Raw genomic sequence first — 115,343 nt, 5'->3', positions numbered from 1 at the left:
TATTGAATTAATCCTTGATCAGAATATTGAGGTTTTCAAAGTAATCAAGAATTAATAAAGCAAACGAACTAAATATTACTAGAATGGTAATCACAAAATATTTCAATAAAATAAGTAGCATTTTGGGGATAGTCCTATTGATGACTACCTCAATACAAGCACAGGACGATACATTTACTTTAACAAGCAATTCTACCTATGTTGTCGATGGTGTGATTAAAAGTGTCGTCATTGATGATAAATACAAAAAGATAATAATTCCTGAGTTTCTAGATGGACAATATGTAACTGGGATTGACGATGATGTATTTGAAAATAGAGGCTTAGAAGAAGTTCAATTTCCATCTACACTCAAGATGATTTACAATCATGCATTCATTAATAATAACCTTAAAACAGTCGTATTACCCGAGAGTTTAGAATATATTGGTAGGTATGCATTTGTCAACAATCCTGATTTTGAGGCCGTATATCCCACTTCAGATAGTCCAGATTTCATTGGATGGTACGATTCGTACACTGGCATTACTCATGTTGGCGAGGATAAAATAGAAAACCTTACCAGTACCAAATACAAACGATCATATTATACCCTTACAGATGACGATGTTATCATGGAAGAAGATACCTTGGTAGGGCTCACAATTACTCCCAATTTTAAGGATATTATCATTCCTGAATACTTACAAAATCATCCTGTAAAAAGTATTAAAGCCTATAATAGTGGAAACACTGGTTTTTATGATAAAGACATCTTTTCAATACAATTTCCAAAACAGTTAGAAGTGATTGGAAGGTATGAGTTTGCCAAAAATCTCATCTCAGAAGTTAAGCTTCCAGAAAATGTTATTGCTATCGAGTTCTCCTCTTTTTATACCAACAAACTCGTCACCTTTGAATTCAATGATGGTTTACAAGTGATTGGAGAAAGTTGCCTTAGTAATAACCCCTACCTACAAAAGATGGATATTCCCAACTCTGTCATCCGAATCGAAAAAAAGGCATTTTGGGGAGCCGAGTTTAAAGAAATTACTTTACCTATAGTTGATGATGAAAATTTTATTGATTGGGGAAAATATAAAGGAGGAGAAACAGTACATTATACCAACTACAATGATACTTACATTGCAAAGTTCAAGTATACTCCAACAGACGATGATGTGATTGTTCGCAATGACACTTTAATCTCAATTAGTTATCCTGATAATGTCTCTCAAATTATTTTAAATGAAAATTTAGACGGACAAACTCTACGTTATATTGAAACAAAGAAATCGAATCAACGATTTTATCATCTAAAAAAGATACAACTCCCAGCAACTTTAGAATATATTGGTGATAATGCTTTTTCAGGGAATCAATTGGAAGAAATTACTATTCCTGACCAAGTTCATTATATTGGTCGTGAGGCATTTTATAGTAATCAACTGACGAGCATAAAGCTACCATCACAAGTAGATACTATATATGCTAAAACATTTGCCTTTAACGAATTGACATCCATAACCCTACCAGGTAACATAAAGTATATTGATGAGGAAGCGTTCTATTCTAACAATATCCAAGACATCGCATTTTCAGATGGATTGGAATACATTGGTTATAGATCATTTATGTATAATGAATTGAACACAGTAACATTTCCAAATAGTCTTAGAACTGTTAGAGAATATGCATTTACGGAAAACCCAGATGTCACACTTACTTTCCCTAAAATTGATGATCCTAATTTTATTGGGTGGTTCAATGAAAGTACAAAAAGCCAATTAGCTTCAAATACAACAAAAGAGACCAACGATAAATACTCAGTGATATTCAAAAAGATCATCGATGAAAATGAAATCATTACCGATGAGGAGATGAATATTATTGATGTAAAACTCGATTTCTCAAAATACAAACACCTAGAATTCCCAAATAAAATTGATAACAAATCCATTAAAGGAATACGTTGTGATTTATCTTCAAAAGGATTAGTTGGTGTGACATTACCTTCTGATTTAGAATATATTGGGCATGGTGTTTTCACAAACAATGCAATTCAGAACTTAACACTTCCTTCAAAAGTAAAAGTGATTGGTACTTCTGCCTTTATGAATAATAGAATTGCAGAAATTACGTTGCCGGATGAATTGGACTCTTTGCATAATAGTGCTTTTCAAGAAAATGACTTATCATCTATAGAAATACCTTCAGGCATAATGTATATTGGAGATAGAGCCTTCTCAAGTAACCAATTCTCTTATTACACTGTTCCAAAAAATTCTAATCCTGGGTTTAAATATTGGTATTCACAAACTTCGACAGCAATTGAAGAAGGCGCTCAAGTGTATACCTACTATCCACTTTATGCAAAAATTGCCTATCAACTGACAAGTAATGATATTACTGTAAAAGATGGGTATATCACAGCTTGTTCTTACAAAGGAGATTTAAAAATTATTGATATTCCTGCTCAGATTAATGGCGAAGTAATCAAAGGAATTGCAGACAAGCCTTACGAATCAGGTGTTTTTGGTCAACTTGATCTTCAGGAAGTTTTCTTCGATTCCAACCTAAAATATATTGGAGATTTTGCATTTGAAAACAATAAAATCGATAATCTGAACTTTCAAGAAGGCTTACATCATATTGGAAAAGGTGCATTCATTGAAAATCAGCTCAACCCATTTTATCTAAAGCTTCCTTTTTCAATTAGAATGATACAAGCTTCGGCCTTTGCAGGAAATCCAGACTTTTCATACTTCAACCTGCCACGAGATCCTGATGATTATTATAATAGTGTGGAGTGGAAAGATAAGAGTGATCAAAGGTTCTATTCTGGATACCAAGTCTATAATCTTTTCTCTTATTACACTACAGATCTAAGCTATTCGGAAAAAGATAAAGACGAGGTGATTACTTCTACAGATGAACTTGATCATATGCTCGTTTTCCCTACCCTTTTTCAAGAGTCAGTACAAGTCATCAACTACCCTCCTAATGCAAAGTATTTCTTATTTACCACAGATGGTAAATTGATTCAACAGGGTAATGTTTCTCCATCTATCAATATACAAAGTTCAAAAGGTATGTATATTCTGAAGATTGGTTCTGGAGAAGACGAAAAAAGCTTTAAGCTAATAAAACAATAACTTTATAAATATCATTATGTAAAAGGCTGCCAAACAATAATACACCCTATTATTTGGTGGCCTTTTTTATGTTTCTAATTTTTAAAGCTCCGACGTATCTATTAAGTTCGTTATATATACCTATCTCTTTTTCATGTACCCGACGATTATATGATGATCTACTTCCGACTTTTTATTATTTCGCTTCTTCTTATCTCTTCTAGTATCCATGCCCAACAATATAAAGGGATGGTCAATGATCTAATGATTTCAAAAAGTAATCATCTGATCTGGATCAGTGATAATGTACATTCTGATGTACGAGGAGTTTCAATGATTAATGGTAAAGAAATTGCTTTTCTCCCTCACCAATTTTATGTGAAAAGGATTTTCGAAACATCGGATCATATCATCACAGTCAATGACCAAATCAGATTCTGGAATAAAAAGAATTATGCATTAGAAGATTCAATATTTATCGGTCATGGTAATGATATCGCTCTATCCAATGAGAACACCTTAGCTATCGTAGCCTACCCTGGAATCCGTTTCGTCAACCTTAAAACAAAAGAAGTTAATGATTATCAAAGTCAGACTACAAATGTGTCTTTAGCTAAAATTAAGTTTAGTAAGGATGGTAAAAGAACATTTATTGTGGATGCTGTAAAGGTTTTCGAATTAATAGGAGATCAATTGGTGGACGTCTTCACTTCGAAAGAATATATAAAAGGTTGTCAGATTAATGAAACGGGAATTCACTTACTACTTTCACCCAATCAATTCACATCAAATGAAAATACATCGATTAAACATATCAGCTTTAACGGTGAAGAAATAAATCATATATATCTAGATAAAATTCCACACCTCAAGATAGGTTTTGGAGAACTTTACCCTTATAATACTAGCAATTACCCTCTATTTGAAATGATCGGTTCGCTGTACATTGTACAAACGACCAATGGTATTATTGGAGTATCTGAAACTTGGAAACAATACCTGATCTCGGGGTATTGGGACTTACCTTATGAGAATATTAAGTTCAAACAATTTGGTAATCTATTTGCCAGAACTGATGGGAGTAAAATCACTGTATTAGACCTTTTTGGAAGTGTGCTATACGAGGAAAATATAGAAAGTTTATATACTTCTTTCAATACAAATAAATTAGATAAGATAAGTTTACTATACAATCTATACCTTATTGGTAATGATGGAGATAAAAACATCAAACATGAGTTTACTTGGTCAGATTATTTACTCCCTTTGGCTGTTGCTAACGAGAAAAATTTTGTAACCTTCCATAAAAATGGAGAGGTTAATGTCTGGAACTTTAATGATTTCTCTAAAAAATATTCTTGGTCAATACCTGGAAATATGCGTCCTTTATCTGCTATTTACCATCAGACAAAACCTCATATTTACTGTATTTTACCAGATTTAAAAACTGTAAGAGTATACGATAACCAAGGAAAAGTTATCATAGACAAAGAACTAGAAATTGAGTCTTTCCCAACGTCTATCCTTTCGTATAAGGACGGTATAATTATAGGTACGTCAAATGGGTCTGTATATAAATTTAATGATAACCTTGAGTTACTTTCTACTCATAAAAATCTATTTGGAGAAGCTGTTTCATCAATTGCATTTATAGAAGATAGCCAAGAATTACTGTTAGGCTCAAGAGGTAGATTAATCCGTTGCCCGCTATCCATTGGAGAAATTACAGATGAGCAAGTAACAAAAGTACATACAGGTTATATTACAGATTTAAGTACTCAACACTTCAATGGCCATGATTTCTTGTTGACGAATTCATTTTTTGACCCTACGGCACTTCTATGGGATCTCAACACAAAGAGCTTAATCAAATCATACCATCAGGATAAGAATATTCAATATGCACAACTTATCGATAGTCTTAATGTTCCGATGAGTGTAGATAGCATCGGTTTCACATATGATGGAAATACCCAACTCGTAGAACAACTTGATAGTCATAAACCTGAAGTTTACCTTCAATCCACAATTTCGTCAGGGATAAAGAAGATTTTGTTTAGTAAAGATCAGAATCTAATACTAGCCCTATCAAAGAATATTGTGTACATATTGGACATGAAAACTAGAAAAATCATTACACAGATTCAAGGGAAGGAAGATCTAATTAATGATGCTTTTCTAGATAAAAACTCAAGAGATGTAATTATCACTAATGGGAAAAACCTAGTCACTTACGATATTGCCTCTGGGAAGAAAATTAGAGAAATCGACTTCAATCATGTAGGAAATTTAAGTATTCACAAGATCAAAAAAGTACCAAATACTCCCTATATTTTTGGTATCAACATGCATGGCTGGAGCGACCCTTATGTTATCCACGGCAACTCAGGCAAGGTACTCACGACATTCAATATCCCAGTTAAAGGAAATAGAATTTTTGATATACAATTTTCCAAATCAGGAGCATTAATGGCTGTATATACAAATAAAGAAGTCGCTGTATTTAAAGATTACTTCACCAAAAACCCAGTTACAGTTTTTAATTATGAGCGGAATTCAGAAGTCTCATTTTCTACAATGAATCTGGTCAACCTAGATGAGGAGAAACACCTTGTAATGTTTGTAGGAAAGGTTGATGGGCGTACTTGTACTTTAGTTTACAATTATGAAAACAAGCAGGAATTGAAAATTATTAAAGATAATTTCTTGGCCGAAATTGTTGAAGGAACGATTACGTATGGATATGACAATGGAATTCATCAAGTAAATATTGCTAATGACGATATCACCAAATTCTACTCCAATAAAAAGTTCACAAAAGAGTTGTCAGCCTTAGGGTATAACCGTAAATACGACATTGTGGTAGGGGGTGATATTTTTGGAAATATCAAGCTGTTTGATAATAAAACGAAGAATGAAGTATCCACTCTTGAACGTTTTAAAAACGATATTTATAATTTCAGAAAATACAATAATCACATTGTTTATAATCACAAGCAAGGATTATTTTACATTGATAATAAACAGCTTAAAAACATTAAGATCGACAAGGCTTCCAACTATCCTTTCAATGTAGATCTATCTGAGGATGAAAACCGAATGATTTATCTAGGACATTCAGATTTAACATCAAAACCCTATGTCTATATCGAAAACTTATCAACGGGTCATTCTGAAAAGCTATTTAGACTTCATGTAGAAAAAATTCAATTAGGGAAATTTTTATTAAGAGGTAATCATATTATCTACACCTATAACTTAAATGAAAAAAGATACTTCGCTGGGTATGATATCGCATTAAAGAAAAACTATGAGATTTTTAGTACTGAAGTAATCACCAATTTAGATGATCAATCGGATCAAAATACCTTTTTCTTAATGGAATTAACCAAGGATCAAAAGGCAAATAAAATCGAAACTAAGCTTGTAAAGTATGATGTAAAAAGTGGAAAACGCACTAAACTAAATGCTATTGATTACCCTTTGTCAGAATATCAAGAATTTAATAAGAAGGACTTACAGAAATACTTTAAAAACTACCAACTGCTGGTCGATAAAGGGTATCAAATATACCAGACAAATGATGGTATCAATATCTATGATTTTAAGAACAAACAATTTGTACTGAAGAATTTTAAAGAGATTAAGAATAAACTCTTTAAATACCATATACCTACAAATACATTGTTTATCATTAGCACTAAAAATGAAGTAATCAGCTATGCTATTCATGATAAACAACAGGAAGTACTTTTTACCATCGATAGTAATATTGAGAATTTAGAATTGTCTGAGGATGAACTCTATATTTTAAGTTCTGATGAAAAAATCAGCGTATATTCTTTAAAAGACCATGTTTTAAAATATCAACTTCAATCTTCGGGAAATGACGGTTTGAGTATTATTAATAATGATGGGTATTATATGTCGGACAAAGGTGCCGTAGATAATGTTGTATTTAAAAAAGGGCTAAATGTTTATCCGTATGATCAATTTGATGTATGGTTTAATCGACCTGACTTGGTTTTAGAAGGCATTGAAGGTACCGATAAGAATTATATTCATCAGGCACAGCTTGCTTTTCAGAAACGCTTAGAAAAACTAAAGCTGAGTGATCAATTCCCTAAAATCGATGCCCTGCCTACGGTTGCTATTCATAAAGATAAAATCCCTGTTAGTGTTGACAGCAAACCTTTCTCTTTCACAATAGAGGCAAAAACAATCGACCAATCGAACATTACAACAGTAGATGTTTGGGTAAATAACGTCGCAATCTATGGAAAAAAAGGTCTTCAATTAACGGCCCCTTCTTCCAACATCAACAAAGAAATAACTCTTACATTAAATGATGGGAAAAATAAGGTAGAAGTTGCAGTACGTTCAGATAATCAAAATACATCCTTAAAAGATGAGTTTTTTATCGATTGTGAATCACAAACTTCGAGTACTTTTTATGTTGTTAGTATTGGTATTTCACACTACAAAGACAGCACCATGAACTTACAATACGCAGATAAAGATGCTAGAGATATCGTCAGTGATTTAAAAGAAAAAGGGCATCATATTACTCCTATCTTATTGACCAACGAGGAAGTGACGAAAGAAAAAATACTTGCTATCAAGGAACAATTGCAGGGTACTCAGGTCGATGATAAAATTCTCCTTTATTATGCTGGACATGGTATGTTGGATCTGAATTATGAATACTATTTAACCACATATGATATTAACTTTAGACAACCTCAGAAGTTGGGACTGAAATATGAGGATTTTATTGATATTCTGGACGGTATTCCTGCAAGGAAAAAGCTAGTGATTATCGATGCTTGTCATTCTGGTGAATTGGATACATCTCCTACCACACCTCTTGCTGAAAATAATGAAGTGAAAATTGTCTCTTCTTATGCCAGAGGGCTTGTTCCCAAACTCCCTCTACCCACTACTTCTTCTTTTGAATTTATGCAGAATATTTTCACAGATTTAAGAAGAGATACAGGAGCAACAATTATTTCAAGTGCAGGCGGAAATGAATATGCATCGGAAGGTGAAGAATATAACAACGGTCTATTTACTTATTACCTTAGACAGGCTATTTCTAATACAGTAGCAGACAATAATAAAGACAATAAAGTAACTGTGGAGGAACTTTTAAATTATGTATCAAAAGAGGTAAAAGAGCAATCAGATGGAAGTCAGCAGCCCAATGCAAGGCGAATTAATCATGAAGAGAACTTTATGTTGTGGTCGACTCCAATGCAGTAAACAAAAATCCCGAATAGACGATTTCTATTCGGGATTTTTGTTTAGTCCTCATCAGTGAATTCAAACTTTTCACGAATCAACTGAATATTTTCTTCATCAGGTACTTTACTCTCGAAGGTATATTCATAGACACCTACTCTAGACAGCTGTCCTTTTCCTTCGGATGTTTTATAATGATAATCCAGTTCCAAATAATGACTCAGGTAATGGCCGATATTAGGCCCTCCGTTAGCATTGATCATGGAAATGATTTTTTTGATAGCCACTTCTTCTTGTTCTTTAGTAGGTTCCTGCATTGTATAATTGGTTTTTAGGTTCTTTATATCATTTTAATAAAATACCCATTCAATCACAAATACTGCATACCACTAGACATTCTTTTCCTCTAAAAACAAAACGAAGGCTTGCTTAGATGATATTTACCAAAATTTAGGATCATCTAAAGCTGGAGCACAAGTATTTTTTCCTACCATGGGAGTAATCTGATCCGATTGTAAAGGAGCAGCTATCCAACCAATAGGAAAACTTAGATGATGAGGGGAAGTAATTACCTCTTCTGTAATTTGCTGGAAACCTACTCTCGAATAAAAGTTAGGATCACCATAAGAAACCACTGTTTCTACTCCATCAACCTTTAACTGTGAAAATGCAAAATTGATCAATTGCTGACCTATTTTCTTTCCTTGATGTTTTGTACTAACAGCAACAGGAGACAATAAATAGGCATTAATATTTTGCTCGTTACCAAACTTTGTAAGTAAAATACTACCTATAAATTCTTCATCATTTTTAGCTACAAAAACTCGGATTTCGTCTTTAGGAGTGGTCGTTAACAATCCATGGACCAATTGCCCAATATTTTTACCTTCTGCTGCTCCTTCAGCATCTCCAAAAGTTTGCTGAAATAGTGTTTCAAGATTTTTGATTTCAGCTTCGTATGAGGTTAATTCTAAATATTCCATGGATTAATAATTGGTGTTTTTATAATGAAATAAAGATAACAATGATGTCATCAAAATCAATACATGTGAGGTCACTTTAACTCAACAATAAACCTTAATACAACGTTCTTTCTTGTGGGTAAAATCTATAACAGATGTGATTTATTCGGAGATTTTTCATTGGATATTACTTCAATCAAAATATATATAAGTTATTTCCTACCTTTGGTGACATATTTTTATTGAAGGAAAGAAAAATGCAGGAAGAAGAGAAAAAAAATATTAACGAATCTGATATTGAAAAGTGTACTTCTATCTTGGAAGATATACTTGAGAATACCAATATATTATTCGAAATACCTGAGGAGAAACGTATTGCTTTAATGAAGGCGGCAGGGAAACTTACAAGACCCAACCGTGATGAATTTGAAAGTAGACGTAAGGATAAAAAGAAGGCGGCCAAAAGAAAACAACAAGAAAAAGACCGTCATGCTCGTAAATTCACAGGAATTAGAAGTGCTAGAGAAAATCATATTTTCATTGCTCCAAAAATTCTTGAAGAACATAACATTCCTGTTGATATGCCACAATTGGAATCTCCGAGAAACTGTTATGTATGTAAAAAGGAATACACTCAATTGCATCATTTTTATGATCAGATGTGTCCTGAGTGTGGAGACTTTAACTATGCAAAACGCTTCCAAGAGGCTGACCTCACTGGGCAAATTGCCGTAGTAACAGGTTCGAGATTAAAGATTGGTTATCATATCACTCTCATTCTACTTCGTTCAGGAGCAACGGTTGTCGCTACAACTCGTTTCCCTGTAGATTCTGCAAAAAGATTTTCGAAAGAAGAGGATTATCATGTTTGGAAAGACCGCCTAAAAATTCATGGTCTTGACTTAAGACATATCCCAAGTGTAGAAATATTCTGTAATTATATAGAGCAAAAGTACGGTCGTTTGGATATTCTTATCAATAACGCTGCACAAACAGTAAGAAGACCTTCTGGTTTCTATGCTCATATGATGGACGATGAAGAAAAGCCTTTCGCATTATTAGCTCCAGAGACACAACACTTGTTATCTGAACATCAATATTGTTTAGAACAGCTACAAGATTTATCTGAAGATAGCTCTAGTGCAAAAAATAGACGTTTACCTGTAAAATGGAGTACTACTGAAGCAGGTATCGGTATCCGAGCTTCCGCAAAACTTTCACAGATTCCATATAGTTTTGATAACTCTATTCAAACAAAAGAAGTCTTCCCTGAAGGTAAATTAGATGTTGATTTACAACAAGTAGATCTTAGAAAAACCAATAGCTGGAGGTTAAGAATCGGAGAAATTGAAACACCAGAGATGGTAGAAGTTCAATTGGTTAACTCTATTGCACCATTTGTATTATGTAACCGTTTATCTAAGTTAATGCAAGCAGATAATACGGGTAAAAAACATATCATTAACGTATCTGCAATGGAAGGTAAATTCCACCGTTTCCATAAAGAAGACCGTCATCCACATACCAATATGGCAAAAGCTGCATTGAACATGTTAACGCATACTTCAGCTGCTACTTTAGCCAAGGAAGGTATATACATGAATGCGGTTGATACGGGATGGGTAACAGATGAAGATCCTGCTCATATCTCTAAGAAAAAAGAAGAAGTACATGATTTCCAACCGCCATTAGATATTGTGGATGGTGCTGCCAGAGTACTTGATCCACTGATCGATGGTATCAATTCTGGAAAACATTGGTCTGGAAAATTCTTAAAAGATTATTTCCCAATTGATTGGTAGAATCATATTGTAATACAAAAAGCACCATCGATGTAGTATCATCGGTGGTGCTTTTTTATTTTAGTGAAATCTTGATTTGTACTCCCATTTAAAACATTATTTTATTCTTATGATTATTAAGAATAGAAACCTGCTTTAATATCATGATTAAAATCGTTACCACTACCCTATTGATTATGCTAACTTCATTAATACTAAGTGCTCAAGATCTTAAAAAGTATCGATGGGACAATAGAATAATTATTGTAAAATCAATCAGTTTAACTCATCACAAGTTTCAAAAACAGTTGAAAGAATTTCAAGGAAATGAAGATGGATTAGCAGAAAGGAAAATTGTACTTTTTGAAATAGTTGGTGGTAAATATAGGATCACAGATTATACTTCAGATTGCCATTTATCAGAATGGAAAACGCTCTCTAATCCACAACTAAAGCTAACTTCTAAATCCGACTTTGAAGTAGTCTTAATAGGTTTGGATAACGGAGTAAAATTAATGCAAAATGATCTATTCACTTACGAGGACCTTTGCCGAAAAATAGATAGCATGCCCATGAGAATGGCAGAAATAAGAGGAGCAGAATAAAACTTAAGAAAACGATTCCTACTTGAAAGATGAACCATTTTCTTAAGCCGTAAAGTTTATTGAACTATAACTTTTTCAACTCATCGATTAGTACATCCGAGTTAGGTCTTTTAGTATAATCCACTGAATATTCAGCGTAAACGATAATTCCATCTTGGTTGACGATAAATCGAGCAGGTACCGGCAATGACCAAGAGTCTTCACCATTATAAGCAGGCAGATTTATATTGAATTGATCATTATACAAAGACTTTAATGGTTCTTGTAATTCCCATCTTAGCCCAAACTGTTCTGCCACCTCATTCCCCTTATCGCTTAGTAGATCATAGTTTAAACGTTGTCTTTCTACTATTAATTTATTGTTATCAGCAATCTGAGGAGAGATGCTAACAATTGTTCCTTTTAGTTCAGAGATTTCCTTAGAAAATTTATTAAGGTAGGCCAAATCTGTGTTACAGTAAGGACACCACACTCCTCTATAAAAGGTTAATACTAGTGGTCCATTCTTTAATAATTCTTCGCTTGAAACAAGCTCGCCTTCCTGATTAGGTAAGGAAAATATTGGAGCTTTTTCTCCTACTTTTAAAATTCCTTCACCAATGCCTGAATCTTCAAGGTCCTTTGTCGCTTGGTGCATAATTTTGACATACTCTTCTGGCATGCCTCCTTCTATTTTCGCTTTTAAACGGTCTAAGCTTTTTTGAAGTTCCATAATGCTCTTTTACTTTGATTTATTGATTAATTCTTCTTTAATATGATTTTCGAAACGTATAAAATCATTTTCAACTTCAGGGTTTTTCATCACATCATAAGAAAAGAAAGTGGCAAGGGGTTCTAGTCCAAACCATTTAAAATTCAAATGCATAGGAAGTAATAAATCATCCTCTGAGATTCCATTAAAGAATTTTTCATCAGGGTTATTAAAGGCTTCTTTTGGGGCATTTGCTGTGACAGAAAACATATATTTACCTTCCAATAACCCACCAAGGCCATAATTGTTTTTAGGGTTCTCCGAAGTTCTACCATCACCTTTCGACATACTACCCATCATTCCTAGTGTAAGAACATCATCCAAGTATTTCTTAAAACTCCATGATACACTCATCCAATTTAAAGGGGTTTGTACAAAGACAATATCCGCCCAGATAAATTTCTCAACCTCCTCTTTTACATCATATTTTTCTGATGCAGCTGTTTCTTTTATTTCGAAGTTTTCTTCGTTTAAAATCGTTTTTGCCTTTTCAATAAAAGATGCATTCAACTTACCCTCAGAGAATTCGTAGTACTGATGTCCGTTAATTATTAATATTTTCTTCATGTCTTTAAAATTGTTTTGTATTTTAGTTTCACAAAGAAACTATCAATAGTTTATATTTGAAACTATTAAAGTTGAATTCTAAAAAAATAGTGGTAACCAAAATGTAACCTATGGGAAGAAAAGTGATTGACAATCCAAATATGTGTTCATTAGTCTATGCAATGAACGTTATTGGAGGGAAGTGGAAGCCAATAATTCTTTATTTATTAGCAAATGGAAGTATGCGATTTGGTAAACTTTTGATGTTTACCCCTACTATATCTAAAAAGGTATTGACTGAACAATTAAAAGAGCTGGAGGAAGACGGGTTAATCATTAGAACTAAATACCCTGAGGTACCACCTAGAGTCGAATATTCGCTATCTGAAAAAGGGAAAGGTTTGTTACCTGTATTAAAAGCTTTAAGTGATTGGACTTTCGATACGTTTGAAGAGGAGAATTTTGAACAATGTAGAATTGTAACATTATAGCACTGTAGATCTACTTTGTATTAAACAAACGACATCACTCTAGATCATAGAGATTAGATAATCTATTGACTATCTCTTTTTAATTAAAAAACTAATAGTGAAATTAGAATACTTAATACCAATTAGAAATAAATTACAAAGTCCCTGAAATGAACATATCTGATAAAGCCCCTGTTACTCCATACCTTCCCAATGAAAACCGATACGAGAAAATGGAGTATCAACGTTGTGGAAACAGTGGTATTTTATTGCCAAAGATCTCTTTAGGCTTGTGGCACAACTTCGGTTATAATGACCACTTTGGTAATGCAAGAAACATTCTTAGAAAAGCATTCGATCTAGGTATCACACATTTAGACCTAGCCAATAACTATGGGCCTCCTTATGGATCTGCTGAAGAAAACTTTGGTAGGATCCTCAATATGGATTTCAAAAGTTATAGAGATGAACTATTTATTGCCACAAAAGCAGGGTATGATATGTGGCCTGGTCCTTATGGCAATTGGGGATCTAAGAAGTACCTAATAGCTAGTTTAGATCAAAGCTTAAAAAGGATGGGATTGGAGTATGTAGATGTATTTTATCATCATAGACCAGATCCAGAAACCCCTTTAGAAGAAACGATGAGTGCTTTATCACAAATTGTAAAACAAGGAAAGGCACTATATATAGGTTTATCTCGCTATAGTCCAGAAGACACAGAAAAGGCATCAAATATGTTGCGAGAGATGGGTACTCCTCTATTAATCCATCAATCAAAATATTCTATGTTTGAAAGAGAAGTTGAATCTGCCTTAATGCCGAAATTAAGTGAATTAAATGTGGGGTCGATTGTTTTTTCTCCTTTGGCTCAAGGCATGCTTACAAACAAGTATGTCAATGGTATTCCAGATGATTCAAGAGCGAAGAAAAACAATACATATCTCAACTTAGAAGCAGTAGAAAATAACCTGGATCAAATTAAAGCATTACACCAAATCGCATTGGAAAGGGGGCAAAAGCTATCACAAATGGCTATTGCTTGGTTACTCAATAATCCGTCTGTGACAACCGTTCTTGTAGGTGCCAGTTCACCACATCAGTTGGAAGAAAATATTGGAAGTCTATCACAACTTCAATTTTCGGACGAAGAATTGGAAAAGATTGAAGCTATCTTGAAATAAAAAAACTCCCTGATTTCCATAAGTAGAGATCAGGGAGTTTTTATTTATTCTATTGAGAATATTAGAAACCAGGGGTTGGTTCAACATTTGGATTTCTTTGTACTTCCTCTAATGGGATTGGAAAAAAATTATGTTTTTCTTCATGGTTTTGTGCATAAGGTTGTTGAGCCATTTCTAATTGCTCTTTAACGATTCCCCAACGTACCAGATCATAATATCTCGAATTTTCACCGATGAGTTCAATCATTCTTTGCTTTCTGATTTCATCTCTTAAATCAGTACCTGATGCATTTGAATTTGCTAATCCAGCTCTATTTCTAATTCTGTTGACTAAGTTTAAAGCTACTCCTTCATTACCTAATTCGTAATTTGCTTCTGCCTGCATTAAAAGAACATCAGCATAACGCATTAGAATAATATCTACCACAGAACGGTTAATAGAAATCGATTCTAAAGATTCCACATATTTAATGCTCATCTTAAATTCAGGGTTTAAAAATTCAATAGTTTGACCATCAAATTCTTCACCATGCTCTAATACAGATGCCGCTTTTCTTACATCACCAGCCTCTAACTGATTCATAAAATAATTTGATACACTTGCCATATTCCAGCCCCCTTGAAGATCGCCAGGAGCCATTGCTACACCAATTTGATGATACAATCCTAATGCATCCATTTGCTCCTCAGTATAGCCTCTAGAAAATAATACCTCAATATTTTGCTCCAATGTTCCATCAAACATTCCTCTATATTGATCACCATCCACTAGGTCATGTCCTGAAATTTTATTGAACGCTTCCACAGCATTTTGGTAATTACCCATATAAAGGTGTGCCTTACCTAAAAATGCATTTGCAGCATGTTTTGTTGCTCTTCCCCATTGGTCTGCATCCCAATCTGAAGGTAAATGTTGGGCAGCAAAAGCAAGATCTTCTACTACTTGATCAAATACCTGTTGCTTTGTAGATGTTCCTAACTGAAGATCTTCAGAACTTTCTGCTACAGTTACAGGCATAATGATCGCATGGAAATTCATCTGTAAATTCAAGAAGTAGAAGCCTCTTAGGTATTTTGCTTCAGCAACTAATTCGTTCTTTTCGTCTTCGGAAAGCATTTCCATTTCTGGAACATTGGCGATAACATCATTCGCTAACTTCACCCCTTTGTACCAATTCGTCCACAACTCAGATGGTACACCGTCCGAAGCTGTATTATTAAAGCCAACAATTCTAGCTAAATAAGACCATGCTGTTGTTCCGTTTTCAGGAAATAGGTCGTCCGCTCTAAAGTTTTGTGGTAGGTAATAGTACTCATGGTATCTCCAGCCATTGGCTGAAATGTATGAGTAAGCTGAAGCCAAGTATTTTTCCGCTGCCTCATAGCTTTGCCATACCTGATCCGTTGTAGGTTGATCCGGTGATTCTTGATCTAAGTAATTATCACAGGCACCTAATGAAAATAGTGCTACAAAAGCGAATATATATATTGATAATTTTTTCATTGTCTGTTCGTATTTAGTGATTAGAAAGTAACTTGTACACCCGCTGTAAAGGTCTGATACATTGGATAGTTTCCGTAGTCTACACCTTGTGTTAGTGCATCAGTAGGAACAATTTCTGGATCATACCCTGAATAATCTGTGATCGTAAACAAGTTATCCGCATTTACATAAATTCTTAATTTCTCCACCTTCATTTTAGCTAAAGTAGATTTTGGTAAAGAGTACCCAATTTGGATGTTCTTTAAACGGAAGTAAGAACCGTCTTCTAAGAATCTATCTGACATCATATAGTTATTGTTATTGTCTACCTGAACATTTCTTGGAATATCTGTATTTGTGTTTGTTGGTGTCCAAGCATTCATTAGGTCAGAGGATACGTTAAAGCCATTGTTGGCTGCTTCCATTTCATATCTATTGACGTTAAGAATCTTATTTCCAGACACCCCTTGGAAGAACATCGACATGTCCCAACCTTTATAAGAGAATCCTAGATTTAAGCCATATTCTAAAGTAGGTAATGGCGATCCAACATCTGTGATATCTTGTGAATCGATCATGCCGTCTCCGTTAACGTCTACATAGATAACATCACCTGGTTGGGCATTAGGCTGAATTGGAGTACCCTCAGGTCCAACATAGTTATCAATTTGCTCTTGAGTTTGGAAGATTCCATTTGTTTTGTACATGTAAAACTGAGAAGCGGATGCGCCTACTGCAGAAAACGTCTGTGCACCTGTGTAGGCAATATCATTACCCGGAAGCATTGCGTCTGAACCACCTAACGATACTACTTCATTTTTGATCGTTGTGATGTTACCCTTTACATCATATTTAAAATCACCAACTGCTCCTCTGTATCCTAACTCAATCTCAATACCTCTGTTAGAAATTGTTCCTAGGTTGACAATTGGAGGTTCAACACCTGAAGAAGGAGGTGTATTTGGTTCTTCCATTAATAATGATTCCGAGTTATTTTCATAGTAATTGAAAGTACCGTAGATCTTATCCTCTAATAAACCAAAGTCTAAACCAATATTCATCGTTTTTGATTGTTCCCATGCTAAGTCTGGATTGGCCATTTCAAAAGAACCGATACCACCTACAGGCTGACCACCCCAAACATACCAGAAGCCATTCTCTACTAAAGCCTGACGAGAGTAAGCATCCAATGTAGTTTCTCTACCTAAGATACCATATGAACCTCTAAGTTTTAGTTCAGAGAAGATGTCTGTCATACCACCGAAGAACTCTTCATTATGGATTTTCCAAGCCGCTGAAACGGATGGGAAAGTACCCCAACGGTTGTTTTCTCCAAACTTAGACGAACCATCTGTTCTTACTGTCGCTTGTACTAAATAACGATCATCGTAGCTATAGTTTAACCTTGTCATGTAACTGAAACGAGTGACTGTTTGGAATCCACCTGCACCAATGAAATCACCAGAAGCCATACCTCCAAAAGATGGATTTAATCCTCCAAAGTCAGGGAACATCGCTCCTCCTGTTACATTCATATCAATATTTTGATAGTCGTACTTGTATCCAACAATACCGGCCATGGCTGATACACTGTGCTTACCAAAAGTATTCATATAGTTCAATGTGAAGTCATAGTTTAAATCACTCCAATCTGAACGGTATTCACTTAAGTAAGGATCTTGTCTTTGCGTATCTGAAGCAAGAACATATGCAGGAGCATAATATCTATTTTGGAAGAAATTCTTAGTGTAACCTAAATTACCCATTGCAAAGAAATGATCGCTAAACTGATAGTTTAATCCCAAATTCGCTTGCAACTGATCTTTTGTGTCTTGTGAATTGATGATTTCCGATTGGCCTACAGGATTAGCTCCACTACGAATATCATACTCATTAATATAACCGTAACCTGACTCTTTTGATGGATCATTTACAGCAACCAATGGTAATGCCTTTTGCATATTTGACATACTCATTGTATTGTTATCTGTTACCGTATGCGTATAAATAATATTTGGTGAAATCTTCAAATTACCTTTTTCGAAAGTCGATTTATATCTGAAGTTATATCTTTCAGTACCTGTATTGATCACTACCCCATCTTGGTTAAAGTAGTTCATCGAGAAGTTATAATTTGATGACTCTCCACCACCAGACATTCCTAATGAATAATTTTGGATAATACCTGTTTGTAAAGTCTCATTTTGCCAATCGGTGTTAGCATAGTTATTTAAATCAAATCCAGAACCTGCCTGTAAATAAGCAGGCTTTGCTGACTCCGCTAATGATCCATCTGCAATAGAATTATTGTAAGATTGGTTCATAATAGAATACCATTCTTCAGAGTTAGCCATTGGTAACTGATTGGTTGCTTTTTGGATACCAGAATACATATTGAAATCGATCTTCATCTTCTGGTTTTTCTTTCCTGATTTTGTAGTAACTAATACTACCCCGTTTGCTGCTAACGAACCGTAGATTGCTGCAGCAGCACCATCTTTAAGAATTTCAAAAGATGCGATATCATCGGGGTTAATCATAGAAATATCACCGCCAGGGATTCCGTCAATCACAAATAAAGGTTGCACATCACCAAAAGAGGACATCCCTCTAATTTTGATATAAGGTGTCGTACCTGGAGCTCCTCCATTGATTACGGATACACCAGAAGTTCTACCTTGTAACATAGAAGCAGAAGAGGCTGCTGCAATCTTGTTAGCTTCATCGGCTTTTACTGTAGAAACCGCACTGGATAAATCACTCTTCTTTTGGACACCGTAACCAACGACTACAATTTCCTCCAATTCTTGAGCATCCACTTGTAACTGAACATTGTATTCATCTCTTGAAGCTACTACTTCTAATGTCTGAGTAACATAACCAATGTATCGGAATTCAATGGTGTTTCCATTGGCCACTTCCAAAGCAAAATTACCACTAATGTCTGTTACAGTACCTATTGTTGTTCCCGTAATAACAATGTTAACGCCTGGTGTGCCACTCCCTGTTTCATCAGTAACATGACCTTTGATGATTCTATTTTGTGCATATGAACTCAATGAGCACATAAACAACCCAATAACCATCAATAAGCGCAATGACTTATTGGAGAGGTGTGTAAAGTTTAATTTCATTTCTTTTTTGTTAATGTGTGACAAATATTGAATTGTTGTTTGTTTGGTGAGGATCAAAAAGTTTAGCGAGGTGTAAGTTTCATTTCAAATAGTATGTGTATGTGTTTACCCCAACAATCACCTGATTTTGATGCTCTTCATTTAATTATGAACAGTTTAGTTTTATAATATTATTGGTAATAATATGGGTACCATAATGGTAAGGACGATCCCACTAAATAATGATACCAATGCATATTCTTTTCCTGAAAATTGGGTGATAACTGGTAAAGTGGTATCCATTGACGTCGCTCCTGCACTAGCAATTGGCGACATTTTACCAAAACGTTTCACTAAAATTGGTGTAATTAGCAGTGTCAATAATTCTCTAGAAATATTCGACAATAAAGCAATTACTCCCAAGGTGGTATCATAGGTGTTGGAGATATAAATACTCGACAAACTGTAGTATCCAAAGCCTGCCCCTACTGCCATTCCTTCTCTAAACGATTCAGCAATTAAAGTGTAAGCCAAGCCTGCTCCGATAATACTTCCAAAACCTATCGATACAGGTACCAATACCAATCCTAAGTTTGCTTTTTTAAGGATATCAATTGATGATTCATCCAACCCTAAACTTACGCCTACCAATGCCATCAAAATATAGAGGGCGTAGGTGCTAAGATCGTTTTCGATAAAAAAATCTGGTGTGATACCCAATAAGGACAATATGCATCCTCCGACAAAAAAAGCTAGTGTAATGAGGGTTCCTTTCATGATTTAAAAAATTTCAGATACACTAAATATGAACAGGCGATACTTCCTGCAATTCCGCCAATCGTTAGGATAAATGCCTTCCAGCCAATGATGTGAATACTCTCAATTACTTCTTGATTTGCACCAATAGAGATACCTAAAAAGAAAAGCAATACCCATATCATTACTGAAATTCCTTTCTCTACTTTTTCCTGTAGAGAAGCTCTTTTTCTGAAGAGGTACCCAACGAGTACCCCTCCACCTAAAAACAAAAGTGTTTCCATGTTATTTACTGTTTGACGCTTCCGAAGAATAGCTCACTTTTTTGTAAACATCTTGTCCGTTTTGGATTGGTGTCATTCTAAATCCAAATGAGTAATCTTGAGATTTCACTCTGAATTCAGGATGTGCTTGCGCTCTCCAACCCCAACTTGTGTCACCACCTAATCCCATGTGTTTGTGATCTATACAAATCGAGATTTCATCCGTAGGTGCTAAGTCTGTACCATGTGCCATTTCTCTTTGACCTCTGTGCTCTAAAGAAGAGAAATCAAATTGTTGAGCATTGACAGACATTTCATTGTCGGCTACAATCAATAGACCGTTTCCTTTTTCATTTCTAAAAGTGACCCATTGTGTATCTTCTTTTAGTCCTGTTTCTTGTGGTCTTACATATGGGTAATATTGATCCCAAACCTTACCTTCGTAAACCCCTAGCTTCATACCCGATTTTCTATCAATATAGCTTTCCAAAGGACCTCTACCGTACCATTTCATAGTATCGAAAGTCTTGTCCATTTTAAACTGCATACCCAATCTTGGTAAGTCGGCTAATTCTTCATTTAAATGATAGTCCACTTGTACATGAATATCATCATTATATATTGAATATGTTGTTGTTACTGATGATCCTTCAAGTGACAATTCTTCTTTTACTGTCACTTTCACTTGATCTTCAAGAACTTCGTTGGTTACCGTTGTGTTTGTGATCGTAACGTTTCTCCATATGTCTAATTTCTTAGGCATCTCCCAAGCCAAATCGTTTTCAGTGGGTGCTCTCCAGAAGTTCGGCTGAGGTCCTTCATTCATCAATGAAACCTTGTTCGCTACCCATTCCTGAATTATTCCTGTTTCTTTGTTGAATACAATCTTTGTTGAAGTGTTTTCTATCACTATTTCTGCTTCTCCGTCAGTTACTTCGAAATCAATTTTCTTTGTCGAAGCCATGGGCTTTTCAAAAGACTTGATCACATATTGATCCCAAGCGATTTCATGATTTGCCTCTACCAATGCCGAAGAATTTTTACTTCTGATATAAATTGTAATCACATATTCACCACCAAACTTGTTCTCTAATGCTGGGTAAGTGATGTTGAAATCTACTGTATCCTGAGCGGCCACGAGCGGCATCTCGATATCTTGTTCTGCCACTACCTCATCATAATATTTGATTTGGTAAGACATCACATAATCTTCTGTATTAATAAAGTTGAAACGGTTCCAAAGTTTAAAGTTGCCTTTGGCTGCATCTGCACTTAGAATTTTGAAAGGTTGGTACACCTTTTTTACTTCCCAGATATGAGGATTCAATTTTCTATCACTAGTCACCAAACCATTCGCACAGAACGATGAATCGTTATGAATACCTACAAATCCCATATCACCACCGTATGCGTAGAAAGGCTTTCCATCTCTATCTACCTGAGTGAAAGTTTGGTCTGCCCAATCCCAGATAAATCCACCTTGTAAACTTGGCTCTGAGTAAATCAAATCCCAATATCCCTGTAAGTTTCCTACCGAATTACCCATCGCATGAGCATACTCACAAAGGATATAAGGCTTCTCGTAATCTCCTTCAATGTACTCTCTCATCCAATCGATTGTCGCATACATTGGTACTGTAATGTCTGTATGAGGTCTCGATTTTGCTTGCTCGTATTGTACGGGTCTAGAAAGATCTCTGCTCTTAATCCAAGCTGAAGTCTTCTCAAAGTTGATACCATCACCAGCTTCATTTCCTAAAGACCAAACAATAATAGAAGGATGGTTTTTAGTTCTTTCCACCATTCTTTGCGTTCTGTTCAAATGCGTCGCCAACCAAGTCGTATCTTTTGCTAGAGACTCCTCTCCGTAACCCATACCATGCGATTCAATATTGGCTTCATCAACGATATACATTCCGTAACGGTCACATAGCTCGTACCATTTTGCCATGTTTGGATAATGAGAAGCTCTTACCGCATTGATGTTGAATTGTTGCATCAATTGGATATCTCTGATCATTTCCTCCTCTGAGATAATGTTGCCATTTTCTGCAGAATGCTCATGTCTGTTGACGCCTCTGATTGTTACAGGAACACCGTTTACCAACAATTGCTTGTTCTTAATTTCAGAAGTTCTGAAACCAATTGTTCTTACTGTTGATTCTAGAACCTCTTTTTTCGCATTGTATAAAGTGATTCTGATATCGTATAAATTCGGTGTTTCAGCCGTCCATTTTCTTACATTTCTGATTGGATTTTTGAAGTTCACCGTCAATTGTTTGTCCAGTTTACTGATACCTTTTGCAGAAGCTACCACTTTACCTTCATCCAATAACTCTACCTCAATAGTCAGCTTTTCTTTGCCCTCCTTTATGATATCAAAGTCAACGCTAAGTGTTCCATCCGTATAGTTATTGGTTAAAGAAGGATGAATGAAAAAGTCGCGGATATGGTTTTGTGTACGAGCATATAAATACACATCTCTTTCGATTCCACTCATTTTCCACATGTCCTGATCTTCTAAGTAAGAGCCATCTGAAAAACGGTACAATTCAACGGCAAGATCATTTTCACCTTCTTTTAAGTAGCTTGTGATGTCAAATTCCATTGGAGTTTTTGATCCTTCACCATAGCCTACTTTCTCACCGTTTACCCATAAATACATAGCAGAATTCACTGCACCAAAATGGATAATAATTTGCTCACCATTCCAGTCTGAAGGTACTGTAAATTTTCTCTTGTACGACCCTACAGGGTTGTGATCTACAGGAACAAACGGAGGGTTTGGTTCGAAAGCATAAGGTACATCTGTGTAGATTGGAGCTGAATACCCTTGCAACTCAATGTTTGAAGGCACTTTGATCTCATCCCAATTACTTACATTGTAATCTATTTTGTAAAAATCTTTTGGACGTTTTGTCGGGGCGACCGACCAATTGAACTTCCAAGTACCATTCAAAGACTTATAGTTGCTTGAATGATTCCAATCCTTTTTCAATGCCTCTTCCTTGTTATCAAATACATAGAAAATGGCATGTGGTTCCATCATATTGATGGCAAAAATGTTCGGATCCTCCCAGTCTTCCAACTGTTGCCCAAGACAAAATTGGGTGTACAGTGCCAGGAATATAATTGCTATATATTTCATTGAGGAGTTGGTCTTAATATCTTATATAATCTCTATTTGCTTACTAAAACATCATCAGGATATGGGCTGCACTCCAACTGAAATGTTCTGCATTTAACCCTTGTTTTGTCATCGGGTGGTAATTCTCTCTGATAGGCTTATCTGAATTCACTAACCCTTCTGCACTATTGACTAGTTTTTCAGCCATTTCTTTTGCTTCGTTTTTATAACCGTAGTTATATAATCCCATTATTCCGAAGTAGGCTTGATCCAACCACACAGGTCCTCTCCAATACCCTTTTTCTGGATTAAACTGTTCGTTGGCAGCACTTAATGTTGGGAAAGGCATTGGTGTGTTGAACTTTGTATCATCTAGCATCACTTTCATTACACTCGCTGCCTGTTCTTTTGTAGCAATTTCATTGTACAATGGCGACCAACCTTCTGGACCTTGTATCGCTACTACATTCTGATTGCCTAAAGTAACATCATAAAAGAAGCCATCTTCTTCAGAATACATGATTTCCTGTATCATCTTCTTTAACTTCAATGCTTCTTGGTTATACTTTTCAGCATCCTCTTGTTTATTGATTCGATCAGCAATCAGACTTAAGAAAAGCTTTTCTTGGTACAAATACGCATTTAAATCTACAGACTCTTGATTGATAGAAAATGCACCTTTTGTATTTTCCATTATAGTTGCTTTATCGAACCTAACGGCATTATCCATACCACTCTCCCATGCTGCAGCAATTCTAGTTCCGTCTGTTGATCCGTACTCACATAGGCCATTGTTGTCATGGTCTCTATTTATGTACCACCACTCATGATATTTCTTTAGTTTCGGATACATCTCAACTAAAAAGTCCTTATCGTTTGTTGCTTCAAAAACTTTATAAATTGACCATCCCGATAAAGGTGCTTTTGTATTTCTCCAGTTCACACCTTCAATTTGAAGATCTCTAAAGAAACAATCTGCAATCATCCCCTCTTGGTTTTGGTAGTCATACATCGCTCTGATCTGATCCTTTGCCAACTCTCCCTCAAAAGGTGCAATTGCTACTGCATGTTTCCATGAGTCCCACGCCCAAAGTCCTTGAAAATACGTTGCCGCATACGAAGGAACAATACCTTGATGTTTGATATCGCCTGCTTCAGACCTCCAATTATGCATTAGGGTTAGCAAAGATTTAACTGCCAATCTATCATATTTTTCGATCGCTAAAATTCTATCTGTATCACCTTGATTTAGTGTATTGATATATCCATTCCAACGGTGTTCATTATCTGATAATAATTGCTGTGCTTGTTTTAACCCTGCTATATTTTTCTTGTTAAACTCTTGTTCTTCTTGAGTCGAAAAAGTATAACTCATCGCCATTGAGATAGATGTTTCGCCCTTTGCAGGAAGTAGTCTTGCATTTTCTAGATATACATAATCACTATCTCCAAGGTGAATGTTTTTCTCCTGGAATACTAAGTTTACTTTCTCGTCATTGACAATGTCTACTTCTAAACCATGTGCTGTTTCTCTTATACCCTTAGAGAAGTTATTAAATACTGATCCTGAGAAACCCAACTGAAATTCTTTTGCTTTCCCGTTGTTGGTAATTTCTGCTGTAATCATCGATGAACGTTGATTGATATTGAATAGGTACAATACAATATCCAACTTGTCGATAGCAAACGACTGCTTTAATACGCCTGGGTAAAATGTATTTTCTTTTAAGCTCGCTTTAGAAAGGTCCAACAATTGATCTGCCTGTACATCTTTGATCGTAAGTCCTACTAAAGATGGGCTCAACCAGATACTTTCTTGTTGCCTCATTAAGAAAGGTCCCACAAAAGCTCCTTTTTTTGTAGATGTATTTTCATCTACTAAACTAAATGAATGCCAAGTACCAAGATCAGAAAAAGAAGAAACTCCTTCCTGATTGGGGTTAATAATATTCCCTTTTAAATTAAGAACATTAGGATAGCTGAATCGTGTTTTATTCCCCTTAGAAATATCTTTATTAGTATGGCACCCTAGAAGAATACCACCTAATGATAAGAAGAATAATATGTGTAATTTTTTGATCATAATGTAAAATAAACTCTTGTTGTTTGTTCACATGGGCAAAGTAAGGGTGTTGTTTTTACATTTAAAATTTTTCAACCTATACTCAATCTATACAACGATTAAAAGATTATTATTTTAATTACTATTTACTTGATTTACTGATACTTAATTAAAAACTATACAACTCTTTTTTTTCATCGTAGAGTTCGAATGTAGAGGTAAACCTCTACAATAATTTATCAGATTTCCATAATAAAATCCTTTAAATGGGTTCCTTTTTCGATATTCAATTTTTTACGTAATCTATACCTGCTCATTTCAACAGATTTTACAGCAACATGGTATTTGTCTGCTATCTCTTTTGATGATAGATTATTTCTAATATCCATGACTAATTGCTGATCTTTTTCGGTTAGACTAGGAAACTTCTCTTGCAATCTATACCTAAAACTCTGTACTACTTTATCTGATATCTCATGAGTCTTATGAGATTGTTGGATGACATTCATAAAATTATTCCATCCCTCTCGAACTTCTTTTGAAGAGTTTTCTTTGATTTGCTCGGATAAGGCATCAATCAACTCATTTCTTTGGTTGAGGTTCAAGGCCAATGTTTCTAGCTTTTCATTCTTAAAAGCTAACTCATTGTTCAACTCTTCCTTTTCCTTTTGTTTAGCAGCTAATTCTTTTTGCAATAGCTCTTGCTTTAAAACTTCTCTTTCTGCTCTTGAACGGAATACATAATAGAATATACCTACTATTAATATCATTAATAATACGCCTACTACTGCCAATTGATATCTTTTCCCTTCGATAGTTTTCGCCTGTTCAATCAATAATTGATCTTGGGCTAATTTCTGCTCTTGGACATTAAGAAGGTAATTCATCACTTCTTGCACTCCCTCATTGTCTACCTTATTATGCAAAGTCAAATATTTCTTTTGAAATAGGTAGGCTTCTTTGTAATGACCGATTAGTTCTTCATAATCAATTCTTACCTTGTAGTATTCCAAAAGACTAAAACTATAAGTGGTTTTATGGGATAGTTCTTCACAAAGATCCAAGAGCTTTTTAGTTTCTTCCAGTTGTTTTTTATTGAGCGTCACTTGTGCTAATAAGGCGTAGGATTCCAACAAGGAAGTCGCCTTACCAGTACTATTTTTAATAGAGTTTCTTAAGCTTGCTTCTGCCTTATCCCAATTTTCATACTCGATATAAATCATTCCAATATTATTATCTAACATAGATTGTAATCGAAGGTGTGGCTTTCCAGATTGTTCAATTAAGAATTTGGCCTTCATAAAGTAATTTAACCCTTTGTCAAAAAGCTTTGCGGCTGATGCGTCAAGTCCCAAGGCGTTGGTATAACGGATTTCACTTTCAAAATCGTTCCTTCGTTGGGCAGCCTCCAATGCTTTTCTATGATATGGGATAGCTTGAGCTGGATTGCCAATATCATAATATACCCAACCTAAAGTGGCCATGATGTCTTGGTAAATGAATGATTCATTATCGTTTTTCAATAACTCCTCTCCCTTTAGTCCATAAAATAGTGCGGTATGGTATTGATGTTTATATAAATAACCTTGTGCTAAGTTCCAATATACCTGAGCTTTCTCTTTTACCTGTTCGTCTGTTAATTGCGTTAGAATTTTCTGAGACAAATCGATACAGCTGTCTGGAGAAGACTCTTGTTTTTGCGTTGCTTTTCTTATCGCATCATTAATACTGTTGGCGTATGTTAACTGAAATGAAAGTAAAACTAATAATAGGATATTTAAAGTCTGCTGTTTCATATTTAGTAATTTGCCCAAATATAAATATGAAATTCTTTAATAACACACAATAACCGTTAATACAACACTTGCAAAAAAAATAGAGACACAGCAATGCCATGTCTCTAAATATTTAGTTTTGAAATTGATCACATTATTCGTTCTACTAGAGCTACCAATAAAAACACATCTATTAAACACTCAAATTTCTGTTTTTTACTCTAGCATGACTCCTAACATGAATGGTTTATGCGTTGTCCATTTGAGAACTAAAATCGCACACACATTAAAGTGAAATTAGATATATATTCGTCCGTTTTCCGTTAATGCTTAACTTTTAAGTAACTGATAGATACCAAGCCATAATCGCTAGTATCCAATGACTTACCTTTCATCGATTGCATATAATTTCCTGCCTTAAAGTAGTTAGAATCACTATTACAACCATTAAATCTGTAAATCTCAGTTCTTGATCCACTTGATGAAATTGAATAAAGAACAACATTGCTATTCTCAAAAATCAATTCCAGGTGCATCTCTTGGTCAAGTGCCCAATTACCATCAATAAAGTCGCCTGACTTATCGCCGTTCTCTTCTGTTACCCATCCCATGATCTTCATTCTCGCTGATCCTGAAGATTGGTTCGGGTTCCCTTCAAACTGAACACGGATTACATCGTCATAAGAGTTAGAAGGCCCGTGAATTTGTCCGAAGCAAAGCTTTCCTGAGCTTGGTAATTGGTTAACAGTAACTTTCCATTCCATACGGTTAGTTCCGCTACCACCGTCCCAATAAATATTTGAAGATCCATTAGCAGTTAATTCTCTTAATTCCGTTCTAGGATTTCCTGATCCAGAAGATGTAGGATAACCTGCATAACATTTAAAGAATACTTTCGAACCATCTGTATAGAACCAATTATCGTTTTCGTAAGTGTCTAAGTTTGGTATTTGATCAACAAAAGTAGGGTTGTTTAATGATCCAGAGAATGCATTTAACTTCCAATTTTGTAATCCAAGTACATCATATGGGTATCCACCAGGAGTTGGATCAACTGGGTCTACTGGATCTGTAGGATCAACGCCGTTCCCATCACCATCAGTCCCTGCAAATTCAACCTCTGTAATACTATTCCATGAGTTTGAAGTATTACCATAGCCAACGATTTGTACATAACGACCAGAGAATGTAGATACATTTACATCTTCTAATTCTACTGTGCTTCCTGAAGCAACTCCAGAATACACAACCGATAAATCGTTTGTAGCATCTCCAGCTAAGATTTCAAAAGTACTTGATCTTTGATCACCCTTAAACCATGCAATTTTTACTGAAGAAACATTTTTTACTGATCCAAAATCATAACGAACCCATTGTCCATTACCATTTGCAGACCAACGAGTACCAATGTTTCCATCAATAGTATTCGATGCAACGTTTCCGTCATCCGATGATGAAGCCACACCAGAAACTGAAAGTGGTCCTTCATTAGATGGAGGAGGAGTTGTACCACCATTGTCAGCAGTAGCTAATTCAAAATCATCATATCTTCCTTCTCCGCTGTTGTATTCTCCTTTAATCGTTACAGTAGATCCTGAACCTGAATTAAAAGATACTGTTTCCAATTTCCAATCAGAAGTATTACCGCTTCTTGATTTTCTTGTTCCATTTACTGTAGCCGAAATTCTCCAGCTACCTTTTACATACGCAGAAAGTTCATAGTCAGTGTTTGATGAAATAGCTACATCTTGAGAAAACTCACCACCTGCTCCGGTGATTTTTGCCGCTTTAGATCCTGTATTTGCATCTCCAGAAACTGCAGAAGGATCGACATCATTCCATCCACTCCAGCTACTTTCGAAGCTACTGTTAGTTAGACCAACCACAGTTCTAGCATTACTGCTTTGAGCAGCATCTTCCTCAATACTCACTTCTTGTTGGTTGTTTGTACAGCTCATTGCACCTGCAAAAAGCATTGTTCCCATTATTACGTTCGAAAACTTCTTTCCAATTAAAATCAACTGGTTGTTCATGATTAATTATTTAATGTGTGCTAAAAAAGAAGCGTTTGTGTTGATTGTAAATTAAAGTGGTTTGCTTTCTACGAAGCCTTGAAACATTGCACACTTGCTAATTGTTAGTTAGGATCCTATAAATTGTTGTAGTTGTTAATTGTCGATAATAAAAAATTTAATGTTAGACATATATTTTTAAAGAATAAGGCGATGACGCCCTAACCCAACAAAGGTTGTTTGACACCTCTTGCCTCTTGTGCCATTACAAATACCTTTTGTATATGTTGGGTTAAAGCTTCATAATCACCAAATTCAATCATACTCTTGTCGAGAAGTTGAGAGCCTAGACCTACACAATGTACTCCTGCTTTAAACCACTCTTGTAGCTCATCAAACTTAGGTTGTACACCTCCTGTAGGCATAATACTAGACCAAGGCATAGGTGCTTTTACTGCTTTCACAAACTCAGGACCACCTACTTGTAACCCTGGGAATATTTTCACTACCTCTGCACCTAACTCTTCTGCATAAGATATTTCAGATGCGGACCCACAGCCCGGCATCCAAGCCACCTTTCTACGATTACAGCGCTTTGCTATTTCTGCATTCAAGATTGGAGAAACGATAAAGTCCGCTCCATTCTGAATATATAAACTTGCAGTATAATCGTCGACAACAGACCCAACACCCATTTTCATATCAGGAGCTAACGATATTACATTCTCCATTACTTTATCGAAAACCTTGTGAGCATTGTCTCCTCGATTCGTAAATTCGAAAACTCTTACTCCTGCTTTATAGCATGCATATACTACCTCCCAGCACACTTCTGGATTGGGATGGTAGAATACCGGAACGATTCCACATTCCTTCATGCTTAAAACAACTTCAATTCTTGTAAATCTTGCCATGAATTATCGGTCGATTTTTTTAATGCTATTTTTATCCATAATCTGGAAAACTTCTTCTTCCGTTGCGATGTTGTAATCTCCAGGAATAGATAGTTTGTATGCAGAAGCAGCCAATGCAAAGTCTAATGCCTCTTTGTCTACTACAAATTTTCTTTTCCCGTGGATATAAGCGGCCATAAATGAATCGCCACCGCCTACTCTATCAATAATTGAAGGGATTTCATGAACATCACCCATCACAAACTCTTCTCCGTTGTAGATCACTCCTGACCATCTGTTGTGTGAAGCATTAATTGTTTGTCTTAAAGTGGTGATCACATAATCAAGGTTAGGAAAAGCCTTCATTACTTCTTTACTGATAAACTTATAACAACGTTTATCAAATCCATCTACAATTTCGTAATCAGATTCCTGTGGTTGAATACCCAAGTACTTAGCTACATCCTCTTCGTTAGCTAAACAAATTGTTGTGTTCTCCAGTAACTTAGGCATGATGTGTTTTGGATCCACACCATATTTCCATAGCTTACTTCTATAGTTCAAGTCACAAGAAACAGGAATTCCTTTTCTATAAGCGGCTTCCACTGCGGCTAAATTGGCTGCAGCAGCACCCTTCGATAAAGCCGGTGTGATACCTGACCAGTGGAACCAATCTGCATCTTCTAAGATGGCATCCCAATCAAATGTATTTGCATCTACATGGGTGATACTTGCTCCAGCTCTATCGTAGATGACATTACCACCTCTTAATGAACCCCCTTTTTCGAGGAAGTACATCCCCATTTTCTCTCCTCCGAATTGGACACCTTCTACTCCAGCTCCCCATTTCTTTACTTCTCTAACAGCAAATTGACCTAATGCATTATCAGGAACGATACTTACATATTCAACGTCATCACCGTATTGAGCTAAAGAGATTGCAATGTTGGCTTCTGCTCCACCTACAGTTGCTTCGTATTGGTTGGCTTGTGAGAAACGAAGGTTGCCCACTGGCGAAAAACGATAAAGTAATTCGCCAAATGTTACTACCTTTTTCATGTTATGAGAACATTAAACCTCCGTTGATATCAATATTGGTACCCGTCACAAATGATGATTGTGGCGAGGCGATACAAGCAACAAAATCTGCTACTTCCTCTGCTTTACCTTCTCTTCCTAATGGAGTAGAAACAGCTACTTTCTCACGTACTGCCGTAGTTGTAAATGTATCGTGGAAAGTTGTTGCTATCATACCTGGACATAAAGAATTAACACGAATGTTTTTCGGTCCTAACTCTTTAGCCATTGAACGAGTAAATGTCATCACTGCACCTTTTGCTGTAGCATAAGCACTTGCTCCTGGTCCACCACCATCTTTACCTGCTTGTGAAGCAAAGTTGACAATAGATCCGCCAGATGGCATATGAGGTACTACCGCTTGCGTCATTAACATGACAGTATTTAAGTTTAATTGAATCACAAAGTTAAAGAAATCAACATCCATTTCATCCAATTTTTTTCTTGCTACTAATCCGCCAGCTACGTTAACTAAAATATCAATTTTACCGCCATAAGCCTGTAACGCTTGCTCAACAACATTATCCACATCTTCTTTCTTGGTCATATCACCTTGAACTAGAATTGCGTCTCCTCCTAATGCCTTTATTTCTATTAAAGTTTGAGTTGCTTGTACTTCATTATCGAAATAGTTAATCACAACTTTTGCCCCTTCCTTAGCTAATTTCATAGACACCGCTTTACCGATATCTCTAGCTCCACCTGTTACAATGGCTACTTTGTTTTCTAATAACATAATAAATTGAAGTTGTACTTCTTTCACTTGTGAAATAAATCAGCTATCTCTCAAAAACTGCTTTAGTGAAAGAAGAGAGATTAAAAATTTATTTTATTGATTTGATTTCTTTAGCGAATAAATAAATCGAGCCTACTCCTAATGGAACGAACACTGCAATCATCACGAAGATGGGTACATAAGAGTAGCTAGAGATAATTGGAACTAAGAAATTCATAATAATTACTGAGAATACACCCACAGTACCACCTAGTCCTGCTAGTGAACCTACCGACTTTCCTGTAAATAAATCACTTGGTATCGTTTGGATATTACTGATCACAAACTGGAAACCATATAATACTAAGGCTACGATAATCACGAATTTTAAAGCACTATCCGCTAAGAAAATTGTCGCTAATAAACCTGTAAACATGATGATACCACCAATCGAGATTGTTCTTTTTCTTGCTTGATCAACAGACGCTCCTGCCAACATCAACTTACCTGAAAAATATCCTCCTGATAAACTACCTAATGCAGCACCTACATATGGTACCCAAGCGAAATAACCGATTTCTTTTACATTGAACCCATACGTATCAGATAAGTATAATGGCATCCAACCTACGAATAACCACCAGATCGGTTCGATGAAAAATCTTGACATTAACACTGACCATGACGCCTTGTGCGATAAAATTTCTTTCATACTTAGACCTGGAGCAGCATCTTTTTTCTCTTCCTGATCAGCAAGAATATATTCCTTTTCTGCTTTAGTAATCCAAGGGTGTTTCGCTGGAATTCCTTTATTAATAATTACCCAAGGAATAACCCAAAGTAGACCCAAGACACCTACAATCATAAAGGTTTTTTCCCATCCAAAAGTGGCCCAAAGAATGGCAATAAGCGGAGGGGCAACAACAGAACCTAATGCTGCTCCTGAGTTAAAAATACCTTGTGCTAAAGCTCTTTCTTTAACTGGGAACCACTCTGCATTATTCTTTACTGCTCCTGGCCAGTTTCCGGCTTCACCCATACCTAGCATAATTCTGAAACCTGCAAATGAGAACACTCCTTTTGCTACTGCATGAAGCATAGTTGCTACACCCCAAACAGAGATTGAAATCACAAAACCAAGCTTTGTTCCGATCTTATCAAACATTTTTCCTGATACTGACTGACCTATAGCGTAAGCAATCATGAAAACATTTAAGATCATTGCATAATCATTCTTACTCATATTAAGATCCTCGGCGATACTTGGCCACATAATGGCCATTGCAGACCTATCGATGTAGTTAATAATTGTCGCCAGACAGACCAATCCAATAATCCACCATCTAAGTCCTTTAACTTGAAAAGTAGATGATGAAGTTGCTTTTTCTAAGCGTTCTTCTTCTGTTACTTTAAATTCTGTTGCCATATTAGCTTTATTGTATTGTTTTACTGATCAATTTCATTTTTAAACAGGACGAATGGACCGTCCCATTTAATCACTCTATCCTTCAAAGAAAGTTGATGTTCTTTAACATCTGAATTGTCCACAGTTGAAAGTATGAAGGTCCATTCTTCATTTTGTTTGTTAGTGAAGTTAACTGTTATATATTCGTTATTTTGAAATGAAATGAATACATCTTTGATTGTACTGTAAGTGTTTTTCGACGCTTCAGTAACGGTAGAATAACTACCATGTGTTTCCAAAATTGAGACCATCCAGTTGTCTCCCTTTTGACCTTGTTTATTAAGGATAATAGAAGGGTCTCTTCTCAAATTAAAGTGAGGATCATTAGCTCCAAGTTCGGCCAAAGTGATACTTTCCCCTTCTGTAGTTGCCATATTCAGAGTGTAAAATCTGTGTTTATCAAACCAATTGATCTGATTAAACGCTCCTTTTACCTCTCCTTCAGCAACATTCCATAAATGTTGATACCCATCTTTTTCACCCAAAGGTTTTAAAGTAGTTGCTCTCTGTAAATCAACTGATGAAAACATAAGTTGACCGTGGTAATGATAAGGTAATTGTAAGAGCTGTGCAGTATCTAATTGTACATTGAATAAATCTAACACCAATGGATTCTCAAAGCTTGAGTCTTTTATTAAAACCAATGTCCTATGTAAGTCTACTTCTTGGTAAGCGTTGCTTTCTTTAGCACTTACTACTTGTACATTCTCCTTATCAGTAGAGAAAATATATTCTTCTGGAGAAATACTGTCAGCTTTTTTAACGTTGCCTTTAAATTGTGATCTTTTACCTACGACCACAGTATTGTGAGCAATAGTTTGTTTTGCCCATGTTTTATTTTCTTTCAAATACCCACCTCCATCTTTCTGATGGATATTGACATATCTTGCAGCGCCATAATCCTGTAAGACTTCTTCCTTACCAAAATTTAGACTGTATGATAATCTATCGAAATGACCATGTCCCATTCCATGTTGAGAGAATTTCATAATCAACTCCACCTCATCACTTCTTAGTACACCAATTCCTCCTTTATCCCCTTTCGGTCCATCACTGAAATAAATACTGTGCTTTTTGAATGGTTGTGCAAGGCCTTTATTTATATCTCTAGCTGCAATGTACCCTGCATAATTTAGAGGTACTCTTTGTTGTTCTTTGATTAGACCAAGTAATCCCTTGTCTTGTTTGCCATAGTAATACCCTAATGCCAGCGATAGTTGTAATTCTCTAGAGTAATACGACATCCCTTTTTGGGCATCATTTAAAGGGAAAAACTCTCCAGAAGCATTCGTTTGTTGTAAAAGTGCATCTACTGCCTTTAACAATACGCCCTCTCTATATTTAAAAATTTCTAATGATGGTTGCTGATTTTCCAACGCTAAAGCGAAGATTAAAAATGGATACATCGCATAACGTTGATAATACGGTCCTTCCGTATAGTATCCGTCAGGAGAGAATGAGTGATCTATTTGAGCAAGAAAACCCGCTTCTTTTTGTCCTTCCTTTGTGATACTTCCACCATCATTATCTTTTACCTTTTCGTCAGTGATCGGTAATCCATACAAAGCCTTTTGTACCAAGTCCTCGTCTTCCATCACAAGGCCAATCATACCTACACCTGCATTAGCCCAAGTACTGTGATTATGTAGGCGATTAAAAAATCGAGGTGTTTCTACGGATAAGAAATCAGCCATTGGTCTAAATAACTCATTGTTTAGCTTTTTTCTTTCTTTTGGACTTAACCAAGAGTAGATACTTCCATAGGCCTGTGATGTATATACTAACCAATTGGCATCATTTAAACATTGCCAGAATATTTTCCCTCTTGCATATGATTTCTTCGAAGGGTGTCTGTCCCAGTTTTTATATTGGGCACTGTACTTCTCCAAAGTATTTTTAATGAATTCTGCGTACGCTTCGTTTCCAGTAATTTGAAACAATACCCCTGCCTTCTGCATTAGAAAATAGTTCTTCTTATGCTGACTATGTGTGTATCCACCTGCCAAATCTTTTGGAGTTGGAACGTCTACACCTTTCTCTAAATAAGGAGCCAATTTTTTCTCAGCTGCTTTTACAGAATTACTAAATAGTTCTACCGTTTCTCCTTGCTTAATTTCCTTTTCCTCCTCATTGGTCAACGTCAATTGATGCTGACCAAAAAGAGGTGAAAAACTAACTATTAGTAAATAAACAAGTATCGTATATTTTCTTATCAACATTATTTATTGATCATTTTAATGTTTTCGAAACTGTATTTATCAGAGTTTGCTACTACTTTGTCCGTCTCTTGAAAAGTACAATTTTTAATTTCTGATATTGGCTCACCATTCGTCAGGAATAACTTTAATGGAGCACTTTTTACCCAATGACATTCATCGATTTCCAGTTTCTGAACACCATGAAATGTCAGTGAAGATTGTTCTTTATTTCTTTTACTATGACCTACATTTTCAAAAGTGCAATCGAGTACTTCAACGTTAGGGCCAAATGTACTTTCATCAGTACCACCTCTATAAACGTCGGCAATTGTGTTGTCTATATTCTTGAATGAAGATTGTTGAATGATCACATATTCTGCGTTGTACATTCCTAGGTCATCTACCTCTTTATCTAATGCAAGAATCGAACCTGTTACTTGATCAAATTGTGAATTTTCAATCAAAACAGTATCAGCCATTGTCGATGGATATATTTTCAAAAAATTGAAAGTGTGATTAATGTTAAGGTTACGAATTTCACAGTCCAAAGTCTTAAAGATATAATTGTCGTTCATCGAATACCTGCTTGTACTAACAATACAATTTCCAGATTGGTCTGGTGCATTTTTAGCATCAATCACTAAATGATTAAGCTCTAAATCTGCCTCATTCTCTAATTGAAAGGCTACAGATTTTTCTGATAAGATTGTTGCCTTGCCTTCACCTTTTAATGTCACAGGAAAATGTATATAAGCTGTCTTCGTTAAAACATATTCCTCATTCCCTTCTAATAAAAGGATATCTCCAGGATTAGCCATTTCAAGTGCCTCAATAATTGTATTGATTCCAGGTTGAACATGGATTTCCTTTCCTTCGTTTAAACCTATCACTTTAGTGTCTTTGTCGTAAAACGCTGGCCCTACTTCCTCTCTTGACACTGGTAATTCAACATCACCTTTAAACCCTATTTTCTTAAGTAATTTTTTACTTGCTGAAAGTAAACCATTACTGTTTTTTGTCAACTGATAATCTATACTTTTAAAACCATTTTCTACAGGAACATTTTCTTCTTTATTTACAAAATTCCCTTCAAATTGAATTCCCGAAATATCATCATAAACCGTAAATAAGCTAGGGTTTGTATTTGTCATGAAAATATTATCGGACATCGTAGAGTTAATCGGCGTTGCAGATCTTTCGGTATCACTTCCTGCACATAATTGAACGTGGTCGCTGTTAAGAATCAAGTTATTGCTAATTACAGCTCCATCTACCTGATTATATCTATTGAGCGGAGAATTCGGTACACCATTCATCACCACCAAAGCCCCTCTAAATCGGTATCCTGTTAGTCCGCTGATATAGTTATTTTTGACTGTTTGTCTTTCATTGATTACTCGAATACCTCCAGTATTGTGCTTTCTTTTTCCTAAGAAGTAGTTGTTTTCTACTAAAGTTCGTTCTCCATGTCTCATGGTTAAAGTCCCCTTACAAGCATCAAATACATTGTCTTGGTATGTATTACCACATGATTTATTAGAGATGATTTCTAACTCTCCATCGCAAGACTCAAAATAATTTTTTCTAACGATTGAGTTGGAATTTGTTCTTGAATAATGACTAGTGCCTATTCTTAATGTTTCTCCTCCATTTGAGCCAAGGTTTTGGCGTTTACCAAAGTAGTTATATTCAATAATGTGATTGTTCTCTCTACTTTCTTCATTATTTAATCGAACCGTAAACGTTACTCCTTTATTTCTTTTATCGATAAGAGCATTATGATCAAAACGATTATCCTTACCGTACATTTCTACCCACTTGTCTGCCTCGTATCGTTCTGGATTACTGAAGTTTTCAATAAGACATTGCGTTACTCTACAGTGGTAAGCAAAATCTTTACTGCTTGTTCTGTAACTAATTACGGCATTCGTAGGCGTATATCCATTCTTAAATGTAAGACCTTCTACAACAAGATATTTCCCTGAAATTCCGATGTAAGACTGTCCTTCTATAATTACTTTTCCGTTTGTTTGTGCTTTTAGAATAATAGGTTTTTCTACCGTCCCCTCTCCTGTAAATTTCACTTCTAGGTCCTTCCAAATACCATTTTTCATCAGGATAGTATCACCGGCAGTGGCCGACGCAATTTGCTCTTCCAATGTAGCGGCATCACTTACGATCACTTGTCCAAGTGATTTAGATGAATACACTACAAAAGACAGTGCTATTATGTTTTTGATCCATATAAAATAGATGTTTTTCATAACTATCTTTTCAAAGGTTGATGTGAGTGAATAAGTTGTTTGTTTGTCAGTTTGTCTAAGACACCCGACCAAAAGCCGGGTGTAATTAGTGTTAGTCTACTTTTTTGATTTCTACAAGATCATATCTTGTTTCAACATCACCGAAGTTCATGCTGAAACGCAATTGAGTAGTATTACTAGCTGTTTCGATCACATAGCTTGTATATACATATTCTGATGAATTTTCTGTTAGAGGAAGCGACTCGTCCACAAACGTAATTCCGTTATCTGGATCCTCCATTAATAATTCACCTGCACTTGTTCCACCTGCCTTACTTACATAATGGAAACTTACATTGTATGTAACACCTCCAGTTACTTTGATAGTCTGATCTAAATACTGACCATCATTACCTATTTTCGCTCCAGTGTCCTGATCTGGAGGAGTTGGTGACCCTGATCCTGAGAAACTGCCCCACACACTGCGGTCGTCACACTCAAAACTGTTACATTGAAATTCAGGTACAAACTCATCTACAATTGCTACTGTGATCGTTGTATCTGAAGATAAATCATTGCCATCTTTTACTTTAAGCACCACATCATATTCGCCTTCTCCTGGGAACATATGTACTGGATCTTTTTCATCGGATGTACCTCCGTCGCCAAAATTCCATTCGAAAATACCCGCAGAGATAGATGTATTTGTAAATGCTACTTCTCTATAATCTTCTTGAGTAGCTTTATAAGAAAAGTCTGCAGATGGTGGTGTTAAATCTGGAATAGAACCCACACCTGGTAATTCTTCTGTACAAGCAAACAAGGTCATGCCTAGTGCACTTGCCATTCCAATATATTTCAAAAATGATTTCATGTCTTTATTGTTGTCGATTGAAAGAAAAGTTTATAGTTGGAGTAGGCATGGAAGATAATCTTACCCGTGCATCAAATAAACTTAAGTTCCAATGCACTACTCCATCAGGTAAATTAGTACCCAGGGTTTTGTGTCAACAAGCCATAGCTTGTATCAATTTCTCTCTGAGGGATGGGTAATAAAAGCTTCGTCGCGTTGAATGTAAATCCATTCTCTTCTGCAAAATCTCCCATTACGTTTTCTGCCTCACCAAATCGAACTAAATCGAATAATCTATGATTTTCAAAGGCTAACTCAACTCTTCTTTCCGCTAATAAAGCATCTTTAGTAAGTGTCTCTCCAGCAGCTAAAGTTGATAAACCTACTCTTGCTCTAATCATGTTGTAAGCATTCACAGCATCTGCATTTGTTGTCGATGACTCTCCTGCAAGAATTGCTTCAGCATACATTAAGTAAACATCAGCCATTCTTAAAACGATCCAATCATTACCACATAATCTGTTATCAGCAGATGATGTTAAGAACTTACCATTTTCTTGCTGATCTTCAGGATTATAAAGAACAGCCATTCTTTCTGTATCCGTTGGATCTACATTGGCTTTGAAATCAGCCGTCACATAGTTAAGACCACTACTTCTACCCAATTTTGTAAACTCATAAGAGAAGTCTTGTGATTCTACAGCATTGTCATTAATAAACTGAATAGCAAAGATGATCTCTGTGTTTAACTCGCTATAGAAAACATCTGAGTAGTTTTCTACTAAAGCATAGTCACCGCTGTTCATTACTGTTTCTAACAACGTTTTCGCACCAGCATAATCTCCAGTAGTTAATTTTACTTTTGCTAAGAGTGCTTGTGCTGCACCTTTTGTAGCTCTACCTTCGTTAGTGTCACCTCTGCTTGGTAATACTTCAATAGCGTCCATCAAATCTTGTTCAATTTGTTGGTAAACAGTATTTGTAGCAGTTTTTGTTGTTGCTTCCTCTTCACCTGGAACAATTACTCTTGTTACCAAAGGAACTTCACCGTATGCTCTTGTCAAGTTGAAGTACATCAATGCTCTCGCAAATTTAGCTTCACTTTCGAACTGTGCCTTTGTAGCTTCTTCAGTGACAACATCCAAAGATGCTATTACTTTGTTCGCTCTGAATACAACATTGTATAAATCTGTCCAATATTCAGATAATGTACCATTTGTTGGCGATACATCCATCTTCTCGAACTGTGCCCATTCCCCTTCACTGTTTTTCGTCTTCGTATTATCAGACCTCATTTCAGTTAGAGCGAATTCTCTTTGAACTGTATTTTGTAATCCATCATAGATAGCAAATACAGCAGCTTCTACTTCATCAGTGTTAGTGTAAAAACCGTTATCACCGATGGCTGAAACTGGTTTTAAATCCAATTGACTCTCGCAAGCAGTAAATGTCCATGCTCCAAAAACTATTGCTGCGACCTTTAATATATTTTTTGTTTTCATGTTGTTCCTAGAATGAAAGATTTAAACCTGCTGAGAATGTTCTGTGAATTGGTGCTGCACCTCTTTGATAACCATAAGTTAATGGTGAATCTAATCCTTGGTTAATACCTTCTGGGTTGTAACCTCTATAGTCTTTACCCATAATGTAGATTAAGTTTTGTGCAGCTACATATACTCTCAATGAGTTAATTCCTACCTTTTTCAATGGCTCAGTTGGTAAAGTATAACCAACATTTAAGTTTCTTAATGTGATATAAGAAGCATCCATTACGATATCGTCAGTAAAGATTCTTTGTTGAACTTTATCTGCGTCTTGGAAGAAGTTTGGATCTTCCTCGTCAGTGATATAATCTTGGTTCGAGCTAAACTGATTGTTTACATACTGAGGATCCATGTTTCTTACTTTCGCACCATGAGAACCTTGGAACATAAAGCTTAAATCGAAGCTCTTGTAGTTGATTGTGTTGTTTACTGACCAGATAAGTTTTGGATAAGGTGAACCTAAAATCGTTCTATCATCTGGATCAATAATACCATCACCATTTAAGTCTTTCACATATACATCTTGAGACTGACCATTGATTGGGTAGAATGGATTCTTGATATTCTCTAAAGGAATTTCTTTCTCCACTACATAACCATAGAATGATGATACAGGGTGACCTTCTTTTGCAATCCACTCTGCCGGACGCTTAGGATCAACTGTTGAAATTAATCCATCTGCACCTGCCATGCTGATCAGCTTATTTTCGTTTAATGAAAGGTTAGCTGTTGTTTGCCATTTAAATCCTCCTGAAACTACGTTTGTTGTACGTACTTCCACTTCAACACCTCTGTTTTCTACCTCACCTAAGTTGACAATTGCATCGCTGAATCCTGTTGCTGAAGGAATCGGTCTGTTCAATAATAGATCTTGGCTATTTCTCTTGTAGAAATCTACACTAAATCCGAAACGATCTTGTAAGAATCCTACATCGATACCTGGGTTAAATTCAACCGATTTTTCCCATCTTAATTGAGGGTTCGATAATGTCGATTGATTAAATCCAGAGTAGATGTTTCCATCAAAAACAGCACCTACAGGTTCTACAAGACCAATTGCAGGATATCTACCGATGATTCTGTCTTCACCGTCGTTACCAGTAACACCATAACTTGCTCTTACTTTCAAGTTACTGATTACTTTGCTGTCTTTTAAGAAGTTTTCTTGGTTGATTCTCCAACCCACTGAAGCTGCTGGGAATACACCAAATTTATTGTCTTCACCAAACTTAGAACTACCGTCTGTTCTGAAACTAACTGATACTAAATACTTATCAGCATATGCATAATTCACACGACCTAAATAAGATACTAATGACTTTTGATTAGCATATGTTTCAGCACCCGTAACGTTCGTTGTTGGGATCGTTTTGATATAATCGAAGTTATAACCGTTGGCCTCTACCTCACTGTAGTTGTTATCCCAGAATTCAAAAGCGAAACCTGCTACAGCATTTAATGAGTGCTTCGTTCCAAATCTCTTATCGTAAGTTAACGTTTGCTCTGTTACAATATGGAATTGGTTACTTCTAGAATCGAAAGCTGAAGTACCGCTCTCTGCGTTTCTACTTGCTTTTACACCTGTGTAACGTTGGTTTCTTGTATTTTTATAATCACCACCTACAGATGAACGGAAGTTTAAACCTTCAGCAATTTTGTATTTCAAATATAAGTTCGTGAATAATTTAGTTTGATACTTTCTGTACTCACGCTCTAAGATTTTAGAAATTGGAGATACATTTGATGTAGTACTGATATCCGTTCCACCAGTTTCGATTGGCATCCCGTTGTCTAAATCATAGTCATCAAACATTCTTTCCATTGCATAATCGCCCACTTTAGCATCTGCCCATCTACCTTCTTCTCTTAAACGGTTCACATATTTGATACTGTTTTCGTCTAAGTATTCAGGTAACCAAGGTGATTGTCTAATTGCATCATGAAGACCAATTGGGAAACGACGTTGGTTACTGTATGAAGGGTTTAAGTTCATACCGAATGATAAACGGTCATTTACTTTAGTATCTACTTTTAATCTGAAGTTGATTCTCTCATAGCTATCTGTAAGAAGAACACCTTCATCTTTTAAATAGTTACCTGAAGCTGAATACTTTGTTTTCTCAGAACCACCTCTAGCTGATAATGAGTGAGATTGGATTGTTCCTCCATCCATTACAACATCATCCCAAGCTGTTTCTGTACCTAACTGTTGGATATATTTCATTCTGTCTGTTAGTTCTCCTTCATTGTTTTCAGTAACAAATGAAGTCCACTCACCAACTGTTTTCAATACATCATTCTTAGGTACTGACTTTATACCGAAGTAACCGTTATAGTTGAACTTCGCCTTACCTTCTTTACCCGATTTGTTCGTAATAAGGATTACACCATTCGAGCCTCTTGAACCATAGATCGCTGCAGATGAAGCATCTTTTAATACTTCGATTGACTCAACATCGTTCATATCCAAACTTGCTAAGTAATCCTGATCTACTACGATTCCGTCTACTACAATAAGTGGATTAGGGAATGAAGTAATTGAACCTACACCACGTACTCGGATAGTTGGAGCCTCACCAGCTGCAGGGTTTGTCATTTGAATGTTAACACCTGAAACTTGTCCCGCTAAAGCATCATCTACCCTAGCTAAAGGAATTTGATCTAAGTTATCGTTAGATACTTTTGATACGGCACCAGTTAAATGTGATTTTTGAACTGCACCATAACCTACCACTACAATTTCGTCTAATTGGCTTGCTTCTTCAAGTAAAGAAATATTTAGTTCCGTTGCATTATTTACTGAAACCTCTTGAGTTTTACAGCCAATAAAAGAGAAAACTAAAACGTCAGTGGGTTTTACCATTAATGAGAAATTTCCATCAAAATCAGAAATTGTCCCTTTACTTCTTTCTGCATCTTTAATAACAATCGATACACCCGGTAATGGAAAATTATCCTGGTTTACGACCTTACCCTTTACCAAATGGGTTTCTTGTGCATATGCATTTGGAATGCACAGAAAGAGTAATAGTGTGAAAGTTGATAGTAATAATTTTATGTTGTTCATTTTATTTCATAAAGAGAGAGCAATAGTACCTTTTCACTTTTGGATAACAAGATGATATATACATTCATTTTGTAGTACTAAAGCTTATTTAATAATAAAAAAATAGAATAGTATGCAGGCGTTAGTAGGAGCTGTGTTTGTGATTGCTCATTTCATCTGTTATATTTGACCTACTAAGGTTTTCTGTTTAGCGGATGATTTTGCCGATGACCCTGCTTAAGAAATCCTGCATGGATTAACAGCTTGTTAATCCATTTTTTGTTTATAAAGACCTTACTTCATAGGCATACTTGGTGTTTACTCAGTTATACATCAGTTTTAGTACCTAAAAAATATCTGTTTTCAAGATACCTCTCAAGTGATTATACATTGCCTGTTCTGCCTTTTCGGGATTACGGTTTGAGATGTGCTCCAAAATTTCATAGTGATCTTCTACGGCCTTATTGGGTTTATCTCCTGAACAGACATCATTTTCTTTAAAGAATGTGATAATATCTGGTGCGACGATTAGCATTAGTGATTTCAGAACTGTGTTCTTGCTCGCCTCTGCTATTTTCATATGAAACATTAAATCATGTTCTACAGTATCTCTACCATGTTTTAGAGCCTCCTCATATGCTGATAAAGCACTTGATATGGATACTATATCTTTTTCGTCTCTTCTTAATGCTGCAAACCTTGCGGTATTTCTTTCAAGTACAACTCTTGTTTCTACTAATGCAGTAAAATCATTCCCCTCTAAATCCAACACATCTGTGATTAAACCTTCTAATGCTGTAATTCCAAACCCTGCTACTACTGTTCCACTCTGAGGAAGTGTTTTTAAAATGCCATAAAATTCTAATTTTCTTATCGCATCTCGTACATGTGTTCTACCAATACCAAATAGATCGGAAAGCTTTCTCTCTGATGGAAGTTTATCCCCTGCTTTTAACTGCCCCGTAGAAATTAAAGCTTTTACCTGTTTGATAATCTTATCAACTGGTTTCTCAATTTCTATTTTTCTAAAAGTATTAAATACCGTTTGTTCCATTTTGTGCTCGCCTATTAATTGGTAGACCAATTTACAAACATTTAAACTTCACTTCCAAAACTTATATCAATTTTTACAGTAAAAATCTTTTTTTCAACTCAAAAAACTTGATAGAGAGTAGATTTAAAAAAGATTGATTCAAGAGTGCTCAATGTTCGTGTTGCTACCTTATATCCTTAATAATAATTCATTATTTCAATTTTATTCGCCAATTTGAATAACGCCCGGCTGGGTTACCATAAACTGGTTGACCAATTTTACGAGGATTAAATTTTAAATGCAAACTTTGTTATAATAAAATAGTGTCTCAACAACACTTTTTTCTCTTTTTCTTAGAATAAGTCAATATTTATACTTCAAATAGTACTATTTTTAATATTTATTACTAAAATTTTATTAAAAAATTAAAATTGAAATTCAGTATAAAAATTAGAAAAACAACTCCCTTATTCGCTTAAATATTTAATTGGTTTACCATTTACCATCAAATTATTATCCTTTGGTTACCATTTTTACTTATTCACTTATTAATATTTTTGTAGTCCTTATTAATTGGAAGAAGATGACTCATTAATTCTTATCAAATTTCTTAATTCTTACTTTTTACTATCGAAACTTTAGAGCTTGAAAAAGCTCGTTTACACATCAGAACCCTATCTGTATATTTACTCTAATAATTGGTTGACCATTTATTCACCCTTCAATATTAAAAAAAGCGCTCTACCTGTTTTACTAAAGTTGTGATATATCTTAAATGATCGATTGTATATTTTTTTATTGTTTATGATTAATCAAAACAAGTAAAAACAACTACCAATAACAGCCTAAAATTTGTAACAAAATGAAGGAATAGTTACTTACCATTTATTAATATGAAACATTGTTACTTTATAAATTTAACCTAGTATAATTGTATTAGAAATTCAGCGTAGGAAATATATATAGATTCTTTACCCTCTTTTCTTATGTTGTCTAAAGGATAGTATTGTTAAATAATTGAATAGAATTAGACAATTATGTAATCTAATTACTAGAAACGTAGTGAAGTACATTTATCTTTTATCTAGTACAAGGTAGCTTTAGTCTTAACTCCATTCAACATGAATAACATTTACTTTTATTGATGAAAATATTGTTTGTAGTGTAACAATATTTTGATCACATCAGTATATATAAGTGAAGTTAGATGAATGCGCTTAGTAGATAAGTGAAAAAAAATTGAGAGAGTTAAGTTCTTAAAACACCTCATTGGCATTGCCAGTGAGGTGTTTTCTTTTTTATAAACATCACACTCTATATCCTACCACTTTCAAAAAAACTATATTAGGTATTAACTATATCGTTTGATATGCATCATATGGTATTAGTAGTAGATTTTCATTAAAAAGTCTCCTAGTAACGACTTGTAACTTCCCATTGTAACAGATTGTAACTTTAGAAATTGCCAAAAGTCAACTTTTTTTTAGTTATTGGAAGATCATCTACATACTCTTACTAAATAAAATTTCATATTGTCGACATTAAAGAAGGGACGACAAACTATTTTTTGCTATTTATACTAATGAAAATACTTAACGCATTTTTTACTATACTACTCCTATTGTTTGCTTTAAATTGTACTGCTCAATATGCCACTAATGTTAAAGCTAAAACAGATAAGGAAAAGGTTACTTTAATTGCTAAACTTAAAAAAACAACAGAAGCTGAAGTTGTTCAGAATTCTGTAGTGTTAAGCAATCCCATACAACATGGCAACCAGAGAACTTTTAAAGGTAAGTTACTTCGTCATAAAGCATCCGTTCAAGGAAAGAAGGCCGAATTGGTGGTGCTTGAATTTGATAATGATGAAAATATTCAAGATAAGATTATGGACTTGTATGCATCAGGTTTGTATGAATTTATTGAAGAAGATCAACAAGGAGAAATTCTAGGTGAGGTAATTCCCAACGATCCTGGGTATTCTAATCAATGGTCTCTCTCTAATGATGGCTCAATTAATAATAGTGTAGCAGGTATTGATATCAACATGCCTGAAGCATGGAGTGTTACTAAAGGTAGTGGAACCATTACTGTAGCCACTTTAGACACCGGTCTTAAGCTAGATCACCCCGAATTTGATGGCCGATTATGGGTCAACGAAGATGAAATTCCCTACAATGGTATTGATGATGATAACAATGGGTTTATCGACGATATCTATGGCTATAATATGATTAACGTGGGTCACCAAGGAGATGCTGGAGATGCAGACCCAACAGACGACCACCGACATGGAACGCATGTAACTAGTATCATTGGAGCCAATGGCAATAATAGCAATATGATGGCAGGAGTTGACTGGAACTGTAAGTTGATGACGCTTAAAGTACTTAACTCATCAGGTTCTGGTTGGTATTCTGATTGGATTCAAGCGATCTATTACGCAGTAGATAATGGTGCAGATGTCATTAATATGTCTTTAGGTGGTACAGGTTACTCTGCAGCTATGCAAGATGCGGTAGATTATGCAGTAGAAAATAACGTTATCATTGTTGCTTCTATGGGCAACTCCAACAATAGCACCACTTCCTACCCTGCCGGACTAAATAATGTTGTATCAGTAGGTGCCCTATCTTATGATGGAACAAGAGCAAGTCCTTTCTTGTGGGGAGGCGGTAGTAGCTATGGTAATCATATTGATATCTCAGCTCCTGGTAATGGAATAGTTGGTCTTTCTCATACTTCGAACACCAGTTATGTTACCATGTCGGGTACTTCTCAAGCTGCACCAATAATTGCTGGAATCATTGCGTTAATGAAGGGTTTGGGAGATCCTGATTTCTCACTTTCCAAGGCACTCTATTATCTAGAAAAAAATGCTGTAGATGAGATTGGTAGAAGTAATGAGGATAGAGAAGGACATGATGCATTTCATGGTGCAGGTATGGCCGATGCTTATGCGACATTACTTGATTATTATAATGATATCAATAGTGCTTCTTCATGTGAAACAGCCACAACGTTAGATAATACTGGCTCGTTTACTATCAATCATATTGAAAGTAATGGAGACGCTTGGTATCAATATACAGCCACACAAGATGGTTTACTTAGAGTATCAACTTGTGGGTTAAATAATCAACTCGCTGTTGAAACTGCTTTTGAAGTGTATAAAAATAGCTGTGATGCTTTAGTCAATACTACTGAACAAAACTGTAGTTCTACCAAGAGTGAAGTTTTTATTGAAGCAGAAACAAATGATACCTTCTACATTAAGTTTATTAATGTAGAGAATAATTATGATGAATATACAGCACTAGTAGACGAATTAGATTTCACAGAAGGTTATTCATGTGACCAACCAATTGTTGGTATTGAAGGCGAAAACGCTGTTGATTTTTCAGCTTCTGAAGCACAATGGTATTCTTACACTTTCACAAAATATGGTGAAGTCACTGTTTCTTCATGTGATAATAATGTTGATACTGACCTTAATCTATATACAAGCTGTGAGGCTACCCCAGAAAATTATGATGACACCTGCGGATCTGCCTCTACGTTCACACATTCAGGTGAACCGGGTGATGTCATCTTTTTCCAATGGGCTAATACATATGGTGGAGGAAACCACAACTTTGATATCTCTTTTGAAGAAATTATCACTTGTGATCAATTCGAAATTACAGCATTAACCTCAGCAGGGATTTATACGGCAGACAATACTCAGGATACAGATTACTTCTCATATACCGCAGAAAGATCGGGTGAACTATTTATCAGTACTGCAGGTCATGCCGAAGGAATAGACACTTACATTGTTCTTGATAATGATTGTGATCCTAATGATGGAGCAATCAATTCATCAGACAATGACATGGGACTTCAATCAATTATTACAACAACAGTTACTGAAGGAGAAACCTATTATCTGAGATTTTTGAACGATAACAATACCGAGAGCTATAACTTTGAGATAGGTTTTACAGATGATGCTGGCTTAAGTTGTGAATCTCTTGCTGAATTGACTTTGGATACTCAGGAATTGATCGTTTCCAACAATGCAAAGTTCTATGAATTTACCATTCCAAGTGATGGAGAACTTACGATTATTTCAGATACTGATACCTACATTGATGTATATTCTGAAAATAATTGTGATACGAATGAATATGGAGACTTAGGTTTTTACGATCCTGAAAGCTCTTCTTCTGATCAGGTTGAGCTAAACATAGATGGATTAACTGAAGGGCAAAAAGTATATGTAGTTATTACAGCTGATACAGATTATAAATTCAATATTGAAGCTACTTTTGATAGTGATTACTCGTACATTTCTGTATCCCTTCCTTTTGCAACAACATTGACAATTGATGGTAGTATTAATGAAGTGTTGGAGCAGAATACATCTTTTGAACTTCAAGTACTGAAAGGTAGTAGTATTACTATTACTCCATCACAAGATGATATGCCAGAGGGACATCAATTTACTTTTGAACAAAAGACATATAATAATTTACAGTACGATTATACATTAGCATTTAGAACAGAAGAGATTTTCTATCAAGTCGTTTTATATGACGAGATGACGTTTAATAAGTCAACTTATTATACAGTATCCAACCCTCTAGAAATTAATGAAACAACCATCGAAGGGTATACATTCGACGGTTGGTATACAGATGCTGATTTTACAACTTCCTTTGATATAGATAATCATCAACTGGGTGATTTGTCTTTGTATGCCAAATGGAGTCTAACAGAATACTTGATCACCTACCATAATGGTTATGATCATGACAATCCTAATTCATTTACATTCCAAGAAGAGATATACTTTGAAGATGCAGAAAGGGATGATTATACTTTCATGGGATGGTATAGTGATGAACAACTTTTGACTCCTATTGAAAGCATCGCAACTGGAACTACAGAAAATATAAACGTCTATGCAAAGTGGGAAGAAGCAACATCTGATGATAATGATATCATTAGTAGTATCGCTCCTACAGAGCAAATAGCATTTTATCCGAATCCTTCTAACCAATTCATTTCATTTACTAACAGCATTGATCATCTCGTTATTTACAACATGTCAGGACAACAAGTTTGTGAATTTTCAAGAGGTAATACTTTTGATATCTCACAACTTCAAGTTGGTCTTTACATGGTCTACGTTTACGTAGATGATCAACCATCAATTGTTAAGTTGATAAAACAATAATTGATTAAAGTGGTGTTCTCTTGAGCATCACTTTTTATTTTGCATTTTATTAGTTGCAAGTTGCGACTTATACTTATAATAAAAAACTGATCTTATTTTTTTAAGATCAGCTCCTCATATAAAAATTATAGGTACAATTTAATTAATGTGTCCACATCGGAATAGTATTTCCTTTGTCATCTATTTTATAACCTTGAAATCTTCTATTAGTAATTAAATCACTAATAAACAGGTCTGTATCTTTCAACTTTATTTTTGTTTCCTTTATTTCCTGATAAGAAAAAACAGGACCATATACTTCTAAGCCCGTTTGAGAATATTCTGGAGCAATAATAAATTGAATATAGATTGGCTCAATTGTCTTGTCCAACATCTTATTTGAATCATCGTACAGTAAGATGTAATCCTGATTAAAAAGATAAGCCATATCGTTTATCTCAGCATAAGGATCACAAATAGATTTTTGAGGGTTAGAATTGACATTCCCCCATCCTCTAAGTTGATACGACAAACTTCTAAAAGAAGTAGGCTTTGTTTTATTTAAGGGTAAGAATGCATGAATATTTTTGGCCTTTAACTCTCCTAATAGCGTCTCTGCCAAAGATTTATAACATTCATTCCCTTTGAAAGTAGTATTGATATGTACTTCTTCCAAAGACTCCTGAGCAAACAATGAGAAAGAAAATATTATTTGAAATACTAATAATAAATACTTCATAATATTTTGGGTTTTATATTGATGAAAGACTTTGATCTAGGGTATTTTTATCTAACGAAATTGTTGAATGTTTGAACTTTAATACATTTACTTTTTCCTTATCCAATTTTAAAGTTTCATCTAAAGATACTTCACCCATTGTCGCCTGTGTATCACTTTTCTTTTTAAAAGTAAAGATCGTCACATTCGATAAGTCGGTATCTATTAACGCAAACTCTTGAACACTTCCTTGGTCGTTTACATCATAATATACAACTGTATTTAGATCCTGATAATGAACATATACTTTCTTAATTTCCTTATCCTCAACTTGTAATTGATAAGCAACTAGTTTCTCATTATCCACAAGGTAGTCGTAATTATAAAGTCCATTGGTAGTGATATTCATGGTCTTGTATAACCAATTATTCACTGCCGTATATTCAGTACTCCAACCATCGAAATCCATATCATCAGATCCCCAATCATCATCAGTAGTGTCTAAGTTTGGAGATAGTGCTCCCCAATCGTCATTAAGAGATTCTTCAGATGCATAGTCCAAGATATCCTGTTCCAACTTGTTCCATGAATTCGATGTTTGATTAAAAGCATAACCATTAAACTTGTCTATACCATCTGATATATACGACACTTCAACGGGCTTAATATATTTCACTTTCTGATTTTTGTAAGATATTTCAATATCATACATACCTCCAGAAACATAAATCCCTTGGTCATCTTTCATAGGAATACCTCCTTCAAGCATATCAAAGTAATTAGCATAGAGTTTTACTCTAACATCTAACTCTCCTTTTATTGCACCTTCTTCTATTGCAAAGGCATTTTGAGGTATATGTAATAATAAGCTATCACTAAAGAAGCTTAAAGTGCCACAAGTATTATTATCCCATTGCTGAGATTGAGTTGATTGGGCAAATGAAGTAATTGATACTAAAAGCGTTAAAATTATTAATCGTAATGTTTTCATTGTCAGTGAAATTGTGGGTACACTAAACAAGAATCCAAAAACCCGACCAAATTTATCAATAGTTCAAAATACTCTGAATATTCATTCAATATTACTGAAAATTTATACTCCGATAATATTTAAATAATCTATGAAAAAAAGCGAGAAGGTAAGTGATATACTGCCTTCTCGCTTTTTGACATTTCTTTGTATTAACTAATTGTTTATGAAAAACTTAATGTTAGTTGACCACCAACTTCTTTGAAAAGACCATATCTCCTAATTTGATATGCACCATGTATACCCCTGTGGCCAAGTCAGAAATATCATAGAAACCATTACCCGTAAACTCTTTCAATTTTAATCCCTGATAGGAGTAAATAGACACTTTATCAGCATGAATATTTAAAGAGAAATAGTTAGAGCTGGGGTTAGGATATAAATGAATATCTTGCGAAAAAGACCCATTGAGATCATTAATAATAGGGTTGACCTTGGCATAAAATACTAAATCACCATAAGTCCCTTTCATTACTTTGTCTACCTTATTCTTATACCCGGGGTCCGTATACCAACCATCAAATTCTCCTTCAATATTCTCCGGTATAGTTAGAGTAAACGTTTCCGATTCAATCGAATATGTGGTTACTCCATTATAATTATCTACACCTTCGTAGGATATAGTATACTCAATCAATGACCATTTGGCATAGAGTGTTATATCTCCTAAACTGCCTGTAGGGATTGACGTCTGCTTATCTGTATAATTTTGGTCCAGAAACCAACCCTCAAATTGATACCCATTTTTCGATGGATCCGACAGACTAATCGTAGGTGAATTAATAGTGTAGCTGTTTACACCCAAATAAGTATCGACATTTTGATATGTAATGAGATATTCAACTTCTTCCCACTTTGCATACAAATTAAGATCACCTGTTGAACCTTGTACAACTTCAGCTATGGCATTATTATATCCTTGATCCAAGTACCAACCAACGAAATTATAACCATCTCTAATTGGTGCTTCTAATTGGAATGTTTCTGTTGTATGGCTATATCCACCTACACCGTTAAAGTTATCAACGTCATGATAGTAAATACTATAATCTTGAAGTTCCCATTTTGCATACAAACTAAGGTTTCCAGTACTGCCTTTAGAAATCTCTGTGATTTCGGACGTCAAAGATTCGTCCAAATACCATCCTTCAAAAGTGTACCCTTCCCTATATGCTTTTGTTAGTACGTATGTATCTGACAACACCGTATAACTAGACAACCCATTATAGTTATCAATATTATTATAGATAATTGTATACTCCACAATCTCCCATTTTGAATACAAATTCAAGTCTCCTGTACTCCCCTTGGTAATCGTTTCTATCTTAGAGGTATAACTTTCATCTAAATACCAACCTTCAAAGGTGTAGCCTAGCTTTTCTGGATGTTTTAATTGATAATCTTCTGATTCAATGGTGTAGACCTTCGGAAGGTCTGTGTCATCCACTCCATGATAATGAATAGTATACTCTTCAATATCCCATTTCGCATACAAGTCAATATTACCTAGGGTTCCTGTCTCTATTACTGATATTGAAGTAGTGTAAGCATCATCAATAAACCAACCCATAAATGAATAACCTTCCTTAGAAGGATCTGATAATAGATAATTTTCAGACACTATAGTGTAAGTGGATAATCCATCATAATCCTCCACATTATTGTAAGTAATGCTATACTCTATTACCTTCCATTTCGGGTATAAATCCAAGTCTCCTGTACTCCCTTTGGTAATCGTTTCTATCTTAGAGGTATAACTTTCATCAAGGTACCAGCCTTCAAAAGTATATCCTGGTTTAGTAGGTGTTATCAATGAATACTCATCGGTCTCTACTGTATATGTTTCAGAATCAGTGTTTCCATCATGGTAATAAATAGAATACTCTATTAGTTCCCATTTTGAGTGTAATGCTATATCACCTGTAGATCCGCTAGGTATTTCAGTAATAGCTGTAGTAAACGATGGATCGGTATACCATCCATTAAACTCATATCCTTTTTTTGAAAGAGAAGTAGGTAAAACTATTACTTCTGAGTCTCTAAAAAATATTTCAGAATCTACTTCTTCCTCTCCATCTAAAAATGTGAGCTTATATTCCTTCTCCCATTTCGAATAGATGTTGATCTCCCCCATTGACCCTTCAGAAATTCCATGTATTTCATGTTGAAGTTCTTCATCAGAAAACCAACCTCGGAAACCATATCCTTCCTTCTTAGGTGTTGAAAATGAAAAATCATCTAGAATAGTATAAGATGTTTTTCCATAATAATTTTCCACCCCATTAACTTGAATAGAATAGTCTATTGGTGTTTTTCTAATATGAAGATATTTTTTACCAGTAGTCCCTTTTTCAATCTTTGTGATCTCATGATTGAAGTAATAATCAGTATGCCAAGTTCCAAATGTATATCCTGCTTCTTGCTCTGGTAATTCCAATTCAAAATCATCTTCTATGGTATAAGTCGTCTTCCAATGATGATTTTCAAATTTTTTAGTCCCTCCGTATCCATAACCAGAGATGACATATTTATACTCTATTTCATAATCGATAGTATTCTTGTGTATATAGTAAAACTCATCTTCCCCAGTTACTCGAATAGACGTAACCTGTTCATCATTTTTATCTAACCAATATTGTTCTTCGTACCCTAATTCATCATCACAGACAGTTAAACTGAAGATATTATAACCTAGAGTTTCTACCTCTTGTGGAATGAAAATGGAATCAAGGCAATTATTCATAAAAGCATAACTGTCTATCTGTTTTACACTTCTCGGAATTTCTACGTATTCCAAACTATTGTACTTAAAAGCTTCTTCTCCAATAAATGCTAAACTTTGAGGCAACTTGACAGAATCAATTCTGTTTCTACCAAATGCATCACTCTCGATTGTTATTAATGAAGATGGGAAAATCACTTCGCTTAATTCATTTTGATAGAAAGCATATTCCCCAATTGTTTCAATATTCTCGGGTATCTCTAATGAATCAATTTTATTACTACTGAAAGTATAATTCTTAATGGTGGTCAGTCCCGTTTTAGGAAACTGTACTTTTGTAATTTCATTGCGACTAAAAGCTTTTTCTCCAAGAAAGTCCAAGTGACTTGGTAATATGACTTCTTCAATATTATTCCAAGAAAAAGCATCATCACCGATATATTCAATATTCTCAGGAAAAGGAATATTTTTCAACTCATTCTGTTGAAAAGCATAATTTCCAATATAAGTGACACTCTCTGGAATATTAGTTTTCTCAATTTCATTTGACTCAAAAGCTTGATGACCAATTTTTGTGATATAAGGTGGAAGGTTCACCTCTGTTAATTGGTTCTCCAAGAAAATTCCGTCAGCAATCTCTGTAATAGTTTCAGGTAGTTCGGTAGACTGTATCAAATTCCACGCAAATGCAAACGGTCCAATATTTTGGATCGAAGTAGGAAAAATCACTTCTCTAATCTTATTTGATCTAAATGCGCCATCAGCAATTAATTCTAGACCATTCGGTAAATTTATATTAGTAAGTGAATTTCCAGTAAACGCTTCTTCCCCAATAGATTTTATGCCCTTTGGTAGTATCAATGACGATATGTGGTTACTCGCAAAGGCCCTTTTATTGATATATTGAATATTGGATGGTAGAACCACAGATGTTAGTTTATTTTGATCGAAAATACCCTCTGGTACTGTCTCAATCGTTTCAGGTAGTACTATTTCGGTTATAATATTATTTGCGAATACATAGGTACCCAGATCAGTAAGGATATCATTGATATGAACTTCTGTGATTTCATTATACATAAAAGCTTTATCACCTACTTTAGCTAATTGTGATCGCAAAACTACATGCACAATATCGTTTACATAGAAAGATTGGATACCGATTTCTATAAGGCTTTCTGGAAGGTCAACTGTTACCAGCTTATTACGTTCAAAGGCATGATCTTCTATCTTTAAAAGACTTTCGGGTAATTCTAAATATTCTAGTTGATTAGAATAAAAGGCATGTTTTCCAATACTTTCTACTCCCTCAGGTATACTTACAGATGTTAAAGAATGATAGTAAAAAGAGTGGTCTCCAATGCGTTTTATTTCTACACCATCCAAAATTGGTGGAATAATCACAGCACCTCCATCCTCATAAGAGCAACTTACTAAAACCCCATCTTCGTTAACAACAACATCTTTATCCTGAAGAGCATAGGCTTCTAACCATTTAGGAAAAACTGCTATGTTTTCAGCCATTCCTTGCTGAATTTTAGTAATTTGTTGTGTTAAATTTTCATCTAAAAACCAACCATTAAAGATAAATCCTTTTCGTGTAGGTATTTGTAATTTCTGACCTACTGATGCTACAGTATAAATTTCTGTCTCTAGGTCTGGGTAATGGTAAGTAATCGTATATTCATTGATACTCCATTTTGCATATATATTTTGATCATTGATAAAGTCTATAGGATCTACTTCATTGATCAGTTCATCACTGTTATACCAACCATTAAACTCGTACCCCGTTTTCTCTAGAGTTGGTAAAATAATATCATCTCCCACAACATATTCTAAGGCGTCTACCTCTTCACCAAAACTATAAAGTGTGATGGTTACCTTAGGAATATATTGACCATAGATATCAATATCTTGAAAAGGATCATTAGGAAGGGTAGTAATTAGTTCTGTAAAATTAGCATCAGTATACCATCCCCTAAATTCATAATTTTCTATACCAATAGGTTCGATAGAAAATTGATCTTCAGCTGAAAACAACTGTTCATTAATCTTCTCTTCTCCGAAATAATAGTTCAACGTATAGAACTTTTCAAATTTAGCATAAAGGTCAATTTCACCGACCATACCTTTCTCAATAGATACTATCGGATAGTTGAACTCAGCATCTGAATACCATCCTACGAAAGTTAAAGTCGGGTGATCAGGTGCAAGGAGAGACATACCTAAAGCAGGGTCATATACTGTCTCACCATTGTAGTTTTCAACATTATGGTAAGAGATTGTATTTTCTGGATAAGTCATCTCTCTCCAAAAAAATTGATCTTCATCAGAAATAGACACAGTTTCTAATGGTACATTATTTTTATCGAACCAATTATCATTTCCATTGTAGTAATAATCAAATGAGTTAAACTCAATATATTTCATGCCTTTAGGAAAACTGATGTATGATAATTCTCTATTTAACCCGAAAGCATTCTTATAGATATATTCCAATCCTTGAGGGAGTTCTACACGTCTAAGGTTATTTTCTGAAAAGGCATTGTTTCTTAATGTTTTGAGAAACTTAGGAAGCTTTAGACTAGTAATTTGATTCCCTGAAAATGCATAATATTGAATAGATTCTAAAGAATCAGGTAATTCTAAATACCTTAAATCATTGACACAGAAAGCATGATGTCCTATTGATTTTAGTGTAGAAGGGAATTGGATATCTTTTAGATTTGAACCAAAAAAGCAGTTTTCCCCAATAGATACCACTCCCTCAGGAAACTGAACTGATTCAATATCCAAGTGATCGAAAACACTGCTCCCTATCTTAGTTATTTTCTTTCCATCTAATACCGAAGGTATAATTATATGTTTACCTTCAACATGAGTACAACCTATTAAAACTCCGTCTCGATCTAGATATACATCATCATCTTTAAGGGTATACTTCCCTGTAATGTACTTGGAATTGATGGTTTTTCCTCGAAGATTATTTACTGTTAGATCTATTCTTTTCTCCGGAGCATCTTCAGTATACCATCCTTCTAAAGAATAGATATCATTTTGTTGTTGCTGATTGTATAAGAAAGTTGGATCAATCTTCTCAATAGCCAAAGGAAAGCTGATGCTTTCTATTTTATTGTGTTGAAATGAAAAGCCGTCGATAGTTACTAAACCTTCATTAAAAGTCACAGATTCTATATGATTATCTGCAAAAGCATAAGCCCCAATCTCCTCAAGAGCATCATTAAAAAGGATATTGGTCAATTGATTATTCCTAAACGCAGAAGGACCAATATTTTGTAATTTTTCATTTAGATCTAGATGCGAAATTTTATTCCCCTCGAAAGCTTCATCTCGAATGGAAATCACATTTAGAGGTAAATGAACTGTGGTAATTCCTAGTTCTTTAAACGACTTACTCCCAATACTGGTAATCGTCACTCCATCTAATTGATCAGGAATAATGATTTCGCCTCCATCCATGTAAGAACAATATACAATTGCTCCATGCTCGTTCACTATAACATCATCATCCGTTAAGGTATACTGAGCCTGGGACACAGAGAAACTAAGGATAAATAGAAAGGTAAGAATTAGTCTACACATTAGTTTGTTAATTAAAAAATAAGAGCTTTAAGTTTATGTCACTAAAGTATATAAGTTTAATGAAATACAAAAATTGGTCGAGTATTTTTAGTTATATCAGTCAAAATTAGGTGGTTAGTTGGTCTTTGCTTTCTTATATTTATCTATCCTTTCCATGGCTGCTTTTTCATATTTTCGTTGTAGTTGCCATCTAGGTCTGGATAGGGTGGTTTCCCAATTAAAAAGCATTTGATACATCTCTTTTACCTTTTCAGGAAAAATAGCAGCTAGGTTATTCGTTTCTCCAATATCTTTTGATAAATCATATAACTCGGCAGGTCGATCTGGAAATCTGAGAAATTTCCAATTTCCTGATCGAACAGCTCCTCTATTTTCTTTCTTCCAGTAAAGTTCTTTATGAGGTATCTCAGAGTTTGCGTTTTGTAAATAGGGTAAAAGATTTACACCATCTATTGTTTCTAAAATTTTATCCTCTCCACCGCCTAAAGCAAAACAAGTGGGTAAAATATCTAAAGTACTTATTGGTTGTTGATATATATCTTGACTTGATACATTTGGTAATTTCATCAGAAAAGGAACTCGAATTCCACCTTCATAATGACTTGCTTTTGTACCACTTAGCGGAGAATTATCAGAAGAGTTAGCATCTGTTGGACCACCATTATCATTGGTGTAAATGATTACTGTATTCTTCTCAATACCTAACTTCTTTAAGTGATCAAAAATTTTCTGACACCCTCTATCCATCCCATAAGTCATTGCTGCCAATTTCTTTCTATTACCCTCAAGAGTAGGAAACTGAGCTAAATCTTCTTCTTTCGCATCCATTGGTGTATGTACTGCATTAAAGGATAAGAAAAGAAAAAAAGGAGTATCTAAATTATCGTCTATAAACTGTATGGTTTCTTCTGTAAAAGCATCTGTGAGATATTGGTCAGGTTCTTCAAAATTTCGGAACCCCCTTTCCATGTAATCCTCTTCTCTTGAATTCTTATTTTCCTCTGAAAAGGACCAATAACTTCTAGCACCTCCTCTAAAACCATAGAAAAAATCAAACCCTCTTTTCAATGGATGGAATACATCATCATTTCCCATATGCCACTTACCGATAATCCCGGTGGTATAACCCAAAGACTGCATGTAGTTACCAATGGTTCTTTCTTCCAATGGCAACCCCATCTGATCATCCTCGATACAATAATTTTGCATATAGCCCGGAACATTGTTTTCTTCAAAACCAAAGCGTTGCTGATATCTACCAGTTAACAAAGCAGCTCTTGAAGGTCCACATACTGCTCCGGCTACATATGCTTGGGGGAAAGAAATACTTTCTTTTGCTAGTTGATCCAATGCAGGAGTACACATGACCTGACTCCCTTGGAATCCAAAATCAGCATATCCTGCATCGTCAGATAATATAAGAATGATATTCGGTGTAGTATGCTGTGCATTGATTTCTACACCATAAAAAGAAAAAAGTAGTAATAATATTTTTAGTCTCTTCAATACCATTTAAACAGCATTCAATTCATTTGTTAAATCATCAACATAACCTCTTAATTCGATGACCTTTTCTTTAATGCTTTTCAAATCAAAGTTGCCATCTGCATCCTTGATAAACAATTGAGCTCCAATTCCCACACAATATGCTCCTGCATTGAACCATTCCTGCAAGTTCTCAAATGTAGTTTTTACTCCTCCTGTAGGCATAATGTTTGTCCAAGGTTGAGGTGCTTTTACTGCCTTAATAAAACTTGGACCACCCACTTGTGTAGCTGGAAATACTTTTACCACTTCTGCACCCAATTCTTCCGCAAATGAAATTTCAGATACAGAACCACACCCTGGGCACCAAGCCACTTTTCTACGGTTACATAGCTTTGCCATATCTTCGTTCACCACTGGTGAAACAATAAAATCAGCACCCATTTGAATATATAGTGCAGTTGTAGGTGCATCTACCAACGAACCAATACCTAGAGCTAATTCAGGTAAAAATTGATTTCTATATTCGATTAAATGTCTAAAGATCTCATGAGCATTATCTCCTCTGTTAGTAAACTCAAATACTCTCACTCCTCCTTCGTAACAGGCTTTTAATACATTGATACTTACTTCAACATCTTGATGATAAAACACAGGAACAATGCCTGTCTGCTTCATCTTTAAAGCTACTTCGATTCTTGAAAATTTCATTATCTAACTATTTTTCCTGTTCCGTTTGTTTTCATAAAATGATAGACTTCTTCCTTAGAGCATACATTCTGATCGCCTTCAATTGTATGTTTTATAGCTGATGCTGCTACTGCAAAATCTATCGTTTCTTGGTGATTCTTCAGGTTTCTAAGACCATAGATCAAAGCAGCCATAAATGAGTCACCACCACCTACTCGATCTACAATATGTGTAATATCATACTTTTGACTTCTGTACACCTTTTCACCATCATACAATGCACCACTCCATGTATTATGACTTGCAGATACTACTCCCCTAGAGGTGAACACCACAATTTTACAATTGGGGTATTGTGTCATAATCTTATCCCCTTCAACTTTAAAAAGGTAATCATCTATATCTCCTGCCAATACATCAACATCTGGATGAGTCCCAGACATTACATGATTAAACTGCATGAGTTCGGGCATTACTTCACCAGCGGTTTTCCCCCACTTCCAAAGATTCCCTCTAAAGTTAAAATCCATTGATATGGTTAAGCCTTTCGATTGGGCAAACTCTAACCCTTCTAGAAGAGCATCTGTTGCTCCTTCTGAAACCGCTGGAGTAATTCCAGACCAATGAAACCAATCGGATCCTTCAAATACCTTTTCCCAATTGATCATTCCTCTTCGAAGTGTGGCTGTAGATGAAAACTGACGATCATAGACAACCTTACTTGCTCTTCCATTGGAACCATTTTCATAGAAATAAAGTCCCATTCTTTCCCCTCCAAATAAAACATCTTGGGTAGATACTCCGTAACTATTTAAATGGCGTAATGCACTCACCGTCATGTCATTGTCAGGTATTCTCGTAACATAAGAAACTTGATCTCCAAACTGTGCTAATGAAACGGCAACATTTGCTTCAGCTCCACCAAAATCTATGTTCAGTTGTTTTGCTTGCTGTAAACGCTGATAACCAGGTGATGAAAGTCGGATTAATAATTCCCCAAAGCTGACAATCTTCTTCATAATATCTTCTGAAAATAGTTTATTCAATGATCAATTTCTTATTGATAAATTGATCTCCAAATTGAAGTCTTACAATATAAACACCTGATTTTAAATCAACTGTAGAAATCGAAAATTGTGAGGCTGATACCACTTCATTTTTAATCACTCTACCGTTAATATCTAAAAGAGTAAATGTATTTGGTAGTTGTTGATTGTTCACCAATATGTTCACTTCCTTACCATTACTTGGGTTAGGATAAAGCTTAATTTTATCAGCTAATTTAATGTCATTAACAGATGTGGGAGGGGTAGTATCGAATGTTCTCGTCACTTCTTGACTAAAATTGTACACTCTCATGTTTACACTACTGATATGTCCTCCACTTTCAGGAAACTGAATTGATATAGAGTTATTTACCTCAAGTAATTCATATGGTACAGGTATCTCTACTACACCAAAAAATGAGTCTCTTTGCTCTTGTAAATCACCTCTAATGTTGGTTGGAACGACAACGTTAGTACCATTAACTTTTACTGTAGGCTGCTTTGATAAAGCATGTGATCTACCCATACCAATTCTCAAGACTGCTTCACCATACTCATCTAACTCAAGCCCCGAAATTTTAAAAGATTGTTCAGTGCCATCAATTGGTTGATAATAAACATCTGAAAAATACTTGGTCTCTCCTGCTGTTTCTTCAATTGCAATATCTTCAGCAAAAGTATAAGTTAAAATCATAGTAGATTCAGCTTGCAATGTCACCTGTTCTGTATCTTCCGAAAGTACTTCTTCTTTTAAGAATGCACCATTATTGATACCATATAAATGTTTACTTTGAATGCTTTCAATTGTATTATCTCCCTGCCCTAAAATACTTAGTTCAATAGTCTCTGTATTTTGATTTAGGTTACTTAAAATCAAATGCAACTGATTTCCATCTACAAAGGCATTGGTTTGTATATCTACGTTCTGAGATAAATTTTCAACTCGTGTTCCTTTTACGTCCTTCCAAAGATCATAAAAGAGAATCAAATCGGTATACACCCAATCTCCAGTTAGACTATTGGGCTCATCTTCCTGTCTTAGAAGTCTCCAATTGTAAGGTACTCCATCTACAGTACCCCATGTTGCTTTTAAAACAATAAAAGGAAGTGCTTTAGCGATATTATCTGCTCTATCCATAAAAGTAAGCATCATAGAGTTGGTTGATTTTAAATAATACCAATCTCTTTCTGACGACCATTGGTCCTGAAGCATTGAGTGTACTTGTGCTCCATATTCTGAAACCAAAGTAGGTTTTACTTCACCAAACTTATCAAAACTAGCATGGTCCATCATATCTAGTGTAGCTTCCAGATTACTTCCTTTTCTCATTCTTCTTTCTCCGCGGAAAGTAGGCCAATCGTAAAGGTGGATAGACCAGAAATCCATGTTTTCACCACAAGTATCCATAAACTTGTTCCATCGTTTTTCCCAACGTTGGAAGTTATCATATTCGAAGTTAGGAAAGGCTGTCGTAAAACCACCCACTTTCATATCGGGATTAACCTTCTTTACTTCTTTTGCTACTGTATTATGGTACTTGAAAATTTGCTCGATACCTTCATCCGTTTCACCACAATCCTCACAGCCAAACATTTCATAAATAGGCTCATTGATTACCTCAAAATACGCTGGTCTTTTTTCGGAACCTTGCTCATAATATTCTTTGATAAAATGTGCGCAATATTCTCCGGAAGCAGTACCAAAAGGCTCCTCATCAGTATCAGCTTGTGAAAATGACCACCCTTTACTTGTTTCCTTACCATCAGGCCAAAAAGGATGAAATTGAGTAGCTAGGATATGAGAATTATTTCTCTCACCATAACTATTAAAATCCGTTCGATTAATGTAGTTATCTCTATGTTTTTCTCCTTCTTCTTTCAATTGGTCTAAATCCACAAAACCGGGTCTTTGTGGATCTTCATTCAGAACACCGTTAATATTCCAAGTGATTTCTCCAGTATTTCTACCAAAGTAAACATCCTTTTGATTCATAAGGTCATCCTTAATATTTGATGGATCTGTGCTTCCATATTGTGTCCAATCATTTTCTCTGATCCCTGCATGTACAGTAATAAATTTCTCTCTTTCGAAAGTAGACACATCACCTACTGTATGCTTCATGTTAATGTTTACATCCACTCCAATATTCTGTGCAAACAATGACACATTAATGAAGAGAATAGAAACCAATACTAGATATTTCATTTCGTAATTTACTTGTTAGTATAATTGATCTATTGGAAGTGTTGTCAGTGTTAGATGAAATATAGCAAATAAAAAAATCTATAAAACTAACTATGCTGAGAGCCACTTTGTGATAAGGTAAACTTACACTGTTCACCTCTTAATTTGGATGTTTTCACACTCGATTTTAACTGAACAATGATGAAAAAGGGCGAATTTCTTCGCCCTAATCAAGTTTTTTTATCGAGTCGCCTTCTTATTGGCCGCCTTCTCGTTTTTTGCAGTATGTGCTGTTTTTCTTCTTCCTTGGAACCTTTGAATGTGCTGATAATCGTAATTATGATATTTATGTGTTAAACCCCATCCAAAGATGGCAAACCCTTCATTTGTATTTAAACTTCTGTTCAATCCCATGGCATGTGGTGCTCCAGGAATCGACGCTTGAATATTGAAGTTAATACCATCGGCAGCAAATTGTACTGTTCCTTTTTCTGGACCGTCAGTTGTGATCAATGACATAATACCATCTTTATGTTTCCAAACACAAATCTCATGACCAGAGTTTGAAATAGGATTGTATGGCGATTTCACATAGGGTCCTAACGGATTATCAGCGATAGCTACACCATGTCTAATCTGACGACCACCAAATGTAATTGCTTCACCCATTTGCTCGCCTTTATAATACAGGTAGAACTTTCCTTTGTAAGGGATGATACATGGATCATGTACTTTATGGCTATCAAAATCTCCTTTTTTCTCTACTAGGAATCTATTTTGTTCTTCCCCTTTCCAAACACCGTTATCTGCAGGACTTAAGATCGGTTCTGATAATTTCTTCCAAGGTCCTCGTGGAGAATCTGCATAAGCTAAACCAACTTGATTTTTAGTTCTTACATTGTAAGGTGACTTAATTGTTTGGTAGCATAAGTAATACTTTCCATCATATTCCATTACTTCTGGAGTAAATACCGAACGATCATCAAAAGTACCTTTGTCACCTCTTTCTACGGCAACACCTTCTTCTTTCCATGTCCATCCATCATGAGAGGTAGCGTACCAAATATCACATCTATCCCAAGGGAAAACTTTTTCGTTTTCAATGTCTCCACCAAAACCATCAGTTTTACCTACTGATTTTGAATAGAATACATAATATAAACCATCAATAAATAATAAGGCAGACGGATCTCTTCTTACTACTCCTTCTTCGTAAGCCAGATCTCCCTTTAGGTTATGTACAGAAAACTCCCCAAACCAATCATTATTTAAAGAATCTGGCCAATCTAGTGCTCTCTTTGATGCCGCACTTAAATGATTAATGTCTGTAATCCCCAAGAAGTCTAGCTTCTCTTTTGATACATTAGAATAATCACCTTTCACCTCTGCCTGAGGAGCTGTTGGCTTTGTACAAGCAGAAAAAATACTTGTGCCTAGTAAAAATAGTCCTGTTAGTATACTTAAGTTTTTCATAATGATATCTTGAATTCGAATAGATCATTGTCCATTCATTACATACTCTTTTTTGTTTGTTAGATTAAACTATTACCAAATGCAATTACTGTGATGCCTACAATCATACAAGAGAGTCCTACATACAAAGATTGTTTGGCTTGCTTTGGTGCCTCTATCCATTCTTTTGTGATCAACCCACCTATAATAGCCACACCAACAGATACGGTATTAAAAATAGCGTAACCTACTGTACCTCCATTTTGACCTAGCTTAAATGCTGCATAGGCAAAAAGTGCAGATGCTGAGAAGTTAAAAATTCCCATTAGCGTTGTTAAAAGGGTGTTCTTCGGGAAAGAAGGAGTAATAAAATTATGCCATAGTTTCTTTGCCGATAATTGATAGATAAAATACGAAGCGATAGACAAACCACCAAAAATGTATATAATATACATCACAACAATGGCACTCACCCACTCCGGATTACCATTCGCTACACACGCTTCGTAAATCACTCCGCCTCCAACTGTATTTGCATAATTAAAACCTGTAGCGAGAAGACCACCTACAACAGCAATTGCAATTCCTGTTACCATCGAATCGCTTTTTACTTCTGATTCTTTTTCAGATTCTTTTTGCTTTAATAACCCTGCTCTACCATTGCTCATCACACCTATTAAAACAATCATAATACCTAGCATGATTGTACCAAATACATGTACTTCAGGAATTCCATCAATCATAAATGGAATCAGAGAGCCTATTAAAATAATTGTGCCTATAAATAGTGAGAACCCTAACGATAATCCGATGTAATTAATGGCTTTACCCCACATCATTACACCTATACCCCATAAGAAACTAGCGATTCCCATTCCCACTAATACATTGGTAGGAATAGATAACAGGATATCTCCAAAGTTGTCGACCATTAAGTAGGCTGCGATATTGGGGATAATAAATGTATTGATCATGAAGAACAAGCCCCATGTATTCTCAAACTCAAACTCTTTGGTGAATTTTTCAGGTAATGCATATAACCCTAGCATCAAACCTGCAAAAACTGACCATAATATTCCTTCAATCATGATTATTTTTTAGTTAAATGAAAAGACTGTTGTACTAGTATATGGTTGATCTGGAGTAGTGAATACCCGTGGAGCATCCGCAATGTTAGGGCCATTAGGAAAGCGATGTGTTTCACAACAAAAGGCCTTATATCGTCCATATTGATCACCACTTTCTCTTTTTAAAGCATCAGAAGTAAAATAGCCAGTGTAAAACAACATACCTGGTTCTGTTGTCGATACTTCTAAAGAAATATCCGACGCTGAATGTTTAAATTCCGCTACTTTTTTTAATGATTCTGAGGGATCAAATAAGAAATAATGTTCACATCCCGTTGCTAACTCTGCAAGTACTTCATTAAGTAGCTTTCCTTTTTTAAGGTCTAAAATAGAACCATCAACTGCCACTTTCTCACCCACAGGAACATTAGTCGGATCTGCCTTTAGAAATTCATCTGCTAAAATCTTTACCTGATGATTTCCAATCTGTTCTTTAAATCCTGACAAGTTGAAATACGTATGATTCGTCAATGAAATTGGCGTTTTCTTGTCTGTGGTAGCATGGTAAACGATCTCAATGGCATTGTTATTCATTAAAGTAAAAGTCACTTCAATCACTACATTACCAGGAAAACCTTCTTCCATGTCATTACTTTTGCGTTGGAAAGTAATACTATCCCCTACTTCTGAACTGACTTCATTGACGCATTGCCATAACTGCTTATCTAACCCTTTTATTCCTCCATGTAAATGATTGGGGCCGTCATTAGTTGCAACACTATACTTTTCACCATCAATAGAGAATTGGCCATCTTTTATTCTTGATGCAAAGCGACCTACTGTACAACCAAAATAGGGTGCATTAGCTTTATATTCTTCTGAAAAATACCCAGACAACTGATCAAAACCGCAGGCTACTTCTGTTACATTGCCTTTTTTATTTGGCACTTGAATAGACGTAATTGTAGCTCCCAAAGTCATAATTTTCACTATCATTCCTTTGGTATTTTTTAATTCATACTGAAAGACTTTATAGCCTTCATGTACTCCAAATAAGTTGCTTTTGATCATGATGTTGTTTGGTTATTTATTGATGTATTGATGATGTGTGACAGCTATACCAATTCTGTTGGTTTAATTTCGAAAGGGCTCAGTTTTTCCCAATCAAATACAACACCTGTACCTGGAGCATCTGAAGCTACTGCTCTAAAGTTCTCCACTACTAATGGTCTTGTTGTATATTCGTCGATAGGGAAACTATGCACCTCTAACCAACCCGAATTTTCTTGTGAAGAGACCAAGCTTACATGTAATTCTTGCATCCCATGTGAACAAACAGAAATACCGTTTTCTTTGGCAAGCTTAGCCGCTTTTAACCACCCTGTAACACCTCCACAGTTAGATGCATCTGGCTGTACAAAAGAAAGTTTAGATTGTTCCATTGCATATTCAAATTCATGAATGGTATGCAAGTTTTCTCCCATAGCCACTGGTACACCTGTTTTCTCTGTAATTTCTGCGTATCCCTTATAATTGTCTGGAATAATCGGCTCCTCAAACCATGTGATATTATAAGGCTTGAAACGATTGGCACATTCAATTGCTTTTTCTACAGTCATAGAGTAATTGGCGTCTACCATAAAGGTTACATCATCGCCTATATATTCTCTTACTGCTTTGATGCGTTCGATATCTTCGTCCAGGTTTTCTCTACCTATCTTAATTTTTACCGCATTGAAACCTCTATCCATATAAGACTGCATATTGTTCAAAAGCTTTTCTATTGGAAACATCAAATCGATACCTCCACAATATGCCTTACATGTATTTCCTTGACCACCTGCCATTTTCCAAAGTGGTTGGTCAGCCATTTTACATTTGATATCCCATAGAGCAATATCTACTGCAGAGATGGCAAAAGATGCAATACCTCCTCTACCTACATAATGGATATGCCATTCCATGAAGTCATAAATGCCATCAATATCAGCTCCATTTTGTGATAAAAGAGCAGGTGCTAAATCATGATCCAACATGGCTTTTATTGCCTTTCCTCCTTTACCTCCCGTATAGGTATATCCTGTTCCAGACACGCCATTTTCAAGAGTAATTGTCGTTGTTACCAACTCAAAGTGATAGTGGTCCCCATGCTTTGCATCAGATAATACTTCTGGCAAAGGAACCTCAAATAACCTTGTTTTTATATCTTTTATTGCTGTTTTCATATCTATAAAGGAAAAAGTAAGGAGCTAAGTAAAAGTCTTACTCCTTACTTATATCCTGTTTAGTATTTTACATAAAATGTTTTCTTCTCCATGTATTGCTCAAAGCCATACTTTCCGTCTTCTCCACCTGTTCCACTAAGCTTGTATCCATTATGGAATCCTTGATGTTGCTCGCCATGACCTCTGTTGACATAAATCTCACCAAATTCAAGGTCATCATTTAGTTGCATGATCGTATTAATGTCTCTAGTGAAAACCATCGCTGCTAGACCAAACTCACAATCATTTGCGTATTTAACTACTTCATCAAACTCTTTGAACTTTAATACAGGTAGTATTGGACCAAAAGCTTCTTCATGTACAATGGTCATGTCTTGAGTTACATCTGTAATTACAGTAGGCTCAAACCAGAAACCTTTCTCGAATTCTTTTCCTGCAGGTTTACCACCACCATGAGCAATAGTAGCTCCTTCTTCTATGGATTTAGCCACTAAATGTTCCATGTTCTTGATCTCAGAAGCATTCACTTTAGGTCCCATAGTCGTTGACGATTCTAATGGATTTCCAACCTTAATGGCCTTCACTTTTTCCATAAAACGCTCCATGAATACATCATAGATTGCTTCATGGACATACATTCTTTCATTACAAGTACATACCTGACCACAGTTATCAAATCGAGAACTGAAACAGGCGTCTACAGCTAAATCAATGTCAGCATCAGGAAATACGATTGCTGGTGCTTTTCCTCCAAGCTCTAACTGAACATGAGCTAAATGCTCTGAAGCAGTTTTAAAGATTTGTTGCCCAGCAGGTGTTGAACCAGTCATTGTGACCATTTTAGTAATTGGATTCGCCACTAATGCATTACCCAATACTCTACCTTTACCCGTTACGATATTGATAAGTCCCTTAGGAATACCCACTTTCTCAGCAATGTATCCTAATTCTAAAGTCGCTAATGGTGTTTCCTGAGTTGGTTTGACAACAATGGCATTTCCCGCTACTAGCGCTGGACCGATTTTTCTACCAGCCAACGCCAACGGGAAGTTCCATGCTGTTATTGCCACAATCACACCACGAGGTATTTTTTGAATCCAGATTTGTTCTCCTGGATTGCTAGAGGGCATAATGTCCCCCTCAATATGTCTTGCCCAGTCGCAGGCATATTCGATAAAAGTAGCTGTTACCTCTACCTCCATTTCTGCTACTGATAATAGTTTTCCTTGTTCTCTTGTCAGTAAGTTGGATAGGAATGGTTTGTTTGCTCTAATTTCTGCAGCAAACTTTCTCATTAGATTCGCTCTTTCAATAGAAGGTAGCTTCTTCCATTCCTTCTGTGCTTTCTCTGCAGCACTAAGTGCCAAATTCGCCTCGTGTTCGTCTCCTACTTGGACAACACCAACGATATCTTCGTTAATTGGGCTTATTACATTTTCTGTAACTCCTGAAGAGGCTTTGATCCATTCTCCATCAATAAATAAGTCATATTCTTTGACTTCTGCTGCTGCTAATACTTCAGACATAATCGATTAGTTTTCTGGTTTAAGAAAAAAGAGGACTGCATCATCTAGTGCGTATGAAATTGATATCGGCAGTCCCCATTTTCAATCATTCAAATTATATATATTCATTGTTTAGCGTCCCATCCATCCGCCATCTACAAGCATTACGCTGCCATGCATATAGGCAGCAGCCTGTGAGGCTAAGAAGACTACTGGTCCTGCAAAATCTACTGGGTCACCCCATCTTCCTGCAGGAATTCTTGAAAGTATAGATTGTGCTCTTTCAGGATCATTTCTCAATGCCTCAGTATTATCTGTGCTGATATACCCTGGAGCGATGGCGTTAACATTTACACCTTTCCCAGCCCATTCATTTGCAAAAGCCATTGTTAATTGTCCAATCGCTCCTTTACTTGCTGCATAACCTGGAACGGTAATACCTCCTTGGAAAGTTAATAATGAAGCAGTGAAGATCACTTTACCTTCTCCTCTTGCTACCATTTCTTTTCCTATTTCTCTTGTTAAGATGAACTGTGCATTTTGGTTTACCTCAACTACTTTATCCCACATTTCGTCAGGATGTTCTGCCGCTGGGGCTCTTAAAATCGTACCCGCGTTATTGACTAAAATATCAATTTTAGGATGGTTTCCTTTTACTGTTAGAATGAAGTCATACAATGATTTTCTATCAGAAAAGTCACATTGGTAAGCTTTAAACTTTCTACCTCTTGCTTCTACTTCTTTCTGTACATCACTTCCTTCTAATTCTAGTGATGCCGAGACGCCAATAACATCTGCACCTGCTTCAGCCAAACCAATTGCCATGGCTTTACCAATACCTCTTTTACAACCTGTAACTAATGCAACTTTATCTTTTAATTGGAAGTTATCTAAAATGCTCATTGTTTCTCTATTTAATATAAAATGTGAAGATTGAATCTTAGTTTTTGAATAGGATTTATAATTAGTTGTCCAGAGTTAAATCATTGCATCTAATTAAGTATTTCATCCCCTCTGGATTGTTATCAATTTCATCAAATACAGATTGGATATTATCAAGATCATCTACTTTTGTGATGAGTTTTTCAAAAGGAACAAAACCAGAATCGGCAATACGAATTGCTTCTTCATAGTCATCTTCTTCATAAAGTCTAGCACCTAATAGTTCGATTTCCGACCAGAAAAATTTAAATAAATCTACCTTCTTTTGCTCACCTCCATGGATCGCCACCATTACAATTCTTCCTCTTACATTAACCACCTCAGTCATTGTCTGAACACCTGGAGCTGAACCTGATACTTCAAAAGCACAGTCAATCATTTTCTCATCAGTCAATTCAGAAATTCTTTCTGTTAGGTTTTCTTTGGCAGGATTGATTGTTGTAAAACCTAAATCGTTTAGCATTTTCAACCTGACCTCATTCACTTCTGAAATCAATACATTGGCTCCTTTCTCTTTTAGAACATAACCGATTAATGTACCAATTGGGCCTCCGCCAATAACCAAACAATTTTCGCCTTTTGTGACTCTACCAATTTTAACATCATGACATGCCACAGCTAATGGCTCAACAAATGCACCATGCATTAAGCTTAACTGTTCTGGAAGTTTATGTAATGTATAAGCAGGTACGGTCCAAGAATTCTGAAATGCTCCACTTGAATCTATACCAATGAATTTCAAATTCTTACCCACATGTTTGAAACCTTTATCAAACGGGTGTTCATCTCCAAAATTCAATGGGCGTACAGCAACTTTATCACCTACTTTTACATTCGTTACACCTTCACCTACTTCTGCTACAACAGCAGAAGCTTCATGACCAACTGTTTGTGGAGGACTTACTCTTTGGTCCATCACTCCATGAAAAATATGTACATCTGTGCCACATACTCCACAGTAAGCCACATCCAATCTCACCTCACCTTTTCCAGGTTTAATTGATTGTCCTTCACCTACTGAAATTTTTCCTTTCGATTCATAAAATGCTGCTTTCATCGTCTTATCCTTTTGTTTAGTTCAATTCTGCAAATACGTCTTCTTGGTCTTCCTTATCATCGCCAATAGTTAGAAGAATCTTATCTTCTGAAAGTCCATCAACTGTTGCTTTAACTTCTACATCTACTGCATCTTTTGTAGATTGAAGTACCAGTAATGCCCTTCCTTTATCTGTCTCTATTTTTCTTAATGTATGATTCTGAATATTAGTTACCGCTCCATTATCAACGCCCAATAACCTTAAGTACTGTGGGATATCGAAGTTGATAATTCTTTCCTCATGACGTACTGGATTTCCTTGTCCATCCACTAATTGAGCAACTACATGTGCTACTTCATAACGGTCATTTTCCAATCTCCTTTTATCAAGGGTTAGCTTCACTTTTTCAGGTTCCCCTGCCGTAACTAATTTCGTTTCTGTAGTGATACCGCCTTTTTTACCAATAGCTGATAGTTCCCCTTTTTCAAATGGAACGGCCCACTTGTAAATGTGATCTTCAAACTGATCTAATGTTTTCACACCTAAGCTTTTACCATTTAAAAACAGTTCAATTTCTTCAGAGTTAGAGTACAGTTCTACGCTAATCATCTGTCCTTTGCTATAATTCCAATGGTTGTTTACATCATGCCATTCCCATAATGCCGTTTTCCAAGCCTCAGGATTTTTTGCTACTAACTCTCCTTTTTTGTTGAGTTTATTAATTGATTTTTCTATCGATTGAGTAGCAATAAAAGTATGAGGTTTATCAGACCACAATGTCTTTATCATATGGTAAGAAGGCTTAGGAAAACCTGCAAAATCAACCATACCGGCATCATTACCTTTAGCTGGCCAATTCGCTCTGATTTCACCTAAATAGTTTATACCTGTCCAGAAGAAAGTACCAGCAATAAATGGTCGATCCATAATGGCTTTCCATTCATGATATTGAGCTAAGTTTTCTGTACCCATGATTACTTTATCTGGGTAGTTTTCATGACCGTAATCGTATAAAACTCTTCGGTAACTATACCCTACAATATCTAAAGATTGACCGTATTTTGTTTCATGTGATGCCGAAGGAAGAATACAATTTGCCGTAACAGGTCTAGTAAGGTCCATCTCTTTAGTCCACTTCACTAGCATTTCTGCTGTATTTCCGATTGTATGTTCCTGTTTCGGTAAACGGTCTAATTCATTCTTAATCTCTTCTCTTGAATATGGAGATTTTGACCAAAAATAATTACCATTCCAATTCATATTGCCAAAGAAACCTGTGGCCTTCGAAATACGCGGATAAGTCCACTCGATTTCGTTACCAATACTCCATTGGAATACCGAAGGGTGATTTCTGTGTGATAAGATCACTGATTTTAAATCACTTTCAGCATATTCTTGGAAATAATTTGTATATCCTTCTGTCTCAAAATTTTGCGACTGTTCTTTTTGATTCCATCTTTTGTCTTTAGGGTAATCCCATTCGTCAAAAAATTCGTCTTGAACTAAGAAGCCTAATTCATCACATAAATCTAAAAACTCGTTTGAAGCTGGGTTGTGTGCCACTCTAATTGCATTACAACCACCTTCCTTTAATACCTCTAATCGTCTGCGCCAAACATCTTTTGGTACAGCAGTACCCACTAAACCTGCATCATGGTGTAGGCAGACTCCTTTAATTTTCATGTTCTGTCCATTCAAGAAAAAACCGGAGTCTGCATCGAATCGTATGTTTCGTACACCGAAATTGGTAACTAGTTCATCAATTTGTCCATTATCAACAACCAGTTTTGTTTTCGCCAAGTATAACTTTGGATTGTCCACGTCCCAAAGTTCTGGATCAGTCAAGTTTACTTGTTGGTTTAGCTTAATTGTACTATTCGCTTTTATCAGTTTGTTGTCAGAAGTTTTAGTTATAAATTTTCCGTCTTGATTATATATTTCAGTAATGATTTTAATATTTTTATCTATTGAATAACCATTATTAATATCTGTTTCAATTTGTACTAAAGCTTTCTCTTTAGAAACTTCAGGAGTAGTAATAAATGATCCCCAAACAGGAATATGTAGTTTGTCAGTTACTATCAACTCTACATTTCTGTAGATACCTGCACCAGTATACCATCTACTGTCTGCATAATTGCGATGGTCTACCTTTACAGCAATTGTATTTTCTTTATTTGATTGAAGATATGGAGTTAAATCATAATAAAATGGAGAATATCCATAAGGATGAAAACCTAGTTTTTTACCATTTAAATATACCTCAGACTTATTATAGACACCATCAAATAGAATAAATGCCTTTTGGTTTTTCGTTAGTGATAGGTGAAAGTTCTTTTTGTACCAACCAATTCCTCCACCATAGATATATCCCGTAGCTGGAGCAAATTCTGCATTGGCCGAATCGTAATCGTGTTCAATGACCCAATCATGTGGAAGTCGCACCTCTTCCCATTTTGTTTTAGGAACTTCATTAAGTTGTAGATCTGACTGATCTACATTTAATAAAGCGAATTCCCAATCAAAATTGAAGTCGTTATTTCTTTGAGGTAGGTTTGCCTTTTTCTCTTGGCATCCTATCAGCCCAATACATATCAATATACTTATTAAATAAAATCTCATTGTCCTGTCCTTTCAAGTTGTTGCTAATTTTCTCCCTTCATTAAATTGGTTTACACTCTATATAATATGACATTTATGATACCTCAAACATTAGATTTATTAATGTTAGGAGTAAGAAAGGGCTGCTGTAATTTTTGAAAATTACAGAAAAAACAGCAGCCCAAAATTTTAAATATTTACTTTACCCATAGGGGGTATTAATCAATTTTTATGGTCTTAAGCTTACCTCTACGATACTGAAATCATCCACATAGTAAGTTAATGGAACACCACCACCATATTCGTTAAACGCTCTTAATGTTGGCACTTTGCTTTCACCATCTCTACAAGTATAGATTCCGAAACTAGCTTCGTACCACTCATTTTGTGGACTACCTCCAGATAACTCAGCTCTGTTTGTCCATGTTGCATTAAAGTCAACTTCAAAACCAGCCCATGCTGTATAGTTATCAATATAGATCATGGCAGTAATTAGGTAAGTTTTACCCGCTTCTGTTGGCACTTCATGACCGCTTCCGCTATCATCAACATGAACCATTGCCATGTTTGCTGATGCATCTGCCATATGAATTTTTAAACTTTTTGATCCTGAGTACGCTTTCTCTGAAGTAACTTCAGCAGTGTAATTGTCCCAAGAACCACCCCAACCTGCTGCTGCATAGTTAGAATTTAAAGAGTTCTCAATTCCTTGATCAAAAGTTGACGACTCAAGGATATTTACTAATCCGCCAATAGAAATTAACTGATCACTAAATGCATCCACTTCTTTACCATCTAATGAAGTAAGGTTACCTGGTGTATAGGTTACAGTAGCTACATCATCGTAGTAGATTACTTCATCTTCCAATTCAAGTAAAACAATGTTTGCCGCATCTGCATCCAAAGAAGCAGAAGTTACAGCTACAGATTTGTCAATTCCTTTGTCCGTATTTACTAAGTGAATTGTAAATGTTGCTGCTTCTACAGTTTCTGGATTGATCTCTCTACTGAAATCTAGTGCTACTTTCTCTCCAACTGTATAAACTCCTGTCAATTCAACAGGGTGAGTTGAAGGTACCACTTTAATTAAGTTCAGCAAGCTTAAAGTATCTGCTCCAAACGGTCTATCTCTGCTTGCTACAACTGAAGTAGAAAATTCACCTAACCTTTTATATTGTACAAAAGTTTCTGCAGCTGTACCTTCAAGAATCTGAGTTTCATCGTAAACCATAGTTGCTGGATCACCACCCTCAAATTCATAATTTACATTTTCAGGAGAACCTTTCGAATCAAATACATACTTAACATAAAGACCTGCAAGGATTTCATTTGTTACACCACTTGTTAAGTCCAATTCTGTTTCTGTACCATCAATATCAATTACATAGGCTTTTAAAGAAACGTCTACCGGTTCTAATACTGTGACAGTATAAGCCGTATCAATTTGGCTTCCCATTAAAACCGTATCTACATAAACAGAACTACCAAAAGTTTGTGCCAACTCTACTTTATGTTCTCCTACTTCATTAAATGTAACATGAATTACATCTTCCGAAGAAGTTGAGGAAGTTGAACCGTCCATAATTGCACCACTTGGAATTGTCCATGTTCTAGAAGTTACGCCTCTAGATACATCACCAAATGAGATCTTTCCTCCTACTTCAACTTTATTGTCGTAGTCAGCTTCCGATGTATACACTACATGGTGGTTTGGTTCTTCTGAAGGAGCCTCCCATTCATTGGCGTTACAGCCAATCAGCATGGCAATCATTGAGAAGAATACTATATAATTTAGTTTTTTCATTTCAATTTCAGTGTTTAGTTTAGAAAATTACTGAGATAAACCTGTGTTGATTTGTGTTTCACCCGTTGGAATCGGGAAGTAATCATGAGTATTCGAGTCGTAGATATCTGCCGCTACTTGGTAGTCTGGTCTCACTCTTTCTACAATGAAAAGTGGTGCTGCATTTTCTATCGACTCAAAGTTGTTTAATCTCCAATCTTCATCTGCCTTATTCTGAGTTAATACCTCCTGAACATTACCCCAACGTACTAGGTCTCTCCATCTATGCCCTTCAAAACATAACTCTAATGGTCTTTCTACCATTCTTAAGTGAGTTCTTACAGTTTCAACAGAAGGAGTAACTAATTCATGTGTGCCATGAACTTGTACTGATCGATGTAATGCTGGAAATTGACCCGCATTTTCTAAAGTATAAGTTTCCAGTGTTTTTACACCTGCTCTAGAACGAATCATATCGATGTAAGTCATTGCTGTTTGGAAGTCGCCAGTAGATTCAAGTACTGCTTCAGCATACATTAGCAATACATCTGCATAACGGATATGTCTCCAGTTAATACCTGAACGTTCTTGAGAATCTTCGTATTGAGTTTGATACCAATTCGAATGTTTCTTCACATAAGCAGATTGACCATATGCCCATCCAGTTTTTGTACCTGACTCTTCTTCAAAATATAGATCATCATAGTTAACAGGAACAATAGAAGCATTCATACGAATCGAATGTTCTTTACCTTCGTTTGCTGAATTTGTAGGATCTAACTCATCATAAACCATTAATTCATGCAAATAGTAAGATGTTAACACTGTGTTGTAACCGCCAGCACTTAAAGGTGCTGTTTGCCATGCTAATCCTGTAGCTTCACCAGAAGTTTCATTAGGATTATCATCAACTGTTTGACCAGGAGCACCAGGTTTTAACACATCTGAGTATGTTGTTTCGAAGATAGACTCAGCATTAAATTCATTAAGGTCTGTATGGTTATCAATAAGTTCTGACGTTAATGAATACACTCTACTATCAATTACTTCTTTAAATGTTTCTGCTGCACCTGCAAAATCCTGATTGTAAAGTTTTGCTTTACCAATTAATGAAGTAGCGGCACCCCAAGTTGCTCTACCAATATCTCCTTTGTCTGTCCATTCTTGAGGTAAATTTGCTTGTGCAAACTCTAAATCTGGCATAATAACAGATTCATATACCTCTGCCATAGTAGAAGTAGGACGATTGAACTCTTCTTGGCTTTTAACAACAGAAGTGTGTACAACTGCTTTCCCGTATGTATTGACTAATTCGAAGTAGTAGAAAGCTCTAAGGAATCTTACTTGTGCTTCGAACGATACTTTTTCATCATCTGTTAATTCAGTATCTTCATTACCAAGGTTTTCTAAAACTTGGTTTGCTCTGAAGATACCAATGTACAACTCATTCCATCTGTTTTGTACATATTCTGATGCGTCATTTACAGTCAGTTCTGCAAAAGGATATTGAGGGTACCAGTTTTCAGTACCGGCTAAATCACCTCTTACCATATCGTACGATCTGTTAGAACCACTTACAGAACCAAACTGAAGTGCTGCATAAACAGTATTCGTCGCTTTATTAAAATCCTCATTTGTTTTCCAGAAAAATGCTGGAGTAATACTATTCGGATTATCTTGAGTTAAAAATTCATCTTCGCTACAGCCCATCATCACAAAAGCTGCAAGAACACCACCGGCGATATATTTTTTAATATTTTTCATCTATTACGTCTTTTGTCTGATTAGAAGTTTAATTTCATACCTGCTAATAATCTTCTTGTTACAGGGTAGTTACCCGCATCTACACCTCTCATGTATAGACCATCTCCACCAATTTCTGGATCGTAACCTTTGTACTTTGTGAAAGTGAAAGGATTTTGAGCTGTAACATAGAATCTTAACTGATTGATCTTGTCTTTAAACAATTTCTTAGGTACAGTATATCCTAAAGTGATATTTCTTATTCTTAGGTATGAACCATCTTCTAAGAAGTAATCAGAACGCGCTCTAGTGTTTTCATGCTCTTGGTTGTTTCTTGCTGAAGGTACATCAGAATTAGGATTCTGAGGTGTCCACATATATACTTGATCTTTGTGACGAGATCCACCATAAGCATATAAAGCTGATCCATTGTAAATTTTAGATCCATGTGAGTAATACAATTGCATATAGAAGTCAAAACCTTTATAAGAAGCATTGATACCCATACCCATATTGAACTTCGCTTGTCCAGAACCTGCATATACTCTATCGTTATCATCAATTACACCATCATCATTTTGATCTTTGTACATGATGTCACCAAGCATTGCTGATCCATTCAATTCTCTATATTCTTCTAATTGTTCTTGTGTTTTAATCACACCTTCATTTTCAAGTAAGAAGAATGCACCTGCTTCGTATCCTTTAATTAAGAAAGTTGTAGGGTCTGTTCTTTCTCCTCTTGTCAATACAGGAACACCACCACTAAGAGCAAAACCTTCTAAACCATTAAGGTCAGTTACTTTATTTCTATTTTGTGCATAAGTACCTGTAACACTCCAATTGAAGCCGTTTTCATATGCTTGCTTGTACGTTAATGAGAACTCCATACCCTTATTGTACATGTCACCTGCATTAACAACAATATTATTATAATGGTTAACTGCTCTTGTTACCCAAGTACCTGAAGAAGGTGCTAAACGTTGGTTCAACAACATATCCTCTTTATCGTTCTTATAGAAATCAGCAGTAAACTGTAATCTATCGTTGAACATACTCAAGTCTAAACCAATATTCTTTGCAATAGTAGTTTCCCACTTAATGCCTTCATTAGAATATTGTCTTTGAATAGCACCAATACCTAACTCTTCGCTTCCTTCTGGTCCGAATGGATAATCAACACCTGCCTCAATTACTGGCATCCACATGTATGGATCAATGTTTTGGTTACCTACCTCACCATATGATGCTCTAACTTTTAAGTTTTCAATAAATGATAAACCTGATGCATTTTTGAAGAATTGTTCTTCTGAGATATTCCAACCTGCTGACCCACCAAAGAAAGTACCGTAACGATTCTCTGGAGAGAAGTTAGACGATCCATCATTTCTTACTGAGAATGAAACTAAGTAACGATTATCATAGTTATACTGAGCTCTAAACATTTTACCTGTTAGTGTCTGCGTATTTTCATAACCGTATGGTTTTGTGGCTGTTTGACCTGCACTTAATACTGGTGTATCGTTAGATAATAAACCTACTACACCTACACCTGTTTGCTTACTGTGGTATTCTTCCCATGAGTATACTGCTGTAAGTCCAATTGTATGTTTACCAAACTGTCTGTTGTACTTTAGGATGTTTTCTAAAGTAGTACCTGTATTTAAGGTATTTTCTTGATTTAACATCGCATCTACATTTGAACCTGCAGGTACTAGACCGTTTTCATTGTAAACTAAAAACTCTGGTCTGAAGAAGTTTCTCTCGTAATCCCAAGTATTTCTACCCAAGTTTACTTGATACGATAAACCTTTTACAATCTCATACTCCATTGATAGGGCCATATTTGTCGACATTACATCTCTAACATCAGAGTTTTGTAACTGACGTGCTAACCAACCAAATTGTAAAGCGTTTTGTGATTCAACAAATACTGAATTGCCACCTACTAATTCCAAATCTCCTAACGGTTGTTCGTAAGGCTTTTGAATTACAGCATATTCGTATAAGCCCCAAGGCTCTTGATTTGTCTTCTCATCTGTAATAGCTACTGAAGCAAAAGCTCTAAATTTGTTCTTCTTAAATTCACCATTTAAACGAGTGGAGAATCTTTCGAATCCAGAATTTGCCATTACACCATCTTGGTTAAAGTAGTTAGTAGAAACATTGAATTTTACGTTTCTAGAACCACCTGAAATACCCAAGTTATACGATTGCATCCCTGCATTATCATTCTGTACATCACCCACGAAATCGCTATTGTTGTACAATGCATTAGGATTAAATACAAAGTGAATAGGTTTTTGACCAATTGCAGCTAACCTAGTCTCCTCTACGTACATTTGTTCTGTCGTATTCATTAATGGAGTACCAGAAGTAATGTTTTGAATACCAGCATAAGCGGAGAAATCTACATTAAAAGAATCCTCTTTACCTCTTTTCGTAGTAATCAAAATAACACCACCTGCAGCTCTTGTACCGTAAATCGATGCTGCTGCACCATCTTTCAGTACCTCAATACTTTCAATTTGTTCAGGTGCAATATTTGGATTCCCTTGGAAAGGAATACCATCTACTACATAAAGTGGAGCTCCAGCTGAAGTTGCCGAAACAATACCACGAATTTGGATGTTGGATTCAGCACCCGGTCTACCCGAACTTGCCTGAACATCAACACCTGCAATTTGACCTTGAAGAGATTCTCCTAAGTCTGATGTCGGTACTTTTAAGATCGCTTCTGATTTAAGAGACCCTACGGCACCTGTAATTTCTTTCTTTTTCTGCGTACCATATCCAATAACTACTACCTCGTCTAGAGCTTCAGTATCCATACTAAGTTGGATATTCAATTCTGTTTGTGTTGTAATATTTACAACTTGTTCCTGATATCCGATGTATGTGATAACTACATTCGAACCAGGTTTTACTTCCAGTGAATATTCACCTTCAAAGTTAGTTGTTGTTCCCTGTGTTGTTTTTTGAATAAAAATATTCACACCAGGTAACGGCTCATTTGTTTCAGCGTCTGTCACTCGCCCTCTTAAAATATTCTGTGCGTAACTATCTACAGTAATGATAGAGAGCATTATGAAAGTCAGAATAATTTTAAAAAAATCATAAGCTTTACTCATACTCATAATAAGTTAGATTAAAAAAGAGCAGCCTGCTAATCATTTCATTTCAAAGTTAAGTATTTAAAAAATCAGCGGACAACTAGTTAGAATTAATAAGTGTTCGCGAAACCCTTAACAAAGATGTGAAAAAGAAATTTATTTCTCATATATTTGACTAGATCAAAACTCAACAGAATGATTTTTTGGTCAAAATACCAATAAATTCAACTAGACACGTTATTTGTAATTATCTACAAACCAACTATTTAAATTTTACAAAAACCATATTTTTTGAAAAAATGACTAGACATCTAACTCTGATTTTTCTCTGTATTTTTGCTCTTAAATCGAGTTGTTTTTCCAAAGAAAAAATCTCTTCAAACTCTGGAAATTCAATAAAAAATGAAAAAAAATCTCTTGTTCAGAAAAAATTGAGTGTAAAAAGTACACAAAATTTATTAGAACAAGCCGACGCAATTAAATTTAGTTATCCCGATAGTGCGATATCCATGTATCAGTACTCTATTTCGGAATCTATTAAGTTAAAAGATAGCTTAACTTGGATACAATCCTTAATTGGACTTTCCAATTTATATGCTCATAATGGTCACTTTGGTCACTCATATGATGGCTATTGGGAAGCTTTAGGAATTGCTGAAAAAATTGATGACGATTTATCAAAAGTAAATATCTACAATGGCTTAGGTTGGCTCTATAGTTTCTACGAAAGAGACAACCTTTCTAATGACTACTTCAACAAAGCATTAGAAATCACAAAAGCGAATGGGAAAATTAGTCCAAAAGTATTAGTAGATAATTATTATGCCATCGCAACTCTCGCTAGAAAACGTAATGAATACGAAAAAGCCAGAGCCTATTTAGATAGTTGTTTAATTACAAAAGAACTTCACCCCGACTTATTACAAGAAGGAAATGCTTTTATCGATGCTGAATACGGTTATATCTATTATGAGGATGAAGAATATGAAGCCGCTTTAAAGACTCTCCTTCCATTAAACAAATACTTTACAGAAGAGCAACATAGTTATTTGGTGATCTTCCACTACTTTATTGGAAACATTTACCAAGAATTACATCAGTATAAAGAAGCTGAAAAATACTACCGTAGTGCAATCAGTGCCGGTCTTAAACATAAAAGTCACTCCGATTTGTTTCCTCTTATTTATGAAGAACTCTCTAAAGTGCTGACTAAATCAAACAGGTACAAAGAGGCTTACAAGATGTTGAAAATTTCTAAAGACCTTAATGAAAAGCAATTTGGTAGTAGAAATATTTCCAACAAACGCTTTATGGAAATCAAGGACCAGTTTAGAAAAAAACAACAACAGCAAAAAGAACTACTACAACAACAAGAGTTACAACGTCTAAAACAAGAGAGTAAAATTAATTACTTAAGAAATTTAATTTTCTATGTGACTATTGGCGGTTTAGTATTGGTTGTATTCTTTGTATACCGTAACCTTCGCAATAAATACAAAGCAAAGCAATTACTATTTATTGAGAAGCAACGTTTCGAAAAAGAGAAGATCAAGGAAGTTCTTGAAATCAAGAATAAAGAGTTGACATCCTCTGTTTTACAAATTATTCAGCATGAGGAAACACTTGCTGAAATTAAGAAAGAGTTAGTAGAACAAAAGAAAAACCCTGATCCTAACCAGATCAATAAGCTTGCAAAAAAGATTAACCTTAATACCAATAATAATTGGAAAGAGTTTGAAGCAAGATTTGTTGAGGTAAATGAAAACTTCTATAAAGAGTTAAATGAGCGTTTCCCTAAACTTACTCAAGGTGATCAAAAAATATGTGCATTGATTAAGTTAAACTTTGATAGTAAGGGAATGTCAAAATTATTAGGTATTTCAACAGAGTCTGTACATACAACGAGATATCGATTAAGGAAAAAATTAGGGTTGTCAAGACAAGATAATCTAGAAGAGTTTATTTCACAGATAGGATAAAAAAGGCCCCTCATTGGATGCAATATCTAATGAGGGCTTTTTTGTTAGATGAAACCAAATTAGAGGTTTTGAAATTCACTGGGTGATTTTCCGAATTTCTTTTTGAAAGCAAATGAGAATTTAGAAATTGATTTATACCCGTACATTCTTGATATCTCTGTAATGGTCATATTTTTAGTCGACAAACTTATTTTTGCCTGTTCTAATCTATAATTTTGATGAAAACGATGCAGTGAAGTTCCAAAGACATTTTTAAAATCCCTTCTTAGTTTTGATACAGAGAATCCATATTCTTGAGCCAATTCTTCCAAAGAAGGGGGATGTTCGAAAGTACTTAATATATCGTCTTTAATTTGTAGCAATGCCTCTAAATCATTTTGATGAATAAACTTTTCATTGGTTACCTCTCTGCTTAGAATCCTTTCATAGAATAACCCAATAGCTTCACTTGATCGAGCAATAATCAAGGAATTTGCCACTGGTGCGGGTTTATCTAACTCTTTTAAGTGGAATAATTCTTTTAGTAACAAATGTATTTCAAGGGACATATGATCATATATCATCCAAGTTTTATCGGTATTAAAAACATCTCCAAAATAATCAGCAAAAATTAAAAAGTTACTCTTTATCACTTCACTGGATGCCCTCACTCCTAACCACTGATGAACCTGATCCTTACGCATCAATACATCAAAAGTAAGTGCCGTATCAAAAATGGCCATCCCCTCAGTCAACTGAGTTTCTTGGTGATCAAATGGATGCCCTCTCATAAAGTCCCCTTTGTAAGAAAAACGGAAACATAGGTGCCTGTTCTCTTCTTTATTACCAATAAAAGTTACTCGATGGTCTTGCTTAAATGAGATCGTATTTAAAGAGATCTCAATACCCTCACTTAGTCTAAAATACCTAATTTCAATATCAAACAGTTCATCAGATACCTTATATACCTGATCTTTAATACTACCACCATATAGAGATTGTAATTGAAGTATGAGATCATAATTACTTCCTTCCTTTATTTTTATATGAGGTATTTCCATCTTATACTATTTGATATTTATTTGATTGAGCACCTACTACCCTATTGAATAGTAGGTACTCCTAATTTAATTAATTATGCTTATTTCTTATCGAATTGACTTTTCATCTCCTCTAAATCAGACATAAATTTCTTCATTCTGAATGTTTCATAGCCGATATCTGACATATTAACTTGGAAGCCCATTTGGAAAGGATATTGATCCATAGTGCCTAAGAACTCTTTCACTTTTGCTCCTGCCGGTACCATAACCCACATTTGATCTACCAACCAGCGGAAATACATTTCCGATTCAAACTTGGCTGTCTCAAATGGATCAGACTTAAGGTTTGTTACTGTTGGCCAAGCAGTACTTTGTCTTACTGCTGTTCTGAAGTTACCTTCTAATTGAGTAAATGAGATTTTCAAATCATCGATTCTTAAAGCATCAAATTTACCATTTTGGGCAAAGTAATAGATTTCATGTCTTGGTCCTTCTTCTTCTTTTCCTTGGAAGTAAGGCAAGAAGTTATACCCATCAAGGTGTACTCTCCATTCTTTTCCGTTCGCTTCAAAACCGTTTTTTGCATCGGCAACAATATCATCGTACCCTGCAGCTGCAGCTAATGTAGGCAACCAATCTTCATGAGACATAATATCGTTAATTTCTGCTCCAGCCTTGATCACACCAGGCCATTTTACTAATTGAGGTACTCTCATACCTCCTTCGTATGTTGTTCCTTTTTCACCATGGAAAGGTGTAGTACCACCATCAGGCCATGTAAACTTTTCCGCACCATTATCAGTCGAATAAATAACGATAGTATTATCATCTACTCCTAATTCTTCAATTAGATCTAACAATGTACCTACCTGATTATCATGCTCAACCATTCCATCAGGGTACAATCCTTTACCAGTAACTCCAATTGATTCCTCTTTCAATCTAGTATGAATATGCATTCTAGAAGAGTTAAACCAAACAAAGAAAGGTTGGTCACTTTTCACTGCATTCTCGATAAACTGAGTCGATGCCGCCAAGAATTCATCATCAACCGTTTCCATACGTTTACGTGTTAATGGTCCTGTATCCGAAATTCTACCATCAGCATAAGTATGTAGAACACCTCTAGGGCCATATTTTTTTCTGAATTCAGGGTCCTTAGGGTACGTCTCTGTCTCAGGTTCTTCTTCTGCGTTTAAGTGATATAAATTTCCAAAGAACTCATCAAAACCATGATTTGTTGGAAGGTGCTTATCTTGATCTCCTAAATGGTTTTTACCAAATTGAGCCGTAGTATATCCTTTCTCTTTTAGCACATCTCCAATAGTCGGAGCCCAATCTGGAATACCATGGTCAGCGCCCGGCATACCAATAGTTAACAAACCTGTTCTAAAAGGATGCTCTCCTAATGCAAAAGCTGAACGCCCTGCCGTACAAGATTGCTGTGCATAATGATCGGTAAAAATCGCACCTTCTTTTGCAATTCTATCGATATTGGGCGTTCTATACCCCATCATACCTCTGTTATAGGCTGAGATATTCCAAAAACCAATGTCATCACCCCAAATCACAAGGATATTGGGTTGTTTCTGTTTCGATTTTTTTTTCTGAGCAAAGGCCCCAAAAGATATGATGGTCACTAAAATTAGTAAGGATATTTTCTTCATCAATTCTACTATTTGTAATTCAATACTGTATCAGTTTATCTGATTTATGATGATATAAACGACAAGAAAATATTCTCGATTTTACTTTCATGTTCTCTGATTTTACCCTTATGTTCTTTATTAATTTCAACTTCTAATAACACTATGAAAAAGATCTCCTCATTGAATCATAAGGAGATTTCAGTATTATTTTCTATTTTAGAAATTGTATCATGACAACAACAATTAGGTATTGATTTACTCAAAGAAATCCCTTTCATCAATTTGTTCGGGTGATTTTTAAGAAAGATGAAACTAGAAAAAAACTGAACAATGGCCCTTTTAAGGCCATAGGAAATAGATTCTACCTCGACAAGGTTACAAACTGATGTGATGACATTCGATTATAAAGTACATTTATTACTGCTTGGGTATCGCTTACTTAACACTACGAAGGAATCTATTCTTTCAAATTAAATTTCAAAATCATTAATGAATGCTTTAAAACCTTTTTTTACATTATTTATAGGATGTATATGCTTCTATCAATCTGTAATAGCACAAACTTCTACCATAAATATTTATCCACAACAACGATATTCTATTGGCTCTATTCAGGAGTTCGATAGGAGTAAATACATCGTTTTACATGCTACCCAAATGGAACATGACTTTATAGGTAGTGAAAAACTCATGGATTATGTCATCAATGATTTGGATGTTTATTTAGGGCGAAATAATGGAATTATGGGAGGTGTTATCCATCGTTCAAAAGAAAACCCTAAACAAACAGGTTTTGTAGATCCAAACTTCATGGAAACAGCAGGTAAACGGTTTAGGGAAGTTGAATATGCAAAAAAATGGAAGCATACACATCAGTATGAGTCTCATAATTTTGAAATGGTAGGTGGACAAGTACAATTCTTCTGGACAGGTCATTCTACTAATATTAACCATCCCGAAAAAGGTTGGACAATCAGTGGCCCAGAAGCAATTGGTGATTTTATGGGACAATTTATTAACGAATTCTACAGAGACAAAGGCACTCCAATTTCAGACGGGCCAATTCGTCCTGAATACGTTGAAGTTATTAATGAACCTCTTTGGGAACTCATCGATGGTGTTGCGGACCTTTCTGAACGAAAAGAACCAAAAGAAATTTTCGAATTCCATAACAAAGCATCTCAGGCTTTCAAAAAGCATAATACAGAAGTAAAAATAGGTGGTTATACTGCCGCTTTTCCATTTTTCGATGATGCCGACTTTGAACAATGGAACAGTAGAATGAAGCTCTTCTATGACATGTCTGGTGAATATATGGACTTTGTCTCTATTCACCTTTACGATTTTAACCATCATCACCTTGGAGATAATGACCCTACAACCTTTGATGGTCCTATCAATTTTACTGGTGGAAGAATTGAAGCCACGCTAGATTTGATGGAATCGTATAGTATGAAAAAATACGGCACAGTCATTCCAATACTTATTTCGGAATATGGTGGAAGAGACCATGCTACAGAAGGTAAACCTTGGTATGCCGAGCGTGATTGGGATTACATGAAATCAATGAGCCCAATGATGATGCAGTTTATGCAGCGACCTGATCATATAGTTAAGGCTATTCCTTTTATGATTGGTAAAGCCGAATGGGGAAGAAAGGAAAATCCTTACCCTTGGCGTTTATTAAGACAAGAGTTTGAATTAGAAGGAAAAAGCAAGAAGTGGGTATTCACAGATCAAATAAAGTTCTATGAGTTATGGTCTGAAGTGAAAGGATCCAAAATTAATATTACTTCTCAAGACCCTACATTATTGGTGGATGCCTATAAAGACGATAATCACATTTATGTAGCACTAAGTAATCTCACAAGAATACCTAAAAATGTGTCTTTAAACCTATTGAACCTTCCAAAGGAAAGTCTTCTAAAAGTAGAGGGTAAACAATTGACCCTGAAAGATCATCAGCCTATACTTGTACTTATCAATTCGCAGTTGGGTGATACATACCAATTAGATAGTGAAGGGACGGCAATTATTACATATACCTTCAAAGAAGAAATCACCTCTTTAGTCAACATCAAAGAAACTAAACATTATTCAGATCTTATACTCCAAGAAATTCAAGCTTCAAAAGCTACAACTTATACTTTTGATAAACTGAATACCACAAATTTATCTTCTGCTAAAATAAGAATTGGTTATAGCAGGCCTCATGGTCAAAAAGTGTTTCCTACTGTTAGAGTGAATGGTAAAGAAGTGCAAGTACCTCAACAATTAATGGGGCAATCACAACATTTAAGACCTCAATTGTTTACTTCTATTGAAGTTGACGTACCAAAAGAATATTTATTAGAAAGTAATACTGTTGAAATAACGTTCCCAGATGAAGGAGGACATATTAGCAGTGTGATATTAAAAGAACTTACTAAGAATAACATTTCAGAATAAGTAATTTCATCATTTAAAAGAAAAAAGAAGCCGAAATTTTCAGCTTCTTTTTTTATCACATTTGTTTTCTATTCATTAAGAATAGTAGTTAAAGATGTAGCAGCAAATTATCTCATTAATGCTATTCTAACTTTTCTTATTGTCTGATGATCTACAATACTAATAAAGTAGATCCCGTTGGGTAAAGCAGAAAGATCCAATTGATGTTTATATCTATAGGCAATGGTAGAAGCATGAACTTGCTGACCATTCAGATTGTATACTAAAACTTCATAATCTTGATTGGCTAATCCATTTACCTTAACAATGCCTGTTGTTGGATTAGGATAAGCGTATACTTCTGGAGCTAAAGACAAGGTATTTTCAGCCATTTCTCTCGTATTGCTTCCTGTTGAGAAGTTAATTTTATCCAAGTTCCATTGCCAATCATTAGATCCTAACGCATTTACTCTAAAAGTGTGTACTCCTGCAGAAAGACTCACTGTATTCCCTGCCGATAAAGACTGGTAATCATCCCACTGTCCGTTATTTGGTACTGCATCTGTAGAAGCTACCGTTCCATCCACAACCAATTGAATTTGTGTACCTCCATTCATTGGTGTAGAAACCATATATTCAATAGAGTAAACACCATTTTCAGGTACATTTACACTATATTGAGCCCAGTCTCCAGAGTTAACCCAATTCACACCAACACCTGCCATAATGTTCATACCGTAAGGAACTTGACCATCATTAAATGTACCGCCAGTTGTACTAAAATTTTCTGCCTCGATGGTAAATGAAGCAACTCCTGTTACAGGTTGGTTTGTCACAGTAATTACTGCTGTAGCAGAATGATTACCATCAGCAGTTGTCACACTGATATTAGCCGTCCCTGCTCCATTGGCACTAATAAACCCATTATTTACAGAAGCCACATTCGTATTACTACTCGACCAAGTTATTGTCTGATTTGTTGCATTTAAAGGAGCCACAGCTGCAGTTAATTGTGCAGTTTCAGATACTTGTAAACTTACATTATTCTGGTCTAATGATACACCTGTTACTGCAACATTAGATGACACAGGAGTTAAAGTAATTTTATCTAAGTTCCATTGCCAATCGTTATTTCCGTTGGCAATAATTCTTATGGTATGAACACCGCTTAAAGTCACTTGTGATGAAGAAGATAGATTTGAATAACTATCCCATCCGCCATTATTTGGCACTGCATCGTTAGCTTTTGAAACACCGTCTACTAACAACTCTATGTTTGTACCGTTAGTTATTGGTGTAGAAATCGAGTAATCAATATCGAATGTACCTGAAGCATTTACAGTATATTCTGTCCAATCTCCACTGTTTACATAATTAATTCCAACACCTGATGTACTTACACCATATGGTACAAAACCATCATTGAATGTACCACCTGTTGCAGTAAAGTTTTCAGCTTCAATCACTAAAGGTTGGCCAACTACTGGAGCATCATCAGAAACAACTATAGTAGAAGTTGCAGTATATCCGCCATCTGTTGTTGTTGCTGTTATTGTTGCATTTCCTTCGCTAACTGCAGTTACTACACCCGATTGGGTAACAGTGGCCACTGATTCATTATTTGAAGTAAATACCATCGTCTGATCTGTCGCATTTGCAGGAACCACCTGTCCTGTTAAGTTTCCTGTTTCTCCTGTAGAAAGGTTTAATGTTGATGGAGATAAGTTCACTCCAATCACATTGATATCGCTTCCTCCTGATGAGTTAACAGGTTTATATACTCTCACCCAATCAATTTCCATTTGGTTTTTTGATGGATCCGCTAGTTCTGAATCACTTGGCGTCTCTCCTCTTGATACTAACCATGATTGAGACTCAACATTGATAATAATGTCCATCTCTTTTGTAAAACCTGTTCCTCCTTGGTACTCTCCCGGATCAATCACATTAATACCATTAGAAGCATTACTTGCTGACTGTAATGTCGTAAACGAGAACGATGAACCCGTAGCATAAGTAATTACTTCAGAATATCCATTTGATCCATTTGTTGGCATTCCTCCAACATTATTACCCCAGGCATCTGTAGTATTTGCAGGATTTTTTTCTTTGTAGTAAGTATACTCCCATGTACCATTCATTAATGTTGCGATTGCATTATGATACATTACTCTCACTAGCTCACCATCGATATAGTATTCAAAGTGATTGGGCGTTTTCCAATATACACCCAATCGTAGGTATCTTCTGTTTCCATTATTCCAAGCCCAATCACCCCATCCGTAAGAAGTGCTTACTCGGCTGTCTGGCCACCAACTGTTCCAATCTCTTGGTTGGTAATCATGAAAAGGACTTCTAATAAACGAGTGGTGACTAATATGTGTTAGATGTTTGAAACCATTTACCCCACCATAGTTTTCTATAATATCAATTTCTTGAGTATCATCAGGGCTCAATAACCAGAAACATGAAGCCAAACCGATATTGGCAACACTAATCGATGATTCAACATATACTGGATATTGAACTCTACTGTTGGAAGTTACACAACCAGAGTTAACACCATTGTTTGGTAACCCCATTTTTGCACTATTTCCATTCCAAGGGTTAGATTGATTACCTTGATCCCATCTTGATGCATTGATCAATAATCGGCCATTTTGTACACTAACATTTTGATACTTCCAATAAGTAGTACCTGGTCCATCCCATGTATTGTGATAAAAATTATACCACTTGCCATTACCAAAATTAGACTTTGAATTTACAGGATTAAAAGTGTAGTTGAAATCGTCTGAAACATTTTCTTGTAGTTCCCATTCTTTACCACTTCCCGCATCAGCAGGAACAGGAATACTACTCCAATCCTGAGAGAAAGTAGTTAGAGAAAGTAATAAGGCTACTGCCAAAATCAGTAGTTTTTTCATTTCAATAAGATTAAAAGTTAAGATTTGATAGTATTATTCACAGAAATCTGTGCTATTGAAGAAGAGGTGCCTATTGTGTAATAGACACCTCCATGATTAAATTATTTGCTTACAGCAATTCTTACTTTGCGGTCTATACCTTCTCCAACAATTCTCAATAAATACACACCAGTTGTTAGTGTACTTACATCCAATTGATGTACATATCTATAATCGATTGCAGAATGATGAACGATTTGTCCATTCATATTATACAAGGCAATTTGATACGACCCATTAGGTAAACCTTTAACATTTACGACCTGATTTGCAGGATTTGGATAAATATCTAAAGTAGAGGCTGTCAATTGTTCTTCTGGAAGTGTTCTGGCTGAAGAACCTGTTGAGAATGTCACTTTATCTAAGTTCCATTGCCATGCATCACTTCCTGATGCGACAATGCGAACCGTGTGAACACCCGTAGTTAATGATGCCTGAGAAGATGCAATCAATGACTGATAGTCATCCCACTGTCCATTGTTAGGTACTGCATCCGTAGTCACTACACTACCGTCAACAAGTACTTGAATAGCTATATCTCCACTCATTGGTGTTGAAATCATATACTCGATATCATAATTTCCAGCAGAAGGAATATCAATTGTATATTCTGACCAATCGCCAGTATTTACCCAATTAATACCTAAACCTGCCACTTGATTAACACCTAGTGGAACAAAACCATCATTGTATGTACCTCCAGTTGAAGTAAAGTCTTCTGCTTCAATTACTAAAGATGCTGGTCCTGTACTTGGTTTTGATACACTTACATTTGCTGTTGCTGTATAACCACCATCAATAGTAGTAACTGTAACTACAGCACTACCTTCTGCAATAGCTGTAATAGTTCCATTATTAACAGCCACTGCATTAGCATTGGAAGTAGACCAAGACACAGACTGTTCTGATGCATTGGAAGGAGCAATACTTGCCACAAGTTGACGTGTTTCTCCTTCTAATAAACTGATGCTTGTAGCATTTAGTGATACTCCTGTTACAGGAATTACAGTGGTTTCAATTGGTGTTAGAATCACTTTATCTAAATTGAACTGCCAATCGTTACTTCCCACACCGGCTACTCTCAATTGATGCTCTCCATTTAATGTCAATTGATGTACTGATTTTAGAGAGATATAATCATCCCATTGTCCGTTGTTTACAACATTATCGTTACCAACTACATTTCCATCTAATTGAATTTGAACTGTCGCGTTTTCCATTGGAGTAGAAATCATGTACTCCACTTCGAATGTACCTACTGCATTCACAGTATATTCTGTCCAGTCGCCAGCATTAACCCAGTTGATACCAATACCTGCCACTCTATTTACTCCAAATGGAACATTACCATCATTAAAAGTACCACCAGTAGTTTCAAAGTCCTCTGCTTCAATCACAATTGTTCCAGAAGGTGGAGGTGTAACTGTTACTTCGTTGACTGTGATATCAGATGAGGCTACAAACGTTCCATCTACAGTGGTTGCTGAAATCACTGATGATCCCTCTGAAATAGCCATCACTCGACCACTGGCATCTACTGTGGCTACAGATTGGTTAGAAGAACTCCATACTACTGTCTTATTGGATGCATTAACAGGAGCAACTGTTGCCGTTAATAGTTGGTCTTCACCAACATTAAGTATTAATGATACTGGACTAATACTTACACCAGTTACTGGAACATTTGGAGCACTTTCTACAATTATATCTTTAGTCGCTGTAAACCCACCGTTTTGAGTGGTCGCAGTAATTGTTGCTGTACCTGTTCCAACTCCTGTTACAGTACCACTCTGATTAACAGTAGCAATATTAGTATTGCTAGACGCCCAAGTGATATTTGTTGTACAAGCTGATTGTGGTAATAAAGACGCTGAGAACGTGGTAGACTGTCCTAATGGAATCGACGTTTCTGTTGATGAGATTGTCACTCCAGTCAAAGGGTCACAAGTAATTTCTCCTTGGAAAGACAACTCGAATTTATCTAAATTCCATTGCCATTGAGAAGTACCCGAGCCAACGAGACCAATTTTTACTTGGCCTTGACTTAGATTTACATTTTGACCTAAAGGAACATTAGCAAAGGCATCCCAATCGTTCATTGGAATTTGTTTACTGCCCACACTATTACCGTCCACAAACATCTCAATCACACCATCCTCTACAGCAGTTCCCGCTAAGAAAGATACACTATATTCTCCGCCTTGTGGAATAAATACATCAAATTCAACATAATCACCAGACTGAACATTATTAATACCCTGGCCACCTGTTGGGATATCATATATGGCAATTTCTCCAACTGGTCCTCCCATTCCTGAGAATGATTCCGCTTGAATAATCAATGTCGTACCTACAGTTACATTACTTACACCTTGTACAGAAGGGTTAGATGCTGATGTAGCAGTTAACGTTAAAGTGCCTGTTGTTCCTCCAGCAGAAATATTACCATTTCCATCTACTGTAGCCAGAGCTGTATTACTTGAAGCCCAAGTAATGCTCTTTTCTGTTGTCCATTCTGGCTCGAAAACCGGAGATACTGATAATGATCCATTTGGAAAAACTGTAACATCCGATGGTATAATAATCGCCGTAGGCTGTATCACCACCTGAGACTTTACTTCAATAGTAGTTTGAGCAACTAGACCTCCATCTTGTGTTGTTGCCTTTATTGTAGTCGTTCCAAGACTAACACCTGTTACAATACCTTCATTATTTACGGTTGCTACAGATGAATTCGAAGATGTCCAATTGATAGATTTATTATATGCATTTTCCGGTAATACATTTGCTGTTACTGGTACCGTTTCTCCTATTTCTACTTCCCTCAACCAATCTGTAAGAGCAATTGATTCAGGACGAATTCTATCTAAAATACTTAAGTTAGAAGAGCATTGGTCTATTACTTGGTTGCCATTACTTAACGCCGTTACTCTTAGAGTATAATTACCAATAGTTGGTACAGTATTCAGTGAAACATCCACAGAGACTACATCTTTTCCAGCCACTGTTGCAGCAGTTGATCCCGTTCCCAAGACAGTGTTCCCTTGTAACAACTCCACCTTTACCTCTCTTTCACCTAACAAATTGACGAATACGTCAAAAGTGTAATCCGTATTTCCGGTAACTTCTGTGATCATCGCATCACAATACACCTTTTCTTCTCCAACAATACCAACAGTAACAATTGTAGATGCTGTGATTATATTTCCATTATCGTTGATGGTAGCTGTAACAATTGCAGATTCACCAATGGCTTTACCTGTAACTCTTCCTGTTTTTGGATCAACAGAAACAATTTCATCATTAGAACTTGACCAAACTACTTCTTGATTTGTTGCATCATCTGGTGAGATCGTTAACGTTAATGGAGAAGTAACATAAAACTGAACGTTTGTAATTGCCCCTTCATCAATAGTAATATTGTTAACAGGAGTATCAGCATATGGAATAGCGGCAACTGTATGCGTAGCCACAATTGTTCCATCTATATTTGCAGCTGTAATCGTTGCATTTCCTGAGTTCGTCATAGCTTTAATCACACCAAATTCATCTACTGTAATGATTGATGGTGCGCTTGAAGACCACACTAGTTGCTTGTTTGTCGCGTTAGCTGGCTCTAGGTTTGCTGTTAACCCTACTTCTTTTCCTGCCATTAACTCTTGTGTTCCTTCAATAGATAAGCCTGTTAAAGCAACACCATTTTCTCCAGAACGTCCCGGAGCTTTACTAAAGTCCCAAACTTGAATTTGAGTTGTAGCCCAATCAGTTGGAGCATTGGTCTTACATTCAATAGTATTTGATGCTTGAAGCACTCCAGGAGGAATATCCACTTCAAGAACTCCTAACCATTGGTTTCGTAAATCTTCTAACGAACCTCTCCAATTGCTATTATGCTCAAGAACTACCCCATTCAGCTTTACTTCAACAGAAGATAAATGTGCTTTAAAAAATGCTCCTGATATTCTCAATGTTGCTTCATACTCACCATTTGGCACCACAACATTGTTTACTGATGTAGAAAGATTCTGACTTGTTGCATGAATAAGTTCACTACCAAACTCATGGTAGCCAGACCCAATCTTTTCACCCATAAACTTCGTTTCTTCAGAGCTTTGATCTACAGTTACGGCATTGGCAAATGTATACTCTAAAATCATCGTTGCATTATTACTCAGTTGCACAGATCCAGGTGCAGAATTTACCGTAAACTCATCTAAAGCAGGTTTACCGTATGTACCTTGGTTCATGTCTAAGTAAAGGTTTTTGATCAACACACTTTCTACAGGATTTTCATAATCATCGTAGAAGGATAAGTCTACTGTCTTCGTATCATCCTCTAGGTTATTGATGATTAGGTAGGTTTTATTACCTTCTACATAAGCATCTACCTGAAGGTCTCTATTCGATGATTTTGTATCAATTCGAGTACCTTTTACATTACTCCATAATTGGAAAAACTTGATATATTCTGACCATTCCCATTCACCATCTCCGTTTTCATCGCGCATCATAGCATACGGATAACGTAGGTCTTGATCAGGAATATCACCCCAAATCGCTTTAATTGGTGTAAAAGGCATTGATTTAGTGATATAATCCGGACGCTCAAGGAATTGCATAAACATAGCATTGAATGGTTTGATGTTCTCCCAATCCATTCTTTGTTGATCATAAACACCTGGTCTATTGTTCTCATTATAAAGCCCATTTACCGCTCCAAATTCAGAAACGATCAATTCTTTTCTTTCACCGTTTTTATATAAATCATACCACTCGATGATATCCAACATAGCTTCTGTATGACCACCTGAACGAGTAGCTGCTGGAGCATCATTTGCATTGAGATTCCATCCTGGCCAATCATAAATATGAATGGAATAAAAGTCCATATTATCTCCACAGGTATCCATAAAACCCTGCCACATAATATCCCATTGATACCAAGGGTTTGTTCTATAGTTATTTGCTTCAGAATCCATCATGTTGTGATAAGTGATGTAACCATCACCATCTAACCATTGGTCTAAATAATCTTCATCATAACGAGAAATACCATCAGGTAAGTGGAAATCATGAAGTCCCCAAGTCATCCCTCCAATTTTAGGACGATTGGGATTATTTGCACCAAAACGTTCTCGTACTCCCAATGCAACAAGATTATGGTACTCCCATATCTTTTCTTGAGAAGTACAAGTCATATGGCCTGTCATCATCGGCATATCTGGCTCATTAATCACTTCCCAGTAATGTGGAAGGGGTTCTCCTGGAGCGCCGTCAGATTTACGGAAGAAGCCATCAAGGTAATTCACTACCCATTCTGCAGATACATCTACATCCATAGGTTGCCACCCTGTCCAAGTTTCACCATCACCATTCCAGCTTAACGTTGGGTATGTTGGGTGAGGATTTGTTCCTCCAATCATATCTCGGCTTCTTGCCTCATACTGATGAGAAAGGTAATCCTTACTGTACTCCCCTTTTAACCATGTTCCCAACTCATCCATGTGTTCTAAGCTTGGACGATTTGGTCGGTTGGGGTCTTCTTCTGTTGCATTAAATTTCCATGTCGCGGAACCCGTATCTCTACCAAAGTAGGTATCGAGTGTATTTAAAAGGTAGTCGAGCTTATCTTCTTCACCATCCCAATCAGTTTCAAAGGAGGTTCCATGAAGTGTCATATATTTTTCCCTTTCAAATTCAGACACCCCATTTACGGAGTGCTTGATGTTAAGGTTAACATCTACATTTACATCTTGTGCATATGTCGTCAGGGCACAAGAAGTCATTAATAGTAAGCCGAGTAGCCTACTACGTAAGTTGTAATAGTTCATTTCATTAATTCATTACATTTAAAAAGTGAAAGTACTCTAAGAGGTGAGCTCAAAAATTAATAATTTAGTACTTTCATAACGCGTTGCTTCTGAGTGAGTTCATAGCCGTAGTTTTCAGAAGTTGGTGGGAAGGTTAATTTTCTTCCCTCTTAATAGCAGTTTTTTCTATTTAATCATACATATTTGAGGATTAGAAGTTGAACATTAATTTCTAATAGAGTCTGCCATGCTTAAGATTCCCGTCTTTATGGTAGGCTCTTTTTTGTTTACAAGAGTGTAAATAAACACTTGTGGTATTTGGGGTTTCGCTTACACTACAATAGTGCTAAACCACAAGTGTAATATCTACATCACTAATTTGAAGCAACAAAATCGAGATATCAATTTTAGTGACTAGACAAAAACTGTATAAGAATTTTTTAATACTTTATTTGAGTTTTCGCGAATAGAAAGTTTTGAAGTATTTGACAAAAAAATAACTAGACAAAAACTGAATATATTCTCATTTTCATGCAAAAAACAGTCTTTTTACATAGATTTTTACTTGATATACGCAAAAGAGTATTGTTCAGTAGTCTATTTAGAAAAACAATATTTTTCTCCCCAAATCATGAAGAAATTATTCTGTAACTACTTGTAACAACTAAAGATTAATAGAATAACAATCACTTTTCGTCAATAAAAAAGCAATTCATAGTTGAAAGGTAAGTAGGAACCGTCGTTAGATATAATCAATAATAAAAAACTAAATGAATTATTATGAACGACAACAACCTAACCAATAAGATCATTCAAGGAACTATGATTATGAAAGATGTATCATTACAAGAAATGACCAAATCATTTGGTTTGTCTGCAACATCACATGATTTATTGAACATTACCCAAGAATTAGAACGTAAGGGTATTGTAGAAAACTCTATAAATGATCATCAAGAAATTTATATTAAACTAAGTCCTCTAGGTGAAGTAATCGCCTGTGACTTATTAGACCAATGTAATAGTTAACACATTCAGAAAGACTTTATTTTAGCGATAAAGTCTTTTTTATATTTCAAAAATTGCTTTTCGATTAGGATATAACATTGTTAAACATCATTGTGTATACAACATTAACGTTTTACTTTTGGGTTGAATAGAAAACCTATATAAATACAATCCTCTTGAAAAGCGTAATTTTTTTATCCCTACTTCTGGTCTCAATTTGTTCCAATGCCACAAATATTACTTTTAGGGTCGATCTAGAAGGAATTGAGGTGCACCCAAAAGGTATCTATATTTCAGGGGAAATCAACTGGTGGAAATTTGATCAAAACCCTTTATCGAAGACCACTAACAATATTTATGAAATAACATTAGACTTAGACGAAGGACAAACTTATGAATATAAATTCTTCAACGGTCCAATATGGGAAGGCGGGGAGTTTGCTTTTGGTCCTTGTGCTAACGGTGGCTTCAGGTCTGTAACTGTAGATCAAGATAAAGTTTTACCAATTGTACCATTTGGTCTTTGTAATGGCGATTTTCCAGAAGATAAGATAAAAGTAGCTTGTGTAGGCAATAGTATTACATACGGTCATGGTTTGGGAAGTGAAAGAGCAAAAATTTGCTATCCTGCTCAATTGCAAAAGATTTTAGGAGAGGAATATATAACCTACAACTTTGGTAATCCAGGAAAAACGATGTCAAAAGACATCAATGATTCTTATTGGAAAACCTCAGAATTCAACTATTCCCATAAACCTTTTCTCCCAAATGTTGTAGTAATAATGTTGGGAACTAATGACTCTAAACCTTTTATTTGGGATAAAAGAAAAGAGCACTTGAAACGAGACCTCATTGAGTTTTATAACTCATTTGATACACTATCAACTTCGCCTACAATCTATTTAGCCACTCCTGCTTTTGCCTACAATCATAATTTTGATGTAAGTAACACAAATATTGAAAAAGGAATTATTCCAATAATAAAAGAGGTCTCAGAAGAAATGGGGATCAACCTGATTGATATTCATGAAGCAACTCAGAATAAACAAAAGTTATTTCCTGATGGCGTACACCCCGATAAAGAAGGGGCGTTAATTATTGCTCAAAAGATTGGAAGCGTCCTAAAAGAGGAATCACCAAAGATGATCATTAAAAAGAAAAAACTATCGACCAATAAAAATGGAGTAAAATACAGATGGTATAAGAATGGTCAACTGATTGGTGAAACATCACAAGCATCTTTAAAACTTACTGCAATAGATAAAAATGCTCACTATAAGGTCGCTGTAAAGTTACTTAAGGAGACTGATGATTGGGTGGTCAGTAAAAATTAACCCTTTATCATTGTCAATATTGAATCGAAATTAACCACCTCTACATCACAAAATTTTTCCACTCATTATTAACTGAACATTGACTTTACCCCCTATATTTCAACAATTTATCTTAAAGCTTGGATAGAGTCAATTGTAAATTTGGCTTGATAGTATGAAATGAATTAATCAATAAAAACTTATTTGATAATGAACTACAAGCCTATAACCACTATTATTCTAGCTCTATCTTGTATTACATTATTTGGGCAAGATACACTTGATGTTAACCTCAATATGAAACATGTTGTTGGCAACAGTGCAGAGTTTGACAGATCCAAATTTATGGTATTCCATGAAAATATTGTTGGAAATGAATGGGATAGTGATGAACAACGTGACTCCTTTTTAAATGATTATGATATATACCTCGGTAGAAACAATGGGTCTATCGTTTGGGAATTTAATCAGGTGAGAGAAGATCCAAACAAACCGGGTTGGCCGGATATTTCTCATATGCAAGAGAAAGGACAACAAGCAAAAAGTAATTATGCCTCTAAAACCAGTGCACATGCATTAGAAAATAGAGAAATTTACATGATGGAGGGAGGGCAAATGTGGCCAATGTATCCCAATGGTCAACTTACCAGCCCTAGTTCTTGCTGTAGTGATGCATCGCCATGGGCTTATGATGGGAATGATGCTGTTGCTGAATTTTTTAGTAATTACCTCACGCACTATTTTGGAGAAGGGGGCACTACTGGTAAACAAAAACCAAGACTGGTAGAGGTCTTAAATGAGCCCTTTGTAAAAGCCTATCAATACAATACTTCCCATGAAGATATTGCAAAAATGCATAATGTAGTAGCCAAAAGAATCAAAAAAGACCATCCTGATGTTTTAGTTGGTGGTTATACTGCAGCCCATCCCGCCTATGAAGACCATGATTTTGGGCATTGGGAGAAAAACTGGAAACTATTTATTGATGTTGCTGGTGAAGAAATGGATTTTTTCTCTTTTCACTTATATGATTTTGTTGGAGACCAGTCTGACATGCTAGAAAAGCAACGAAAAGGAAGCAATATCGAGGCCATCATGGATATGATCAATCATTATAGTATGCTCCAATTAGGTGAGGTAAAACCTTGGTCTATTTCTGAATACGGATGGTTTTGCCCAAGTTGTGATGGACCTTATTATGCAGAGAGAGATTGGTACAATGTCCGTTCTTTCTCTTCTATGATGATTCAACTAATGGAACGTCAGGACCAAATCATCAATGCAATTCCATTTGTTTTAACCAAAGCTTCATGGGCACACAATAAAGCTGAAGATGAATACAATACCTACGGACCTCGCCTTATGAGAGAGATTGGAGAAGTTGAAGGAGAAGATCCTCATTCTGGTTATGTTTATACTGATCTATTGAAGTTTTTTGAATTATGGGCGAATGTTAAGGGGACAAGAATAGACACAAAACCTACTGACTTCGATCTACTTTCTGATGCCTATATAGATGGAAATAAGTTATACTTGATACTAAGTAACTTAGACCAAGAAGTGAAAGATATTCAGCTCAATATCAGTAATATTACAGCATACCCAATAAGCGACTTAATGGTAAAACATGCTTATGAAAACAACCTTATCACACAATTAGATACTACTTACTACACAGAACATGTATCAGAAGTAACCATTGGTTCTGAAGGTACGATGATCTTAGAATACACATTTACCGATGATGTTACTATCGACGAGATGAAGAAGGAGCAATTATTCTATGCTGATACTTATTTACAGCCGATCACTGCAAATAAAGAAGTCTCTTTTCAAATCAATAAGGTACACATTGATAAAAATGGAGAGGCAATATTAAGAATTGGTTTAGGTAGAGATCTAGGGAAATCGCTTACTCCAAAAGTAAAGGTAAATGGCAAACAAATTCAGGTACCCAACAATTGGAAAGGTAATCATCAAGAAAATCGTGACCGTTTCTTTGGTGTTATAGAAGTTCCAGTAGAATATGACCATCTATCTGAAAATAACACAATCACTGTATCTTTTGATGATGACGGTGGACATATCTCAACTATGATTCTTAAAACTTATGAATTATCAGTACCCGTTCAACGATCTACATTCAATATGGGTAATGAAAATGATCAACCTTTAGGATTAGAACAAAAGATCGATCAATTGAATATATGCCCTATTCCAAGTGATAGTATTATACATCTAAGAGGTATAGAAGGAAATATTAAAAGTGATATTGTTTCCCTATCAGGACAGGTTGTATTGACCACAAAGCAAAAAGAGATAGATATATCTACACTTAAAGTGGGTGTTTATATCATAAATATTGAAACGGAAAGTGGTATTATTTCAAAGAAAATTGTAAAAAATTAAACTCACTTACCTCTACTTTGTACTTCGAAAGCAGCAAGTTTACTTTTGCTGCTTTTTGTTTTTTAATTTGTAATATAAATAATAAATAACAACCTATACTTTGAGTTCTTAATTACTCTTTAAATCATCAAATTTGTAAACTCAGACGATCAAATTGTAAGAATTAATATTAGCGAAACGCTTTTTACGAAAAATATTAGTAATATTATACTAATTATCTAATCTGTTCTCAAGCTTTCTTAACAATGACAAGTAATTTTTTTGACGCAAACTATGCTACTATTGAATTTAAAGTATCACGACTTATTGACACTATTAAAGACCATCCTGAACGACGATTAAAAGCTAGAAAAGACTTTTATATTAAATATGGTTTTTCTAAGAAGTCAAATTACGGTTTTGGTAAATCTGAAATCGACTTTTTAGAGTGGGAAATTAAAAGAGGAGTACTAGACAAAAAGTATAATAATCATTGGTGGTACAACACCAATTTAAAGTACATCTATCTCTCTACTTTGGCTTCATATTATTATGAAAATGGACAAACGGATACTTCAAATTTAATTCCAGTACAAAAATGGATAGACTATTTTAATGCACCCAGTGCAATCACATGGTATCGAGCACATAATTCAACGATTTTGTTCGCATGTGATACCTATTCATCATTAATAGACAAAGAACCTTATCATGAACAAGTATTTATACAAGAGGTAATTAATAGGGTTTTATATATGGAGAAGGTCGTAGAAGGAAAATGCAAATACCTAGGATTTATTGGTAGATTTATTGCTGATCCTAAGTTCTCTGTGGTAGATAAACTTACAAAAGTAAAACAACTCTACCCTACTGCTTACCCTTTACATCAATCAAAACTAAACTTTAGCATTACAAACTTAATTTAGCAAATGAAAAAAATTGCAATATTCGGAGGTGGAATCGCCGGATTAACTACCGCATGGGAATTAACTAATCAGAAAGATTGGGAAAAAAAATACGATATAACGATTTACCAACAAGGATGGAGATGTGGTGGTAAAGCCTCTACTGGTATCAATGAACAGGGCAGAATTGAAGAAATTGGAATCCATATGTTCCAAGGTTGGTACCATAATGCTTTCCGTTTGGTTAAGGAAGTGTATTCTTATATCGAAGAAAATAAAATAAATGAGGATGGAGCATTTAAAAGTTGGAAAGATGCCTTTAAAGCCAATCCCGTTACCTCTTTGGTTGAGCCTAGTAAAGACGATAAATGGTTAGATTGGCCATTTGTCTTACCAGAAAATAACTTAGAGCCTGGGTCCATCGAAGATAAAGATATTTCGGTTTCTATTCAAGAGTTTATTGCATTAGGTTTAGAAACACTTTTGGGGTCTCCGTATCAGAAAAACAAAGCCGGAAAAGTCGCGTTCAAAAATCGAATGCTGAATAGACTTTTCTTTAAGCAGCATATCTCTAAAAGTGATGCTTGGTGGATGAAACGTATCATATCGATCTTCGAAAGTTTATCGAATGATATCACATCTAACCCAGATAATAAATCTGTAAAAAGGATCATAGCCTCTTCCGAAAGAGTCATTAAGCTATTAAAAAGTAATGTCATAGCTAATGCTCTAGATAAAAGTAATGCTTTAAGACGAATTCGAGAGTTATTAATTTTAGTATTAGTTTCCCTAAAAGGCGTTTTCTCTGATGTATATGAGGAGACAGAATTCAATTGGAGTAATATTAACCATTACGACTTTTCTGAATGGTTAAGCAAGCACGGAGCTGACGATCAGATTATCAATTCATCCATTGTGAGGTTTCTCTATAAAGGAACATTCTCTAACATGTTAAATGGTGAAAAGGGTAAAGTGGCAGCAGATATTGCTATCAATATGATGCTTATGATCCCTAGCTATAAAGGCAGCTTTGTATGGAACTTAGTCGGTGGAACAGGCGGGTCGTTTATTGCACCTTTGTTTGTTGCACTTAGACATAAAGGAATCAAGTTTAAATTCTTCCATCAATTGAATCAAGTGAATTATTCTGATGGAAAAGAAATTGAATCGATCAAGCTAGATAGACAAGTTGATCTTCAAGAAAATATTAAAGAATATAACCCTATTGTCAAACAAAAAGGAGTTTTTCAATGGAGAACTACTCCCGATTTAAACCAAATTAATCCAATACAAGCGAAGCAAATTGAAGAAGGAAAAGTAAACCTTGAATCGCATTGGTCTGAATGGAAAAATGTAGATTCCTTACAACTTTCTAAAGGTGTTGATTTTGACATCGCTGTGTTGGCCACTTCCATTAAGCCACTGAAATATATATGTAAAGATATAGTAGAAAGTAAGCAAGAGTGGAAAAATATGGTAGAAAATGTGGAAGCATCTGCTACTGCAAATGTTCAATTCTGGCTGAAAAAAGACGATCAGGAATTGGGTATGGATCTAGGTGAATGGGGCATGAAAGAAAAGTCTTATGCTAATACTGTCATCTATGATGATCCTTTGTATTCATGGACAACAATGACCTTCGTTTCTCCTTATGAAAAATGGCAAAAAGGAAACGAGGCGAAGCAAATTAGCTATTGGTGTGGTACTTGGCCGAACCATCTGACTGATTTTGATAAAAGTAAAACGTCCTACCCTGCTGATCAGATCACATTATTAAAAAAGGTTGCAAAGGAGTACATGAATAAAAACATGGGTTGGATATGGCCAAATGCAGTCAAAGACAATCAATTTGATTATGCTCTACTTTGTGACTCACAAGAAGAAGAAACCTTGGAGGAAAAATTCAACAATCAGTTTTTCCTTACAAATATAGACCCTTCAATGCATTATGTAATTGCAAGGCCAGGAAGTAATAAATACCGTTTAAAAGCAGATGAAACTGGTTATGATAACCTTTATTTCTCTGGTGATTGGATTAATTTTGGTCTCAATGTAGGATATATGGAAGGGACCGTAATTGCTGGAAAACAGGCAGCTAAATGTATTTCAAATGCTATTTCAGTGTCTAAAGATATTGTTAAGAAATAGGTGGCAAAGCTTTGATAAAAACTCAGCTCTAAACCTGATTTATATCAAGAAATATTGCTATATGTGGTCTTAACTTTGTAAAAACAAAGAGAACGAAAATGAAAAAATCTAACATTTATCAAGACCTACAATACAGTGATGTCAAACCTATGATCTCTGTACTTTTCGAAACAGAATTTACAAAAGAGATTAGAATAGCCATGAAAGAAGGATCGGTGATGAAAGAACATAAAGCACCTACTCCTATCGTTATCGAAATGGTAAAAGGTAATATCGACTTTGGAGTAAATAATGAAATTCTTCATCTAGCCGAAGGAGATTTACTTACTTTAGATGGCCATGTTCCACATGATTTAAAAGCAACAAAAGATAGTATCGTAAGGCTAACACTCACAAAATACGACGATAGTAATAGAGTCAAGAATGTAGCTAAGTAATAGCAATTAAATGCCGCTAATGTCAACCATTGGTGGCATTTATTTTTTTATATAATTATGTGTATCAAATAAATACAAGAACACTCCATCTATTTAAGTAATCTTCCATTTTCTTTGAAAGTATTCTATAGTTTATGTAATTTTCTATGATGAATTATTACAAATTAGACTATTTTTTATGAATGAACTAAAAGAAGAAATGATTCCAACAAGTGAAAACAAAGAGACTAACATTGCTCGTAAAAAGTACTGGAAAACTAACTTAAAATACCTCGGTGCTTTGTTGAGTATATGGTTTCTCTGTTCATTCGGAGCAGGAATACTATTTCGAGACACATTGAATGAAATCCGAATCGGCGGATTTAAACTCGGTTTCTGGTTTGCTCAACAAGGAGCTATTTACATTTTCACCATTCTCATTATAGCTTACATCTTTTTAATGAATAAGCTAGACAAAAAATATGATGTAGAAGACGACAACTAAAACACTTAAAACTTAACTAAATTCTCTCTCATGAATGTTCAAACTTGGACTTACCTCATTGTAGGTATTACCTTCTTAATATATATCGGCATTGCTATCTGGTCTAGAGCCGGATCTACTAAAGAATTTTATGTAGCTGGTGGCGGAGTATCTCCGTTCGCTAATGGTATGGCTACTGCTGCAGATTGGATGTCTGCTGCATCATTTATCTCCATGGCTGGCCTTATCTCGTTTATGGGGTATGATGGTGGGGTTTATCTAATGGGATGGACAGGAGGATATGTTCTTCTTGCTCTACTATTGGCTCCTTACTTAAGGAAGTTCGGGAAGTTTACCGTTCCTGATTTTATTGGTGATCGATACTATTCCCAAACAGCAAGAACAGTCGCCATATTTGCTGCCTTAATCGTTTCCTTCACATATGTTGCAGGTCAAATGAGAGGTGTGGGGGTAGTATTTTCCCGCTTTTTAGAAGTAGACATTAATACAGGTGTTATAATTGGAATGGCACTAGTCTTTATCTATGCTGTTTTAGGTGGTATGAAAGGGATCACTTATACACAAGTAGCACAGTACTGTATTCTGATTTTTGCCTTTATGGTACCTGCAATTTTTATCTCAATTCAACTAACAGGAAATCCTATTCCTCAATTAGGTTTTGGGGATACCCTAGCCAACTCTGATACTTACCTATTAGACAAACTCGATCAGCTTTCTGTTGATTTAGGTTTTAGTACCTATACCGAAGGTCAAAAGTCTATGATTGATGTCTTCTGTATTACTGCTGCTTTGATGTTAGGAACTGCAGGTCTTCCCCATGTAATTGTTCGCTTTTTTACCGTTCCAAAAGTAAAAGATGCTCGGTCTTCAGCTGGTTATGCTTTAGCGTTTATTGCTATTTTATACACAACTGCTCCAGCAATCTCTGCTTTTGCAAGAGTAAATTTAATCGAAACAGTAAGCGAAAGGAGGTATGATGCTATGCCCGAATGGTTTAACAAATGGGAAACCACCGGATTAATTGCTTTCAATGACAAAAATAACGATGGTAAAATTCAGTATGTAAGTGATGTGGCTAAAAATGAATTACAAATAGATCGAGATATAATTGTATTGGCCAATCCAGAAATTGCCAACCTTCCCAACTGGGTCATTGCTTTAGTCGCTGCAGGAGCATTAGCTGCAGCATTATCTACCGCTGCAGGTTTATTATTAGTCATTTCAGCATCTGTATCACATGATTTACTAAAGAAACAACTGATGCCAAATATATCCGAAAAAGGAGAACTGATCGCTGCAAGAGCGGCGGCGGCATGTGCAGTGGTTGTTGCGGGGTACTTTGGTATTAACCCTCCTGGTTTTGTCGCGGCAGTTGTTGCATTGGCATTTGGACTAGCGGCTGCATCATTTTTCCCTGCTATTATCCTTGGAATTTTCTACAAAAGGATGAACAAGGAAGGTGCAATCAGTGGAATGATAGCCGGTCTAGGAAGTATGATCTTCTATATTCTACGTTTTAAATTCAATACATTTGGAGACACAACTCCTGAAGATTGGTGGTTCGGTATTTCACCCGAAGGTTTTGGTACAATTGCAATGATCATCAATGTGATTGTTTCAGTCATTGTTGCTCAGTTTACAGCAACACCACCTGAAGAAGTCACAGATATGGTAGAGGAAATACGCTACCCTAAAGGGGCTTCTAAAGAAGTTGTGATGCATTAATAGAATTTAGTGTATATGATAAACGCCCATGTTTTATTCATGGGCGTTTTTTATGCTATATATTTTTTTATCATTTATCTAAATAATTCGCTATTTTCTGAGCTGTATCTCTAGCTGTTTTCCCCACACCATAAATTGTAGCCGATGCATAACCAGTCCAGTTTCCTAAACCGACTAAGTATAAACCTTTTTGTTTTATTGATTCTGTCTCATTTGTAGCTATTTTATTATCCTCAATGACATCTAATGAAGATAATAAGCTTAGGTCAGGTTTAAATCCAGTGGAATAAATAACAGCATCAAATTTTTCTTCTTCACCATTTCCCCAGATCACACCATCCTCAGTAAATTCGAAATCAGATTTTCTTGCGTGTAATACATCTCGTTCCCTTGCTTCCTTTACAGGGGCTACCATTACAATCTTACCTAAATCATCCTTTAAACTAACATCCGTTTTACCGTTTAGATAAGCTTCATTAGAACGAGTAAATAAATACCTCCCATCTTGATCATCTGGTAAGAATTGAGGCTCTTGTAATGTTGCCCAAACTGTTTCCGTATGTTCAGATACCTCTGCTAAAATCTGTGCACCCGAGTTACCTCCACCGAGAATTAATGTTTTCTTTCCTACAAAATCATTTGGGGTTCTATAGTCTAAAGAGTGCATTTGAATGCCTTTATATTGGTCCTTATTTTTAATATTAGGTATCTCTGGTATATTGTTAGCACCTGTAGCCACCACAACAGCCTTTGCCATAAAATCACCTTTATTTGAAGATATCTTATATATACCATCTTCAAACTTTACTTTGTCAACCTCAACAGGCCTTTCAACATTTAATTCATAACGAGATTCATACTTTGTGTAATAATCAATCACCTCATCTTTAGGAGCGTACACTTCTTTATTTTTAGGAAATTGCCACCCCGATAATGATGAATATTCTCTTGGAGAAAATAAATGCAGAGAATCCCATACTTGGTTCCATCTACCTCCTGGAGTTTCCTGGCTATCGAGAATTAAGTAATCAAGTTTATATCTTCTTAAAAAATAAGCTACTGATATTCCCGCTTGGCCTCCACCAATAATTATTACATCGTATGTTTTCATTCTTTATATGTCTAAAGGTTATTGAAGTGTATCACAATTAATGTGTCAACTAAGCTAGTTAAAGTCACATTTTATGGGATGTATTTTTGCATAACGATAATCCTTCTTAGAAGTTAAGAAAATCAAGTGTATAAACATTCAAAATAAGACTAAAAAAGCTCCTATTATACTGGTTTAGTACAATAGGAGCTTTATTATGAAACGGTAGGTTGATTATAATTCTTTGGCTTTTTTAATCACAAAATCTTTCAGGTGAATTCCCCCTTTTTTGATTTTAAATACGAGTTCATTGTTTCCTTCTGAGAGACTGATATTCTTCATTTCAACTGTTCTCCAATCAAATGGTTTTCCATTCTTAGGTAAGATCGCCTCACCTAATACTATATGGTTTTTAGTCAACTCTAAAGCTCCATCATGTTCTTCTGCTGAATAATTAACCTCTATCGAATAAACCCCTGAAGATGCTATTTGAATCGTATATTTTAACCACTCTCCATCTTCTGTCCAACCAACATAAGTGGCATCATTCTCTATTCCAATGTCTACACCGTCATTTCTGTAAGAGTATCCGCTGTTCCAAACTGCTCGTTCCTTGTGAGTATCTACATGGTAGTCTGCTGAAACATGATCAAAATAGGCATATCGATTTCTCCCCATATCATAATCAGCAAACAAAATTGGTGTATTGATTTTATGGGAGGTATAAGGTGATGTTAAGTTAGTTGTAGACTGTCCCATCATTGCATAAATAACATCTGGTGCTACTATACAGTTTTCATTCTTATGACTCTCCATATACTCCATTACGGCATTGTATGTCTCTTTTTTAGATAAGTCCTCCCCTTTTTCCCAAGCTGCTAAAAGGTCTTTATAGGATTGAGGGGTATCAACTTTCAAAATATTGTTTACTCTGCTTTTCTTCACTGGCCACCAAGACCAACCAATATTATTAAATTCAAATAGAGCAATACAATCTGAAAACCATGTATTAGAGTTTTCACCCGCTTCACTCATCCAAAGAGGTAACTGAAATTTTTCTCTCATCTCTAACCACCCTTGAACTGATACATCACTATTGTAATTCCAATACTTATGGAAAGTAATCACCATATTATCATCTACATCTTTCAAAGAATGGTTCTCAAAACCTGCATAAGTATTACCCCAACAGTTACCTGAAACATATACAATATGATTTTGATCTACAGTTCTAATCGCCTGAATTAAACGCTCATGTAGATCCCATATTTGATCATTTTCAGAACAGCCACATCCATTAGCTGAACCACTACCATTAAAACCCCAATTGGGTTCATTGATTAAATCATAACCTCCAATCCAGATATTATCCTTGTATCTGTCTGCAAGTTTTATCCATAAAGCAGTGAGTTTATCTTGATTTTCTTTGCTTTCCCATAATGAAGGTTTATCTGTATCATAATCAGAGATATTAGCATCTTTTCCTTGTCCACCAGGAGCTCCATGCATATCTAAAATTAGATACATTTCATTGGCTTCACACCACTCCAATAATTGGTCAGTCATTGCAAAGCCCTTATCCAACCAAGTATTGGTCAGTGTCCCTTTTACCTCCTTCTCTTCTTCAATAGGTAAAGTAAACCATTTATAATGTAGGGCAACTCTTACACTATTGAAACCCCAAGCTTTCATGGAGTCTAGGTCCGCTTTTGTAAAATGGTTTTCCAACCAAGCATCATAAAACTTCGCCGTTTTTCTCTTACCGATTTGCTCTTCAAGTTTTTCTCGAAATTGAGTATGGGTATTGATATTCGCTCCTGTAGACTGCATCATATACCCTTCTTGAATCATCCAATTTCCGGTACCGATACTTCTCAATAATACATTTCCTTCATCATTGATAATATTCGTTCTTTCAGTTCTTAAAAAACCTTGAGACCATGCTAATTGACAATAGGTGAGTAAAGACAAAAGGATAATAATTCGTTTCATTTAAATATATTTTGTTTGATCACATTTAGTAGGTCCAAATTACAAAAAAAATGAGGGCTTAAACCTTAGTTAACAGTGTTTAAGTAATAATAATGTACAATTAGTTCCATAATCTGAATACAGTGTTTCATTTATAGAAAAATGTTATTTACTGTAATAAAAAAGAAAAAGGCCAATCACTTTCAATTGAAAATAACTGGCCTGTTTATCTATAATGTTAAGTACAAACTATACCTAAATACATTACTGTAGTCTTCCTGATCCCATGTCCACATATGCCCTACCGTAATCGCAGCTTTTTTAGATAACACATATCCCAAAGCATTATATATCCTCAGGTCTTCTAAAGCTGAAGCATGCTGATCATACAAGAACAACTACTCTATACTCGGCACAAAATAAACAGTACCTACCTCCATTTCTCTTGTATTGAGCGGGATATATGCATAAGGTTTATATCTGTACCTATTCCATGTAGCACCTTCAAACCAAACATGTTCTAAACGCACTTGATGGTGCATTTCAATTCTTCCTATTTTATGGGTATACAAATACTGGTGCCATATCCTATATTCAATGGCCGTTTCTTTTTCAGTATTAAACTTAGCAATTACGGCAGGTCCAACAACAATGCTGAAATTCTTAGCTACCGCATACTGAAGTCCCATTCTATTGTAAGATTTATATAACTCTGTATTATTAAATCTGATATGGTGTTCCGCATAATAACTAAAACGGTCACTCATTCTAGCCTTGAAGTACAATGCTCCCCACTGCCCTTGATCTTGTGCAAATGACAATAAAGATAAAAACATCAAGGTCAATACTAATACTATCTTTTTCATATTGATCTGTATTTTTCTTGGTCACATCCATCTACACTTAAAAAATGATTTGATTAGATCATCAACAGTAAATCACTACTACAAAAAAAGTTGTATAGATGAAGTGCATGTCTACATACGGGAGTAGTTCATAGTGTACCGTCAAAATACAGGTTTAGAAATATGTAATCTGATTGTAATTTTAAATTCTTCAATCAGAATTATAAAGAAATAGTTAGTTTGAATTGCAAAAGTTTAAACCCCTATTGTAAGCATTTTTGATTAACACCGAACAAAAAAGACTACCCCAAGTGCATGAGGTAGTCTTCATCATTTTATTCACAACTTAACTTACAAAGTGTAAGACAGTTGATCTTAGTTCGCTTGATTCACATCAAAAACAACTACTTGTTCTGGGAAATAATAAGTGTGATCAATTTCCTCTAATAAATAGTCTTTTGGCGTTTTCTTAGCCTCAGCTGCCGCTGCCGCCGCTTGATCTGTCGGTGTTGCAACTACAGGCTTTAATGGCTCACCCGCTACTACATTCACTCTTCCTTTTTTGTCATTGAAAAGAGTGAAAACTTCTGGTGCACAATAATATTGTTTCATATCAATAATATTCCAATCACTACCTGTAAAATACGCTACTTTATTCTTATCAGTGATCACCCAAAGTTGATTTTTTTGATCGAAAATAGCTGCCTTCATAAATACAGAATTATTCTCCTCTCCATACTTTTTCGTTAGCTCCGCTTTTAAACTTTCAAAATCTATTTCTTTAGTTGCTGTTTCACCACTAATTGCAAACGTACCTTTTGATCCTACAGCTACACTTCGTCCTGTATTGTCTTTAATAGAAAAATGAGAAATGTAGTTTGCTGAATTTTCATTTTCAAGATTAGATACCTGACCATCTTTATCAAAAACAGCAACACCTTTTGAATGACTTACCCAAAGTTTACCCTGAGTATCAGCTCTAAATTCAAAAAGACCATATCCAGTACCAATACCTGTTTGCTTCTTAGTATAATATTTCGGTTCCCCGTTAATTGGGCTAAACGCAAAGCCTTTATTCGTAGCCAACCAATACGCCTGATTTTGGGAATCAAAGGTCACTCTTTTGATGGTTTTTCCTCCTAACTTCTTATCTAATGAGAACGCTAATTTTTCTTTTGAACCATCCGCTTTTAGAACAAATGTTTGCTTACGGGTTGGTGTTGAAATGTATATATTTCCAGATACTTCATCAATTGTCCAGCTATTTGGATAAATCATATAATCCGGATAACTGAAACCAAGTTCTTTTCCAATCTCTTCGATACTATATGAAGCTACTTGACCATCTTTAGAGATTTTATTAATCGTTTTTCCATCTAAAGATAATAATGAAAGGTTACCTGCTTGGTCTACTAAAGATGACTTTCCTACATAGCTTTTGTAATCATCATTATCTTGAGTCATTGAGTTCATCAACGTAACTCCTCCTCCAATTTCTTTTAAATTAGGATACTCAAGAATCACTAAAGAACCATTACTTTCGAACTGATATTTCAATAAATCAAACTCAAAATCCATTTTATATTTTGATGCACTGATCACAAAACGATCCTTATCATCAACCTCAATTTCTTGTATTGATCGAGATGCTGATTCATCCCCTACAATGGCTGACTCATTCTTAGGAAATACCTTTTCTAGTTTATTCGTATTTGTATTATATGCTCCTACTGATCCAGAAGTAAAATCAATCAGTGCAATCCCTTTAGAATTTATAGAAAATTCAGCAATTCTAGTCTTCTCGTTACCCACTGAAAACTCTTCCTTCAACTGGCCATCAGCATAAGTATATACCTTATTCTTGCCTGTTACCCAAACTCTACCATCTTTTCCTTTAAATACATCTGATACCGTTTTACTATCAGGTAATTCTAAGACATCGAATTGGGTTCCATCATAATGAGAAAAACGATATTCATATTTAGTTGAACCATCACGTTCAATTGGCTTAATAAGAATACAAACGAACCCATTCTCCACACCAACCATTTTGTGAGGATGGAAGTTTTTGTAGTCAGATGGCTTGTCAATAGGCTCAAGCTTTTTGGTTGTCTTATTGAACTTATGAAGTTCATCCTTTTTACCAATTGTGTTGAACTCTTTGCTTCTGACATAGATAGCGTAAAAATCGCCTTTACCATCAAAGGCTCCCGTAGTTAAGTTTTGGAAAACAAAATCAGAACCATCAGCAACGGCAGAAAACTTCAATGCTTCCAATACTGCACTTTCTGCATCAAAAGATGTAACTGGTTTGATCTTTCCATCCTTTAAAATAAAAGACTTGTTGTCTTTCTTTGACGACATTAGAACACTGCCATCATCTAGTTTCACCATACTTACAATCGAAGATAGTGACGGGTTTTCTACTTTAGTAGAGTACTCTCCACTTACATACTGGAAATCTTGATCATAGATTTCTACTTTTTGGGAAGATTGGGCATGAGCGTAGAAGGACATGGCACTTGTGGCCATACAAGCTAAAAATAGTTTACTGTTCATTTTAATTATAGTTTACTGTGGGCTGATGGAATGATTTATAATAAAAATTTAATTATTTATTTGAATATAGATTAAAGAATACATCAGCCTTATTTAAGTTTACTTAGCCAAATATATCAAATACTTAAACAAATGAAAATGAAAACAGGATTAACTATCAATACTAACGCAACAAATTCGAAAAATACTGATCCACTAAAAGTCAGCTACTTAAGTTCTCTTACTCCACTTCGAGGAATTGCTGCACTATGGGTTGTATTATTCCACATAGACGTTAGTACTTATTACAGAGACCTTGGAGGTATCTTACCAAGAGCAGCTACAGGAATATTTTCTAAAGGCTATTTATGGGTCGATTTCTTCTTTCTATTGAGTGGTTTTATCATTTACCATGTCTATGGTCAACTTTTCAAAGAAAATGGCTACAGTATACAAAATATTAAGTCATTTCTATGGAGTAGGTTTACTCGTCTTTACCCTCTACATTTTTTTACACTAATTTTGTTGATTATTACAGTTCCTATTATTGGAAAAACCTATCCACAATTACAAGATGATAGTTGGCACCTTTACTTCTCAAACACAGCTTTATTCAGTCAGTTTTTTATGACTAATGCAATGAATTTTTATCATTTCTTATCTTGGAATATGCCATCATGGTCTATTGGTGCGGAATGGTGGACTTATTGTTTTGCGATCCTTGTACTTCCTATAATTGGTCATTCGAAACGGTACTTGATTTACATTAAGCTATTCGTGTTGTTTGGTTGTATATCGTTATTGGTCAATTTTCACCCTAATCACAATTTGGATATCACTTGGGATTATGGTTTTATACGCTGTATTTTTCAGTTTTTCATTGGAATTAACCTATACCTCTTATTTCAAATGAATTGGAATAATAATATTCTACAGAAAGATATTACTTGTATTCTACTATTTGTCTTTATCAGTATTGGCTTCCATTACAAAATACATGATCTAGTTTTTATTCCATTGTTCTCCTTATTTTTATTAGCCGTAGCTTATAATAATTCTAGTATCAAATCAATTTTAGAAAAACGCTATATCAAATACCTTGGAGATATTTCTTATTCTATTTACTTGATGCATGGATTAGTTTTTTTCTTTTTCTGGTTTCAATTTCCAAGCTGGAAACAAAACTATGGATGGGATCGACTACCTTCAAATTTGTACCTTCTTTATATCATTACCTTTCTTAGTATCACTGTTTTACTATCCGCACTAAGTCATAGATATATTGAGGTAGGTTGCCGAAATTTATTACGAAAATTGAAATAAAAGAAAGCCCTTTAATGCTACTTATTTCGCATTAAAGGGCCAATATATCTAACTAACTACTGTGAAGTCTATTTTAATATTTTAGCGTAAACTTTAATTTTTCTTTGAAGTCTATCTTTTGCTATTTTATCGATCTCTGTGACATTAATTTCTAAGGCTTTCATATAAAGATTTAGTGCTTGACTATGTTCACCTATTCTTAAGTAATAGTCTCCTAATACCTCTAATGTCTTATGGTTTTTATCTAATGCTATTGCATGATCAATCCATTCTTTTGCTAATTCTAAATCTGCATTCCAGTTGATTGAATACAAAGCAGCTTTAGTATAGGTTTCCCAATCATTAACGTCTGCTTCTTTTACCATTTTAACTAATTTCGCCGATTCAGAATTTTTTGATTCTTCAGGAATTTCAGCAAAAACGTTCATTGCAAATACTGAGATAAAAAGAGAGATAAATAAAGTTTTCATAATAAATAATGTAAGTAAGTATAATTAATTTGAACACTAGTAATATGCCATAGTGTATTCCAATCGTATGCCAAAAAATCACAACACACTGTTTATCAATCAACTAAAGTGTATTAGATGATTAGTACACTAATATATAATGTTCGGTTGTGAACATATGTTTACAGTTTTGGTACACTATTATTATTTTTTACTTGAGGCAAACAGTTCAAGTGGTTTCTTCTCACTAATTAAATCTGAAACGTTGAAAAAATTCTTGATATACAAAAAAAGGTTAGCTAACATCTTGTGTTAACTAACCTTCTATATTTAGTGAATGTGGCGCCGACTTACTCTCCCGGGGGTTAACCCAGTACCATCAGCACTGTAGGGCTTAACTGCTCT

69 protein-coding genes (1 of these 69 running past the window's edge) are annotated in these 115,343 nt (G+C 35.4%); 19 read left to right on the top strand and 50 right to left on the bottom strand.

All coding sequences use genetic code 11. The features are described 5' to 3' along the window. The 3 genes from HGP29_RS24275 to HGP29_RS24265 form a co-directional block, all read left to right on the top strand. On the top strand, window positions 1–55 hold the 3' portion of the coding sequence (locus HGP29_RS24275) for a leucine-rich repeat protein (RefSeq protein ID WP_168885055.1). It extends 3,824 nt beyond the left edge of the window; only the last 55 of its 3,879 coding nucleotides appear in the window; the start codon falls outside the window, past its left edge; it ends in the stop codon at window positions 53–55. Window positions 56–83: 28 nt separating this feature from the next. Then, entirely contained in the window at window positions 84–3,134 is a 3,051-nt protein-coding gene (locus tag HGP29_RS24270) for a leucine-rich repeat protein (protein WP_168885054.1), read from the top strand. A 150-nt stretch (window positions 3,135–3,284) separates the two neighbouring features. After that, window positions 3,285–8,375, top strand: coding sequence for a caspase family protein (locus HGP29_RS24265; RefSeq protein ID WP_168885053.1), 5,091 nt, complete (start codon window positions 3,285–3,287; stop codon window positions 8,373–8,375). Between the two features lie 41 nt (window positions 8,376–8,416). On the opposite strand, the gene HGP29_RS24260 is transcribed toward HGP29_RS24265, so the two are convergent. Both HGP29_RS24260 and HGP29_RS24255 read right to left on the bottom strand, forming a co-directional pair. Beyond that, a complete protein-coding gene (locus HGP29_RS24260; protein WP_168885052.1) occupies window positions 8,417–8,671 on the bottom strand; it encodes a hypothetical protein in 255 nt (84 codons plus the stop codon). Between the two features lie 123 nt (window positions 8,672–8,794). Then, window positions 8,795–9,337, bottom strand: coding sequence for a GNAT family N-acetyltransferase (locus HGP29_RS24255; RefSeq protein ID WP_168885051.1), 543 nt, complete (start codon window positions 9,335–9,337; stop codon window positions 8,795–8,797). A gap of 236 nt (window positions 9,338–9,573) precedes the next feature. On the opposite strand from HGP29_RS24255, the gene HGP29_RS24250 reads away from it, so the two are divergent. Together HGP29_RS24250 and HGP29_RS24245 are read left to right on the top strand one after the other, a co-directional pair. Beyond that, a complete protein-coding gene (locus HGP29_RS24250; RefSeq protein WP_168885050.1) occupies window positions 9,574–11,118 on the top strand; it encodes an SDR family oxidoreductase in 1,545 nt (514 codons plus the stop codon). 143 nt (window positions 11,119–11,261) lie between these two features. Further along, window positions 11,262–11,702 carry a DUF4174 domain-containing protein gene (locus HGP29_RS24245; RefSeq protein WP_168885049.1) on the top strand — a complete coding sequence of 147 codons (441 nt, stop codon included), beginning with the start codon at window positions 11,262–11,264 and terminating at the stop codon, window positions 11,700–11,702. A gap of 64 nt (window positions 11,703–11,766) precedes the next feature. Here the strand turns inward: HGP29_RS24245 and HGP29_RS24240 are convergent, their stop codons facing one another. Both HGP29_RS24240 and HGP29_RS24235 read right to left on the bottom strand, forming a co-directional pair. Next, window positions 11,767–12,414 carry a peroxiredoxin-like family protein gene (locus HGP29_RS24240; RefSeq protein WP_168885048.1) on the bottom strand — a complete coding sequence of 216 codons (648 nt, stop codon included), beginning with the start codon at window positions 12,412–12,414 and terminating at the stop codon, window positions 11,767–11,769. A gap of 9 nt (window positions 12,415–12,423) precedes the next feature. After that, window positions 12,424–13,020: an NAD(P)H-dependent oxidoreductase gene (locus HGP29_RS24235; protein WP_168885047.1), complete on the bottom strand. Its 597-nt coding sequence runs from the start codon at window positions 13,018–13,020 to the stop codon at window positions 12,424–12,426. 110 nt (window positions 13,021–13,130) lie between these two features. Between HGP29_RS24235 and HGP29_RS24230 the strand changes: the two genes are divergently transcribed. After that, window positions 13,131–13,490: a winged helix-turn-helix transcriptional regulator gene (locus tag HGP29_RS24230; protein WP_168885046.1), complete on the top strand. Its 360-nt coding sequence runs from the start codon at window positions 13,131–13,133 to the stop codon at window positions 13,488–13,490. A 149-nt stretch (window positions 13,491–13,639) separates the two neighbouring features. Further along, window positions 13,640–14,653, top strand: coding sequence for an L-glyceraldehyde 3-phosphate reductase (mgrA, locus tag HGP29_RS24225; RefSeq protein ID WP_168885045.1), 1,014 nt, complete (start codon window positions 13,640–13,642; stop codon window positions 14,651–14,653). 61 nt (window positions 14,654–14,714) lie between these two features. Here the strand turns inward: mgrA and HGP29_RS24220 are convergent, their stop codons facing one another. The 18 genes from HGP29_RS24220 to HGP29_RS24135 all read right to left on the bottom strand — a co-directional run bounded on the left by HGP29_RS24220 (window position 14,715) and on the right by HGP29_RS24135 (window position 44,332). Further along, complete coding sequence (locus tag HGP29_RS24220) at window positions 14,715–16,157, bottom strand: RagB/SusD family nutrient uptake outer membrane protein (protein WP_168885044.1); 1,443 nt, start codon at window positions 16,155–16,157, stop codon at window positions 14,715–14,717. 20 nt (window positions 16,158–16,177) lie between these two features. Continuing rightward, a complete protein-coding gene (locus HGP29_RS24215; RefSeq protein WP_168885043.1) occupies window positions 16,178–19,270 on the bottom strand; it encodes a SusC/RagA family TonB-linked outer membrane protein in 3,093 nt (1,030 codons plus the stop codon). 162 nt (window positions 19,271–19,432) lie between these two features. Further along, complete coding sequence (locus tag HGP29_RS24210; RefSeq protein ID WP_168885042.1) at window positions 19,433–20,026, bottom strand: lysine exporter LysO family protein; 594 nt, start codon at window positions 20,024–20,026, stop codon at window positions 19,433–19,435. Continuing rightward, window positions 20,023–20,289 (bottom strand): LysO family transporter, encoded by a 267-nt coding sequence (locus HGP29_RS24205; RefSeq protein ID WP_168885041.1) that lies wholly within the window; start codon window positions 20,287–20,289, stop codon window positions 20,023–20,025. The genes HGP29_RS24210 and HGP29_RS24205 overlap by 4 nt, the downstream gene beginning before the upstream one ends. Window position 20,290: 1 nt before the next feature. Next, a complete protein-coding gene (locus HGP29_RS24200; RefSeq protein ID WP_168885040.1) occupies window positions 20,291–23,416 on the bottom strand; it encodes a glycoside hydrolase family 2 TIM barrel-domain containing protein in 3,126 nt (1,041 codons plus the stop codon). Window positions 23,417–23,459: 43 nt separating this feature from the next. Beyond that, window positions 23,460–25,478 (bottom strand): MGH1-like glycoside hydrolase domain-containing protein, encoded by a 2,019-nt coding sequence (locus HGP29_RS24195; RefSeq protein WP_168885039.1) that lies wholly within the window; start codon window positions 25,476–25,478, stop codon window positions 23,460–23,462. Between the two features lie 218 nt (window positions 25,479–25,696). Next, the gene (locus tag HGP29_RS24190; protein ID WP_168885038.1) at window positions 25,697–27,253 is read right to left on the bottom strand and encodes a tetratricopeptide repeat protein; all 1,557 of its coding nucleotides are present in this window, start codon (window positions 27,251–27,253) and stop codon (window positions 25,697–25,699) included. Window positions 27,254–27,555: 302 nt separating this feature from the next. Then, window positions 27,556–29,265: a polysaccharide lyase family 7 protein gene (locus HGP29_RS24185; RefSeq protein ID WP_168885037.1), complete on the bottom strand. Its 1,710-nt coding sequence runs from the start codon at window positions 29,263–29,265 to the stop codon at window positions 27,556–27,558. Window positions 29,266–29,465: 200 nt separating this feature from the next. Continuing rightward, window positions 29,466–30,158, bottom strand: coding sequence for a bifunctional 4-hydroxy-2-oxoglutarate aldolase/2-dehydro-3-deoxy-phosphogluconate aldolase (locus HGP29_RS24180; protein ID WP_168885036.1), 693 nt, complete (start codon window positions 30,156–30,158; stop codon window positions 29,466–29,468). 3 nt (window positions 30,159–30,161) lie between these two features. Further along, complete coding sequence (locus tag HGP29_RS24175) at window positions 30,162–31,196, bottom strand: sugar kinase (RefSeq protein WP_168885035.1); 1,035 nt, start codon at window positions 31,194–31,196, stop codon at window positions 30,162–30,164. 1 nt (window position 31,197) lies between these two features. Further along, the gene (locus tag HGP29_RS24170) at window positions 31,198–31,977 is read right to left on the bottom strand and encodes an SDR family NAD(P)-dependent oxidoreductase (protein WP_317169963.1); all 780 of its coding nucleotides are present in this window, start codon (window positions 31,975–31,977) and stop codon (window positions 31,198–31,200) included. Between the two features lie 61 nt (window positions 31,978–32,038). After that, on the bottom strand, window positions 32,039–33,355 hold the full coding sequence (locus HGP29_RS24165) for an MFS transporter (protein WP_168885034.1): 1,317 nt from the start codon (window positions 33,353–33,355) through the stop codon (window positions 32,039–32,041). A 20-nt stretch (window positions 33,356–33,375) separates the two neighbouring features. Further along, window positions 33,376–35,613, bottom strand: coding sequence for an alginate lyase family protein (locus HGP29_RS24160; RefSeq protein WP_168885033.1), 2,238 nt, complete (start codon window positions 35,611–35,613; stop codon window positions 33,376–33,378). After that, window positions 35,613–37,856 carry a polysaccharide lyase 6 family protein gene (locus HGP29_RS24155; protein ID WP_168885032.1) on the bottom strand — a complete coding sequence of 748 codons (2,244 nt, stop codon included), beginning with the start codon at window positions 37,854–37,856 and terminating at the stop codon, window positions 35,613–35,615. Before HGP29_RS24155 ends, HGP29_RS24160 begins: the two co-directional genes overlap by 1 nt. A 91-nt stretch (window positions 37,857–37,947) precedes the next feature. Then, on the bottom strand, window positions 37,948–38,709 hold the full coding sequence (locus HGP29_RS24150; protein WP_168885031.1) for a PKD domain-containing protein: 762 nt from the start codon (window positions 38,707–38,709) through the stop codon (window positions 37,948–37,950). A 113-nt stretch (window positions 38,710–38,822) separates the two neighbouring features. Next, window positions 38,823–40,190: a RagB/SusD family nutrient uptake outer membrane protein gene (locus tag HGP29_RS24145; protein ID WP_168885030.1), complete on the bottom strand. Its 1,368-nt coding sequence runs from the start codon at window positions 40,188–40,190 to the stop codon at window positions 38,823–38,825. A gap of 7 nt (window positions 40,191–40,197) precedes the next feature. Then, complete coding sequence (locus tag HGP29_RS24140) at window positions 40,198–43,299, bottom strand: SusC/RagA family TonB-linked outer membrane protein (RefSeq protein WP_168885029.1); 3,102 nt, start codon at window positions 43,297–43,299, stop codon at window positions 40,198–40,200. Between the two features lie 325 nt (window positions 43,300–43,624). Continuing rightward, a complete protein-coding gene (locus HGP29_RS24135; protein WP_168885028.1) occupies window positions 43,625–44,332 on the bottom strand; it encodes a FadR/GntR family transcriptional regulator in 708 nt (235 codons plus the stop codon). Window positions 44,333–45,893: 1,561 nt separating this feature from the next. Here HGP29_RS24135 and HGP29_RS24130 point away from each other — a divergent pair. After that, window positions 45,894–49,532: a S8 family serine peptidase gene (locus HGP29_RS24130; protein ID WP_168885027.1), complete on the top strand. Its 3,639-nt coding sequence runs from the start codon at window positions 45,894–45,896 to the stop codon at window positions 49,530–49,532. Between the two features lie 142 nt (window positions 49,533–49,674). On the opposite strand, the gene HGP29_RS24125 is transcribed toward HGP29_RS24130, so the two are convergent. The 18 genes from HGP29_RS24125 to HGP29_RS24040 all read right to left on the bottom strand — a co-directional run bounded on the left by HGP29_RS24125 (window position 49,675) and on the right by HGP29_RS24040 (window position 80,479). Next, window positions 49,675–50,250 (bottom strand): hypothetical protein, encoded by a 576-nt coding sequence (locus HGP29_RS24125; RefSeq protein WP_168885026.1) that lies wholly within the window; start codon window positions 50,248–50,250, stop codon window positions 49,675–49,677. A gap of 13 nt (window positions 50,251–50,263) precedes the next feature. After that, on the bottom strand, window positions 50,264–51,220 hold the full coding sequence (locus HGP29_RS24120) for a hypothetical protein (RefSeq protein WP_168885025.1): 957 nt from the start codon (window positions 51,218–51,220) through the stop codon (window positions 50,264–50,266). Between the two features lie 220 nt (window positions 51,221–51,440). Continuing rightward, window positions 51,441–57,587, bottom strand: coding sequence for a leucine-rich repeat protein (locus HGP29_RS24115; RefSeq protein ID WP_168885024.1), 6,147 nt, complete (start codon window positions 57,585–57,587; stop codon window positions 51,441–51,443). Window positions 57,588–57,701: 114 nt separating this feature from the next. Then, on the bottom strand, window positions 57,702–59,099 hold the full coding sequence (locus tag HGP29_RS24110; RefSeq protein WP_168885023.1) for a sulfatase-like hydrolase/transferase: 1,398 nt from the start codon (window positions 59,097–59,099) through the stop codon (window positions 57,702–57,704). After that, window positions 59,100–59,783, bottom strand: coding sequence for a bifunctional 4-hydroxy-2-oxoglutarate aldolase/2-dehydro-3-deoxy-phosphogluconate aldolase (locus tag HGP29_RS24105; RefSeq protein WP_211093402.1), 684 nt, complete (start codon window positions 59,781–59,783; stop codon window positions 59,100–59,102). It lies immediately after the preceding gene. After that, complete coding sequence (locus HGP29_RS24100) at window positions 59,783–60,781, bottom strand: sugar kinase (RefSeq protein WP_168885022.1); 999 nt, start codon at window positions 60,779–60,781, stop codon at window positions 59,783–59,785. The genes HGP29_RS24105 and HGP29_RS24100 overlap by 1 nt, the downstream gene beginning before the upstream one ends. A 19-nt stretch (window positions 60,782–60,800) precedes the next feature. Next, window positions 60,801–63,014, bottom strand: coding sequence for a T9SS type A sorting domain-containing protein (locus HGP29_RS24095; RefSeq protein WP_168885021.1), 2,214 nt, complete (start codon window positions 63,012–63,014; stop codon window positions 60,801–60,803). Between the two features lie 219 nt (window positions 63,015–63,233). After that, window positions 63,234–64,466, bottom strand: coding sequence for a glycoside hydrolase family 117 protein (locus HGP29_RS24090; RefSeq protein WP_168885020.1), 1,233 nt, complete (start codon window positions 64,464–64,466; stop codon window positions 63,234–63,236). A gap of 59 nt (window positions 64,467–64,525) precedes the next feature. Further along, entirely contained in the window at window positions 64,526–65,533 is a 1,008-nt protein-coding gene (locus HGP29_RS24085; protein ID WP_168885019.1) for an L-rhamnose/proton symporter RhaT, read from the bottom strand. Between the two features lie 9 nt (window positions 65,534–65,542). After that, complete coding sequence (locus tag HGP29_RS24080) at window positions 65,543–66,583, bottom strand: aldose epimerase family protein (RefSeq protein ID WP_168885018.1); 1,041 nt, start codon at window positions 66,581–66,583, stop codon at window positions 65,543–65,545. Between the two features lie 44 nt (window positions 66,584–66,627). Further along, a complete protein-coding gene (locus HGP29_RS24075) occupies window positions 66,628–67,737 on the bottom strand; it encodes a mandelate racemase/muconate lactonizing enzyme family protein (RefSeq protein WP_168885017.1) in 1,110 nt (369 codons plus the stop codon). A gap of 59 nt (window positions 67,738–67,796) precedes the next feature. After that, window positions 67,797–69,263, bottom strand: coding sequence for an aldehyde dehydrogenase (gene aldA, locus HGP29_RS24070; protein WP_168885016.1), 1,467 nt, complete (start codon window positions 69,261–69,263; stop codon window positions 67,797–67,799). Between the two features lie 111 nt (window positions 69,264–69,374). Next, window positions 69,375–70,145 carry an SDR family NAD(P)-dependent oxidoreductase gene (locus tag HGP29_RS24065; RefSeq protein ID WP_168885015.1) on the bottom strand — a complete coding sequence of 257 codons (771 nt, stop codon included), beginning with the start codon at window positions 70,143–70,145 and terminating at the stop codon, window positions 69,375–69,377. Window positions 70,146–70,206: 61 nt separating this feature from the next. Further along, window positions 70,207–71,241, bottom strand: coding sequence for a zinc-dependent alcohol dehydrogenase (locus HGP29_RS24060; protein ID WP_168885014.1), 1,035 nt, complete (start codon window positions 71,239–71,241; stop codon window positions 70,207–70,209). Window positions 71,242–71,257: 16 nt separating this feature from the next. Continuing rightward, complete coding sequence (locus tag HGP29_RS24055) at window positions 71,258–73,843, bottom strand: glycoside hydrolase family 2 TIM barrel-domain containing protein (protein WP_168885013.1); 2,586 nt, start codon at window positions 73,841–73,843, stop codon at window positions 71,258–71,260. Window positions 73,844–74,051: 208 nt separating this feature from the next. After that, window positions 74,052–75,626 carry a hypothetical protein gene (locus HGP29_RS24050; RefSeq protein WP_168885012.1) on the bottom strand — a complete coding sequence of 525 codons (1,575 nt, stop codon included), beginning with the start codon at window positions 75,624–75,626 and terminating at the stop codon, window positions 74,052–74,054. 27 nt (window positions 75,627–75,653) lie between these two features. Continuing rightward, window positions 75,654–77,369: a RagB/SusD family nutrient uptake outer membrane protein gene (locus HGP29_RS24045; RefSeq protein ID WP_168885011.1), complete on the bottom strand. Its 1,716-nt coding sequence runs from the start codon at window positions 77,367–77,369 to the stop codon at window positions 75,654–75,656. 20 nt (window positions 77,370–77,389) lie between these two features. Further along, window positions 77,390–80,479: a SusC/RagA family TonB-linked outer membrane protein gene (locus HGP29_RS24040; protein ID WP_168885010.1), complete on the bottom strand. Its 3,090-nt coding sequence runs from the start codon at window positions 80,477–80,479 to the stop codon at window positions 77,390–77,392. Window positions 80,480–80,892: 413 nt separating this feature from the next. Here HGP29_RS24040 and HGP29_RS24035 point away from each other — a divergent pair, with 413 nt between their 5' ends. Continuing rightward, window positions 80,893–82,440: a hypothetical protein gene (locus HGP29_RS24035; RefSeq protein WP_211093400.1), complete on the top strand. Its 1,548-nt coding sequence runs from the start codon at window positions 80,893–80,895 to the stop codon at window positions 82,438–82,440. Window positions 82,441–82,499: 59 nt separating this feature from the next. Here the strand turns inward: HGP29_RS24035 and HGP29_RS24030 are convergent, their stop codons facing one another. Together HGP29_RS24030 and HGP29_RS24025 are read right to left on the bottom strand one after the other, a co-directional pair. After that, window positions 82,500–83,480: a helix-turn-helix domain-containing protein gene (locus tag HGP29_RS24030; protein WP_168885008.1), complete on the bottom strand. Its 981-nt coding sequence runs from the start codon at window positions 83,478–83,480 to the stop codon at window positions 82,500–82,502. An 80-nt stretch (window positions 83,481–83,560) separates the two neighbouring features. Beyond that, on the bottom strand, window positions 83,561–85,129 hold the full coding sequence (locus HGP29_RS24025; RefSeq protein WP_168885007.1) for an arylsulfatase: 1,569 nt from the start codon (window positions 85,127–85,129) through the stop codon (window positions 83,561–83,563). 471 nt (window positions 85,130–85,600) lie between these two features. Here HGP29_RS24025 and HGP29_RS24020 point away from each other — a divergent pair, with 471 nt between their 5' ends. After that, on the top strand, window positions 85,601–87,559 hold the full coding sequence (locus HGP29_RS24020) for a beta-agarase (RefSeq protein ID WP_168885006.1): 1,959 nt from the start codon (window positions 85,601–85,603) through the stop codon (window positions 87,557–87,559). Between the two features lie 107 nt (window positions 87,560–87,666). Here HGP29_RS24020 and HGP29_RS24015 read toward each other — a convergent pair whose 3' ends face one another. Next, window positions 87,667–90,465 carry a carbohydrate-binding protein gene (locus tag HGP29_RS24015; protein WP_168885005.1) on the bottom strand — a complete coding sequence of 933 codons (2,799 nt, stop codon included), beginning with the start codon at window positions 90,463–90,465 and terminating at the stop codon, window positions 87,667–87,669. A 101-nt stretch (window positions 90,466–90,566) separates the two neighbouring features. Next, the gene (locus tag HGP29_RS24010; protein ID WP_168885004.1) at window positions 90,567–96,335 is read right to left on the bottom strand and encodes an Ig-like domain-containing protein; all 5,769 of its coding nucleotides are present in this window, start codon (window positions 96,333–96,335) and stop codon (window positions 90,567–90,569) included. Between the two features lie 759 nt (window positions 96,336–97,094). Here HGP29_RS24010 and HGP29_RS24005 point away from each other — a divergent pair. The 8 genes from HGP29_RS24005 (at window position 97,095) to HGP29_RS23970 (ending at window position 106,722) form a co-directional block, all read left to right on the top strand. Beyond that, window positions 97,095–97,343, top strand: a complete 249-nt coding sequence (locus HGP29_RS24005; protein ID WP_168885003.1) for a hypothetical protein — start codon at window positions 97,095–97,097, stop codon at window positions 97,341–97,343. 155 nt (window positions 97,344–97,498) lie between these two features. Then, entirely contained in the window at window positions 97,499–98,656 is a 1,158-nt protein-coding gene (locus HGP29_RS24000) for a GDSL-type esterase/lipase family protein (protein ID WP_168885002.1), read from the top strand. A gap of 189 nt (window positions 98,657–98,845) precedes the next feature. Beyond that, window positions 98,846–101,044 carry a T9SS type A sorting domain-containing protein gene (locus HGP29_RS23995; RefSeq protein WP_168885001.1) on the top strand — a complete coding sequence of 733 codons (2,199 nt, stop codon included), beginning with the start codon at window positions 98,846–98,848 and terminating at the stop codon, window positions 101,042–101,044. A 245-nt stretch (window positions 101,045–101,289) separates the two neighbouring features. Next, window positions 101,290–101,949: a hypothetical protein gene (locus HGP29_RS23990; protein ID WP_168885000.1), complete on the top strand. Its 660-nt coding sequence runs from the start codon at window positions 101,290–101,292 to the stop codon at window positions 101,947–101,949. Window positions 101,950–101,952: 3 nt separating this feature from the next. After that, entirely contained in the window at window positions 101,953–104,076 is a 2,124-nt protein-coding gene (locus HGP29_RS23985) for an NAD(P)-binding protein (RefSeq protein WP_168884999.1), read from the top strand. Between the two features lie 98 nt (window positions 104,077–104,174). After that, complete coding sequence (locus tag HGP29_RS23980) at window positions 104,175–104,513, top strand: cupin domain-containing protein (RefSeq protein WP_168884998.1); 339 nt, start codon at window positions 104,175–104,177, stop codon at window positions 104,511–104,513. 199 nt (window positions 104,514–104,712) lie between these two features. After that, complete coding sequence (locus tag HGP29_RS23975) at window positions 104,713–104,997, top strand: DUF4212 domain-containing protein (RefSeq protein ID WP_211093399.1); 285 nt, start codon at window positions 104,713–104,715, stop codon at window positions 104,995–104,997. A gap of 30 nt (window positions 104,998–105,027) precedes the next feature. Beyond that, window positions 105,028–106,722 (top strand): sodium:solute symporter family protein, encoded by a 1,695-nt coding sequence (locus tag HGP29_RS23970; RefSeq protein ID WP_168884996.1) that lies wholly within the window; start codon window positions 105,028–105,030, stop codon window positions 106,720–106,722. 70 nt (window positions 106,723–106,792) lie between these two features. On the opposite strand, the gene HGP29_RS23965 is transcribed toward HGP29_RS23970, so the two are convergent. The 5 genes from HGP29_RS23965 to HGP29_RS23945 form a co-directional block, all read right to left on the bottom strand. Then, a complete protein-coding gene (locus HGP29_RS23965) occupies window positions 106,793–107,833 on the bottom strand; it encodes an ArsO family NAD(P)H-dependent flavin-containing monooxygenase (protein WP_168884995.1) in 1,041 nt (346 codons plus the stop codon). Between the two features lie 213 nt (window positions 107,834–108,046). Further along, window positions 108,047–109,804 carry a cellulase family glycosylhydrolase gene (locus HGP29_RS23960; RefSeq protein ID WP_168884994.1) on the bottom strand — a complete coding sequence of 586 codons (1,758 nt, stop codon included), beginning with the start codon at window positions 109,802–109,804 and terminating at the stop codon, window positions 108,047–108,049. Window positions 109,805–110,013: 209 nt separating this feature from the next. Continuing rightward, window positions 110,014–110,175 (bottom strand): hypothetical protein, encoded by a 162-nt coding sequence (locus HGP29_RS23955; RefSeq protein ID WP_168884993.1) that lies wholly within the window; start codon window positions 110,173–110,175, stop codon window positions 110,014–110,016. Between the two features lie 6 nt (window positions 110,176–110,181). After that, window positions 110,182–110,649 carry a DUF2490 domain-containing protein gene (locus HGP29_RS23950; protein ID WP_168884992.1) on the bottom strand — a complete coding sequence of 156 codons (468 nt, stop codon included), beginning with the start codon at window positions 110,647–110,649 and terminating at the stop codon, window positions 110,182–110,184. A 354-nt stretch (window positions 110,650–111,003) separates the two neighbouring features. Beyond that, complete coding sequence (locus tag HGP29_RS23945; protein ID WP_168884991.1) at window positions 111,004–113,187, bottom strand: ligand-binding sensor domain-containing protein; 2,184 nt, start codon at window positions 113,185–113,187, stop codon at window positions 111,004–111,006. Window positions 113,188–113,325: 138 nt separating this feature from the next. Between HGP29_RS23945 and HGP29_RS23940 the strand changes: the two genes are divergently transcribed. Beyond that, complete coding sequence (locus tag HGP29_RS23940) at window positions 113,326–114,489, top strand: acyltransferase family protein (protein WP_168884990.1); 1,164 nt, start codon at window positions 113,326–113,328, stop codon at window positions 114,487–114,489. Between the two features lie 68 nt (window positions 114,490–114,557). On the opposite strand, the gene HGP29_RS23935 is transcribed toward HGP29_RS23940, so the two are convergent. Continuing rightward, window positions 114,558–114,959, bottom strand: coding sequence for a tetratricopeptide repeat protein (locus HGP29_RS23935; protein WP_168884989.1), 402 nt, complete (start codon window positions 114,957–114,959; stop codon window positions 114,558–114,560). Between the last annotated feature and the right edge of the window lie 384 nt (window positions 114,960–115,343).

This window comes from Flammeovirga agarivorans, from assembly GCF_012641475.1.
In the GTDB taxonomy this organism is placed as follows: domain Bacteria; phylum Bacteroidota; class Bacteroidia; order Cytophagales; family Flammeovirgaceae; genus Flammeovirga; species Flammeovirga agarivorans.
This window is presented reverse-complemented; position numbering and strand designations above follow the sequence as displayed.

Bases quoted from the DNA above. Each gene is read 5' to 3' on its own strand.
- HGP29_RS23990 (WP_168885000.1), top strand. From the start codon at position 101,290: ATGACAAGTAATTTTTTTGACGCAAACTATGCTACTATTGAATTTAAA.
- HGP29_RS23975 (WP_211093399.1), top strand. From the start codon at position 104,713: ATGATTCCAACAAGTGAAAACAAAGAGACTAACATTGCTCGTAAAAAG.
- HGP29_RS24115 (WP_168885024.1), bottom strand. From the start codon at position 57,587: ATGTGTAGACTAATTCTTACCTTTCTATTTATCCTTAGTTTCTCTGTG.
- mgrA (WP_168885045.1), top strand. From the start codon at position 13,640: ATGAACATATCTGATAAAGCCCCTGTTACTCCATACCTTCCCAATGAA.
- HGP29_RS24110 (WP_168885023.1), bottom strand. From the start codon at position 59,099: ATGGTATTGAAGAGACTAAAAATATTATTACTACTTTTTTCTTTTTAT.
- HGP29_RS23970 (WP_168884996.1), top strand. From the start codon at position 105,028: ATGAATGTTCAAACTTGGACTTACCTCATTGTAGGTATTACCTTCTTA.
- HGP29_RS24235 (WP_168885047.1), bottom strand. From the start codon at position 13,020: ATGAAGAAAATATTAATAATTAACGGACATCAGTACTACGAATTCTCT.
- HGP29_RS24085 (WP_168885019.1), bottom strand. From the start codon at position 65,533: ATGATTGAAGGAATATTATGGTCAGTTTTTGCAGGTTTGATGCTAGGG.
- HGP29_RS24260 (WP_168885052.1), bottom strand. From the start codon at position 8,671: ATGCAGGAACCTACTAAAGAACAAGAAGAAGTGGCTATCAAAAAAATC.
- HGP29_RS23960 (WP_168884994.1), bottom strand. From the start codon at position 109,804: ATGAAACGAATTATTATCCTTTTGTCTTTACTCACCTATTGTCAATTA.
- HGP29_RS23995 (WP_168885001.1), top strand. From the start codon at position 98,846: ATGAACTACAAGCCTATAACCACTATTATTCTAGCTCTATCTTGTATT.
- HGP29_RS24045 (WP_168885011.1), bottom strand. From the start codon at position 77,369: ATGAAAAATATTAAAAAATATATCGCCGGTGGTGTTCTTGCAGCTTTT.
- HGP29_RS24010 (WP_168885004.1), bottom strand. From the start codon at position 96,335: ATGAACTATTACAACTTACGTAGTAGGCTACTCGGCTTACTATTAATG.
- HGP29_RS24245 (WP_168885049.1), top strand. From the start codon at position 11,262: ATGATTAAAATCGTTACCACTACCCTATTGATTATGCTAACTTCATTA.
- HGP29_RS24050 (WP_168885012.1), bottom strand. From the start codon at position 75,626: ATGAAAAAACTAAATTATATAGTATTCTTCTCAATGATTGCCATGCTG.
- HGP29_RS24065 (WP_168885015.1), bottom strand. From the start codon at position 70,145: ATGAGCATTTTAGATAACTTCCAATTAAAAGATAAAGTTGCATTAGTT.
- HGP29_RS24255 (WP_168885051.1), bottom strand. From the start codon at position 9,337: ATGGAATATTTAGAATTAACCTCATACGAAGCTGAAATCAAAAATCTT.
- HGP29_RS24185 (WP_168885037.1), bottom strand. From the start codon at position 29,265: ATGAACAACCAGTTGATTTTAATTGGAAAGAAGTTTTCGAACGTAATA.
- HGP29_RS23945 (WP_168884991.1), bottom strand. From the start codon at position 113,187: ATGAACAGTAAACTATTTTTAGCTTGTATGGCCACAAGTGCCATGTCC.
- HGP29_RS24165 (WP_168885034.1), bottom strand. From the start codon at position 33,355: ATGGCAACAGAATTTAAAGTAACAGAAGAAGAACGCTTAGAAAAAGCA.
- aldA (WP_168885016.1), bottom strand. From the start codon at position 69,263: ATGTCTGAAGTATTAGCAGCAGCAGAAGTCAAAGAATATGACTTATTT.
- HGP29_RS24090 (WP_168885020.1), bottom strand. From the start codon at position 64,466: ATGAAAAACTTAAGTATACTAACAGGACTATTTTTACTAGGCACAAGT.
- HGP29_RS24030 (WP_168885008.1), bottom strand. From the start codon at position 83,480: ATGGAAATACCTCATATAAAAATAAAGGAAGGAAGTAATTATGATCTC.
- HGP29_RS24120 (WP_168885025.1), bottom strand. From the start codon at position 51,220: ATGAAAACATTACGATTAATAATTTTAACGCTTTTAGTATCAATTACT.
- HGP29_RS24025 (WP_168885007.1), bottom strand. From the start codon at position 85,129: ATGAAGAAAATATCCTTACTAATTTTAGTGACCATCATATCTTTTGGG.
- HGP29_RS24005 (WP_168885003.1), top strand. From the start codon at position 97,095: ATGAACGACAACAACCTAACCAATAAGATCATTCAAGGAACTATGATT.
- HGP29_RS24100 (WP_168885022.1), bottom strand. From the start codon at position 60,781: ATGAAGAAGATTGTCAGCTTTGGGGAATTATTAATCCGACTTTCATCA.
- HGP29_RS24060 (WP_168885014.1), bottom strand. From the start codon at position 71,241: ATGAAAGCAGCATTTTATGAATCGAAAGGAAAAATTTCAGTAGGTGAA.
- HGP29_RS24015 (WP_168885005.1), bottom strand. From the start codon at position 90,465: ATGAAAAAACTACTGATTTTGGCAGTAGCCTTATTACTTTCTCTAACT.
- HGP29_RS24175 (WP_168885035.1), bottom strand. From the start codon at position 31,196: ATGAAAAAGGTAGTAACATTTGGCGAATTACTTTATCGTTTTTCGCCA.
- HGP29_RS24200 (WP_168885040.1), bottom strand. From the start codon at position 23,416: ATGAAATATATAGCAATTATATTCCTGGCACTGTACACCCAATTTTGT.
- HGP29_RS24195 (WP_168885039.1), bottom strand. From the start codon at position 25,478: ATGATCAAAAAATTACACATATTATTCTTCTTATCATTAGGTGGTATT.
- HGP29_RS24125 (WP_168885026.1), bottom strand. From the start codon at position 50,250: ATGAAGTATTTATTATTAGTATTTCAAATAATATTTTCTTTCTCATTG.
- HGP29_RS24150 (WP_168885031.1), bottom strand. From the start codon at position 38,709: ATGAAATCATTTTTGAAATATATTGGAATGGCAAGTGCACTAGGCATG.
- HGP29_RS24155 (WP_168885032.1), bottom strand. From the start codon at position 37,856: ATGAAAAACATCTATTTTATATGGATCAAAAACATAATAGCACTGTCT.
- HGP29_RS24040 (WP_168885010.1), bottom strand. From the start codon at position 80,479: ATGAGTAAAGCTTATGATTTTTTTAAAATTATTCTGACTTTCATAATG.
- HGP29_RS24135 (WP_168885028.1), bottom strand. From the start codon at position 44,332: ATGGAACAAACGGTATTTAATACTTTTAGAAAAATAGAAATTGAGAAA.
- HGP29_RS23950 (WP_168884992.1), bottom strand. From the start codon at position 110,649: ATGAAAAAGATAGTATTAGTATTGACCTTGATGTTTTTATCTTTATTG.
- HGP29_RS24160 (WP_168885033.1), bottom strand. From the start codon at position 35,613: ATGTTGATAAGAAAATATACGATACTTGTTTATTTACTAATAGTTAGT.
- HGP29_RS24220 (WP_168885044.1), bottom strand. From the start codon at position 16,157: ATGAAAAAATTATCAATATATATATTCGCTTTTGTAGCACTATTTTCA.
- HGP29_RS23980 (WP_168884998.1), top strand. From the start codon at position 104,175: ATGAAAAAATCTAACATTTATCAAGACCTACAATACAGTGATGTCAAA.
- HGP29_RS24265 (WP_168885053.1), top strand. From the start codon at position 3,285: ATGATGATCTACTTCCGACTTTTTATTATTTCGCTTCTTCTTATCTCT.
- HGP29_RS24215 (WP_168885043.1), bottom strand. From the start codon at position 19,270: ATGAAATTAAACTTTACACACCTCTCCAATAAGTCATTGCGCTTATTG.
- HGP29_RS24230 (WP_168885046.1), top strand. From the start codon at position 13,131: ATGGGAAGAAAAGTGATTGACAATCCAAATATGTGTTCATTAGTCTAT.
- HGP29_RS24210 (WP_168885042.1), bottom strand. From the start codon at position 20,026: ATGAAAGGAACCCTCATTACACTAGCTTTTTTTGTCGGAGGATGCATA.
- HGP29_RS24145 (WP_168885030.1), bottom strand. From the start codon at position 40,190: ATGAAAACAAAAAATATATTAAAGGTCGCAGCAATAGTTTTTGGAGCA.
- HGP29_RS24080 (WP_168885018.1), bottom strand. From the start codon at position 66,583: ATGATCAAAAGCAACTTATTTGGAGTACATGAAGGCTATAAAGTCTTT.
- HGP29_RS24180 (WP_168885036.1), bottom strand. From the start codon at position 30,158: ATGGCAAGATTTACAAGAATTGAAGTTGTTTTAAGCATGAAGGAATGT.
- HGP29_RS24095 (WP_168885021.1), bottom strand. From the start codon at position 63,014: ATGAAATATCTAGTATTGGTTTCTATTCTCTTCATTAATGTGTCATTG.
- HGP29_RS24270 (WP_168885054.1), top strand. From the start codon at position 84: ATGGTAATCACAAAATATTTCAATAAAATAAGTAGCATTTTGGGGATA.
- HGP29_RS23940 (WP_168884990.1), top strand. From the start codon at position 113,326: ATGAAAACAGGATTAACTATCAATACTAACGCAACAAATTCGAAAAAT.
- HGP29_RS24075 (WP_168885017.1), bottom strand. From the start codon at position 67,737: ATGAAAACAGCAATAAAAGATATAAAAACAAGGTTATTTGAGGTTCCT.
- HGP29_RS24250 (WP_168885050.1), top strand. From the start codon at position 9,574: ATGCAGGAAGAAGAGAAAAAAAATATTAACGAATCTGATATTGAAAAG.
- HGP29_RS24020 (WP_168885006.1), top strand. From the start codon at position 85,601: ATGAATGCTTTAAAACCTTTTTTTACATTATTTATAGGATGTATATGC.
- HGP29_RS24055 (WP_168885013.1), bottom strand. From the start codon at position 73,843: ATGAGATTTTATTTAATAAGTATATTGATATGTATTGGGCTGATAGGA.
- HGP29_RS24140 (WP_168885029.1), bottom strand. From the start codon at position 43,299: ATGAACAACATAAAATTATTACTATCAACTTTCACACTATTACTCTTT.
- HGP29_RS23985 (WP_168884999.1), top strand. From the start codon at position 101,953: ATGAAAAAAATTGCAATATTCGGAGGTGGAATCGCCGGATTAACTACC.
- HGP29_RS24240 (WP_168885048.1), bottom strand. From the start codon at position 12,414: ATGGAACTTCAAAAAAGCTTAGACCGTTTAAAAGCGAAAATAGAAGGA.
- HGP29_RS23935 (WP_168884989.1), bottom strand. From the start codon at position 114,959: ATGAAAACTTTATTTATCTCTCTTTTTATCTCAGTATTTGCAATGAAC.
- HGP29_RS24130 (WP_168885027.1), top strand. From the start codon at position 45,894: ATGAAAATACTTAACGCATTTTTTACTATACTACTCCTATTGTTTGCT.
- HGP29_RS23965 (WP_168884995.1), bottom strand. From the start codon at position 107,833: ATGAAAACATACGATGTAATAATTATTGGTGGAGGCCAAGCGGGAATA.
- HGP29_RS24190 (WP_168885038.1), bottom strand. From the start codon at position 27,253: ATGAAACAGCAGACTTTAAATATCCTATTATTAGTTTTACTTTCATTT.
- HGP29_RS24205 (WP_168885041.1), bottom strand. From the start codon at position 20,289: ATGGAAACACTTTTGTTTTTAGGTGGAGGGGTACTCGTTGGGTACCTC.
- HGP29_RS24105 (WP_211093402.1), bottom strand. From the start codon at position 59,783: ATGAAATTTTCAAGAATCGAAGTAGCTTTAAAGATGAAGCAGACAGGC.